An 89221-nucleotide genomic window follows, 5' to 3' on the forward strand; every position below is an offset into this window, starting at 1 on the left:
GCTTCTTTTTGTACTGTCACATTATTAAGTTCAGTCATATTTTCCCTTTTCAAGAACATATATTAAAATTTTACATCAACCAATGGTCTTATTATTAATTATGAGTATCCTAACTAATCCCCTTTTTATAAATTAGCTATATTATATTTTTGTTTATAATATGTAATTATGATTTTTAATAGATCTACTTAATTATATGAACTCAAGTATTGAAGGAATAAAAATAGGTCACTGGACTGATAGTGTAAATAAAACTGGTTGCACAACTCTAATTTCTGAAAAATCTTTGACTGCATCTGTAGATATAAGAGGAGGAGCTCCAGGTACTAAAGAAATAGCTCTTTTGGATCCTATTTCTACAGCTCCTAATATTAATGGAATATTACTGACTGGAGGAAGTGCGTTTGGGCTTAATGCTTCTGCTGGAGTAATGAAATTTCTTGAAGAGCAAGATATAGGAATTAAGTTTGGAGGCAGTACTATACCTTTAGTGCCTTCTGCAGTAATTTTTGATTTAAATGTTGGAAATTCTAAAATAAGACCTGGATTAGAAGAAGGCTATTTGGCAGCAAAAAATTCATCCTATGATTTTGAATTAGGTAACGTAGGGGTAGGTACAGGTTGTTCAGTTGGTAAATTACTTGGTTCAAAATATAGTATGAATGGAGGAATAGGTTTTTCTTCATTCATCTTTCATGACGGAACAGTTGTTGAATCTTTAGTTGCAGTTAATGCTCTAGGTTCCATAGTAAATCCTGAAAATGGAGAAATTATAGCAGGTCCAAAACGTGAAGGTAAAATTTATGATTCAGTTGATTTATACTTGAAAGGTAAACCAGAAAAAAGAGGATTTCAAAATACAACTATAGGAATAATCATTACAAATGCAAAAATAACTAAAGTTGATTGCAAAAGACTTTCTATTGCAGCTCATGATGGCTTAGCTTTATCAGTTAGACCATCACATACCTCAAATGATGGAGATCTTTTTTTTGCAGTTTCAACTAATGATAAACCAACTAAGCTCACTATTGATCAAATTTTTACAGCTTCCATGAAAGTGACTTACCAAGCAATAAATAATGCTGTTATTCAATCTAACTAATCTTAACTAATTTTTGGAGAGACCTGAGCTCTCTTTTAGGATTTAGAAATTGCCCATAATCACTGTAAGAAACTTCAGCAACATAAATATTACCCTTTGAATCTACAGAAATTCCATGAGGAGAATAAAATCTTCCCACACTTGGACCATAGCTATTTACACCAAGTCTTGATAAAAGATCGCCTTTTTTATTAAAAATTGAAATTCTTGGCCCTAAGTTAGTACCTGTGTCATTAGATGCTATTCCAGAAAAATATTCACCTACATAGAAGATATCTTCTGAACCTCTTTTATCTATGTAAATACAAGCTGCTCTAGATAAATTTATCCATTGATCAATATATTTCCCATTACTATCAAAAATCTGCACTCTGTGGTTCTCTCTATCGGCCACATAAACAAGGCCATCTCTATCAGTCGATATATTGTGAACTATATTAAACTGTCCTTCTCCAGTTCCTGACTCTCCCCAAGAAAAAAGATATTTTCCATCTTGATTGTATTTGTGAACCTTTGCATTTGAATAACCATCAGCAACATATAGTTCATTATTATTTTCATCTATTGCTACTTGTGTTGGAACTGCGAAAGGTAGCCCGCTCATTTTGCCAGCTTTTTCTCCTTCTTTTCCAATCTGAAAAACTAGCTCACCAGAGGAATTAAATTTTCTAACAGTATTATCACCGGAATCAACGCAATAAATATTATCTGAACTATCTACACTAATTCCGTGTGCATTTGAAAAAATATTTTCTCCCCAAGATCTTAGATAATTTCCATCTTGATCAAAAATTATTATAGGCTTTGTTCCTCTATTGAAAACAATTATTTCATCAAGACTATTTACAGCAACAGCAGTAGCTTCACTTAGGGTCCATCCTTTGGGAAGATTACCCCATTCTTTACCATCAATTTGATACTTATAGGGAGAACTTCCATATATAACAGATCCACTTCCTTTTTCCATATCTTCATGGCTAGGAAGACCATACTCTAAATTTTCTTTTTGTTCTTCACTCATTTTATTTCAATTGGTAAATCTGAGTTACCCCATTCGATCCAAGATCCATCATAAACTTTTACATTATCATATCCTAAAAGTTCTTGTAATACAAACCATGTATGAGTAGCTCTAACTGCTGTTTGGCAAAGAGTGTAAACGGCTTTATCAGTCTTGATTCCTTTACTTTCATATATAGTTTGTAGATTTTGAGCACTTAAGAATCTTCCAGATTCATCGACTGCATTTACCCAGTTTACATTTTCTGAACCAGGAATATGGCCACCTCTATCAGCTCTTACATCTTTACCTATATACTCATCTGGACTTCTTGTGTCACAAACGATTTTTGAAGGATCATCAACAGCCTCTAGTATTTCCTCAAAACCAGCTATTAAGCTACTGTTTACATTCCCAGAAAATTTATAGTCAGATTTCTCTACTGATTCAGATTCGCTAGTAGTTGGAAAGCTATTTTCTGACCAATAGTTCCAAGATCCATCTAGTAATCTTGAATCTTCATGTCCATAAACCTCTAAAGCCCATAAACCTCTAGATGCCCAAAGATTGCTGTTTCCATCATAAAATATCACAGTATCATCTTCATTAATTCCAACTGAACTTAAGGCAATTGCAATATGATCAGATGATGGAAGCATTCCTTTAACTCCGTTAGAGTCTTCCCATTGAAAAACTTCATTTGGAGTCAATCTAACAGCGCCTGGAATATGCCCAAGATCATAATCTTCTTTTTTTCTTACATCAATTATTTTTACGTTATTAATGTTTTCTTCCAACCATTCAGCTGACACTAATTTTTCAGTACTTGAATAGCCTCTATCATCAAAAGAAGTTTCAGATGATTCTGAACTGCAAGCTAAAATTATAGCAATTGCTGATGTTATTAAAATTATTTTTTTCATAAATCCCCCTAAATTAATTTATTTATACTTTAACCATCTTTTTTTAATGTAATTTTCCATTCACTATTATCTATTTCATCAATTTCTACTTCATAGCCACGCTTAAGAGCTTGAGGAGGAATAGTTGATAATGCTGGCGAATGATCAGTTAGAACTTCTAATATATTTATTTCTTTATCCGAGTCTAATTCTTCATTTGTTTTCAACATAGGATATGGACAGATTTCTCCTCTAAGATCAAGCTTTCTTATTTCTTTTTCAGACATTCTTACTCCCTTTCTAGCGTTATTCGCCATACATCGTCTTTATACTTAAACTTAATTTTTATTTTCATTTCTATCGCTTTTGGAGGTATATACTTAACTAATAATTCTTCATTGGTAAGTATTTCTACTGAATTTGTTTTAGTAATACTTTTTAAGATTTCTTCTACCGCCAATAATTGATCTTTAACCGATTTCCCTTTTAGATTTAATTCACTCTTTGTACTCATTTTTATCCAATTGCCTTTATTATTTTTGTTCCTATAAATGCTCCTCCAAAAAGGCTTATACCAAATACCCACCCGGAAAGGGAAAGTGAAGAAATAGCAGAAAAAAATGCTCCAATTGTACATCCTATTCCAAGGCTTGCAGAAAAACCCATCATTATTCCTCCACCTAAAGATTGAATATATCTCTTGTAGTTATTAGGAGTTCTTATCTTGAATTCCTTGGCCATTAGAGCTGACACTAATGCACCATAAAAAACTCCAACTGTACTTACAAATGTATGAGATATCAATCCTTGACCTACGCTAGCGCCAAGACACCCACTTAATGATGAAATACCTTTAAGAGCTCCCTCTGATAAGTTTACAGATTCACTAAAGCTCATTGATTGTTTCATTATTTCTCCAGTAACCCCTGGAGGTGAGTGAAATAAAAAATAAATTATTCCAATGAATCCAATTGCAACTCCTCCTGTTTTTGCCGACCAACTGTTGGAGAATATATTTACAAGATTTTCATTGATTTTTTCTAGAAATGTTTTTGGTATTAGTTTCTCTTTTTTATTTATCTTAAATTCAGTAATTCCTGATCTAGATTCAATGTAAATAACAAGCACATAAAGACCTAAAAGCAGAATTAGGGTAATAACTAAGCTAAAACCGTAACCCAAAGAAAATGTTGAAGGTAAAAATATTTTACTTTCTTTACTAATTAAAGAATCCCACCAAAAATCCCAGCTTATTATCAATAATATTGATCCTATAAAAATACCAATCATAGTAACAACCGAAGCAACATATCCTTCTGCAATTCTATATATTGTTCCTGATACACAACCTCCGGCAGTAACCATTCCAATTCCAAATAAAGTCCCAGCAATTATTGTAGATAAACCTACGGGTAAAATATGAGCAGAAGAAGGATATTCGCCAGGAAGGGGACTAGGCAAAATCCAGCTTAATATACCTACAAAACCAATTGATGCTATTATGATTGCTATTATTACTCCTTTCATATTCTGTCCAGATCCAAATAAAAATAGGTCTCTAAATGAAGAAGCAAAACAGAATCGAGATTTTTGGAGAGCAAAGCCTAAACCTGATGCAGCTAACCAAATTGCTGCATCTGAAAAGTTATTATTTGATATTAAATAACTAATCAAAAAAATTGATAATAGCAAAATAAAACCAATATAAAATTGGCTCGTATAGTAGGTTTTATATGCTTTTGTGGTCATAAAATATTCCAAAAAAAAAACCCCTCTCGGGGTTTCTTATAAATCTATTTATTGAAAAAATTAGCAAATCAAAGAAACCCGTAGAGGTTATTACTACAGCAACAAATACAGTTTTCTTTTACTAAGATTTCGTTTCTCATAATTGCCATACTATCATAAAATCAATAATAATAATGTAAAATATAAATAAGTACTAAATTATTATTATGAAAACAAAATTAGATCCAAATAAAATACGAAAAGATTTTCCAGTTTTAGAAAGAATTGTTAATGATAAAAAACTAGTATATTTGGATAATGCTGCTACGTCTCAAAAACCAAAATCAGTGATTGATAGTCTTACGGATTATTATTCAAACTATAACTCTAATGTTCATAGAGGGGTGCATACACTTTCTGTTGAGGCGACAGATTCATACGAAAATGCAAGAGTAAAGGTTGCTGAATTTATTGGAGCTATTCCTGAAGAAACAATTTGGACCAGAAATACTAGTGAGTCTATCAATATAGTTGCATATGGGCTTAAGAGTAAACTTTCGGCAGAAGATAATATAGTTGTTTCAAGAATGGAGCACCATTCAAATTTAGTACCATGGCAGCAATTATGTACTCAAACAGGTGCATCATTAAGGTATTTAGAGCATAATATTGAAGGAAGAATTGACTTAAAAGATGCGAAGTCAAAAATTGATGAGAATACAAAAATAATTGCTGTAACTCATATGTCCAATGTTCTTGGAGTTATAAATCCAATAAGTGAGATCAGAGAGATGTCTAAAAAATTTGGTTCTTATTTAGTGCTAGATGGTGCTCAAAGTGTTCCACACTTTAAGGTTAATGTAAAAGAAATAGATTGTGATTTTTTATCATTTTCAGCTCATAAAATGTTAGGACCCACTGGGATAGGTATACTTTATGGTAAAGAAGAGCTGCTCAATGAAATGCCACCATTTTACTTTGGAGGTGATATGATTTCAGAAGTTTCATATGAATCTGCAAAATGGAATGATTTACCTTATAAGTTTGAAGCAGGAACTCCTAATATAGCAGATGCTATAGCTACAGGGGTCGGTGTAGATTATCTTAATAGCCTAGGTATGGATAATGTATTTCAGCATGAAGAGGAAATAACACACTATGCAATAGAAAAGATTATGGAATTAGGAGATTACAATATCATTGGTCCTGTAGACGATCATTCTAGAGGAGGAGTAATTTCCTTTACTCATAATCAAATACATCCTCACGATATAGGAGAAATATTAGATAAATTTGGTATTGCAATTAGAACAGGTCATCATTGTGCGATGCCTCTAGTAAGATCGTATGAAATAGTTGCAGCAGCTAGGGCAAGTTTTTATTTCTACAATACTAAAGAGGAAATAGATATATTTATAGAAGCATTGAAAGAAACAGTGAACTATTTTAGCAAGTTCTAATTTATTTTTGGATTGAATGATTCAAATGATTTTCTACAAAGATCTGATGAATTATACTCTGTTCCAATAGTATTTTTTACAGATACAAATTTTGAATTTTTCCAAACACATTTAAGTTTCCACATATAATCCTTACCTTCTACCCAATAGTCATAGCTTGAGATATTATCTTTTATACAATTATAAATCTTAGAAGATTTACTATCTAAACTTGAATTTTTATCTAATGAACAGTTTCCATATCTAGACCTAGAAGCAAAATTTATATCAGGATCGTTATAAAATACTGATAATGTTTCATTAAAATCATTCATATTATCTACAGGATATATTGCAACCGCCAGATAAAGCTCTTCTTCTTTGAGTTCATTTAGAAGACTATATGAAAATCTTGGAATAAATATTCCTTTAGAGTAAGTATGAAATATACTGATTTCATTTTGATTAATTAAATCAGCAGAAAGCTGTCTGTATGTAACTAGATCTTCCTCACCCAATTCAGCTACATCCTCACCTAAAATAGAGTCTTCAGGGTAATAAATTTCAAAATATTTACATAAAGGATTATCGGATCTGCAGATATTTTCTGAATTTCCACATCCTAATATAAATAAAAAAAGTAAAATGTAAAAAATTTTCTTCATTTTAAAATTTCGAATCCTAGATATAATTCACTTATAATGTCTGATTGACCAGAATAAATTGATGCTGAAGGCATTGATTCGGTGCTCATTCTCATCAATGGTATATTTTTATTTTGACTCAATGAAGAATCAGATAATTCTTCAAAGTAAATTATATTACCTAAGTTTATACCTAATCTTTTTTCATAGAACGAAGCTTTATATTGAGCATCTTCAATTGCTCTTTCTCTTGCTTCAATTTTATTTTCTTCCTTATCCTTTGGTAAAAAATTAATATCACTAATTCTTAGTGTATTTCCTGTTTGGATTGTCGATTGATTGATCAATTCTGTAATAATGGTAATTTCGTTTGAGGTCAAAGAAATTGAGTTACTAACCTCATAAGCAATAATTTCACTCTCGCTCCACTCTCCATACTCATCTTTCTTCTTAATCCATCTTTCTACAGGAGATACATTAAATTTCTTTGTAAATATATCTTTTTCACCTATGCCTAAAGATTTAGCAATATCTACAACTTTATTTATATTTTCATTAACTATTTTTGACGCATTAATAATATCTTTATCTCTATGTTCGATAGATATATTTATTTCAATAATTTCCTGATCTTGCTTAACAGTACCTTTTCCTGAAATCCAAAAAATATTTGATTCAATATTTGTATTTTCGTTTAGTAAATTTGATTTAGACAATAAATTTATGTCTTCATTATTTACGCTGGTCTTAGTTTCTTCGTTGTTATTAGATTCACATGAAAAAATAATTAGCAAACATACAATATATAGAATTATTTTTTTGTCATTAAAAATTTTCATTATTCCATAGTATTTTTTAAGTCTTTATATATGATAAATGTAATTATTAGACATAAAATCCCTAATATAGACATAATTCTCATACTTTGTGAAACTCCAAGGCTATCGCCAATAAAACCTGTAATTAAGCTACCTATAGGAAATAAGCTAATTCCTAACTGTTGTAATCCATTAACTCTACCCCTTAGTGGATTTGGTGTTTGAGTAATAAGGATTCTTGAATGCATATTCATAAAAAATGTTGTACCTGTTCCTAATGCAATTAGTATTATACAAGCAAATATGAATGAAGGAATATAAGTAAAAACTATTGATCCTAAGCATAGAAATATAGTTGAAATTAAAAAAACTAAAGCAGGTCTACTTATTCTAACAATCATAGGTAGTAAAAATATAGAACCAATTAAAGCTCCTAGTCCTTGGCATGAAACCATGAATGAAAATTCAAGTGGGCTAGCATCATAAATAAATTTTGCAAAATAAGGACTCATAGATTCAAAAGTAAAAGCAAAGAAATTGCCTAAACTAATAATTATGAGTGTGACTAAAATTATGGGTTTAGTTTTTGCAAAGCTAAATCCAGCCTTAAAACCAGAGTATGTTTTTATTTTATTACTCATTATCTTCAGCTTAGGAATCTTTATAAGAATAATCAAACCAAAAATATTAATTATTGAAAGAGAGATATATAGTAATGTAAATCCACTAATTTCTAAAATAAACATTCCGATATTTGGGCCTATAAACCATGCTAAGTTTATATAAATTACATTTGCAGCTATTCCAGATTTTATTATCCTTCTCTTGACTAGTGAGGATAAATAAGAAATTCTTGAAGAAATATCTACTGACATAAGTATTCCAGAAAAAAAAGTAAAAATAAAAATAAGCTCAATATTAGGTGAGTAAAAAGAAATATAAATAGCCCAAAGAAGTAAATAGATACTGTATGTCAAGATGACAAGTTTTATAACTATCAGTCTAGAAAATTTATCAACTAGCCAGCCTGATAATACACCTGAGAATATCATGGGTATAAATTTAATAAAAACCAAGGCTCCAATGCTAGCAGCATTATTCGTGACATTAGTTAGAATGTAGGCAATGACTGTAAAGTCTAAAAACCTTATAGAGTATATTAAGATGCAAGATACTGCAAACTGACTATAAAATTTTTCTTTGAAGATTAAAGATAAATGATAATAGAAATACATAATTTCATTATATATTTCGTGTTCAAATAATTATATTTCAGATTATGTTTGTTAAAGAGAAATTCTAGGAACTTGCTAGACTTTCTAATAATTTATTAAACTCAGAATTCTCATCATTAATGGAATTAATTTCTAAGTTTTGAGTTAAATAATCTAGATTCGGAATTTCAAAAATCTTTTTTTTCATTGTACTATCCTTGAATTAATATTATTCAAGCCTCCTCCTATATTTATTGTTTGACCTGTTACAAATTTGGAATCTTCTGAAAGTAACCATAATATACACTCAGTTAAATCTTCAGGAGAACCAATTTTTTTTAATGGGTTCATATTTATGGCAACTTTTCTACCAGAATCAGAACCAACTATTCTACTGGTTAATTTACTTTCGATTAGGCTTGGTGCAATACAATTAAACCGATAAGATTTATGCCCATAGCTTGATGCACAAGATCTAATTAGTCCTTCATTAGCAGATTTTGCAGCAGATATCGCTTCATGATTTGCAAGACCGTAATTAGCAGCAACTGAAGAAAAGGCAACATAGCTGAAATTTGTCATATTCTTCTTGAGAAGTCGATTAAGTATCCTGTAATTTGTCATAAAATTTACATCTATAACATCTTCCATTTCTTCCTCTTTGAGGAGGTGTAACGGCTTTAAGATCATAGATCCAATAAAATTTATTGCACTAACTTGTGCATTGTCTAAATCCATATCATCTATCAGTGAAAATAGTTCACCTTTGTAGTCTGATAATAGAATTGTTTCAGCTTTATTTTGAATATTAATGGAATTTCTACTAACTAAAGTCAGATCAAAATTATTATCAATGAAATAGTTTATCACTGGAAACGCTATATCACTACTTGCACCAAAAATTATAATTTTTTTATTACTTATATCCATACAAATTTTTTTAATTTTTTTGAAATATAAGAAAAGAGTTTGTTTGAACTCAAGTCACAACCTGGATATACTCCAAATACACTTATTTTTGACAAGTGATCATTTGGTTCTAAATCACATAATTTACATTTCTTATCATCAGGCCGCATGTGACATGTCTCTTATACTAGTCTTAAAGCTATCTTTATTGAATTCTCTAGAGCATTGCATACATTTTAGGCTCTTGAAATTATCAATGTCAGTGTGAACATATAAATCACCTGAACATATAGGGCAAGATTTCAACACTATAGTCATGGTTATACTCCTTTTTTCTAATATATTTAACATAATATTCTCTAATGACATATATAATGTTCCATTAATACAATATGTCTGTTATAGTAAACACTATAAATAGTTTAAAAGTGAGAATGACATGAATTCAAGTTGGTATGTGCCGTCAAAGAAAGAAATTCAATCAGTAGCTGGTCAGCTTCAGTATGCATTGGTTCATGGTCATTATAAGCAAGCAAATATCATTTCTAGAACTATAATAAATCAACAGTGGTCTCCAGCTGTTATATATTTAGATCTTATTCGAACTACTCTAAATCACATTGGTAATCTGTGGCATGAAGGAAAAATACTTATATCTGAAGAACACCGAGCAACTCAATTCTGTCTATTATTAATGGATAGGGTTAGAAATAATTTTAGAATACCTCAGCCAAATGGTTTGAAAATATCTATTACAGCGATAGAAGATGACAAGCATGTAATGGGAACATATATGGCCGCAGATTTCTTTAGATGGGACGGATGGAATGTAGAGTTATTGGGCAGCTCCATTCCTAACAATGATCTTATAATGTATATTAAATCTTCTAAGCCTGACTTTGTTCTTTTATCTTCTACTTATCCTAAAAGTACTGAAAAGCTCATTGATGCTGTTAATAGCTTAAGAACTCTCGATAAATCTATAAAGATTTTAGTAGGGGGCCCAGGAGCACATAAGCTAAAAGGAAATAATGATCTTATTGACGGCTTTGCAGAAGACCCCTTGCAAGCAACTTATCTAGCCAACTCTTTGGTTGAAAGCAACCCATCGATGGTTCCTCTTGAATCTGTTCTCATATCACTTGGCAACAAAATACAAACTGTTAGAAAAAATAGGAATATCAGCCAGCACGTGCTGTCAGAAAAAGCAGGGCTTGCAAGAACCTTTATAAGTGCTGTCGAGCAGGGCAAGCAAAATGTATCTCTTGGGTCACTAAAGTCTATTGCAGACTCCTTGGATGTATCACTTAGTAGCATGCTAGAAGATTAGTACGTTTTTCGTAATAGAAGTGTTTTTTAAATTTATAGTATTTTGAATATTAACAAAAACGTAACAAGTTATAGTTGGATGAATTAGAGTTTTGTATGTTATAATTTAAAATTATAAGTATTTTTACTTAATTCGTAATTATTTTTGGAAATTAGTGTTTCGAGTAAAAAGTAAATAAGAAAGGTTAGTATCAAGTGTTTTTAGTTAGTAAGAAAATAAACAAAAGTTTTTTTGATTCATTCAGTTATAAAGAGGATTTTCAGCATTCAATCTTATCTGAAAAAAATTATTCAAGACTGAATACACCTAAAGAATTTCCTTACATAGAATCCTTATAATTTAACTTCTAATTAATAGAAATACTTTAGTAAACTCTTATCATATAAAAATAAGTAAATTATATGATCATTGGGAATTTTTGAAAAATATTTATCAATATGGGTTGCTCTAGCTATTATAATAGGTACTTTTTTAGGTTATATATTTCCTAATATTTTTAATTCTATTGCACATTTTGAGTTTGAAAATGTAAATTTGCTTGTAGCTCTACTTATTTGGCTCATGATTTTTCCTATGATGATAAATATTGATTTTCTCAAAATCAAAGAATTTAATTCTGCGCCAAAAGGATTAGTTATTACACTAATAATCAATTGGATTGTTAAGCCATTTACAATGGCTATGCTTGGGATTTTATTTTTTGAGTTTTTTTTTAAAAATTTAGTCTCACCTGAAGATGCAAAACAATATATTGCAGGAATGATACTTTTGGGAGTTGCTCCCTGTACGGCCATGGTTTTTGTATGGAGCACTCTAACTAAAGGAGATCCAAATTATACATTGCTTCAAGTATCTATTAATGACCTGATTATGATTTTTGCTTTTGCTCCATTAGTAGCCATTTACTTAGGAGTAACAGAAATTAATGTTCCTTGGAATACATTAATTATTTCAGTTGTTTTATATGTTGTAGTACCCTTAATATTTGGATATTTTATAAGGCAATTTATCTTATCTAATGATGATGTAAGAATAATTAGTTTTAATCAAAATTTTAAACCTATTATTATATTAGCTTTACTACTAACGGTAGTTTTACTTTTTGGTTTTCAAGGTGAAAAGATAGTAGAGTCTCCTTTCATTATTATCCTCATTGCAATTCCACTTCTTATACAAACTTATGGTATCTTTTTCATAGGTTATTTTATTTCTTACATTTGGAAACTACCTCATCAAATCGCTGGGCCTGCTTGTTTGATAGGAACTTCAAACTTTTTTGAACTTGCAGTTGCTGTAGCAATAGGTTTGTTTGGAATTGAATCTGGAGCAGCTTTAGCTACAGTAGTTGGAGTTCTTGTTGAAGTTCCTGTGATGCTTTCTCTTGTATATTTTGTAAATAAAACTAGAAATAATTTTCCTCATTCATAATTTATTTTAATATAATCTAAATATGGAAATAGAAAAAAAAATTCAAGAACTCGATGAAAGAATTAAGAATTTAGAAGAAATCCAAACTGATGTATTAGATATGTTAGAATTTCTTGCTAAAAGAAATAATATCATTACTGATTAAATCCATCTTCTGGTTTTTTTCTTATATTCTTTGTAACCTGCAATTTTCGATAGTTTGTTTTCTTCGTAACTAACTATTCTTAAATTAATTAGATATATTCCAATTAATGAACCTAGAATTATTCCGAAAGAATTAAGTGAAATGGATATTCCTGAGGTAAATATAAAGAATGAGAGATACATTGGATTTCTTGAATATCTAAATATGCCTTTTGATAATATTTTATTAGTTTTTTTAAAAGGAGAGGGTGATTCTGAGTTTTTATAAAATTCTATTAGAGCTAAGGTCATAATTGATATTGATATAACTATTATTGTTATTCCAAAATTTAGAAATACTCCAGAGCTTATGTTTATATTCCTTATAAAAAACAATTCAAGTATCCCCCCAATTATTACAGGGGAAAAAAATAAAAATGGAGGAACCCTTAATATTTTGTGAATTTTATTCATTTGAGTTATACAATTTTATAAAAAATAAAAATAACAATCCAGAAATTAGTAAAATTATTCCTGTAAAAAAGATTGTTATTTCTAGTCCATAATTATCTGACATATACCCTAACAATATGTGTCCTGACCATCCAAAGCCTATAGTAATAAACCAAGCTGAAACAGCTGTACTTCTTAATTCATTAGGAATATTTTTTTGTAAAAATATCCATTGAATAGCATCAAAACAAGCAGAACATCCTCCAATTATAAATAATAAAATTACTATAAAAAAAAGATTAGAGAAAATAGGAATAAATAAAATACTAGCTCCAAAAAATATGCTTATAGAAGTTGCTAATAAATAAGCTTTATTAATATCTTTCCATCTAAATAATAAGATTATTCCAACAAAGGATCCAATAGACATTGTGGTTTGAAGTACACTTAATGTTCCAATCTCTGATTTTAATATAAATTTACTAATTGAAGAAAGAAGACTGAAAAATGAGAATCCAAAAATTTCAACTATTCCAGCAAAAAGAAGTAGATTTCTTGAATAAAAATTACCAAACACTAGATTGAGTCCTTCCTTTATAGAGCTAAAGTAATTTTTTTTATTTTTTATTTCAATTAAGTTATCTGACCTTAGTAATATACTTAATGAACCTAAAATTCCAAATATAGCCGATAGTATTATTGCTTCTTCAACTCCAAATAAGACTGAAAAAAAACCTCCTAATAATGATCCAATAACTCCAGTCATTCTCATAATTAAGGAATAAATCAACATAGCTAAAATTTTTTGATTATCCTCTACAGAATTGACAACACTGCCTTGAAAAGCTGGAACTATAAATGATCTATTTATGCCTGTCATTGCTGATGCTAAATAAGCAATAATAATAAAATTTTTATTCTGAATAACAAGAAGAGCAAATATAAATAGAATAATAAATCTCAATATTCCGACTATTATAATAGTTTTATTTCTTCCAAATTTATCTGCAGCGGCAGCAGTAAATGGTGAAAAAAAAGTTTGAATTATTGAACCAATTGCAAAAGATATAGTTGTAGCTAGAATTGAATCTGTTGATTCTAATATCAACCAACTTATACATAATCTTTCTATCCACTCCGAACAATTATAGAAAAATAATCCAATCATCAAGCTGCGAAATATTGAATTCTTAATAATTAGATTTTTTCTAAAGTTAATTACTGGGTTTAGCATAAAAAAAAATGTTAATTACACTAGAAGTAACAAATATGATAATTTAAGTATATAAATCTAAGTCTTAATTTATAGGAATATTGTGAATCAAATACAAATAAACGAATCATTAATTGTTGTAGATATAGGTACTTCATCTATTAAGACTTCTATTTTTGATTTAAATGGAAAGATATTACCACAATTTTCTGTAGAAATCCCTCACAGTATTACAAGTAAAAATGATGGAACTTCAGAGCAAGATCCAGAACTCTTAAGATCTATAGTTGAAGATTCTATAGATCTTGTCTTAGAAAAATCGCAAGGATTTATTAAGAATATAATAGGAGTAGGTTTTGATTCCATGGCTAGCACTTTAGTTGGAATAGATAAAGATGGAAATGCTATCACTCCGATCTATACTTATGCAGATACTAGGTCAAATAGCCAAGTTGATAAAATCAAAAAAGAATTTAATGAAAAAAGACTTCATCAAGAAACTGGAGCTGCTCAACATACATCATATATTCCATCAAAAATAATATGGATTAAAGAAAATCTTAGTAATTATAAAGATATTGATAAATTTATTGATTTTTCAACATACATATATTCCAAATGGTTTGAAAATAAAAGCTTCAAAGCAAGTTATAGTATCTCTTCTTGGAGCGGATTGTTGGATAGGAATAAATTAGAATGGCACTCAGATCTAATTAAATATTTAGATCTTACAAAAGATAGATTACCTGTTCTAAGTAGATATGACAATTATGAAAAAGGATTAAATAAAATTTACTCAAAAAGATGGAAGAAGTTATCAGAAACTCCATTTTTTTTATCTGTTGGGGATGGCATGGCTGCAACTTTAGGAAGTGGATGTAATAATAGAAAAAAAGTTGCTATAACTATAGGTAGTACTGCGGCAATAAGAATATTGACAAATTCAAAAGTAGAAGAAGTTCCAAAAGGGCTTTGGTGCTATAGGTTACTTGATAATTTTACATTACTAGGTGGATCTTTTTCTGAAGGCGGAAATCTTATCAATTGGGCTAATAAGAATTTAAGGCTTCCTAAATCAGAAAACTTAAATAATCAGCTATTAAGATTAGAGCCAGGTGCACATGGAATTTCAGTATTACCTTTTTTATTAGGTGAAAGAGCATTAGGATGGTCAAATAACTCTAAATCTATAATTTCTGGACTGAAATACTCTAATACATCTACAGAAATACTACAGTCTTTTTTAGAATCCATAAGCTATAGATTATTTTTGGTTTATCAATTGTTAGAAAAATTTATTGATAATGAATCAGAAGTAATAGCAAGTGGGGGTGCAATAAAAAATTTACCTTGGTGGATTCAAACTACATCTGATGTTTTAGGTAAAGAAATAAATATTTCGAAAGATAATCAAGATACTGGAAAAGGTGTTGCAATACTTATACTAAAAGCTTTGGGTCTAATAAATAATTTTGAAGATATTAATACTGAAATAGAAGCAAAATATTATCCAAATCAAAAAAATCACAAAATTCATCAGAAATTCATAGCTTATCATTTAGATCTTTATAATAATTATCAATCCTTTAGTTAGATATATGAATAATTAAGTATAATTTAATTATGGAAGAAAAATTTGATTTAGCCATTATAGGAGGAGGTATAGTAGGCTCAGCTGCAGCTTATTATTCGTCCTTAAAGGGTCTAAAGGTTGTTCTAATTGAAAGAGACTCAGTAGCTAGTCATGCCTCTGGTTTCGCCTATGGAGGCATAACTCCAATGGTGGGTTTGGATGAAAATTCTCCGTACGATAAAATTAGCAAATATTCTTACGAGTTGCATAAAAATCTATCTCAGGAATTACCCGACTTTTCTGGGATTGATTATGGTTATAAAATTTACCCAAATATAGAATTAGCATTAGATGAGGAAGAAGAATCTACTCTAAGGGATATATATAAGGAAAACTCAAATAATTATTCTTGGTGTGATAAGAATGATCTAGAAAAAATTGATAAAAGACTAGGTCCTAAAGTTTTATCTGGTCTTGTATCTAATTATTCATCAGGTGTAGAACCTTACAAAATAACCTTGGCATTAGCGACTGCTGCTGAAAAATTAGGAGCAAAAATAATCAATTCCGAAGTTTTAAAATTTATTCCCTCAGGTTCAAAAATCTATGAATTGAAGTTATCTAATGGTAATAAAATAATTTCTGAGAATACAATTATTGCAGCTGGTCCTTGGAGTATGGATTTTTCTGAATGGTTTGGTATACAGATCCCAATTAAACCATTAAAAGGTCAAATTCTAAGATTGAGAAGTAACGAAGTAATTGACAAGGGATTTCATTGGGGTCCAAATTATGTCACTACAAAGCAGGATGGGTTAATTTGGGCAGGAACAACTGAAGAAGATGAAGGATTTGACGAGAATCCTTCAAATTATGGCCTTAATAATATACTTGAATCTGTTGTTGAGATATTTCCGTTTTTAGAAGAGTCTGAACTTGTACTACAGACAGCCTGTCTAAGACCACTTTCAGTAGATAAATCGCCTATTATTTCTAAATCTGATGTTTATGAAAATTTATTCTTGGCTTCAGGTACTGGAAGACAAGGAATACTTCTAGCTCCAGCAATGGGTAAATTGATCTCAGATATGACATCTAATGAAAAAACAGAAATAGATGTTTCTGCTTTTTCTCATGAAAGGTTCAAAAATTAAGCCATTGATGCGCTGGCCCTATACGCTGTCCTAAGATCCTGCTGTTCAAATTCTAATGGTTTTTCTCCCATTGCAAATTCATAAAGCGCAGCTTTATATATTCCTTCCAATGTATAAATAATTGAAACTGAAATACTAGCACATAAAACTCCAACTATCATACCGAGGGTAGGGCTTACTAATCCAAAAAACCATCCTAAAGCACCACTAGCAAGCAAGGCTAGTATTTGGAAAATACCAAATCCAAAGTTTGCAGCAACTTGGTTACCCCATGTTTGTCTAAACAAACCCGAAGATCTTTTTATTGCAGAAATAGGACCCAGATTTTCTGAAACAACAATTGGGACTACAAAAAATGTCATCATAGCCCAACCAGCTTGTAGAAAACTTGCAAAAATTTCAGTCATGATTTGTCCCATCATTCCTCTGTTTCTACCACTTGATCTTATAGCTGCAAAAATTAATGCCATTATAGTTACTATTATTGACCAAAGGAATATATGGTGAATATGTTTGAATGCGTGACTTAGACCAGAAGATATATTTGGATCACCACCCCTAAGTCTTTCTAGTGCTGCAGAAATTAAAGCTGAGTTAAAAAATACAACAATAAAATTAGCTCCAAAAATTAATATTGCTAAAGGAATTATAGAACCTTGTTCATCTTGATTTTCAGATAAACTGATTCCACCCATAGAAAATATAACTCCTAAAAGTATAATTACAAATAATGCGGCTAGAATCGGAAATAAAACAAGCTCCTTATCTTTTTTTAAGACTTTTACGCATGATTTCATAAGGTGAATAGTGTTTGATATATTACCAAAGAATCCTTGATTTACCAAAATATGCTCCTGATCATAACTAAATTAAACTTAATTATATTATTTTTTTTATGAATTACTCAAGAGTTGCTGTCTGAGCTTTCTTAAGTAAATCCCAATTAATTTCATATCCAAGCCCTGGTTTAGTTGGAGCAGTTACATATCCGTTATCAAAATTAATGTCCTCAATCAAACCAAACATGTTAGCTCCTGTACATGGGAAAAACTCGAAGAATTCACAGTTAGGGACTGCCATTGTTAGGTGAAGATTTGCAACATTATTTAAAGAATTACCTCCATGATGAATCTCGCATTTCATATTAAAACCTTCAGCAAGATGACAGAGTTTTATCATTGGAGTAATACCTCCAGTTACAGGGACATCTCCTCTTAGAAAGTCTGTGGCATATTCTGTGATCCATTCTGCCATGCCATAAAATCTTCCTGGAGCATATTCTGTAGACATTATAGGAATATCTAACTTTTGATGAAGCTTTTTGTAGCTATAAATATCTTCTTCTACTAGTGGGTCTTCATACCAATAAAAATTAAGATCTTCTATCGCTCTTCCTACTCTTACTGAATCTTCATATTGATATGACCACATGGAATCTAACATTAACTTCATATCATCTCCTACTGCTTCTCTTACTGCTTTGCAAATTTCAATATCATACTTGGGTTCACCATGTGGATGAATTTTATGAGCAGTCCAACCCATCTCTTTGAATTTAATGGCTTCTTCTGCATATTCTTCTTTTGTAGCATGATAAGCGGTTGAAGAATAGACAGGTGCAGTTTCCTTATATGTGCCTATAAGCCTATGAATAGGTTGATTAGCTATTTTTCCATTAATATCCCATAAGCAAACATCAATTGCAGCAATTACATAAGTAGAAACAGATCTATTCATTTTCCACATATCTTGCCAAATTGCCCCTATATCCAGCGGATTTCTTCCAACAATTATTGGTTTTATAAATTCAATTAATCCAGGAGCATGGTGATTTGCTCCAACTCTAGAACTTCCTAAAAAGGAATTACCGCTAACACCTTGATCAGTTTCTACTGTAACCACCCCTAGTTGAACAGTACCTCCAAATTGTGTGTGATCATTGGTTTTCCAAGGCTCTGTCGGCCAGTCAAATAATTCTACTTTCACATTAGTAATTTTCATCTCTTCTCCAGTTTAGAAATCTAATTTGAATGTTATGTTATCATACCTGTTGTATGAAAAATTATAAATGGATTGCATTCTTAGCAGTTACTCTATCTTTATTTGTAAGTGTAATGAGTATGGGTGCTATATTAATATCATTAAAAGATATTTCTGAATCATTCAATACTCCTATTCATCAAGTATCTTGGCTTGTAATAGTTCATTTGTTAACTGTTACAGCAATTCTTCTTCCAGCAGGAAATATAGCAGATAGATTTGGTCGAAAAAATATTCATATTTTTGGAATCTTAATTTTTATATTAGGAACAATAATTGGTGTTTTTGCTAATAGCTTTGAAGTATTAATTTTTTCAAGAATAATAATGGCAATTGGATCTGGAATGGGACAATCCGTAGGTGGCGCAATAGTAAGTAGTTTATTTCCTGAATCTGAACGTGGTAAATCCCTAGGAATGATGAGTACTAGTGTTGGTTTAGGTCAAATGTTTGGGCCAGTTTTAGGAGGAGTTTTAGTCTATAATTTTGGATGGGTATACGTATACTTATTTTTATTAATACCTATGATTTTAGCTTTAATATTAGGTTACTTTTTGTTAAGACCGGATAATTTAAGTTCAAATAGAAAAGATGATTATTTTGATTATAAAGGAACTTTATTTGGTGTAAGCTTTATTGTTACTTTGATTGTTGGATTAAAGAATTTATCAATTGAAAATATTTTTTCAAATTATGCTTTTATATTTCTAATTTTATCTATTCCATTTTGCATAGCTTTTATCATTACGGAATTAAGAATCTCAAATCCTATTCTAAATTTCGGATTATTCAAAAAGAAAAATTTTAGTTTAGCAATTAACACCAGACTTTTTGCGTTTATGTCTATGAGTGCGGATATGATTATGATGCCTATATTTTTAACAGGCTTATTAAGTATCAATGAATCAGAGGTAGGATTTATGTTGATTTTTGGAGCTTTAGCTTTTGCAATTTCTGCGCCAATTGGAGGGAGACTTTCTGATCAATTTGGGAGAAAAAAATTTATAATATTAGGCCTTTTAATGCTAATTTTTTCATATGCAATGATTTCTCAATTTAACATAAATTCATCTAAGAAATTTATAACAATATTTCTTGTAATAGGGGGAGTTGGTAAAGGACTTTGGGGATCTCCCAATATGGCTTTGACGTATAGCTCTTTGAGCAAAAATCAATATAGTTTTGTTTCTTCAATAATCAGTTTTATTAGAAATATGGGAAATACTTTGGGTCAAACCTATGCAACAGTAATTCTTTCAGTATTTTTACTCATAGGTGCTAATTATAATGGAGATATTAGTGGCTTAGGCTCTCTTGAGGAAAATTCAATTAATATTTTTCTAAATGCTTGGAAATTTATATATATTTCTTCTATAGTTTTTTTATTGATTTCATTAATTCCTAATATTTTTGTAATGAAGCAAAAACAAATATAATAATATTATGAAATTTTTTTTTATTTCTAGCTTTATATTTCTTATTTTTTTTTCTTGCAATAGTCAGGATACTTTAACCGTTAGTTCATCTGAAATAAAAGGCGAAATATTTACAAAGAATAATGCAGAATTGATTAGAACTTTTGAAAATGATTATTCTTTCTGGAAATCTAAAAATAATAAAGAAATATATGAAGATTTATCATCTAATTTAGGTTTCTTCAATTCATTCCAAGAACTTAGAAAAGCTCAATATAGATCTATGGGTATTGTAACTGATTTATCAGAAATACAATCTCTTATAGATTCAGGAAGCCCTACTTTTCTTGAGGGATGGAGTGAAACTTGTGTTTATTGTAAGCTAAGTGAAGTAGTACTAAATAGCCTAAAAGATGAATATAAAAATGATATAAACTTTGTTGTTGTGGATGTTGCTAATAGATACCTAGAAGATGTAACTCCAACTCTTAAGAAATATGAAATCTTTAGTACACCAACTTATATAATTTTTGATAGATATGGAGATGAAATTTATAGATCTGTAGGTTATTCTGCGCAAAAAGAAAAACTATCAGAGATACTAAGTCAATCTTTACAAAATTAATTATGAAACTCAATTCTCTATTAGAAAAAAATATTACTAGATTGGCTCCTATGGCTGGTGTTTCAAATGAACCATTTAGAATGATATGTTTAGAAAATGGATCAGGATTTGTTACTAGTGAAGAAATTGATTCAGTTTCATTACTTTATAATAAATCAGAAAGAACTAATCTTATTACACAATTTTCCAAATTTGAAAAACCTATTGCAATGCAACTTTTAGGTTGTGATCCTCTATCATTATCAGAATCGTCTAAGATCCTACAAGATTTAGGAGCTAGCATAATTGATATTAATATGGGTTGCCCAGTTCCAAAAATTACTAAAAAAGGTAAAGGTGCTGCTTTAATGAAAGATATAAAGAAAACAGCCATTCTTATAAGAAGTATCAGAAAAGTTACAATAGTCCCTTTGACTGTAAAAATTAGAAGTGGCTGGGATGATAAAAATATTAATGCAGTTGAATTTGCTGAAATGCTTCAATCAGAAGGAGTAGATGGAATTACTGTTCATCCAAGAACCAAATCACAAAGATATGAAGGTAAATCAAAATGGTCAATTATCAAAGATGTTGTTGATAAGGTAAGCATACCAGTAACTGGAAATGGAGATGTAGAGTCTTATGAAACTGCAAAAAAAATGATGAATTTCACTAATTGTAAATCTGTAATGGTTGGTCGTGGAGCAATAGGCAATCCATGGATATTTAATAAAGAATTTAATAACTATGCAACTGAACAAAAAGAATTGTACAAGAAAAAAACAATTATGAAGCATATTGAATTAATGAAGGAGTATTTTCCAAAAAAAAATCTTGATTTAGAAATAAAGAAAAATTTGGCCTACTATACAAAAGGTTTTTATAACTCTAGGGAACTAAGACAAAAAATATTTCAGAATTCTAATGACATTCAAAAAATAATAAGTTTATTTTTTGATTTTTTTGATAAAAATATTGAGGCTAAAACTTTTGAAAAGATTTCAATTTAAGAAAAAAAAATTAAGACCAACTTCTTCAAAGGTTCTTGGAGCTATATTCTCTATCCTAGGTCATAAAAATCTAGAAGGAAAAAAATTTTTAGATTTATATGCTGGAACAGGTGCTGTGGGAATAAAATCTCTTGAACTGGGTGCCTCGCAATGCTCATTTGTTGATATAAATAATAAATTTCTACTAAATATAAAAAAGAAATTAGAAAAATATGGATTTATAGGCAAAGGAAAATTTATAAGGGCAAACTGTGAGAATCAACTCTCTAAGGTGAATGGAAGTTTTGATTTTATTTTTGTTGACCCACCATATAAAGAAGATCCTTTTGAAAACATCATCACTCAAATAGTAAATGTAGGCCTTTCAAATGAAAAAACTGTACTCATTTTAGAGCACTCTTCTAGACAGAATATAGATAAATCAATTAAAATTTTTAATATGCAAGGACAAAAAGAATATGGAGATAGTTGTATTTCAATATTTTCTAGAGAATAAGAGAGAAATAAATGGTAAAAAGTATATATCCTGGAACATTTGATCCAGTAACAAACGGTCATCTAGATATTGTCAGAAGAGCCTCATTGCTTTTTGAAAAAGTTATAGTTTGTGTTTATTCTGGATCATTAAAAAATGTAATTTTTGATATTGATGAAAGAGTGAGTATGTTTAAGGAAACTGTTTCAGAAATAAAAAATGTAGATGTTATTCCATTCAATTCGCTAACTGTTGACTTAGCTAAACAATTAAGAGCTTCAGTTATAATTAGAGGCTTAAGAATCGGAGCAGACTTTGAATATGAACGAGAAATGGCTCTAACTAATCGTGAAATGAATTCTGATATAGATACTGTTTGCTTGATTTCTTCATTGAAATATCAATATGTTAGTTCAAGTAGGGTGAAAGAGATAGCTTCTTTGCAAGGTGATATAAAATCTTTAGTCCCTGAGCACGTGTTTGAACCATTAATGAAAAGAATCAGTAAATCTGCTTAAAATAATACAGAATTTTGCTGTAGGAATGACATAGAATTTACATATTGGGAGGATTTATGAATATTATTGAAGAAATTAAAAATTTAGAAACTATTGTGAATGAATCAAAATCTTTACCTGGAACTTCAAAGGTAATGATAGATAAGTCACGTTCACTAGATATCCTTAGACAAGTTATATCAAATTTGCCTAGTGAACTTGATGAAGCTGGAATGGTTACAAGGCAAAAAGAAGCTATAATTGATCAAGCTAACAAAGAAGCCGAAAGAATAAGAAATTATGCTGACGAAGAAGCTTCTACAATGAGAGAAATAGCAAAGAGAGATGCCTCTAAGATTCTTTCAGATGCTGAGGCAAAAGCTGAGGAAATGATTCAAGAAACCTCTATTGTTGATGGAGCTAATAAAAGATCTGAAGAGATCATAACTGATGCTCAAAAACAATCAGAAAGCATATTAATGAGTGCCCAGCAAGACTCTAGTAAACTACTCGATGAGTCTGAAAAGATAGCAAGAGATAGAAGAGATGGTGCTGATAATTATGCTAAAGAAGTTCTTTATGCATTAGAGGAAAGAATTTCTACAATATTAAGTCAGGTAAGAAGTGGGTTAGATCTATTAGATGATCCTGCTGAAAATATAAGTGTTGAAGAAAATCAATAGTTTAACGACCGTAGTCGTCAGATAATCTTTCTATATCTTCTTCATCTATGTAATCACCAATTTGAACTTCTATTATTTCAAGAGGATCTATTTCTGAAATATTCTCGATACGATGCTTTATTGTTCTTGGCACACTAGCAGATTCCCCTCTGCCAATTTCAAAAATTTGATCTCCAACCGTAACTCTAGCGGTTCCTCTAGCAACAACCCATTCTTCATCTCTATGTTTATGTGTTTGAAGAGAGAGTCTACTACTTGGGTTAATAATAAGTCTTTTAGTTTGATAACCTGGACCTTTACATAAGATTTCATAGCTACCCCAAGGCCTAGTAGATTTTTGCTCTTTTTTATCAAACGAAATATTTACAGGTTTGTTTTCTTGCATTTTCAAATTATATTTTTAAAGAATCATATATCAAAAATCAATAACATCATATATTAATGAAATATCACAAGAGAAAATTACTGCGATTGATATTGAAATAGTTATAAAATTATAAATTATAAATATTTAGAAAAGATTTACATGGAAAATTTATCTGAAGATAGGATTATAAAAGACAGGCTTGAAAAACTTGAAAAATTAAGAATGTTGAAAGTCGACCCTTACCCTAATATATGGGGTAAAGATAGACTCATAATTTCTGATGTGATTTCTTCATATAAGGATGATCATAATACGGCCACTAAAAAATTATATCTTTCAGGAAGAATTACTGCGAAAAGAGCAATGGGTAAGATAATATTCTTTGATATAAAAGATCAATCAGGAAAAATACAACTTCATTATAAAGAAGAAGAATCAGATATTTCAAAAGATTTTTTGGATCTTATAGATATTGGAGATATTGTTGGAGTAGAGGGCAATTTATTTAAGACTAGACGGGGAGAATTGACTCTAAATCTATCTGATCTTACTCTTTTATCAAAATCAATCAGACCTCTACCAGATAAATGGTCAGGATTAAAAGATAATGAAATTAGATATAGGCAAAGGTATCTAGACTTAATTTCTAATGATTCATCATTAGAAATTGCTGTAAAAAGATCCAAGGCAATCTCCTCAGTGCGTAATTTTATGAATGAAAGAGGATTCTTAGAAGTAGAAACTCCTATATTAGTTGATATTCCTGCAGGTGGTAGAGCAATTCCATTTTCAACTTACCATGAGTCTTTAGAAAAAGATTTATTTCTTAGAATTGCTACTGAGCTACACCTAAAAAAATTAATTGTTGGTGGAATTGAAAAAGTATATGAGATAGGAAGATTATTTAGAAATGAAGGTATTGACCATGATCATAATCCAGAATTTACAACAATGGAATCATATGAAGCTTATGAGGATTATAATACAGTCATGAAAATGGTTGAAGATTTAGTTTCTTATGTATCAATCCAAGTAAACGGAACAACGAAAATAAAGGTTTCTGATGATTTAGTTGTAGATTTAGAACCACCTTGGCAAAGATTAGACTTAAGAAAAGCTATCATTGAAAATACTGGTATAGACTTCTTGAAATATAAGGATAACAAGGACTTAGCTGATGAAATGAATAAAAAAGGATATGTTGCTGATGAGAAAGAAGCTTGGGGAATATTGTTGGATAGACTTATCTCTCAAGGGGTTGAGCCAAAATTAATTCACCCAACTTTTCTTGTTGATTATCCTATAGAGATGTCTCCTTTGGCTAAACTTAAACCTGATTCTAAAGACGTAGTAGAAAGATTTGAAGCTTTTGTATTAGGTCATGAATTAGCAAATGCTTTTACAGAATTAAATGACCCCATAGATCAAAGAAATAGATTTATGGAACAAGAAAAACAAAGACAAAATCTTGGAGATGAAGAGGCTGATAGGCTTGATGAAGATTTTTTAGTATCTATAGAGCATGGGATGCCTCCAACAGGTGGATTAGGAATTGGTATTGATAGATTGATTATGCTAATAACAGCTCAAGATCAAATAAGAGAAGTATTATTATTTCCACAATTAAAAACTAAAAAATAATGTTAGATATAAAGAAAATTATAGAAAATAAAGAGCTCTTTTCTAATGGCTTAGCAAATAGAGGATATGATGTTTCTAACTTAGATATATTATTAAAACTTGATATACAAAGAAGAAATTTTATAACAGAGGGAGATGAAAAAAGATCAAAGAAAAATGAAATTTCAAAAAAAATTGGCCTTGAAAAAAGAAAGCCATTAAAAGAAGAAAGCCAAATCATAAAAGATCTTTCTGGAGAATTGAAAAAAATAGAGCAAGAACTCTCAGTTATAAATAAAAAAATAAAAGACATAATGTTAAATATTCCTAATTTACCTAATGCTTATGTACCTATTGGTAAGGATGAAAAATCTAACGTAGAAAAAGATATTATTGGAATTCAAAGAAATGAAAATTATATAAAACCTCATTGGGATATTGGCCCTGAAAAAAATATTTTAGACCTAGAAGCAGGAGCAAATATCTCTGGTGCTAGATTTTTTGTATTTAGAGGAAAAGGAGCAAGACTGCACAGAGCTCTTATGAACTGGATGATGGATGTTCATACAGATGAATTTGGTTATGAAGAAATTGACCCTCCTTACTTAGTAAAACAGGAGACTATGATAGGCTCGGGTAATCTTCCTAAATTTAAGGATAATTTATATAGGGATGATGAAACTGATCTATGGTTAATTCCTACTGCAGAAGTTTCTTTGAACGGCTTACATCAAGGTAAAATCATACCTCCAGATAGTTTGCCTAGAAATTATGTAGCGAGAACTCCAAGTTTTAGAAAAGAGCATACATCTGCAGGAAGAGATATAAGAGGAATTAAGAGAGTTCATCAATTTTATAAAGTTGAGATGTTTAAGTATGTTCACCCAGATGATTCTGAAGAACAATTAGAATCTATGATATCTAATGCAAGAACTTTATGTGATAGATTAGAACTCAGCTCAAAGCTTGTTCAATTATCTACTGGAGATATTGGATTTCAATCTGCTATAACTTATGACATTGAAGTTTGGGCATCCGGATCAAAGGAATGGCTAGAGGTATCATCTATCTCTAATTGTTATGATTTTCAGTCTAGAAGGAATAATACAAGATATAAAGAAACTCAATCATCATCAACAATTTTTCCTCATACATTGAATGGATCAGGTCTAGCTCTGCCTAGGATATGGGTAGCTATTATAGAAAATGGCCAGCAAGAAGATGGAACAATTAAAATTCCTGAAGTTCTGGTCCCATATACAGGATTTAGTTCGATTTAGTCATTTTTTCTGACATATTTAATATTTCCTATACTTTCAAAAGATCTTTGATATTGTAGGGGCCAAGCCTTAATATCTTCTTGAGAATATAAACTCCAATATGGATTCCTTAATAGTTCTCTTCCTAAAAATATTGCGTCAGCTTCATTATTATTTAATATTTCTTCAGCATGATCATTTTCAGTAATTAATCCTACGGTTCCTGTAAGAATTTCAGCTTGAGATTTAATAGATTTCGAAAGTGGTACTTGGTAGCCCTTTTTTAATTCAATTTCTTGATCAAAGTAATTACCTCCTGAAGAGCAATCAATTAGATCAACTCCTGCTTGCTTTAATTTTTTTGATAAAATAACTGAAGATTCTATATCCCAACCATCAGGATGATATTCAGTTACTGATATTCGGGCAAATATTGGAATATTTTTTCCTATTTTTTGCCTTATTTTTTTAGCTATTTCAACACCAAAAGAAGTTCTGTTATCTAAAGAACCTCCATGATTATCTTCTCTAATATTTGAAATCGGAGAAAAAAATTCATGAACCAGATATCCATGAGCAAGATGTAATTCAATACACTTAAATCCAGCTTCAACAGATCTTTCAGCTGCTTTTACAAAGTTTGTTGTAATCTCATTTATTTCTTCACTGGATAATTCACTGGGTATTTGAGATTCTTCATCAAAGGGTATAGAACTAGGTCCTTTCGGAATCCAGCCACCATCTTTAGTTTCAATTCTTCCTCTACCTTGCCAAGGTCTTTTGGTAGAAGCTTTTCTACCTGCATGGGCTAACTGTATTGCTGGGATAGAGTCTTGATCAGAGATAAACTTTGTTATATCTTTTAGCGGTTTTATATGCTCATCTTTCCAAATACCCAAATCCCATGGACTAATTCTTCCTTCAGGTTCAACTGCGGCTGCTTCTGACATAACTAAACCTGCTCCACCTACAGCTCTTGAACCTAGATGTACTAGATGCCAATTATTAGCAAATCCATCATCGCATGAATATTGGCACATAGGGGATACCCAAGACCTATTTTTTATTTCAATCCCTCTTATTTCAATAGGTTCAAAAAGTTTAGACATCAATTTCTCCATTATATTTTTCCATAGCTTTAGTTATACCATTTTCGATTATACTTATGCATGCTTCAGCTGCATTTTCACATGATTTATTGACCAAAGTTATATTTTTTACTTTAGATAATACGTATTTAATTTGATCTTCATTCTCATGCATTTTTCCAATTCCTATTTTTAATCTAAGGAAATTTTCAGTGCCTAAATGATTAATTATTGATTTTAATCCATTATGTCCACCACTACTACCTTTTCTCCTTATTCTTAGCTTTCCTTCTTCTAGATGAATATCATCAGATATGATTATTGTTTTATCCAAGGTAAATTTTTCTTTATTCAAAAGTTCAACTAATGCTAAACCAGAATTATTTACAAATGTAGTTGGATAAATTAAATAAATGCTATAGCCTTTTAGATCTAATCTTATTTCAGTATAATTTTTTTCATTCTTTTGATATTTCTTATAAACTGAAAATTCCTTATGTAAAATATCTAGCATCCACCATGGAACATTATGTCTAGTATCAGAATATTTTTCTCCTGGATTACCAAGCCCCAATATTATCCAGTTATTAATCATTTAATTCCCTTCCTTTAGGAAAGATTTTAGCTGAGATAAATTAATTATTGGTATGTCTTTTTCTTGAGCATCTAATAATTTTGAACCAGGATTTTCTCCTAAAAGAAGGTAATCAGTTTTATTAGAAACTTTGTTCGTAACTTTACCAGAATTTGTCTTTATTATTGTTTCTAAATTGTCTCTTGTTATATCACCAAAACTTCCAGTTATAACAAAAGCTTTATTTAGAAAAATTTCGGTAGATAGCTCATTTTTCTTATTTCCTTTTCCTAAACCAATATTCTTAAACTTCAACACAAGTGAAACATTATTCTCATCACTCACCCATCTAATAAAATTTTCTGCAACAACGGGGCCTATCCCATCAATTTCTAATAAAATTTCTCTTAGGTCTTCTAAATTATTTATTTTTTCACTTAGTTCATTTATGTTATTTATTTTTTTTGAAATCATTTCTGATATCTCAGAACCAACTCCTTCTATACCAAATGATGCTAACAATTTACTGAAACTTTTTTCCTTAGATTTTTCAATACTTAACAAAAGTTTACTTATACTTTTATCTCCAAATCCTTCTAATTCCTTTAGTCTATCTTTATGATTTTTTAATTCATAAATTTCATCTAATGAATTTATGATATTTGCTTTGAATAACAATGAACAAATTTTATTTCCTAAACCCTCTATATCCATACAATTTTTTGAAGCAAAATATTGTAATAATCTTTCAAATTTTTGTTCACATGATGAATTATTACATACTATTGAGGCCTCATCTGGGTCTATAAAAAGGATATTTTCACATGGCGCAGGACAATTTTTAGGGAAAGTAAATTTTTTTGAATATTTATCTCTAACATTATTTTTAGAAACCCCTAGTATTTGAGGTATTACTTCACCTGCTCTTTGTATTTCTATAAGGTCATTTTCTCTAAGATCTTTTCGTTTGATTTCATCTTTGTTATGTAATGTTGCTCTAGATATTTTAACTCCATCAATAATTACAGGATCTAACTCTGCCCATGGGGTTAAGACTCCTGTTCTTCCAACATTAAAATTTATCTTTCTTAATTTAGTTTCTACTACTTCAGGAGGAAATTTAAAAGCTGTAGCCCACCTAGGAATTCTACCTGTACTCCCTAATCTTTTTTGATAATCTACATTATCAATCTTGATAACTATTCCATCTGTACCATAATCTAAACTAGATTTATTTATATTCCAAAAATCTATAAATTTTTTCAATTCGTCAAATGAGTTGATTTTTTTATAATTTTGTTCAGTCCTCATGCCTAATTTCTTTATATGTATTAAAGATTCTAGTTGAGAATGATAAATCTCTTCTCCTATTCCGTTTAGAAGACTATAGAAAAAAACATTTATTGGTCTTTTTGCACTTTCTGAAGGGTCCAATTGTCTTACTGAACCAGATGAAGCATTTCGTGGATTTGAATAAAGACTTAATCCTGCTTTTTCTCTAAGATTATTGAATTCATTGAACTTAGAAATTGGAAAGTATATTTCACCTCTAAGTTCTAATTGATCAATACTGCTTATTCTTAAGGGAATTGATCTAATAGTTTTTACATTATTAGTTATATCTTCTCCTGTTACACCATTACCACGGGTTGAAGCTTGATTCAGCATTCCATTCTCATATTTAACTGAAACTGCTAAACCATCTATCTTAAGTTCACATATTAATGGATATATTTCCTGACCTATTATTTTTTTATTTCTTTCTATCCACTCTCCTAATTCTTCAAAATTAAATACATTTGAAAGACTTAGCATAGGAACAGTATGATCAATTTGAGAAAAACTTTCTGAAGGCAGCCCTCCAACTCTTTGAGTTGGAGATTCTAAGGATACAAATTCTGGATATTTTTTTTCTAATTCAACTAATTCTCGAAATTTTTTATCATAATCAAAATCAGACATTGAAGAATTTTCTTCAACATAGTATTCTACGTTTGCATTCTCTATTTCTTTTCTTAACTCTTCTATTTGTCTTTTTATTTGATTTGAATCCATAAAAAAAAATTATAAATTATTACTAAATTATAGATACTAAGCATGATTTTGGAAGTGTTATAAATGAATAGATTAGAGGTCATTCAAGCTTCTACAAAAAAACTTATTTCTGAATGCTTAGAAATAAGAAGAAAAGTTTTTATTGAGGAGCAAGGAGTTCCTGAGGAAGAAGAACTTGATGACTTAGACTCATCTTTTTTCAATGTTATAGGATTTTTAGACTTAAAACCTGTTGCTACAGGAAGGCTAATGTACATAACAGAAAAAAAAATGAAAATAGGTAGGATGGCAGTCTTGAGAAATTATAGAAAATTAGGATATGGAACAATTATTTTAAGATTTTTAGAAACTGCTGCTTTGAATTTAGGAGCAGAAATAGTTTCTCTAAATTCTCAAGAATATATTAAGAACTTTTATATAAATTCAGGCTATCAAACGAAAGGAGAGATTTTTATTGAAGCTAAAATTCCCCATATAGAAATGTTTAAGAAAATCAAGAATTAGATATTATTCTTTTTCCCATCCAGACTTACTTCCGCATCTGAGGCATCTTCTAGTATTGAAAATATTTTCCCAATCTCCATCAGAAGCTACATAGTCTAAAATACATCTCATAGCCTTATTTATATCAGGTAAATCATATTTTTCTACTGCATCATTCAACATCTCAACTAAATCAGATTGTATTTCAAAAGAAATAGATTTTTTACTTCCTGCCATATTTCCTCCATCATTTTTCTATAATGATAAATAAAATTTATAAGCTTACAATGTTTTCTTCAAATTTTCTATAAAATAACTAAATAAGAAAAAAATATAATCTAATTTTATGGCAGAACTGTTTCCATTTAAAGGCATAAGATATAATCAAAAGATTTCAGGAGATTTATCCTTAAACGTTTGTCCTCCTTTTGATAGTATTTCTTCTACTCTTCAAAGAAAACTTTATGATGTAAGTAATTACAACACAGTTAGGTTAGAACTAGGCTTGAGAGGATTAGATGAAGATCCTTATTTTTCTGCTGCAGAAACTCAGAAAAAATGGATTCAAGATGGTGTATTAATTCAAGATGATTCACCTTCAATATATGTCACAGAAGAAGAATTCTTATATGAAGACAAAATCATAACTAGAAAAGGTTTTATCTGTGCAATTAAAGTTGAAGACTATTCTAAAAGAATAGTTATGCCTCATGAAAAAACTAGAGATAAATGGGTTGAAGATAGATTTAAATTAATGGATGTAGCAAAATCAAATTATAGTCCCTTGCTATGTCTTTATAAGGATGACTCTAGAGAAACCGTAGCAAATTTGGTGAAATCTATTTCAGGTAAAAAGCCTTATATTGATATTGCTCCTGATGGTCTCCAAAAAATAAAAGTTTGGAGAGTAACAGATCGAGGTACAATTTCATTAATTTGTAAAAAATTTATTGATTCAAAAATTTATATTGCTGATGGTCATCATAGATATGAAGCAGGTCTTAGATATTTGTCAAATATTCGATCTAAAAGAGAAATCAATTCAGATGAATCAATTAACTATAGAATGATTCAGCTAATATCCATGAATGAGCCAGGATTGATTACAAGATCTTATCATAGGTACTTGAGAATGAATTCTGATGATCTTACGGATCTAGAAAAAAAAATTACTCTTAACAAAAATATTCAATCTATTAGTAAATCAAATATTAAAATTCATGAAAATTTTGTTAATGAATTTTATGAAAATGTTTGCGAGGAAAAGAATTTTAATTATATTCATTTTGGAATAATAATAAAGAATGCTAATGAGATTCGAACTTATAAATATACAGAAAATAATCTTTCACAAATAAATGATTATACATTTATCCATGAAAATTTTATGCCCCAAAATTTTAAGTCCAATTATGAAGAAAATATAATGTTTGAGACAGATCTCAAAGAGATAAACAATTTACTTCGATCTGATGGTAATTATGCAATACTAATGATGAGACCAATCCCAATGAATAGTTTTTTATCTGCTGTAAATTCTGGTGAAAGACTGCCTCCAAAAGTTACTAATTTTTTACCCAAGCCACCTGCTGGTCTAGTATTTCAAAGTCTAGAAGGTAAAATTTAATTTTGTATTATTTGATACTATCCAATCGTTTCATACATACATTTACTAATGTAATCGATGTTTTTACTTGTAATCCCGGCAACATTAATTCTTCCAGACTCGACAATGTAAATTGAGTAATCACTCTTAAGCTTTTTTACTTGTTCACTATTTATTCCACTAAAACTAAACATTCCTTTTTGATCTACAATAAAAGAAAAGTCTTTCTTACATCCAAGGTTTTTAAGATTAGAATCTAGAGATGATCTCATCTTCTTTATTCTTTCTCTCAATATTGTTAAGTCTTTGATCCATAATTTTCTTAATTCATTATCCTTGAGTATAATCTTTACAATTTCTGAACCGTGTGCTGGTGGATTTGAATATATTGTTCTAGCTGTTTTCTTTAGTTGACTAAGGATATTTAAAGACTTATTTTTATCTCTACTTTTGTAGATTAAACATCCTACTCTTTCACTGTATAAACCAAAATTTTTTGAGTAGCTAGAGCAAATAAATACATCATCTAACTCTTCAGATAATATCCTTACTCCCATAGCATCCTCTTCTATTCCATCACCCAGACCTTGGTAAGCAAAATCACAAATCGTTATAATTTTCTTTTTTTTCAGCAACAAAGATAACTCTTTCCATTGATCGAGACTTAAGTCACAACCAGTAGGATTATGACAACATCCATGAAGAACAATAATATCTCCTTCAGGAATTTTATTTATATTGGTAATCATAAGTTGAAAGTCAATTTTATTAGTACTTTTATCAAAGTAATCATAAGTATTTGAGTTAAAACCTGAAGACTCAAAAATAGGCTTATGATTAGCCCAAGTAGGATTACTAAACCAAATTGTTGAATCTTTAGAAAAAAGATGTAAAAATTCAGAAACTAGCTTGAGTGCCCCTGTTCCTCCAGGAGTATTTAATGCAATGGGAAAAATATCATTTTCTTCTAAAATTTCTTTCCCTACTATCATTTCAATAGATTTATCAAGAAACTCTTTATCTCCATCAATAGGTTTATAAGTTTTTGATAAATCCATATCAAGAATAATCTTTTCTGCTTCTAGTACTGATTCAAATGTACTAGTTCTACCATTATCATCTTGATACACGCCAACGGCCAAGTTAACCTTATTAGGATTTGAATCATTAGTATATTCTTCAGACAACCCTAGAATTGGATCTTTTGGTGCTTCATTTACATCATTAAAAAACATTTTATCTAAGTAATAGTGTTTATCTAATAAATTTTACTGGTCATCGTTGGATTGCTCTTGAGAAGATTCATCTGGTACTCCTTCGGAAGATTCATCTCCTGTTCCTTCTTCACCATCTTCTGAGTCTCCGGATAATGCTGCCATTTCCTCCTCAGTAACCTGAACTCTAGGTGGTTGAATCCATGCAATTTGAGATTCTGGATCTGAAGTTAGTTCAGCTCCTTTAGGAATATTTAGGTCTTTTGCATAAACATAGGTTTCTAAGTCTACTAATATTGAACAATCAGCTTCCAAAATTGATGGAATTTCAAGAGGTTTAGCTAAAATCGTCACTTCATAAGTACCTTGAGTTACAACCCCTGCGCCACCCCTGGTACCAGGAGCATCTTCTTGATTTACAAGAGAAACCGGCACTTGAACTTCTATTGCTTTTTCCATGTCAACTCTCAAGAAATCAACATGAATTAATTTATCAGTTACAGGATGTGTAGATATATTTCTAACCAATGTATATGTTTCATCTTTACCTTCTACAGATATTTTTAGTGGAGTTGTAAAACCAACTTCCTTGAGAGTCTTATACAGAATATCCTCTTCAACTTGTAGGCTAATTGATTCGCCAAGTCCATACATATTTATTGGAATAATTCCAGATTTTCTTAGGGAATTATTTTTCTTTCCAAATATATTTCTATTTTGAGTTTCTAATTTTACTTCTGCCATTTTTATTCCAATATCTTTTTAATTGATCTAGCTTTAAGTATAAGACATCTTATCTATTTTAGATGTTTTTATGGTGCAATTTAAATCAAAAACGATGTATTAATAGTCATTTATGCTAGTATTAAGAGTATGTTAATACCAATGAAGATAGATTATGCACTTAGGTTGTTAGTATATTTATCCATTAATAAAGATAAAGGCCTAATTAAAACAGAGGAAGTATCTAAAGATCAGGGAATTCCAATAAAGTTTTTGCAAAGAATAGCTAACGATCTTCAAAAATCTGGAGTAATTTCCTCTACTAGAGGTCCTCATGGTGGTCATGAAATTATAGTTGATCCAAAAAACCTATATGTATCTGAGATAATTAAAATTTTAGACTACACACTTTCCCCAGTTGATTGCCTTGATGATTTAGATATTTGTATTCATACCAGTTCTTGCAGTCAAAGAGAGCTATGGAAAGATGTTGAAAATGTTCTAATTGATCATCTTAGTAAAATATCTATTTTTGAATTATCTAACAGACAAAGCATTCTTAACCAAGAAGTAAAATTCAACTAGTACATATTACTCTTTGGTTCATCTGATCCCATGATATCGCCTAACATTGATAGAGGAGACGCTGCTTGTACCCCAGCATCTACAGGTAATACAACTCCAGTTACCCACTTAGCTTCATCACTAGCTAGATAAACAACTGCCCAACCTACATCCCACGCCGTACCCTCAGTCCCCAGGGGGCCAGCCTTTTTTCTTAATTCTCTCCAATTTTCTTCCATTTTCTTAAATCTATTTGGAAAGGCTCCATAAACATGACCAGGAGCAACGCAATTTACTCTAATATTTTGCCTACCGTGGTGAACTGCCATTATTCGAGATAAATGAGAAATAGCTGCTTTAGAAATAGAATAAGGAACATTTCTAGTTGACCCAGCCTGAGTACCGTCAATGGATGAAACATTAATAATAGAACCACCCCCAGATTTTTCCATTGCCGGAATAGCATATTTTGATCCCATCACAGCACTTTTCATGTTTAGATCAATTGATCTGTGCCAATCCTCTTCTTCAATTTCAGTAACCATACCACCACCGGGTCCACCAACATTATTAAATAAAATATCTAATTTTCCAAATTGTTTTACGGACTCTTTTATCATCGCTTCACAATCTTTTTCAGAAGTGACATCTCCTATAAATATTTTTCCTATTCCGCCCTCTTTTTCAATAGAATTAAGAGTTTCTTCTGCTCTATCAATATCAATGTCACTTAGTAATACTTTTGCACCTTCTTTAGCCATTAATATAGCTGCTGCTTGTCCAGTTCCAGCTATTTCTCCTCTAGTTCCAGCACCCGTAACTATAGCTACTTTATTTTCTAGCCTTTGTCCTGACGGCATCTCAGTCTCCTATATATCAATTTTCTTATATTATTCATTTATACATATATATGATTTTTTTTGCATGAAAAATCAATATAAATCTTTTCTTTTTATATATATAATGTAAATATGAATATACTAAGTATAAATTTAAATCTTTGTTGTTGGAGAGCTATCGAACTCTAATTAAAATTATTTTAATATTGTTCGAAACCCCAAATTTTAGGGGTTTTTTTGTTTAAACGAAATTTTGGAGTAAATTATGGCCATCACTCAATTAAATCCTTCTCAAGTTGAAAGATACAGTAGGCATCTTATAATGCCTAATGTAGGTAGTAAGGGGCAAAGAGCACTAATTGATTCAAAGGTATTGATTATTGGTGCAGGAGGTTTAGGATCACCTGTTGCACTTTATCTTGCTCTGGCAGGTGTTGGTAATATTGGAATTGTTGATTTTGATGTTGTAGATACATCTAATCTACAAAGACAAATCTTGCATACTGATGCAGATGTAGGTAAGAGAAAAGTAGAGTCTGCTAAAGAAACCTTAATTGCTCATAATCCTGATGTTAATGTCACTATACATGAAGAACCTATAAATTCTTATAATGCATTCGAAATAATGGAAAACTACGACATAATCATAAATGGGGCAGATAATTTTGCTACTAGATATTTAGCAAATGATGCAGCATTCCTACTAAATAAACCTTTAGTTGATGGAGCTATTTTAATATTCGATGGACAAGCTACAACTTATATACCTGGCAATGGATGTTACAGATGTATATTTCCTGATCCCCCACCTCCAGGCGAAGTACCGAGCTGCGCAGAAGCTGGGGTCATTGGAGCACTTCCGGGATTAGTTGGCTCTATCCAAGCCTTGGAAACAATAAAAATTATTCTAGGAGTAGGTGAATCTCTTTCAGGAAGAATGTTATTAATAGAAGCATTGAGTATGGAATTTAGAGAGATTAAAGTTAGGAAAAATCCAAATTGTAAACTATGTGGTGAAAATCCAGAAGTTAAAGAATTAATTGATTATGAAATTTTCTGTGGAGTTCCAGTAAGTTAATTTGAATGAGTACAAAATTAAGTATTGAAAAATTTAATACAGGTACATTAAGTAATATAGGTAAAACTAGCTTGATAGATCTTTCTTCACTAAGTGAAAATATTTCTGTGAAAATTTATGCTAAATTAGAAGGAGAAAATCCGACAGGGTCTATTAAAGATAGGGTAGCTAGATGTCTAATTTTTGATGCTGAAAAAAATAATAAATTAAGTCCTGGGCAGACTATAATTGAACCAACATCAGGAAATACAGGCATTGCTCTTGCTATGATATCCAAAATTAGAGGCTATAAAATGATAGCTGTAATGCCAGATTCAGTAAGTACAGAAAGAGTAGCTTTACTAAAATCTTTTGGGGCAAAAATTATTTTTTCTGAGGGAAAAGATGGTACAAATGGTTCTATAAAATTAGCTCAAAAAATTGCATCTGAAAATCCTGATTTCTTTATGCCATTTCAATATGGTAATCAAGCGAGTATAAAAGCACATTATTACACAACGGGTCCAGAGATACTTGATCAAATGCCAAATATTACTCATTTTGTAGCAGGCCTTGGGACTGGAGGTACGTTAATGGGAGTCGGTAAAAGGGCCAAGGAATTTAATGAATCTATAAAAATCATAGCAACTGCTCCTCATCCAGATGATGTTGTTCAAGGACTACGTTCAATTGAACACGGCTATATACCTCCAATACTTGATCTTGATAAAATTGATGGCAGAATTATGGTAGAAGCTGAAGAATCTTTTTATTGGACAAAAAAAGTTATGGAAACTCATGGTTTATTTGTCGGAGTTTCGTCTGGAGCAACCTTAGCTACATGTATAAAAATGTCTAGAAGATTAAAAAATTCAGTAATAGTAACTATTTTTGCTGATGGAGGATGGAAATATCTTTCTAGTGGGATTTATGAGAAGGAATTTTCAGAAATATCAAAAGATATTGACGGAAAAGTTTGGTGGTAGTTTGAATAATTTTTCAAAATCTGAAAAGCAAAATATTTTAGAGATGAAAATTTCTGAAATAAAAAAATTATTAAAAACAAAAAATATAACATCTGAAGAATTAGTAAATTTGCATATTCAACAGATTGAAACTTATAATCCCTTGATAAATGCAGTTTGTACATTTACACCTGAAATGGCTATTGAACATGCAAAAAAAATAGATCAAAATTTTGATTTTTCATCACCTTTGTCGGGTATTCCAACATTCATAAAAGATCTGAATTTAACTAAAGGAATTAGGACAACTAAAGGATCTCCAATTTATTCAAACTACATACCTGATGAAGATGATTTAGTTGTAAAAAAAATTAAATCTTCAGGTGCGATCATTTTAGGTAAAACTAATACGCCTGAGTTTGGAGCAGGCTCCCATACATTTAATGAAGTTTTTGATACAACTGTTAATCCATATAATTTAGATAAAACAGCAGGAGGATCTAGCGGTGGAGCAGGAGCCGCTCTTGCAGCCAGATTGATTACGATAGCTCAAGGATCTGACATGGGAGGTTCATTAAGAAATCCTGCTGCATGGAATAATGTAGTTGGATTCAGAACCACTATAGGTAGAGTTCCTAATCTTCCAAACTCTAAACCATATAACACTTTGAGTGTTAACGGACCAATGGCAAGAAATATAGATGATCTATCTATATTTTTGTCAATAATGGCAGGTTATGACAATAGAATCGGAAATAGTATAAATGAAGATCCCAAAATTTTTTCAGAGATAAAAAATATTAAAAACTTAAATCAAAAAATAGCTTTTACTCCTGATTTAGGTCAATATCCTGTATCAAAAGAAATCAGAGAATCTTTTAATAATTCTGTAAAAACCTTTGCGAATCTCGGTTTCGAATTAGAAGAAGCAGCACCTTCTCTTCCAAATGTAGATAATGTATTTCAAGTTCTAAGAGCTTATATTTTTGCTGATGAACATAAAGATCACATAAAAAATAATAAACATCTGATGAAAGATACAATAATTTGGAACGTTGAGAAAGGTATGAGTCTTTCTTCCTTAGAAATATCTGAAGCAGAATCACAAAGATCTATTATTGATCAAAAAATTTCAGAATTTTTTAATCAATATGACTTTCTAATTTTACCAACTACTAGCGTTCTTCCTTTTGATATAGATCAAGAATATATAAAAAATATAGACGGAACAGAATTAAATACATATATAGATTGGATGGCTCTTTGTTATGCAATAACTGCCACAGGCTGTCCAAGTGTAAGTATTCCATCAGGATTTAGTAAAGATGGATTACCTATAGGAATACAAATAGTTAGTAAAAAACTTAACGAATTGAAAATTCTAGAATTAGCAAAAGTTTTTGAATCAGAAACAAATTATTATAAAACGAAACCCAAATTAATATCTTAAGGAGTATTTTATGAATAAATATGCAGCAAACCTATCTATGTTATTTAATGAAGTTGAATTTTTAGAAAAGTTTACACTTGCCAAAGAAAATGGCTTTGAAGGAGTGGAATATCTTTTCCCTTATGATTTTGATAAACACGATATAAAAGCAGAGTTAGAAAAAAATAATCTAAAACAAATTTTGTTTGATTTTCCAGCTGGTGATTTTGCAGCTGGAGATCGAGGAATTGCAATTTTTCCTGATAGAAAATCAGAGTTTCAAGAAGGTGTACACAAAGCTTTAGAATATGCCAATCATTTGAGCTGTGAAAGGCTTACAGTTTTAGTTGGGATAGATAATGGTAAATTTACCAAATCTCAGTTACACGATACTTTGATTGAAAATCTTAATTATGCATCTGATGTATTAAAAAATACAAATATCATGATCTTAGTAGAGGCTCTAAATACTATCGATGCCCCTAATTATTTTATTTCTAATACTAAACATTGCAGAAAAATTATTGATGAGATTAATTTAGATTCAGTAAAAATTCAATATGATATTTATCATATGCAAATTATGGAAGGAGATATTATTAGAACCTTTGATAATAATAAGGATAAAATTGGACATATTCAAATTGCAGATAACCCAGGTAGAAATGAACCAGGTTCAGGAGAGATAAATTATGAAAATGTTTTTAAACATTTGTCTGAAAATTATCTAGGATGGATTGGATGTGAGTATTCACCTCTAGGAGATACAATTAAGGGTTTATCTTGGATAGATAATATCGGAGGGAAAAGTGCCTAAATTTGAAGCAAATTTACAGTTCATGTATAACGAATATGATCTTATAGATAGATATGAACAAGCTTCAAAATCTGGGTTTGAAGGAGTCGAATTACAGGCCCCTTATTCTTTGGAAGTTGACCAAATTAGAGAAAAATTAGATTTATATAAATTAAAACATGTAATAATAAATTTACCAGTGCAAGATCCAGATACCAACTTAGCAAATATAGCACTTAGGCCTGATAGAAAAGATCTATTTTTGGAAAGACTAGAATTAGGAATTAATTATGCTTCAAACCTCGGTTGCATTGGGATAAATACAGGGATAGGAACAAAGCCAGAAAATTTTGATGATGATGAAATTTATAATGTTTTAGTTGAAAATCAAAGAATAGCATCTGAAAAGTTATCAGAAAAAAATATAAAAACCTTAATTGAACCAATAAATACAGTAGATCAACCAGGATTTTTTATTAATACATCAAAACAGGGAATAGATCTGATTGAAGAAATTAACCATGAAAATGCATATCTTCTTTATGATGTTTATCACATGCAAATTATGGAAGGTGATTTATCTAGAAAAATTATTGCATTACAGGATAAGATCGGTCATATTCAAATTGCAGATAATCCAGGAAGAAATGAACCTGGAACAGGAGAAATAAACTATAAGCATATTTTTAATTTATTAGATGAAATAAATTATGAAGGATGGGTTGGTTGTGAATATTCACCTTTAGTTAATACTAATGATTCATTATCATGGCTAAAAAATAATTTATAATACAGCCATGAATTCTAAAAAAATTACTACTTTCTCTAAATTAGTATCATCTGTATTTTATATTGGATATTTCCCCTTAAGAGGAGGAGGAAGCTGGGCTGCTTTATTTTGCCTAATCTATTTTATTTTATTAAGATATTTGCTAGTTGATTTTTTTGATTTTTCTGAAAATTTATTCTTAATAATAAATCTAATAATATTAATTTTATATTTACCACTAGGTATAATTACTATAAATAGATCTATTTCTAAAGATGATCCAGATCCTCATCATGTTGTTTTTGATGAATGGGTTGGAATGTATATTCCTATCGTAATATTAGAATATAATTTATTTGCCTTTATACTTGCTTTTTTTATATTTAGATTCTTTGATATTTTTAAGCCTTATCCAATTAATAAATTTGAAGACCTTCCTAAAGCATATGGAGTATTGGGTGATGATATAGTTGCAGGAGTTTTTACTCTTATTTTTGTTGTAATAATAGAATCTTTTATTGAATTACCCGTTATCTAGGAAATTGAAAACTATATTTTCAAATTCTTCAGGGATTTCATCATGAATATTGTGACCTATTTCTTTAAGATGAATAACTTCTAGATTATTCATAATGCTTTTAATTTTTTTTATCTCTGTACTTGTTATTACTCCACCAGTTTTTATTTCGTCTCCAGCTAATAATAATGTTCTGATTCCTGAAATTTCTAGAAGAATTTCTTCAGGATGAAAAGATTTCAATGCTTCTCCATTGATAGTTGCTTCTAAAACTTTGTAATCAAGATTAGCTAGGTTTTCAGAAATTAATTCTAAGTTCTTAACGTTAGATAATTTAGAATTATTTTTTAATTTTTCTAAAATTTTATTTTTAGAATTAAAATTCTTTGATAAATGTAAATTATGCTGAAATCTTTGACTTATTCCTTTTTCTCCCTGTCTTTTGTGAGTAAAGAATGGAGGGTCTTCAAGTATTAATGCTTTAATATTGGTTTTGAGTATTTGGCTGACTTTTGTTGCAACACATGCCCCTAATGAATGTCCAATTATTTCTACTTTAGAATCTATATTTTTTTCTATAAAAGCTACTATATCATTACTAAAATTTATCCATTCGTAATTATCGAAATGATCAGAATTTCCATGACCTCTAAAATCTATAAGATAAACTGTGCGAATTTTTGATAATTTTTTTGATATGTTATTCCATGTTTTAGATGAATTGGAAATTCCATGAAGTAAAATTATTGGAGGACCATCTCCAAACTTTTGGAAGAATATCTTTTTATTTTCAACTAGGAAATAATTTTTCATTTAGTTTTCTATGAATTCAAGTATGGATTTAGAAAATTCTGCAGGGAAGTCTCTATGTATATTATGACCTGATTTTTCCCATTTATTTATCTTAATAGATGAATTTAAATTTTTAAGATAATTTATATTTTCTTCAGAATTTATTCCTCCAAAATCTGGATTTGAGTGATTCAAAATTGTGTCATTTTTTACATTTTTATATATTTCTTCAATTGAAAAATCATCTTTGAATTTTCTTGGTACTTCTAATAAAAAATTGTCAGTAAACATTCTGGCAGTTGCTATCTCTACGGGTATATCATCTCTCCAGTCGGGTCTTAATTTTTTCAATTTAATGATTGCTTCATTTAAACTTTTAGAATTATCTATTGTTTCTGCAACTATTTTCCCTCTACTTGCTCTTCCTGTTTTATCTACAGGTTGAGTTCCTAAAAATGGATCCTCTAAAATAACTCCTTTAATTTGATTATAATTTTTTGATGAAACTGAAGCTACAATTGGGCCTCCTAATGAGTGTCCTACTAAATAGATATTTTTTAAATTGAGTTTAGAAATTATGTTTGAAATATCATCTGCCCAAGTAGATCTTTTATGAGATATTAGTGTTTTACCAGATCTACCAAATCCTCTAAGGTCTACTGAAAAAACGTTATAATTTTTTGGCATATTATCCATTATTTTTTTCCAAGATTGCCATCTTTCTAAAAAACCGTGGACAAAAAATATATTTATATAGTTCTCTCTTTTCTCTCTTGATGCAATATTGATTGCTACATCATTAGTATGACAAAAAAATTCTTTATACATTAATCTATTTATTACTTAGCTTGCCGGTAACTTCAAAGTTTTTCCATTTATCAGATTTATTTTTATTTATTTTCTTGTATAGATTTTCTTTATTAACTTTTTTTATTTTTTCATAATATTCTTTATCATCCATAAATTATCCCTTTCATCTATATTCTATTAAGATGTACATACTAAATTATAGTTTTGAGAGTTTCACCTATTCTTGAAGGATCACTAGCATGATGAGCTCCAGCATCTTTAAGTGCTTTTATTTTTTCCGCTGCTAGTCCCATTTTCCCACTAATTACCGCTCCAGCATGCCCCATTCTTTTGCCTTTAGGTGCTGTAGTCCCTGCTATTGAAAATACTACAGGTTTTGAGATTTTATTCTTAATATATTCTGCTGCTTCCTGTTCTTTTGTTCCACCAATTTCTCCAATTAAGACTATAGAATCAGTATTGCTATCTCTTTCAAAAAATTCTAGAACATCTACAAAACTTGTTCCATGTATTGGGTCACCACCTATTCCTATACAAATTGATTGCCCAAGACCGACTTCTCCAATTTGAGAAATTGCTTCATAGGTTAGAGTTCCTGATCTAGACACAACACCTACCTTACCCTCCTTACAAATATTACTAGGAATAATACCAATTTTTATTTTTAATTTTGGAAAAATCAAACCAGGACAATTTGGTCCTATCAAAGTTGTATTTTTATCTTTAATGTAATTTTTTACCTTAATCATGTCGTGAATTGGTATGCCTTCAGTGATACAAACAACTATTTCTAATTTTGCATCTATTTGTTCAATTATTGCATCCATAGCAAAAGCAGCAGGAACATAGATGACTCCGACATTTGCGTTTGTTTTACTTACTGCATCCTTAACTGTTTCAAAATAAGGAATATTTTCATCAAACAAGGTTCCCTCTCTTTTGGGATGCACACAAGCAACAACATTAGTTCCATACTCAATCGATCTTCGAGCTTGAAAGGTACCATCCTTTCCTAGACCTTGAATTAGAACCTTTGTATTTTTATCTAATTTCATTTGTTAATACTATCCTTGCTTAAATTAGTAAGAAGTTCGGCAGCATTACCTAAATTTTTTGCAATATGTATATCTAAATTAGAATTCTTAAGAATAGAAAAACCTTTTTCAGAATTAGTACCTCTCATTGATACAATTATAGGGAGATTAAACGAAGCTTCTTTAGCTGCTTCAACGATTCCTTCTGCTATTAGGTCAGCTCTGGCAATTCCTGCAAATAAATTTACCAGTAAAAACTTAACATTTTTGTCTGAAACCAGGATTCTAAAAGCTTCTTTGATTTTTTCCTTATCTGTAGATCCACCAACATCAAGAAAATTTGCAGGGAAGCATCCAGACTTAGTAGTTACATCCATAGTCGCCATTGCTAACCCAGCTCCATTCACCAAGCATCCTACATTTCCTTGATCTAATTTGACATATGCTAGATCAAAATCCTTTGCTCTAGTTTCAATTGGATTTTCTTGGTTCTTATCTCGTAGCTTAAAAATTTCTTTTTGTCTAAAAAAGCTATCATCATCAATATTTATCTTACAATCTAATGGGATAAGTTTATTTTTATTGTCTAAAACAAGAGGATTGATTTCTATGAGTGTACTATCTGTTTCTAGGAATGCTTTATATAAATTTAAAATTAAGTTTATGAAGTCACTCTGTGACTCTTTAGGAAGATTTAGTGATCTTATAGTTTTTCTTAATTCGTATGGTTTAGTTCCCAATATTGGGTCAAACTGTAACTTTATTATTTTTTCTGGGGTCTCTTCAGCTACAGTTTCTATATCCATTCCACCTTCTGATGAGAGTATAAGAACTGGACTTTCAAAATCAGGATCAATTATTATCGATAAATAAAATTCTTTTTGAATATCTGTTATTTCAGTAACTAGTAATTTTTCTACAATGACTCCATCTGAATCAGTTTGATTCGTTACAATCTTTCTACCTAAAATTTGCTTAGCAAAAACTTTTGCTTCCTCACTTGTATTACATAACTTTACGCCACCGGCTTTACCTCTTCCACCAGAATGGATTTGTGCCTTTACAACCACTTTTCCAAAGAATTCCTCAGAAATATCATATATTTCTTCTGGAGATGATCCAACTTTTCCTAAGGGGAATAAAACATTATAGTGATTTAACAAGTTTCTAGATTGATATTCGTGTAAATTCATTAATGAAATTCTTACAATTTTAATTACTGACAAAGTAATTAAATCCTATTATGATGTATTTCATAATAGTTTTTTGGGTTAGTTTCTAATTTTTTTTTAATCTTTGTCATATAATTAGTATATTAGTTCAAGAATAATGAGGAGATTAAAATGGAAGCATTGTGGGCTTTGATAATTGTTTTTGGGTCAACAGCAGCTTGGCTTGTAGTCTTGCAATTAATAAATAATTACTTAGCAAAAAGAGAAAAATAATTTTTTATTTTTTAAATCTTTTTTATGCTTGAATTCAAAAATATTTCATACTCTATCTCCAAGAGAAAATTATTTGAAAACACCTCGTTACAAATTCCTGAGAATTATCATATAGGACTAGTTGGATCAAATGGTATCGGTAAATCTACTTTATTTAACTTAATAACTAAAAATTTATCCTTAGAGGAAGGAAAAATAAACTTAAAGTCTAACAGGACAATTGGTATATTAGAGCAAGAAATACAAAAAGTTGAATTGAGTTTATTAGATTTTGTCCTATCAAGTAGAATTACTGAACAAAATTTACTCAAAGAATTAGAGACTTCTGTAAATCCTAATAGAATATCTTTTATTCTTAATAAGTTGGATGAAATTAATGCATACGACTCTGATTGGAGAGCTTCAGCTATACTTTCTGGTCTTGGTTTTAATAAAACAGATCAATCAAAGCCTCTAAGTGACTTTTCAGGTGGATGGAGAATGAGAGTAGGGCTTGCCGCAGCTTTGTTCAATGAACCTGATCTATTATTACTTGACGAACCTACAAATCACTTAGATTTTGAATCTAACTCTTGGTTGGAGAATTTTTTAGTAAATTATAAAAATTCCTTTATATTAATTAGTCATGATAGAGAAACCTTAAATAAAACAGTGTCTCATATTATTCATATTGACCAGTTAAAACTAAACTTATATACAGGTAATTATGATCAGTTTGAAAAACAATATGCTCAAAAAAAAATAAGTCAACAATTATTATTTGAAAAACAGGAAGCATATAAGAAAAATGTTCTAAAATTTGTAAATCGATTTGGTTCTAAAGCTAGTAAAGCAAAGCAGGCACAAAGTAGATTGAAATCATTAGAAAAAATGGATTTTGTTGATGCAGTTATTACTGATAGATCTATTAAGTTTTCTTTTCCTAAACCAAAAAATCTTGGTACCTCAATGATTGTTTTGAACGAGGTTGATGTTGGATATGAAACAAAAACCCCTGTACTTCAAGGAATAAACCTTAGCATATCAAATGATAGCAGAATAGCTTTATTAGGTGCTAATGGGAATGGGAAGTCTACTTTAATTAAATTGATTTCAGGAATAATTAAGCCAATGAAAGGAACTATCTCAAAGAACAGAAATATAAAGATTGGATATTTTGCTCAGCATTTGTCTGAAGAGCTAGAATTAGAATTAACTCCATTTGAAGTATTATCTGAAAAATTAAAAAATGAAGATGACTTGAAAATAAGAGGTGTGTTAGGTAAATTTGGATTTGATAAAACAAAATCTGAAACTAAAATACATAAATTATCTGGAGGAGAAAAAACAAGACTCATTCTTTGTTTGATTAGTTATGATTGTCCGAATATTTTATTACTTGATGAACCCACAAATCATCTTGACATTGACTCCAGAACTTCTCTTATTAATGCACTAAATGACTTTGAAGGATGCGTTATTCTTGTAAGCCATGATTCTAAACTTGTAGAGAATGTAGCTGACCAATTAGTAATGGTCAAAAATGGCAAAGTAAGCAATTTTTTAGGAGATCTTGATGAGTATAGATCTTCACTAAGTAATGATAAAAAAAATAAAGAAAATTCCAAAAATAAAAATAATAACGATAGAAAAAAAATCAGAAATTTGGAAAATAAAATAAAAAGACTTACTGAAGAAAAAAAAGATTTAGAAAAAAAATTGTCTGCAAATGAAAATATTTCAGATTATGAAAAACTTAATTTTCTCTCTGAAGAATATGAAAATATAAACAATCAAATTGAGTCGCTTGAAGATTCATGGCTTTTAGAGACAGAATAAATTAGATTTTTAATTCTTAAATTAATGGCGGAGGGGACAGGATTCGAACCTGCGGTACCCTTACGGATACTCCTGTTTTCAAGACAGACGCTTTCAACCACTCAGCCACCCCTCCAAAAAACGAAAACAGACAACTTTTATTATATAAGAAAATTATTCTAATTTGCCCCAACTGTCACCAGTTTTTATATCTACAAGTACAGGTACATCTAATTTAATTGCATTTGGCATTATTTCATTAATCATCATACTTAGCTCCATCAGCTCTCCTGGACCTACCTCGAATATAAGTTCATCATGCACCTGAATTAGCATTTTAGATTTCATAAGATTATTTCTTATTTCATTTCCTAAATTTATCATTGCAATTTTTATTATTTCAGCTGCAGTCCCTTGAATAGGCATATTTATTGCAATTCTTTCGGCAAATCCTCTAGTTCTGGCATTTGGAGAATTAATATCATCTAAGTATCTTCTCCTGCCAAGCAAAGTTTCAGAGTATCCACTTGATTTTGATGAGTTAATTTGTTGTTTTTGAAAATCCTTAATTCCTGGATATTTACCAAAGTATAAATCAATAAACTCTTTTCCCTGTTGTCTTGTTAGGTCAGTTTGTTGAGAAACTCCGTGAGGCCCTAAACCGTATAATACTCCAAAATTTAGAATTTTTGCTATTCTTCTTTGTTCTGAAGAAACTTCTTCAGTAGAATACATAAGTTTAGCAGTTGAATTATGTATATCTTCACCGTTAACAAAAGCCTTTATTAAGTTCTCTTCTTTTGAAAGATGTGCCAAAACTCTTAATTCTATCTGAGAGTAATCTACTGATAACATTTGAAAATTCTTTTTTGTATCTGCTATGAATGCAGATCTTACTTCCCTTCCAATGTCTGACCTTACAGGAATATTTTGAACATTTGGGTTTTGGCTTGATAATCTCCCAGTTGAAGTCCCCAGTTGATTGAAGGTTGTATGAATACGTTTTGTTTTTTTATTTACTAAATTAGGCAGAGAGTCTACGTAAGTAGATTTGATTTTAGATAATTCCCTATATCTTAGGATACCAGAAGATATTTGCGTTACCCTTTCGTCTAATTCTTTATTTTTAGAATATGTTTCAAGTACATCTGCATCCACTGATATTCCTGTTTTCGTTTTTTTGATTGTTGGAGCACCTAATTCATTTATTAGTATGTCTGCGACTTGTTTCCCTGAATTTAGATTAAAGTCTTTCTCTGGATAAATATTATGAATGCCTTGATCTAGCTCACTTAGTTCAATTTCTAGCTTATCAGACATACTTATTAATTTTTCAGAATCAATTAAGAATCCATTAAATTGCATATTTATAATTTCTTTAATCAAAGGAATTTCTACATTGTAAAATAAATTTTCTTGATCAAATTTTTTTAACTCTTCCATAAAAAAATTTCTAAGCTTGTAAGTAATTAATGAATCTGCAGCAGCATACTTGTAAACATTGGATATATCTGCTTGATTAAGAGTTTTTTGGTTCTTTCCTGTGCCAATTAACTCTTCTATCCTAGTCATATTTATCTGTAAGATCTCTGATGATAAGTTTTTTAATCCTAATCTTTTTCTTCCACATAATGATGCTGCAATAACAGTATCAAAATTTAGATTTTCTACTTCTATTCCAAAATTTTTTAGGACCATAATATCAAAATTAGCATTGTGAGCAGATTTTGATATTTTTGGATTTTCAAACAACGATTTAATTATTTCAAAATTATTGTCGTTAAAACTTATATCAATATTATCGTGTTTAATAACTAGATAGTATGATTTATTTTCTGAACTACAAAACGAAATACCTATAATTTCATCTTCAAGAGTTCTTAATCCAGTAGTTTCTGTATCAAAAGAAAAATGATCAGAACTATTCAAATCATTAATCATTAAATTAAATGAGTTTTGGTCATTTATTAGCACTAGTTGGTCACTTGGTATGTCCTTGTTGTCAGAATCAACTTTAATTTGAAGTTGTACTTCTTCTGGGAATTCAATCAATCGTTTAAGGTTATTAAAACTATTTCTTAATTCATAATGCTCAAAAGCTTTCCTTATCTTTTCAGTATTATGATTTGTAAATTCACAATTAATAATTGAGAAATCAATTTCAACGTCTCGAATTATTTGAGTAAGACTTAAGCCTTTTTTGGCTATTTCAATATTTTCAGATAATATATTTTGTATTCTTTTGGAACCTCTTATGCTGAGATTAGATATTTTTTCTATATTTTGAAACAAAGAATCAAAATGTCCAAATTCAGAGAGTAAAGCTCTTGCGGCCTTTTTACCAATACCTGGTACACCAGGTATATTATCTGATGGGTCTCCTTCAAGTGCTTTTATTTCAGCAATATATTCAGGCCCAAGTCCATCATATCTATCTTGAACTTTTTTTTCATCATATATTCTTATATCTCCAAATCCTGAATACATTAATACATTAGTTTTTTTGTTAACTAATTGTAGTTGATCAGCATCTCCTGTAAGTATCAAACAATTTATATTTTTTGAATTTGCGATATTACTTATGGTACCCACCAAATCATCTGCTTCAAATCCATCCTTTTCAAAAACTGGAATATCTAAAGATTCCAGTAATTCTTTTGCGATGGGTATTTGTTTATGAAGATCTGGATCTACTGGAGGCCTTTGGGCTTTATATTCTGGGAATATTTCGTCTCTAAAAGTCGCTGCCTTAGTATCAAAGCATACAGCTACATGAGTAATATTATTTTCTCTTATTGATTTAATTAGGGTATTAATAAAACCAAATGCACCTCTAGTATCTATTTTTTTGCTATTTAGTCTTTCAGGTATAGAGAACCATGCTCTAAAAACCATCGCATGGCCGTCTACAATTAACAGCTTTTCTTTTTTTGTTACCATTTATTAGATACTAATGGTAATTTATAAATTAGTCTCAATCAACCTTAATTATTTTATGATTTTTCTTACCTTTTGAAATTATTATAACCTTATTGGCTTTAAGGTCATTTTCTAATACTTTCATTTCAGGATCATTTATTTTTTTCCCATTTAAAGAAATACCACCTTGATTAATTAACCTTTTTGTTTCTCCTAAGGAACTACAAAGTTCATAATCTACAGCTAAATCTTGAATATTTACTCCCTTTGATAATTTTTTTCTGGAAAGTTGGGGTACTCCTTCTGATCCGGAGTACAAATCTAAATAATCATCTTCATTTAGTAGTTCCCATTTACCTTGATTTAAGCCTTCAGTTTGCCTAATAGCACTGTTCATACCGATTTCACCATGTACGATTCTTGTTATTTCTTTTGAAAGAAATTTTTGTGCTTCTCTTTTATAAGGAGTTTCTGATGTGACATTTTCTAGTTCCTTAAATTCCTCTGGTTTTATATCTGTAAATAGTTTTATGTAAGCTAGAACTTCTTCATCTGAAGAATTAAAAAAATATTGAAATAGCTTATATGGAATTGTTACTTTTGGATCTAACGTGATTGCTCCTTCTATACTTTTTCCAAATTTCTCACCCGATGCTGTAGTTAATAGAGGGTAGGTTATACCATGGGCCTTATTTTTATTTAGAGGATTCTTTTTTCTTATCAGATCAACACCTGCTACAATATTTCCCCATTGGTCTGAGCCTCCCATTTGAAAACTACAGTTATAATTTTCAAATAAGTATAAGAAATCATATGCTTGTAATAGTTGATAACTAAATTCTGTGAATGAAATACCTTCATCTCTAGACAATCTGTTTTTTACTGAATCTTTATTAAGCATGTTGTTAATGTTAAAAAATTTACCTGTATCTCTCAAGAAATCAATTAGGTTAATTTGATTTAACCATTCTGCATTGTTAATTATTTGAGCTGGATTTTTTTTATTTTCAAAATCTAAAAATTTTTCTAATTGAGTTTTTATTCCAAATAGATTTTCTTCTATTAAGGCTTCACTCATTAGTTTTCTTTCATCAGTCCTTCCTGATGGATCTCCTATCATTCCTGTTCCTCCACCAACTATAACTATTGGTGTGTGACCATATTTTTGTAATCTTTGTAAGCCTAATATTGGTATTAGATTACCTATATGTAGACTTTTTGCAGTAGGATCAAAACCGTTATAACAAGTTATTTTTTCCTTTATTAAGATTGAGTCTGCGCTCGTTGTCCAATCTTTTAGGGTACCTCTCCAATTAAATTCTTCAATTATATTACTAAATTGATTTTTCATACTATCTTTCTAAAACTTCATTAATATTTATAATATCTTTTTTTATTTGTGTCTTCATAATATCTACTGAATCATAAAATTCCTGATTCCTTATTTTTTTTATTACTGAAATTTCTATCTGCATATCATATATATTTTTATCAAAATCAAATATAAAAACTTCTATTTTTCTTGAATTATCATCTTTTATTACAGGTCTATTACCAACTGAAAGAGCTCCTCTATATTTTTCTCCCTTGATATATACAAAGCATGCATAAATACCATCACCAGGAATTTGAATTTTCTTATTTACTTCAATATTTGCAGTTGGGAAGCCTATAGTTCTTCCAATCTGATCTCCTTTTATCACAATACCTTCAAATGAATAGTTGTAACCCAAAAACTTATTTGTATTTATAAAATCTCCTTCCTCTATAAATTTTGAAATCATTGATGAAGAAACCACTTTTTCAAAATTATTAGTCATTTCTATGTTTGAAATTTCTATTCCTAAATTGGTACATAAATCTTCTAATTTTTCCCCAAATAATTGATCGTTTCCAATTCTAGTATTTTCGCTAAAAACAATATTTTTTATGTTTGCATGACTAATAAGTTTCTTCAAGAAAACTTCTGCATTTAGAAATCTTAATTCATTATTAAACTCCATTGGGAATAAAAAATTTATTCCATTTTCTCGGATTTTATTCTTTCTTTTAGAAAAATCGGATAAATATGGTCTTGAATAACCTTTATTTACAATTTCTCTGGGTCGTTTTTCAAAAACTATAACTAGGGAACATAACTTTTTATTCCTGCAATTATTAACTAGTTTTTGGAATAGCATTTTATGGCCTAAATGAACTCCATCAAATGTGCCTATACAAAAAGCTGTTTTATTTTTTCCAATTAATTTTGATAATTCAATTAATTGCTGATCAAAACTTTTCATTATTTTTGTTTTATTTTAATTCTTCACTAGCTTCTAAAATAATTTCTTCTGTTTTTTCCCAACCTACACATTTATCAGTTATTGATACTCCATACTCCAGATCATCTAAACTTTCTCCTAGAGTTTGGTTCCCTGGATTTATATTACTTTCGATCATTAGACCAACTATATTTTTATTTCCTTGTATTCTTTGGGATATAACATCCTTAAAGACAATAGGCTGCCTATTATGATCTTTATTTGAATTTCCATGAGCACAGTCTATAACTACAACAGGATCTAGATTATTTTTTTCTAGTAGTTCTTGTGCATTTCTTACAGACTCTTTATCGTAATTTGGCCCAGATGCACCACCTCTTAGGATTACATGATTAGCAGGATTACCTTTTGTTATCACAACAGAACTATTTCCATTATTATCAATACCTAAAAAAGCATGTTCACCTAAGCATGCAACCATACCATCTATCGCTAATTGAACTGATCCACCAGTCCCGTTCTTGAAACCAATTGGCATTGATAGTCCGCTGGCCATTTGTCTGTGAGTTTGGCTTTCTGCAGTTCGAGCTCCAATTGCACCCCAAGACACTAGGTCTCCAATATATTGAGGAGTAAATGGATCCAGAAATTCTGTAGCAGTAGGCATACCTAATTCTGTTACGTCTGATAAGATATTTCTTGCCAGTTCAATTCCTTTCGGAATATTAAAACTTCCATTAAGATCAGGATCATTTATTAAGCCTTTCCATCCTATAGTTGTTCTAGGTTTTTCAAAATAGACTCTCATAACAACATATATAGTTTCTTTGACCTTTTCTGCTAAATCTCTCATTTTTTTTGCATACTCTATACCTAGGTTTCTATCATGAATAGAACAAGGTCCAACTAATAGCAATATTCTATCGTCTTCGCCTTTTAATATTTTTTCAATAATATTTCTAGAATCTTCAATTAAGCTAGACTGAGAATTTGATAGAGGTATATTTTTTATAAATTCATCAGGAGATGGAAGCTTAGCTATTTCTTTAATATTTAAGTTTTGTATATTCTTCATCATATTACCTTTTTATATACTTTTTTTCTTTAATAAAAAAAAGGCTCCTTATTAGAGCCTTTAGGGAAGATTATAAAAATACACACACTAAAAAGACTCTGCTAGCCTAAAATAATAATATGTGTAGTAATTTTTATTCATTTTAATTTTTCCTAATTTCAGTTTATCTTAAAAAAAGGCTTTTTGCCTAATAAGTAATTATTTTTTAGGAAATTAAGTAAAATAAAGTGAATGCTGTTATAAATATTGTTCCAGACATAACAGTTGAAAAAATAAAATATCTAAGACCTTTGTTATCTTCAAACTTTGATTTGGTTAATCTATCTAGAATAAAACTAATACCTGCAATAATTAGTATGAATAAAATTATTTTAATTCTGAGCATTTAAGGTTTATAGATCTGTTCTCAAGTTGGTTGCATTATTTAGATATACATGCTTTATATCAGTTTGACTTTTATCAGTATTCCAATGAATTAATACTCTTATACACATCTTTAATCCATCTGGATTATTTATTTCGTGCATATTCAGTAATGGAACTGTATTTAGAGATAAAATCTCTCTTGCCGCTACAGCAGGAAATTCTAAAGTTACATCAAAAGTTGTAGTGAAAATTATTGAGGCTATATCTTTAGAGTCGACATCATTTGCTATCAACATTTCATTTAGTAGAGTTGAAGTTTCTTTTACAATATCTTCTTTAGTATTTTGTCTAACCGTTGTAGCTCCTCTTATACCCCTAACCAACATTTTTTGCCTCTTTTTAATTATTGAACTAAACTTTTTATAAAGCTTTCTGCTGTTTTTATAATATCATCTTTCTTGCAATTTCTTAGTCTATTAATTAATGCTGAACCTACGACTACTGCATCAGCAAACTCACCTATATTTTGAACATCAGATTTATCAGAAACCCCAAATCCAACTGCTACAGGAATATTAGAATTAGAATAGTTTTTAACTGAAGCTACTAAATTCTTAACTCTATCAAATGTCATCTTTCTTTCACCAGTTATCCCTAATACTGAAATACAATAAATAAACCCTGTAGCAATATTTGTCGCTTTTTTTATTATTTCATCAGAAGAATTTATCGATAATAGAGGAATATAGGAAATATTATTTTTTTCTGTTTCTTCAATAATTGGAGATGCTTCAAAGATAGGCAAATCTGCGACAATTAATCCATCAATCCCAGAATTTTTTGCATCTTTGCAAAAACTCTTAATATCATAAGCTAAGATATTATTGTAATACCCCATTAATACTACTGGTATTTTAAGACCTCGGTTTCTTGCTTCAGATACTATTTCTAAACATTTGAGCGTATTTATACCATTATCTATTGCAAGATTACTTGAATATTGAATAGTTAGTCCTTCAGCTAACGGATCACTATTAGGAATTCCTATTTCTATAACACTTGCACCTGAATTTTCGATTGATAATAAAAGATCAATATAATTAGATACTTCTGGATACCCACATGTAATGAAGGGTATTATAGATGTTTTCTTATTTGAATTTATAGTTTGTGATATTGATCTCAAGGTAACTCCTTATCTAATATTATAATGTTAGATAAGTAACTATGAATGCTAAAAGATTATGTAAAGCATGTATTATTATTGCAAGTAATAAGCTTTCGGATTTATATCTTATGAGTGTTAATGAAACCCCTAATATGCTAGCTGGAATAATTGTAGATGGTTCAAAATGTATTAATCCAAAAAAAATTGAATTAATAATAATTGCATAAAATAAGTTTATTTTTTCTAAAATAACTTTGAAAATAAAACCTCTAAATATTATTTCTTCACAAATCGGTGCAACAATACAGGCCATTATAAATATAATAAGGTAATTATTATCAAGGGATATAAATATTTCTTCTGAATAGTTTGAATTTTGAAAAAAATCTAAATTAAGATATTCAATAATTTGTGACCAAAGAATTATTGCTGGCCATGCAAAGAAATAAAACCCTATATACTTAAACTTAGATAATTTGAATTTTATCAAGCCCAAAAATTCAAGAGAACCAATTTCGTATCTCTTTACAATTTCACTTATTATATAGATTGCCCCAAAATCTAATATGATCACATCAATCAATATTTCTAAAGATTTTGAATCACTAGTTAGCTTAATAATTGTCAATAAAAATATAAAAACTAATAAATATCTTAATATTTTTTTTGAAATTTTAATTTTTATTGCGAATATATCGAGAAGCTTATAAAGAATTACTGTAAAGACTGAAAGAAATAATAGATTAAAACTTCTAATATTTTCGCCATAAAAAATAGGCTTAAGTAAACTTAGAAGCAACTGGCTGCATAGAACAATGAAAATAATACATATAATAAAAAAAAATAGATCTGTAGTTTTTTTTATAGATAATTTATTTATATTTTCCAAGTTATATCACCGTAAATATGTCCACTTAATTTAAAGTGATTAAATTCACCTATTGATTCTGCAATAGATATTTCTGAACCATGACCAGGTAGAATTATTGTTTCTTTGGGTAACTTATAAATTTTATTTGATATGGATTCATAAATTTTTTTAAAATTTAGAAAATTAGTAGTTTTACCCGGCCCTCCTTGATACAAAGTATCACCACTGAAAAGAAATTTTTTTTCTTCTAGATCAAAATATAAACAAATAGATCCTTGGGTGTGTCCTGGAGTATATAAAACCTCAAGCTTTATGTCTCCATGAGTAATTTCTTTTTGTGATCTTAATTTAGTAATTTTTCCAGAATAATTTAGATATTTAGAATCTTCAAAACCAATTTGTATTTCGATTTCTCCTAGTCTATCTTTTATAAAATCTATTCCCTCTATTTGATCAAAATGACCATGTGTTATAACTCCGATTGATTTCTTAATATTATTAAGTTTATTAATACGATCTCTTGGGATTTTAGAGAATAAATCTCTAGGATTATCTAGTATATCTATGATTATGCTTTTATTTGTTTTAGCAGAAGATATTAGATATGAATTATTATCAAGCATGCCTGAAACAAAACGTTGAATTTTGTAAGTAGCATTTTCGTAAATTATCATGAAGACTGAGGTTCAGGGAATCCTTTTTTTGCCTTATCTTTTTTTGCCTTATCTTCTATTCGATCTTTTTCAGTTTTTGCTTCTCTAACAATTGTTGTAGCAGAAAAATCAACCTCTTTGCCCTCCATGAGATCTTTGAATTGATCAGCATCCAAAGTTTCATGCTTTAGTAAGGCATTAGCTAATATATCTAGTTCTTTTTTCTGCTTCTTGAGAATTTTATTCGCATTATTTTTTCCTGAAGTTAGGAGTTTATCAATTTCTTTATCAATTTTTACAGCAGTTTCATTAGAATAATCTTGCTCTTCATTTTGTTCTCTTCCTAGAAAAACTGCTTGTTGTTTTTTACCATACGTTCTTTGAGCAAGATCTGGTATCATTCCATATCTCATTACTGCTTCTCTAGCTATTCTTGTAGCTTGCTCAAAGTCATTGGAAGCGCCAGTAGTTAGTACTCCTTCAGTCAAAAATTCAGCCTCTCTTCCACCCATTAGAGAAGCAATCATAGCTTCGAGCTCAATTTTGGTCATGAGAGATTGATCTTCTTGTTCATATCTGGTGAATCCTCCAGCATGACCTCTTGAAACAATTGTTATTTTTCCAACTGTTTTCCCCTCAGGCATATAGTAAGAAACAATAGCATGACCAGCTTCGTGGTACGCAACAAGTTTCCTTTCTTTTTCACTAATAACTTTAGACTTTCTAGCAGGGCCAATAGAGACTCTGTCAATAGCTTCTGTTAAATCAGCTAAGTGAATCTTCTTAGCATTATTTCTTGCAGCAAGCAACGCAGACTCATTAATTAGATTAGCTAGATCAGCTCCTGAAAAACCAGGAGTTTGTTTAGCAACTGTAGCTAGATCCACTTTGGAATCAATAGGTTTACCTTTAGCATGAACACCTAAAATTTCAGTTCTACCGTTTACATCTGGATTGTCAATTGTTACTCTTCTGTCGAATCTACCTGGTCTTAGAAGAGCAGGATCTAATATATCTGGTCTATTTGTTGCAGCTATGACTATAACATTATTGTTTGTATCAAAACCATCCATCTCAACAAGAATTTGATTTAAAGTTTGTTCTCTTTCATCATGACCGCCACCAAGTCCTGCACCTCTATGCCTTCCAACTGCATCAATTTCATCGACGAAAATTATACAAGGGGAATGCCTTTTAGCTTGAGAAAATAAGTCCCTTACCCTGGAAGCTCCAACTCCTACGAACATCTCTACAAATTCAGATCCTGATATTGAAAAGAAAGGGACACCGGCTTCACCAGCTACAGCTCTTGCAAGAAGAGTTTTTCCTGTTCCAGGAGGTCCCACTAACAAAACACCGGATGGTATTTTTGCTCCTATTGATGTAAATCTGTCTGGGAATTTCAAGAACTCAACTACTTCTTCAAGCTCTTCTTTGGCTTCAGGAAGACCTGCTACGTCAAAAAAAGTTACATTTGCTTTAGTTCCTACAAACATTTTTGCTCTACTTTTTCCAAAATTCATTGCATTACTTCCGCCGCCTTGAGCTTGACGCATTATAAAAAACAGAAATCCAAACATTAATATAAAAGGCAATAAACCAATTAGTATAGAGAATATTGTACCTATGCCGCCTCCATTTTTTACTTGAACAGAATAAGATGATGGATCTACTCCTGATGCAGACATGATCTCGTATACACTTGTTCCTGGCTCTTTACTTGCTTTAAAAACCTCACCATTTCTACTGTAAGTTAGTTTATCCCCACTGACTTCTATATTTACTGGATATGCCGTCCCTTCAGCACTTTTTGAAATCCTAACTAAATGTCCAAGATCTTTTTCTTCTGAAGAATCAAATGAGTTACCCAAGAAGAAATAGAATGCTCCAACAAGTAAAAGACCGGCGATAATGTAAGTTAGACTATTATTTAATAATTTTTTATTCATTTTGTTTGTATTAGATTTATGCTAATTTATATAACAAGTACTATATAGGATTAAGCCATATAATAAAATGCTATCACAAGAAATAAAAAAAAAAATTTTTATAAGTAAATAATTATTTTTTTTCTTATAAACTGAACAAATATTGTGTTACCATAGTCTAGTAAATTTTTGAAAATCGCTTAGATTAGGAGAATAAAATAGTTAAAGAATATAGAGTTAATCAAAGAATTAGGTCTTCTTCAGTTAGACTTATTTCAGGAGATGATCAGTCAAACTCTAAAATTTTGAAAACTAGTGAGGCTTTACAAATGGCCATGGATAATGGATTAGATCTTGTTGAAGTTTCACCTAATCAGGAACCTCCTGTTTGTAGATTATTGGATTATGGTAAATTTAAATATAATTTATCTAAGAGAGATAAAAAAAATCGAAGTAAAACAACTCAGACTCAAAGAGAAGTTAGGTTGAGACCTGGTACATCAAAACATGATGTAGAACTTAAAATAAAAAAAGTTAGGTCCTTATTAGATGATGGTTCAAAAGTAAGAGTAGCTGTTATGCTAAGAGGAAGAGAAGCTGCTCACCCAGATTTTGCAATGAAAGTACTAAGGTCAGTTGCAGAAGGTGTAAAAGATATGGCGAAATTAGACAAGAGGCCCTCAAATGAAGGTAGAACACTAAGTTTGGTTGTTTCTCCTGCATTACCCCAAGGAACCATGAAAAATAAAGACAAACAAAAAGAATAGGTTGATCATAGTTATGCCTAAAATGAAAACCAACAAAGCTGCAAAAAAAAGATTTCATATTACTGGAAGCGGAAAATTAGTCAGAACAAAGGGACCTAAAAGTCACTTGAGAAGAAAAAAAGCTAAGAGAGTCAAAAGATTATTTGGTGGTAAAGTAGAACTAGATTCTATGAAATTATCAGATAAAATTAAAAATCTTATATAACAAATAAAGAAGGAAATAAATGTCTAGAGTTAAAGGTGGAGTTACCACTCGTAGAAAACATAAGTCTATTCTTAGTCAAGTCAAAGGACATAGAGGTGCAAGTAGAACTAGAATTAGAGCTGCTAAAGAATCACTGACTCACGCTCTAAATTATTCAACTAAGCACAGACATCTTAAAAAAAGAGATATGAGAAGTCTATCAATAACTAGAATTAATGCTGCAACTAGATTACATGGCATTTCTTATTCAAAATTTATAAGTCTAATGAGTGAAAAAAATATACTTATTGATAGGAAATCTTTAGCTGAATTAGCTGTGAGAGAACCTGAAGATTTTAAAAATCTTGTTGAGCATGTTAAAAAATAATTTTTTTTCTAAAATTCTAAGAAATTTATAGAGCTGTCGACCATTACGGCAGTCATAAGTAAAAAAAGATATAGTAAAGAGAAAGTATAAGTACTCACTGCATCTTTCCTTTCCAGGGTTTTATAAAGTTTATAGGATTTATAAATTAATATTACTCCTAGTAAAATTGAAGATAATAAGTATATTGAACTAAGAATTGAAGAAACTAAAACAGTTAAAGTTGTAATTATTATAAGTAGTATGCTGTAAAGCAAAATTTGTAAAGAAGCATTTTCTATACCCTTAACAACTGGTAGCATTGGAATTTCGGCTTTTGCATAATCATCCTTAATCATTATTGCTAATGCCCAAAAATGTGGAGGAGTCCAGAAAAAAATAATAACAAATAAATATATAGCTTCTAGAGTTAGTGAGTTACTTATGGACGCATACCCCACTAATGGAGGAAAGGCTCCTGCTGCACCTCCAATTACGATATTTTGAACCGTTCTTTTCTTTAGGTATAAAGTATAAATTCCTACATAAAAAAAACCTCCTAGAAAGGCTAATATTGCTGCTAAAAGATTATTTAGTAGATAGAGACTTAAGAATGACAAAAATGCTAAAAAGATTGCAAATATTAGAGCTTTATTTGGAGAAATACTTCCATCTGCAATTGGTCTATTCTTTGTTCTTCCCATATTTTGATCTACATCTGTTTCAAAATACATATTTAGTGTCGCTGCTGAGCCTGATGCGCAGTAACCACCAATAAGTAATCCAGTAAGTTCAAATAAGTTAGGAATACCTTGTTTCGCTAGAAAAGCTCCGCTCACACTTGTAAAAATTAGAAGTGTCAAAACTTTAGGCTTTGTTAAAAGAAAATAATTTTTAAGGGACTTAAAAAATAGTTTATTAGATTGTCTTATGAGTTTTTGATTTTCCATTTCTAATGATGATTATAATAGAAAAAGAAATCATCCAAACTATTGTAGCTAGAGTCAAATGTAAAGTTCTTGACCAAATGCTAAATTCTGATATCGGAATTGAGGCCCCGATTAACATCTGAAGTATTCCGCTAGCTAATAATAATACGCCTAGCTTGCCAATAGATGTATTGTAATAATCCTTAATCAAGTAATAAGTTAGTCTAAGAATGTATAGGACTGAAGCCAAAGAGATAATTCTATGTGTCATATGAATCCATTGATTTGTATACTTAGGGATAATGTATTCGCTACATAATGGCCATTTATAGCATACAGTACCTGCTCCTTGCCAGACTGCATAAGCTCCTGAAAGCAAGGAAGCAATAGCCAACAATGCAGTTATTGCAGCCATTGTTTTTATCTTGTTATCGATATTAATACTAGATCTAATATTTTCTATCACAAAAGCTGCCACCATCAATGCTGCTACTGTTTGAGCTCCTGCAAGATGAACAGTTCTTATAGCTGGGTCTAATTCTGACAACACCACAACTCCACCTATTCCACCTACTATGATTATCAATATTAATGATGAGATATAAATTTTTACCGTTAGGTTATATTTCCTATATACATAATAAGATAAAAATACCAGTGCAATTGAAACTAATCCAAAAAGCGTGCCCGATGTTCTGTGGCTCCATTCTATTACGGCATGAATATCATTGAATGGAGGGACCCAGGATCCAAAACAAGTAGGCCAGTCAGGGCATCCATCACCTGATCCACTTACCCGAGTATAAGCACCACATGTTGGTTGGAAAAATGAAAAAAATATTCCAAGTGCTGAAAACAGTAATAAAAACTTTTTTTTAGTAATATTTTTTTGTGTCATACTTTAATTAGACTAAATTAAATAAAATTAATATATATTTAAACTCCTAAATCAAAGTTAATTAGGAAAAAATTATGCCAATTTTGGGAATAGAAACATCTTGTGATGAAACTGCCTGCGGGATAGTTGACTCAGACGGTCACATATTAGCTAACGTTGTTGCATCACAAATAGAAACACACGCTCCTTATGGAGGAATAATACCTGAACTAGCTTCAAGGGCACACATAGTCAATATTCATAAAGTTGTTGATCAAGCAATTAGTGAATCTAATGTAAAATTAAGTGATTTAGAAGCAATTGCAGTAACAAATGGTCCTGGATTAGCTGGGTCATTATTAGTGGGTTTAAATTTTGCTAAAGGTTTATCAGCTTCACTTGGGATTCCACTTTTAGGAGTTAATCATCTTGAAGGGCATGTAAGTGCTTGCTTTATTGAGGACGAAAAATTTAATTTCTCAAAAAATGATATTTTCCCTTCAATATCTCTCATTATATCTGGAGGTCATACTGAACTTGTCCTGATGAAAGAATATGATTCTTTTGCTATGTTAGGTCAAACCAGAGATGATGCAGTTGGAGAAGCTTTTGATAAAGTTTCAAGAATTTTGGGATTAGGATATCCTGGAGGCCCTATAATAGAAAATTGGGCAAAGAGATCTATGAAAAAAAATTATAAATTACCTAGATCTTGGCTTAAAGATGATAGCGAATTTAGTTTTAGTGGATTAAAAACAGCAACAAAAAATCTTGCATATGAAAAAATTTATAGGAATAATTTATCTCAGGATCAAATTGCTTTGGAAATTTCAGAGATATCAAATGCATTTCAGGAATCCGTTCTTGATGTACTTCTAAATAAATCTATATCAATTGCAAAAAAATATGATTGTAAAAATATTTTAGTATCAGGTGGAGTTGCCGCTAATGGATACTTGAGATCTAATTTTGAAAAAAATAATGACATAAATGCAATTTTTCCTGAAAGAAAATATTGCACTGATAATGGAATAATGATTGCATGTAGAGGTCTTATAGATTTTATGAATAAATCTTTTAGTAATCCTGAGTCAATAAAAATAAATCCCCAGCTAAATATTAAATAGTAACTAAGTTCTATGTAATTTTTCCAGTAGTAAATTCTTAAACTTATTTACTGAATATTTTTTTTGAGAGGGAAATTCCAAATATAAATCTAACCTAGAAGTTTTGATTATTAGTTTTAAGTAATTACTGAAAATAAAATAGCTCAGCAAATAAACTGTACCTCCTAACAGAGATAGGACACATAAAATATTACTCAATAATGTGTTTTCTAAAAAATACCACGAAATCACAAACAAAATGAAACCCAACATAGCCCAAATTAAGTTTTTATATTGACCTTCCAATTTTTCTATTGAGATACTTACAATTTTTGTAATAAGTATTTCAATATTTTCTGAATCATCATTTTTGTATCTGAGGAAGTCTCCATGAATGTAGAGGTTTTTATTACCCAGTCTCAAAAAATTTTGATTCTTATTCTCCTTCATCTATGAATGCTCTTCCATTTACTAACATAAGATCTCTTATTGAAAGGACTCTTTGTATGTCATCTGCAACAAGCTTATTTCTTCCTCTTGCTGTGTCATTAATATCAGATGTTATCTTAACTCTTTTTGGATTATCGGGATCTCCTGGAATTCCCATTGAAGCTGCAAGATCATTTGGTCCTCCTGTTATTCCAGATAATCCTTCAACGCTCAATATTTCATTTATGTTTTCCCAAGCAGGCACAGATTCCATCTGAGCAATAACAAGCATATTTTCATTAGACCATTTTGCAAAATCTAATTTACTTCCGTATTCTGATAATTTTCCATCATCATTAAATTCAGTACCCCTTCCACCGCCCCAGGACCTTTTACCATGAGGAGGGAAAAGACAAGCATCTGCAAAATCTTGAGCTTCTTTTTTAGTTTCAACATGAGGACCTACTATACCTTGAATTCCTCTATCTAAGAAAAGGTTGATCCAATATGAACTTTTATCGGGGACTCTAGCTGTTACACTCATTCCAAATCCATTTGCTACTCTACAAATATCATCAACTGCTTCAGGTGAAAAGCTTCCATGTTCAGCATCACAATGTATGGCATCAAATCCAACATGATAAGCAAATTCTACAAGAGGTAGCGATGGAAACTGTAATTCAAAAACATTAGCCTTTTTACCTTTTTTAATCTTCTTAATTATTGTATTTTCAATCATAATTTCCCCCTAAATTGTCTTAATTGCTCCACCTTTTGCATCTGTTGATTTGAAAGGTGGGTGTTTTTTTATTTCTTTTTCATTCAATTCTAATCCAAGACCAGGCTTATCTGAAAGTCTTATAAATCCATTTTTTTGTCTTGGAAAGCCTTTAAAGACCTTAAAGTAATGAGGAGAATAAAATTCAGCATGATATTCCATTATTTCAAAATTTGGTATTGATTTACTTAAATGCATTTCTGCCACTGCACCAACAGGCGAACATGTATTATGTGGAGCAATGGTTATATGTTTTGCCTCAGCTATTATAGAAATTTTTTTTAGTTCTGTTATACCACCAGCATTTGCTATATCGGGTTGAAGAACATCAGCAGCATTCATTTCTACTATTGATGCAAAAGGAAATTTTGTGTAAAGCCTTTCTCCTGTAGCAATTGAAATATTAGTATGTTTTCTTAATTCCACCAGCTCATCTATTCTTTCTTCAGATACAGGTTCTTCAAAAAAAAGAGGATTATATTTTTGGATCATATTTGAAATTTTAACTGCATTCATTATATTAAATTTTGCATGTCCTTCAATTAATATTTCCACAAACTCACCTACAGCATCTCTAACTTTAGAAATTCTTTTCTCAGAAAGATCAAATTCTTCTTTTGATAGTCTATAAAAATTTTTTTGACCAAAGGGATCAAACTTTAATGCTTTATATCCCATTGAAACTACTTTTTTTGCCTCTTTATAATTTTGATCAGGAGTACCTGGATTTGTGTACCATCCATTTGCATAGACCATTATTTTTTCTCTTAATGATCCTCCTAATAAAGTATAAATTGGCTTTTGTAGAAATTTTCCCTTTATATCCCATAGTGCTATATCAATCCCAGATATAGCAGTAGACGAGATCCTTCCTCCTCTTTGCATAGAATTGTTATACATAGATAACCATAATTTTTCAGATTCTAAGGCATCATTATCAATCAAATACTTATCGAATAGATATTTGATTTCATCAATAATTCTTTCATCATCACCTAGTGAACTAGCATCACCTATTCCAAAAATATTAGGATCATCAGTCTTGATTATTGGTATAAGCCAGTTCCGAGAAGCATTATGATGCTTTGCAGAAAATCTTCTAAATTCCAAACTTGTAATTTTTATCATTTTAAGGGGCTACTAATGCTATAAATTAAAGTCAATATTTGCTTGACAATAATTGTTATTATATATACTCTACGATGAACCTGCAGATTTATCTGTTGTGGTTTGAAATTTTAATTTTTTTGGAAATATGAATTTTGAAAAAAATTATATACAAATCATACTATTAATTCTGTAAAGTAAAATAAACAAATCCACTGGCAATCTGGTGGATAAGTGTTCGGAGGAAATTTTATGAGTATTAATATACTACGTAAATCCAGTATGCTTGCAAGTTTGCTTGTTGTGTCAATGCTTATGGTATTTGTTGTAGCCTGTGGAAGTGATGATTCATCTTCTTCTGCTGCTCCAGCTGCACCTGCCGCACCTGCCGCACCTGCTGCTGCTGCAAAAGCTGCTGCCCCTGAAGCACCTAAGGCTGCTGCACCTGCTAAAAAAGCGGATGTTGCTACTAAAGCTGCAAGTGCTTCTTCATCTTCGACTTCAGCTCCAAGCGGTCCTAGTGGGAAATTAGTAAGAGCTCACCACGAGGTAGAACCAGTTTTTGGTACACCTTGGTCAGGTCCTTACAGATGGTCTGCTGCTGATTTGGTTGGAATCGGAGAACACCTTTTCTATTTTGATAAAGGTAACGCAATGACTCCTCAAATGGCAAAGTCATGGTCAATTGATCCTGCAGGAACTAAAGTCACTATTGAACTTAACGAGGGAATGAAGTGGCAATCTCCAAAAGGATATGAAGATGTTGACTTCGGATTTGTTACAGCAGAGGATAGAGTAAGATGGTTTAATACAGTTAACGGTACTGTAAACCCTGATAGCTCATACCCAGATTCTGGTGATATTGGAGCTATTTTTACAAAAGCCGAAGTTGTTGATGACTTAACTTTTGAAGTTGGATTGGTAAGTCCAGTATTTTTCTGTTTACCTTTATCTGAATTCGGTTGTTTAGGTGCAGCTCCTGTACAAGGTGCTGTTCATCACGTAGACATGATGGGAGCTGATTGGGCTTCTAAGCATGCTGTAATGACTGGACCATATAAACATGGTGAATGTACTGCAGGAGACAGATGTTCTGTTTTTGCTGTAGAAGATCACTGGAGAGCTTCTCCAAATGTAGCTGAAATTGAGGTAATACAGGTTCCTGAATCTCAAACTCAAGTAGCTATGTTAAATAGTGGTGAAGTTGATATGGCTGTAGTAGATTATAAACTACTTGCCGATGTTGTTTCTGGATCTTCTGATCTAAGATTCCTAGAGACTATGCCAGGTGGATATGTTGGACAATCTATCATATTCCCAGGAAACCTTTGGGAAGAGACACACGCAAGAACTGGTGAGGCACTAAACCCATGGGATGCTCCACCATATGCTGAAGATTATGCATGGATTGGTGATCCTTGGCAAGATGATTCATACCACGAAGGTGGAACAGATTCTTCTGTCGTGAAGTATACAGATACTAACAACCCTGCTGGTATGACTGACATGGAACAAGCAAGACTAGTTAGACTTGCTCTTTCAACTGCTCTTGATAGAAACGGTATTAATGATTCCTTACTTAATGGAATTGGTACACCTATCTATTCAGAGTATATGGGACCTGAATATCCAGGATGGGATCCAGATAGAGACACTGGTGTTTGGGATGCTACTGGTAATAAAATCAGTGAAACAGGTGGAGTAATATACGAGCTTCCTGATGGAGACATCGAAGCTGCTGGTGCATTACTTGACCAAGCTGGTTACCCTCTAGTAGACGGCAAGAGAGATATTAACGGTCTAGTTCTTCAAGCATATGCAGCTGAAGCAGGTCCTGTAGGACTTGAGGTAGCTGATACAGTTATGAGTGACTGGGCAAGACTAGGAATAGAAATCTCTGGTCTAGTAGAAGACTATGGTGGAGTTATTTCACCTAGAATGAAGAGAAGAGAACAGTACCTTCCTGTATTGAAGAACTGTGATGTTCACTCAAATGTTTGGCCACAAGACTGGCCAATTCCACCAGTTGATTCTTCAAGAACTCGACCTTCATGGGGTTGTGGTTTTGAATCTAAAGCTGGTGCAAAAAACGTAGCTGATGTCCTTATGGAAAAAGATGCTGAAAAGAGAAAAGAAATGCACATAGATATTGTTGACTATAGTATGTACTGGTTGCAATACGCTGGTGTTTACCAAGTACCTAAAGGTATTGTAGTAAATGACAGAATTAAGTCATGGAATGCTCCTCAACAGCACTATGCTAACGTTTCTAATAACCCAGAGTTAATAGTTCTAAACGACTAATAATTCTGCTAAATTGATAAAATTGTCAATTTGTTGAAAAAAGTGGGAAGAATGCTTTATTTCTTCCCACTTTTTTTGTAGCATCAGAACAATAAAGTTAACGAACAAAAAATATATATTTAAGAGAGATTGTAATGCTTCGATTTTTACTTGGTAGATTTTTCTCCTCTATCCTTTCAATTATAGGTGCAACTTTTGCTGTATTTACCTTAACTAATTTTCATAATGATCCAAGATTATTATTTGTACCTGATAGTGGAAATGGAATTACACAAGAACAATGGGACAAACTTGGTGAACGTCTTGGAATGAATAAGCCATTTCATGAAAGATATTTAGATTGGATTGGTAGAACTGCACGAGGAGATCTTGGTATTTCATTAGCTAGGCAAATGGCTGTAACTGATATCGTTCTTGCTAAAATTCCTGCCACTCTAGAACTTGCGTTAGGAGGTTGGATTTTTGCTATTTTCCTGGGTATTCCCACCGGTGTGGTGGCAGCTGTTTTTAGAGGAAGTTTTTGGGACTATGTTGCAAGAGGGGCTGCACTGATAGGTCAAGCGGCGCCTCCATTTGTTACAGGTTTGGTTTTAATTTATATTTTTAATCAATGGCTAACGATTAATGGAGATCCTCTTCTTCCAGCAGGAGGAAGGAAGCCTGAGTTTGATTATAAAGATTATATACTTCCGTGTATTGCATTAGGATGGGGTGCGGCAGCGGCCTTGATGAGGCTTACGCGATCTTCAATGCTTGAAATATTAGATTCTGAATACATTAGACTAGCAAGAGCCAAAGGTGTAAAATTTAGGACTGTGATATTTAAGCATGCTCTAAGAAATGCTTTGATTGCTCCAGTAACAAGTGCACTTCTAATCTTTTCTGGCTGGTTAAATGGGGCCCTAGTAGTAGAAATTGTTTTTTCATGGCCAGGAATAGGTTACGATGCTTTATATAGAGCTGTAAATGATAATGACTTTCCTCTTCTGCTTGGTACGGTATTTGTATTTATACTAATTTATTTGATATTCGCTACGATAGCTGATATTGCTTACACTATTATTGATCCAAGAGTTCGATTAAACTAGAAGGAGTAAACTTAATGACAACTGAGACAAAATCTTCCTCCTTTAATCCTCTAGATATATGGTTTATATTTTGGAGATTCTTGAGAAGGTACCCTGTATTTCCAAGTATAATTCTTATTGTTCTTATAATTGCTGCAATTATAGGTCCAACTGTTGCTCCATATGAAAGAGATATTGGAGATGTTAGAGCAAGGCATAATTCGCCTGGAATTGTTGATATTAAATTTCCTACTAAACCAAAAGGTGGAATAGACTTAACTGATTCAAGTATTGCTGCAGGGTCAACTTTCGTTGTTTCATATGAATTACCGACTGATAACAGAATGTTTGACATAAATGGTAATGGTTATCTCCAAGATGAAATATCTTGGAATGAAGATACTCCAAGTGCTCCCGATATATTATTCAATAATGTTGTTCAAGAAGAAGAATTACTAACATTTGAAGTAACGACTAATGAAGATTTATTTGAAGGTCAAAATGACATTATATTTTTGGATCTTCAAGTAATAAGAGTAGATACAAAAAGATTAAGTAGTTGGCCTGATGGATATCATCTAATGGGAAATGATCATGTTGGACGAGATGTTTTCAGTAGACTGCTTCATGGGGCTCAAATATCTATGATGGTTGTAGGTGTTTCTTTACTAGGAGGAATGACTATAGGTGTTGCTCTGGGTCTTATCTCTGGATATACAGCAACTAGATATGAACCAAATATTGGATTCGATATGACAATTAAAGGAAAGAAAAAAAGAATTGCAATTTTAAGTCCCTGGCTGATTGATGAGGCAATTACTAGATTTGTAGATATTTGGAATGCATTGCCATTTCTAATGGTTGCACTGGTAGTGACTCTAATATTTGGAAGAGGATTAACTGTTTTGATGGCCGTATTAGCTTTAATTGCTTGGGCAGGTTTCGTAAGGGTTATTAGGGCCCAAACCTTAATTATTCGTGAATTAGATTTTGTAGCAAGTGCCAAGATAAATGGTGCTACTACATTTAGAATTCTTTATAGACATATTTTACCAGGTGTGTTAAACACAGCTGTTGTTGTCGCTACATTAAATACAAGTGCTCTTATTTTGGCTGAGTCAGTACTAAGTTTCGTAGGTGCTGGTATACAACCACCTACCCCTGCTTGGGGAGTTATGACAAATGAGGGTAGAGATTATTTAGCTATTGCTCCTCATCAAGTTATGGTTCCGGGAGGAGCTATATTTTTTGTAGTTCTTGCTCTAAACTTTCTTGGAGATTGGCTAAGAGATAGATTGGATCCAAGATTAAGGCAGGTAGACTAAGGGGTTTTTATGTATAAGTTTCTAATAACAGGTTTATTGGCATTTTTTATAGCATGTGGAGGCGAAGAGTATGTTTCATATACAAACATCGTGCAGACGCAAACAGCAGAAAATATGCTTGGTAATGCAACTGCAACTGCTGTTGCCGAAGTAACGGAATGTACAGCTCAACAAGGTATTATATATGACACTCTTTCCGAAGAAGAAAAAATCAAATGGGTTAATGAATGTGAAAATTCATTCACTGCAGCAGCACAATCTGTAGGAAAAGATGCAGCAGCTTCTGCTCAAGCAGTTGCTATGTCATTAACGGCTACAGCTGAAGCTGGTGGAGAAGCGGAGTGTATAGGTTCTACATGTGAGGTTGAGGAAGAAAAAATTGTACTAGAAATGCCTGAAGGTCCTATATTAGATGGTGTGGTTGAAATAAGTATTGGTCAAGGAGGGGTAATGGACCCTCAAACAATAAAAGTTAAGTCTGGAACTACAGTTAATTGGCTAAATCCTAAGGGTGCAGCAAGCTCATCGACCTCTGATGCTGGTCAAGCTGATGACTGGGATTCAGGAGCATTCAATAAGGGGCCATTTGACAAAAATCCTGAACAATGGACTTATGGTAGAGAATTCAATATACCAGGATGTTTCAGCTATAGATCATTATTTAGTGGAGATGCTGATACTGGAAATTTTGGAGTGGTTTGTGTAGTTGAGTAAAGTTATCCGCCTCCAACAGGTCTAACGACTTCAACTTTATCATTTTCTTTAATATATGTGGTCTTATATTCATTTTTGAGAATTATCTTCATATTAACAGCAACTGCTACCATTTTATTTTCTAAATTTTCAGATCTTAAGAATTCAATTATAGAAATCGTGCTTTCTAGTTCAGTTTTTTTCCCATTAAGGATTATATTTATCATTCTTATTTTCTAATTGATCTATAGTTTTATTAATATTCTTAGAATAAGCAATTGCGCTAATAACAGCAATCCCAGAAGCACCTGATTTATGGACTAAGTCTACATTATTTTCATCAATACCACCAATTGCAATTACAGGTTTTGATGATAATTTTATAAGTTTTTTAAAATTATCAATACCTAAATAATTTCCTTCAGGATGACTGTTTGACTTAAATAAGGTTCCAAGAATATATGAATCAATATTTTTATCCATATTTGATTCATATATGTCGTCCTCATTATGAACAGACTTAGAAACCCACTTAACATTTGTTAATTGTTTTATTTCTTTTCCAGAAATATTATTTTGAGAACTTATATGAAATCCAAAAGGTTTAATTTTTTTTGAAATTTCAATATCTTCATTCATGATAATTTTAGTATCTATTCTATCTATTTTTTTTGCAATTATTTTACTTATTTTTTCTTTATCTACACTAGAGGAGTTTTTATATCTTAATTGAATATACTTTACTCCATTTATTGATGCCGAATATATATTTTCAATGAATTCTTTTTCATTATAAAATTTATTTATATCAGTTACATAAATAAGCATTATAACTATTTGCGACTAATATTCTTCGTTGGGCTACTAGGATTGGCCTGTTTAGAAACAGGGATTCTTCCAGATAGAAAAGCTTTTCTTCCAGCCTCTACTCCAAGCTTAAATGCCTCTGCCATTTGTTTAGGGTTTTTAGCTCCAGCAATAGCTGAATTCACAAGAACTGCATCAGCACCATTTTCCATTACCAGAGATGCTTCAGAAGGTACTCCTAAGCCGGCATCTACTATAACTGGAATATTGGATTGTTCAATTATAATATTTATTTCTTCTAAAGCTAAAACTCCATTTCCAGAACCTATAGGAGAACCAAGTGGCATAACTGTTGCGCATCCTATATCTTCTAATCTCTTGGCAAGAACTGGATCTGGAGAAATATAAGGTAAAACTATGAAATTTTGATTAACTAGTTTTTCACAAGCCTCTAAGGTTCCAATTGGATCAGGAAGAAGATATTTTGGATCAGGTATAACTTCAATTTTTATCCAATTTGAACCAGTAACTTCTCTTGCTAAATTCGCAGTATAAATTGCTTCTTCAGCTGTCTTACTACCTGCAGTATTTGGAAGGATATTATACTTATCCCAATCAATAACTTCTAGCAAATTTTTCTCATTTAAATTTTCAAAGTCTATTCTTCTAATTGCAACTGTAATCATTTCTGTTCCTGAAGAAATAATTGAATTCTCTAGATCTTCAGAATTTTTATGTTTTCCTGTGCCTGTTATTAGTCTAGATTTGAATTTTTTTCCTGCAATTTCTAGCTCATCCATATTTTTATACTCTAAATATAGTTTAAAATAATTTTAATCATAAAAGATATCCACTACAATTATAAGGAAAAGTTTTGAATATAAAAATAGATAACGAGACAGACTCTCCAAAGATATCAGCTGCTCTATTTGATTTAGATGGAACAATTCTAAATAGTCAAGAAATAATTCCTGATGACATCAGTCAAAGAATAAAACATATTTCTAATTTTATTCCAACCAGTTTGATTTCGGGAAGAATTTTTTCTTCAGTCTATGATTATTCCAAAGAACTTGAACTTTCTTCCCCTCAGATTTCTGATAATGGTGCATTGATTTTTAACCCTATAAACAAAGAAATAATTTTTAGTAGATCTATTGATTGTGAAGTGGCAAGAGATGTTTTTAACTTATTAGACAATAATGATTTCTATTATTTTGCAAGTTCTCAAGGTGAACAAATTAATAATAATTCAAAAGATAAAAACTTTGAGAATGTTAATATTATTACATGCTTATATGATGATATTTATAAATTTATTTCTTCAAATTCATTAATTAATCTTTCAAAAATTAGCTTGATACCATCATCGGGTAGTAGTAATGAGAAATATCTTAGTTTTATGCCAAAAAATATTAATAAAGGGATAGCTATAGAAGAATATTCTTCCTATTTAGGCATAAATAAATCTAAAATATTTGCAATAGGTGACGGCTTAAATGATATTGAAATGTTGAATAAAGTAGGTATTTCAGTAGCTATGGGAAATTCTGACAAAGAAGTTTATAAAGCTTCTAAATTTTATACTAAAAGTTTTGATGAAAATGGTACTATTCTTGCTTTAGATTGGATTATAGAAGGATTAAATTAATTTCTTAAGGCTTTATAACTTGCCTCAAGTACTTCTTTCCAGATTTTGATTTCATTCGTTACAGTTAGCATTAATTTTTTATCTCCAAAATCTGAACTTAAGAATTTTTTATTTCTTTTGGATAAAGTTTTCTTAATGCTAGTATGATTTAATTCTGATAGAGCATTAATTAGGCTAATTTTAATTAACCTGGCCATATCTTCAGGACCTTTTGCAGCACCAAGTGGTGGCTCAGGAATTATAGAATCAATAATATAATTATTTAAACAATCACTTGAACTTAGAAATTCCATTTTTTGATCCTTATTATTTGGTATAAAAATTGCATTTTGAAGCATATAAACCTTGTCACCTAGAAAAAAAGGAATAGAAGCTTCAGAAGTCGCCTCTCCTGTTATTACACTAATTATTTTTTCCTCATGTGAGGACATCTTGAATATGAATTTTGAAATTGCATTTCCTATTCCTTCCAGTTCATTATCATATGATATGTCTAGTCCGTTATTATCTATAAAAAATACAATAGGAATGTTAAAATCTTTTGATATTTCTATAAACTTTTCCATCCTAATAAAATCATTGATAGTCATCTTTCCATTTTCTTTGGGAGATGATCTATCATAGCTTTGTGCAATGATAACTACTGGTTGAGATGCTATCTTTCCTAAACCTGTTATTACTGAATCTTTTTTGTTTTTATAACCTAATTCAATATAGTCATCGAATACCTTATTAATATAACTTGAAGAGCTAGGAGTCCCTTTGCTCAAGTTTTTAGATTGCTTTTTTACTTTTTTAATCGAGCTTATAGTGGGTACAGATATATCTATTTTTTTAGGGATTTTATAATCAACTAATAAATTTTCTAAAATTGTAGATAATTCTATCTTTAATTTATTTCTTGATACTACTTTATCTATTAATCCTTTTTCATAAAAAGATTCAGCTGATATATCGATATTTTTTGAATCTTCTGATTTATTAATTAATTCATCAAGTTGAAATAGTCCCAAAATTGCTCCTGGTTCTGCAATTTTCACATCTGCCCTTGAAGCAAAAGAACTAAAAACTTGTCCGCCAGATGGATTGGAAAATAAACAAATATGAGGTAAGCTCTTACTCTTAATTTCTTTTGTTGAAATTACTGTTTTTATCATTTGAACTAAAGAATATATTCCTTCTTGTACTCTTTTCCCACCACTAGAAATTATAGATACAACAGGAAGATTCTTTCTGTATGCAAAATTAAATGCTTTAGAAATTTTTTCACCAACAATAAGGCCCATAGATCCTCCAAGGAATCCAAAATCTAGAATTATCACTACAGTCTTAATGCCTCCGATGTTGCAAGTCCCAGATATTGCAGCTTCTTCTAGTCCTGTACGTTCTCTAGATTTACGAACATTATTTTTATAGGATTCGTCAAAACTTAGATTTTCTGGTCTCTTCATAGAAATATTTTTATTAAACTCTCTAAAAGTTCCGAAATCAGATATTATTTCTATTCTTTTACTGGAATCTATAGAATAATGAAAATTACAAAAAGGACACACATCATATTTCAAGTAAAAATCTGTTTTGTTTATAATTTCTGGACAATTCAAGCAATTACTTAAATTTTCTCCTAATTCTATACTTTGATCTGTATTATTCATTACACTAATATTTTTCTAGGCTTACCAGCTTCTCCTGGTCCCACTATACCATTATCTTCAAGTTCATCCATCAATCTAGCTGCTCTTGGATAACCTATTCTTAATCTTCTTTGTAACAGAGATGTTGATAATGTGCTACTCTGAGAGCTTAGTTCTAATGCTTGATCATAAAGAGAATCACCCTTTATTTCTTTATTATTATTTTTACCCTCTAGTTGTAACTTTAACATTTCTAGTTCGTATTTATCATAATAAGAGTTCCACTGGTTAGTAAGGGCTTCTATATCGTCTTCATTTAAGAAAACTCCTTGAATCCTACTCATTTGTGCATTATCTATAGGGCTAAAAAGCATATCTCCTTTGCCTATTAATTTTTCTGCTCCTATACTATCAAGAACAGTTCTAGAGTCTATTTGAGACATCACTGCAAATGATACTCTACTTGGAAAATTAGCCTTAATTAAACCTGTAACTACGTCAACCGATGGCCTTTGGGTTGCAACAACTAAGTGTATGCCTGTAGCTCTTCCTAATTGTGCAAGCCTTACTATTAATCTCTCTATTTCACTACCTGCTTGTAGCATTAAATCGGCCAGCTCATCAATAACTATTAACAAGTTCCACATTTTGTGTGATTTACCCATTTTCTTATTAAAATCTGATATATTTTTCACGCCTACTTTTTCAAGTATTTTGAATCGATTCATCATTTCTGTAACAGTACTACTCAATACTTCAACTGCTTTATCTGTATCAACTATTACTTCCTCTGTATATAAATGGGGTATTTTCCCATAGGGTGTTAATTCTACTCTTTTTGGATCAATCAGTATCATTCTTACTTCTTCAGGGGTCTTTGTAGTAATCATGCCTGCAATAATTGAGTTTATAAAAACTGACTTCCCAGATCCAGTTGAACCTGCAACCAGTAAGTGTGGCATTTTAGCTATATCAATCATTATTGGTTTACCATCCATCCCTTGTCCCAAAGGTGCAGGAAGAGAAAAGCTTTGAGAAATATTCTTTATTCTTTCATCTTCAATAACTTCTTTGAAATCAACAGTATTAGGTGAAATATTTGGGATTTCAATACCCATAATATTCTGAACTCCATCTAAAACAGCCTCAAATCGAATATTTGGTGAGCCAAGTGCCAAGGCTAGATCCTTTTCTCTTCTTAGGACTTGTTCTACTTTGACTCTCTTATTTTCTTTATCATCCATCCATCCAGGTTTCAATTGATACATTGTTACTGATGGACCTGAAGTAAAATTTTCAATAGAAGTGTTTACTCCATGAGCAGATAGAGTACTTTTGATAATCTCAATTGTGTCATTAATTTCATTCTTATCTAACTCTTTTTTTGGGGTAAGCTTTAGAAAATTAGTCTTAATCTTAGGCCAATTAAATTCTCTTATTGAAAATCTATCTAATTCCTTGTCAATATTTGGCCTATCATCGTAAATAATTTCTTTTTTAATTTCAGTAGAAATATCTCGACTAAATAATTTATCCTCTTCTATTTTTGTATCTTCTATCTTAGGGTCATCAATATTTATTTCTCTTATTTTTGTATTTTCTATCTTAGGGTCATCAATATTTACTTCTCTTATTTTTGTATCTTTTATCCTAGATCCGATAATTTTTTTTTTAAAAAAAGTTAGGAGATTTTTTCTTAATAAATAAGTAAAAGAAATAATAAAACTTACCAAAATTGAATACAAATTACTTAAAATTCTCAAGTAAAAGTGAGGATAATAAATAATACTGATTATTATTAATGGAGTTGAAAGTCTGAAAATAAAATCAATATAATTTGTAATACTTGCGTTGTATTGATTCCAATAATATGGTTCTTTTGCCAAAAATTCACCATATTTCCCTGACAATGAATAGTCAAAAGAAAAAAATGAACTTGAATCATAATTTATACCACCAAGTGTCACAAAAAATGAAACGTTAATTAGAATAACTGAAGATAATAATTTAATAGAAAATAATTTTTTTGAATTCTTAAATAGAATAAACGACAAAAGAACACTCATTGACACAAGAACTGGTAATAAACCTACCAAATCTCTTACTGAATAAAACAAATTTAAAGAAGCAATTAATAGCGCAGTCAAAAAAATAAAAAAAATAAAATTTTTTTGACTAATTATTTTTATTAATCTTTCTTTAATAATATTGTTTTGATTAACTTCCATATCAAATTACTTCTAGCTAGAATTAATTTTATAAAATTATAGTTTTTATTTGGTATTTTTTATTAAATTTACTTAATACTAATTTATATATTTCTAGATTAAATTGCTCAGTTATTTGAGTCCAGTCTTGGTGAATATTGAAAGAGTTAAAAGTTTTATTTTCTAAAATATAACTTTTTAGATGGCTTGTAATCTTACCCTTATTCGATATATCAAACATATTTATGAACGGTTTATGGGCTAGAGTTTTATTTTTTTTGTTAATGACAAGAATAATTGAAATAATATTTTCTTTGTAGATATTATTTTTTGTTTTACCTATTTCAAAATACTTATCTCTTAAGACTATCTCATCAATAACTTTTGATTTTTTTAGTAATTTAGCTTCATTTTCAGTAACCTCTAAATTATCTCCATTAGATAAGACAAAAATATTATTAGGGTTAACATTTTTATTAATAGCTAATTTTTTATGTGCTTCTAACATATCATTATCCCCATGAACCGGAACAAAAAATTTCGGAGATAATGTTTCAATGACTTTTTCTAAATCATTTTGAGGAGAGTGTCCTGATACATGTAATTTATTATCACTACTATGGAAAATTACATCAGCACCAAGACCTTGTAAATTATGAACAACTTTAAAAACCTTATTTTCATTTCCAGGAATTACTGAAGAGGACATTAGAACAATGTCATTATTATCAATTTGTAGATCATTATATTTCTTTTTTGACATTCTAGATAAGACAGAGAATTCTTCTCCTTGAGAACCTGTAACAAAATATACTAGCTCTCTTTTATCTAATTTTTTCGCTTGATTTTGGTTGATAATGATATTTTCATATTCACTAATTATCTCAAGTTTTTTACTTATACTTAAGTTCTTTTTTAGTGTACTTCCCATGAGTACAACTTTTCTATTATTTTTTTTTGCAGAATTTATTGCAAGTTGTAACCTTGAGATTTGTGAAGCAAAACTACAAATAATAATTTTTTTATTCTTCTTAAATTGAATATCAAAAGTTTTTTCAATTTCTCTTTCTCCAATTTGATCTTCTAAAACCATAGCATTTGTCGAATCAGATAATAGAAGATCACATTTATAGTCAATAAATTCTTTTACCTTTGAAAAATTACTATTTATACCAAATACTGGATCTTCATCAAATCTAAAATCTCCAGTATGAACAAAATTTATATTTTTTGATTGAATAATCAACCCACATGAATCTGGAATAGAGTGAACAACAGGAAACCAAGTTATCTTGAAATTGTCAAATACATATTTTTTATAGAGAGATATGTTTACTAGCTTGTCGTGTTCATTTACTGGTAATTTCTTCTTTATTATTTCACTAGCCATTGGTGGGCAGTATATAGGCACATTTAGGAATCCTAATTTAGACAATGCACCTACATGATCTTCGTGCCCATGAGTTATAAAAATTGCTTGAATTTTCTCTTTAAGATTACTTAAGTATTCGGTATCAGGAAGAATGTAATTAATTTCCTCATCCAGAGAAAACTTAATTCCAGCATCGATTATGAAATTTTTTTTGTCTATTTCGAAAATAAGTAAATTTTTACCAATTTCTCCAAATCCACCTAAGGGTGTTAATTTAATTTTATCCATTATTTGTTATCAAAAATAATTCTAGAAAAACTGTTATTAATAATTCTTATGTTCCAAATAAATACTATTATTTATATAAGTTGATTAATTAGTTAATTTAATTGGCACCTTTTGAGGTTATATAATCAACTGCATCTTGTACAGTTTTTATATTTTCTGCATCTTCATCAGAAATTTCTATAGCGTTATCATCTGTACTAAATTCTTCTTCTAATGCCATAATTAGTTCTACAACATCCAAAGAATCCGCTTCTAAATCCTCTGTGAATGATGAATCAGGATTTACATCCTCTATATCAACACTTAATTTTTCTGCTGTAATTTCTTGAATTTTTTCTAAAATTGAAGCCATTATATCCTCCAAATTGTTAACTGCACATTTATGTTATTGAATAATGATACAAAAGTCTATCTTACCATAGAATTTAATACACCATTTATAAAGCTTTTTGACGAATCTGAGCCAAAAACATTTCCTAGCTTTACTGCCTCATTTACTACAACTCCGACCGGTGTATAAATGTTAGAACTCAATTCTGATATTGCCATTCTTAGTATAGAAAGGTCTGTTTTTGGAATCCTCTCTAAATTACTATCATCTATATGACTTAATATCTTTTGATCTATAGCAGACTTATTATTCATTGAGTATTCCAATAATGATAATGCCATCTTTTTTTTAGATGAATTTAATTTTTTATAGAATCCTAAGTTCTTAATTCTTTCTAGAGGATTTGAATTTGTTATTTCATTCTCGAATAATGATTGAACCACAGCGGCTCTTGCAAGAGTTGTTCCAAATATAGAATCAGTTTTTTCTTCAGCAATAAATTCAGCATCTACACTTAAATTTAGATTATCTTGAATTTTTTCCATTAATTCCTTGATTCTACATAATCAAGTACTTGGCTGTAGTTACTAATATTTTTTACAGTAAGGTCTGAATTGATTCTTTTTACCATTCCTGCGAGCACGTTACCAGGACCAATTTCATAAAAAGTATCTACATTGTTATCTGTCATAAACCCTATTGAGTCATTCCAAAGAACACAGTTTTGTAATTGGTTTTTTAATTCTTCTTTTACTAATTCTTTGCTAGTAATGGGCCTAGCATCAGTGTTAGCAACGATAGGTACAACAGCATCTTGGAAGTTTGTATTATCAATTACATCATTGAGTTCGTTTTGAGCAGACGACATCAATGCAGAATGAAATGCTCCACCTACTGGCAAAGGTATTGCTCTCTTAGCTCCCAATCTTGAAGCTAAATCCATAGCATTTGTTAAGTTTTCTTTCTTTCCAGAAATTATAATTTGATTTGAAGTATTAATATTTGAAAGATAGGTTCCGGTCTGAGAGCAAACTTCTCTAACTGAATTTTCATCAATTCCTATAATAGCTGACATTCCACCAGGTGAATCAGTGCAAGCTTTTTCCATAAGTTCACCTCTAATGGAGACTAGTTTAATGGTATCTTTAATACTGAGTGAGCCTGCGGTTGCTAGAGAGCTATATTCACCTAAACTATGACCTGCAGTATAATTTGGAATTTGTATTGTGCCCATTTCTGATTCGATAGCTCTCCATGCAGCTATTGAAACAGTTGCAATTGATGGTTGAGCGTTTTCTGTTTTGGTAAGTTCTTCTTTAGAACCCTCAAAAATTACATTTGAAAGTTTTCTACCTAATATTTCATCGGCTTCATCAAAAACTTCTCTTGCAGCTTTACTGTTTTTATACAAATCAAGACCCATTCCAGGAGTTTGAGATGCTTGTCCAGGAAAAATGAATGCGACTTTTTCTTTATTCATAAAATTGCTCACTATAAAAATCTATATTAATCTATTGTTTCTATTTTTTTTTATTTTTTCAATAAATTTCACCACAGAATACGATAATTATAAGAATAAATGAATATTGACAGCCAACTTGAAATAAACTTATATAAAAATATAATCTTTATAAATCAAAGATTATATTATGAATATTTTAGGTGTAGACCCAAGTCTTTCAAACACAGGGTATGGGATGCTTAAGTTTAAAAAAAATCAATACTTTCCTATAGAGGGAGGCGTGATAAAAACTAAAAGCACCGATTCTCTTGAAAAAAGACTTTCAATAATATTTGATGAGTTTTCTTTAATTGTTAAGAAATATATACCTGATGCCATAGCAGTTGAAGATTTACATTCAAGACCAAAATTTGCTAAAACTTCCATATTAATGGGTCATGCTAGGGGAGTAATTTTATCTACAGCAGGATTGCACAATATAAAGGTATTTAATTATCAACCTACACAAGCAAAAAATTTAGTTACTGGATCTGGTAGAGCGGATAAAAAACAAATTATGATTTCTGTTTCAAAAATTCTGAATAATGAAAATTTACTTAAGAATGAGCATGTAGCTGATGCATTTTCAATTGCTATCTGTCATTCTATAGTTAGTAAAGCAAAAATAAATTAAATGATAAATTATTTAGAAGGAAATATAATAAAATTTTTATCTGAACCTAAAAGGATAGTGGTTTTAGTAAATGCTATTGGATATGAAATTCACACTCCTGAGTTTCTTACAAATTACTTTATTGAAAACGATATTTCAATAAACTCATCCATAAATCTAGAAATATATTATCACGTTACTGAAAGACAACCTAAACCTCTTCTTGTTGGATTTATTAGTGAAGGGGATAAGGAATTTTTTGAACAATTGATTCAAGTAGAAGGTATAGGTCCAGTGAAAGCTGCTAATTCATTGATATTTCCAATAAACATAATAGCAAAAGCAATAGAATCTGAAGATTATTCTCTTTTAGAACAAATGCCGGGAATTGGTAAAAGAGCAGCTCAAAAAATTGTAGCAACCCTCAAAGGAAAAGTTATAGATAAAGCATCAGATATTTCTTTAACTCCAAATTTGATGCCAGAAAATTCAGTTATCAATGATGCCCTAGAAGTTTTAGTAGATTTGGGTTACAAAGTTTCAGATGCTAGGAATCAAATTAATGAAGTAATAAACGGATTAGAAAATAAAGATGAAGTAAAAGCAGAAAATTTACTCAAAGAAGTTTTTAAGAGGTCTAGATAAGGAATTTTATGAATGACAATTCTAATAATTCTAATAAAGAAATAATTTTTTCTGAGGATATAAATGATAAAAAAGTTGATTCTGCAGAAAAGTTAGAATTTAATTTCTTAAGACCTAAATCCTTTACTGAATATATTGGACAAAATAAAATTATTGAGTCTCTATCTATTGCTGTTGAAGCTTCAAAGAAAAGAGACGAATCATTAGATCATGTATTATTTTATGGTCCTCCAGGATTAGGTAAAACTACTCTTTCATACATTATTTCTAATCAAATTGAATCTAATTTTATTCACACTAGTGGTCCAGCTTTGGAAAAACCAGCTGATGCTGTAGGGTTACTTTCAAATTTGAACTCTAAGGATGTATTATTTATTGATGAAATTCATAGAATCCCTAAAACCGTAGAAGAATATTTATATTCAGCGATGGAGGACTTCAGAGTAGATTTTATTACAGGTTCCGGAGCTTTTGCAAAAACTATAAATTTAAGGCTAGAGAGTTTTACTTTAGTTGGTTCTACAACTAGGCCAGGATTACTAAGCTCTCCTCTTAGAGATAGATTTGGTCTCAGTTATCACTTGGATTATTATAATGAAATTGACTTAAGAAATATTATTCTAAGATCTTCAAATTTATTAGGCTTAGAAATAGATGAAAAATCTTCTATTGAAATTGCAAAAAGATCAAGAGGTACACCAAGAATAGCTAATCGACTTTTGAGAAGAGTTAGGGATTTTGTAGAAGTTAAGAACATTAAAAAAATAAAAACTGATGTAATAAACGACTCTTTAGAAATTGAAGGAGTAGATAACCTAGGTCTAGATAGACTTGATAGAGAATATTTGAAAATTATAGCTAATAACTATGAAGGTGGACCAGTAGGTATTGATGCGATTAGTGCTTCACTGAACGAAGATCAGGCAACATTATCTGATGTTGTTGAGCCCTTCCTCTTAAAGATAGGTTTTATAATCCGTACATCCCAAGGAAGAAAAACAACTAAATTAGCTTATAAACATCTAGGACTTAAGCCTTCAAAACTTCAAGATAAATTTATTTAGTATCTAAGTATTTATTATAATAATCTCTTGAAGAAATATCTGTACTTTCAAAACAAACAGCATCCTCTCTTTTGTTTTCCATCGGATAGTAATTTTTTCTGATTGAGACCACAGTAAATAAGTATTTTTTATACAAATTTATTGCACTTGTATTTGATTTTCTACACTCTAAAAGCATTTTTTTTATACCATTTTCAGAACAATGCCTTAATGATAATAATAGTAATTTCTCTCCAATTCCTTGTCCTCTGAATTTTTCTATAACTCCAATTTGTTCAATATGGGATTCTTGTAAAACTTTCCATATTTTCACATATCCAATTATTATTTCTTGAGAAATAAATTGTTCTTTATCTTTTTTTTCAACTTTACTAAAAATAGAAAATATATTTTTTTTCCTGCGAATCAAATTTTCATATGTGCAAATAAAAATTTTTTTATTTTCTTTACGTATTTCACTGTAAAAATTAGTATTAACTTTATCTATTGGAAATATATTAGACTCTAATTTTGATAATTCTTTAGAATCATTGAGAACTGCGTTTCTAAATTTTATTTTTTCATTAATCATTGAATTAAATCTGATTAAAAATGGTTATGTTTTTATTATTTAATAAGAGTATAATAATCTTTAGTATTTATAAATGCTTGAAGAATGAACCTATTAGTTATACTAAAATAATGTTTTTGAGTCCTAACCTAATTCGTATAATAAAAATACCCTTAAAAAATAATAAATTTGATTTAGTAATTTCTTTCATTTCTATTCTTTTTGCGGCAGCTCTTCAAATGTCCATTCCGTATTATCTGGGATCTTCAATTGATAAATCTTTGGACGCTTCGAGTTCTTCAGAATTGTCTTTGGCCCCTTTTATTGAAATTGGTTTATTAGTATTTTTACTCTCGTTAGCTAGAGGGATTTTTAGTTATTTTCATGTATATCTAGGAGAAAAAATTGGCCAATATTTAGCATTTGACTTAAGAAATTCATATTTCACTAAGCTTCAAAAACTTTCATTCAAATACCATGATACTCAACACACCGGAGACCTAATCACCAAAGGAATCATAGATATTGAAGGAAGTCGAATGTTTGTAAATACTGGCGTTTTAAGGTTGGTTTTTCTTACTGTTTTTATTTTAACTGGTGCATATTTAGTGATTTCAGTTGATTTTGCATTGGGATTACTTTCTTTATCTTTCGTACCTTTTGTAGCATTTTTTTCATCTTATTCAAGAATTGTACTTAGAAAAAATTGGTATCGTTTGCAAGAGCAGTTAGGTGTACTAACAAGAGTTATGGATGAAAATTTATCAGGTGTAAGATTAGTAAGATCATTTATGAAGCAGAAATATGAATTAGAAAAATTTAATCTTGCTTCAGATATAGTCAAAAAAACAACTTTTAAGCAGATAATAATAAGAAGCTTTTCAATATCTTTGAATACTTTTTCTTTCCTAGTATCTATGAGTCTTTTGGTTTATTTTGGATCGGTTGCTGTAATTGAATCAAGAATAACTTTAGGAGAATTGACTTCTTTGATTGCATTTATGAGTATTTTACAAGGTCCTGTCAGGCAAATAGGAATGACTGTAAATTCATTCTCTAGAGCTTCAGCTACCTCCACTAGATTATTTGAAACTTTAGACCAAAATGAAGATATATCTAATCAAGAAGATATTAGCTTTAAGGAACCTGTAAAGCAAATTGAAATAAAAAACCTTTCATTTTCATACGGATCTAAAGAAGTACTAAGTGATATAAATTTTTTCTCAAATCCTAATCATTCGATTGGTATTGTTGGCCCCCCTGGTTCAGGTAAGACAACTCTTTCTAGGCTTTTACCTAGATTTTATCATCCAAATCAAGGTAAGATTTTATTAAATGGTAAAAATATTTCCACACTAAATCTTAATGATCTAAGAAAAGCAGTTAATTTAGTAGATCAAGATAATTTTTTATTTTCTGATACTTTTACTGAAAATATTCGATATGGAGACCCTAATGCAAAGAAAGAAAAAGTTGATTTATCAACAAATAAAGCGCAAATTTCAAGTCATATAGAAACCCTCCCAGAAAAATTTGATACTTTGATTGGCGAAAGAGGTGTTCAACTTTCTGGTGGACAAAGACAAAGGCTTTCTGTGTCACGAACTTTACTTTTTGATTCCAAAGTTGTTATATTTGATGATTCTACTTCTGCAATTGATAGTCAAACAGAAAAAAAAATCAGAGATGAGATGCAATCATTAGGCTCTGGAATTTCTTTGATAGTTGTTGCTCATCGAATTTCCTCAGTTATGAACTTAGATGAAATACTTTATCTTAACAACGGCAGGATAATTGAGAGAGGTACTCACTCTGAATTAATAAAACTCAAGGGTAGATACTGCGAATTATATAATATGCAAATTAATCCAGAAAAGGTTATTAACTAATGGTTTCATTATCTGATGATGACGTAAAATCAAGAGCGTTTGATTACAACATAATCAAACGCTTTTTACCATATGTGCTCATATATAAAAAAGATGTTTTTTTAGGATTTATGTTTATTATTTTACTAACTATATCTTCTTTACTTCTTCCTTTAGTAATTAAGAATATTATCGATCAATCAGGTTGCTTAATAGGCTCTAATTGTGATTCTATTGAAGATGCTAAATCATCTATATTAGTTGGTTTATTTCAGTACTTAGGTTTGTCTATTTTAGTTGTAATTTCAATATTTATGTCAGATTCTATAATTGAGAAAGTTGGAGAAAATATACTTCTTGATCTAAGAAGAAAAATGTTTATGCATCTTCAAGATGTTTCTATTTCTTTTATGGACAAAACTGATGTAGGGCGACTTATGTCTCGATTACAAGGAGATGTCGCAGCAATGCAAGAAGCTTTACAAATGTCAGTATTTGCAATTGGCGATATTGTTTTGATATTAGGAATAATTACAGTTCTTCTTTCTATGAATATTCAGTTGGGACTTTTGACAATTATTGTTATGCCAATTTTGGTGCTAATTAGATTGATATGGTTACCTCATGCAAAAAAAGCTTTTTTAGATGCAAGGATAAAAAGTTCTATTACAACATCTTATTTAGCAGAAAATATAAATGGAGTTAGAACTGTACAGTCATTTAATCGTCAAGATTTCAATGCTAAAATCTTTGAATCTAAAGCAGATGATTTACTAAAATCACAACTTAAAGCAGCTAAATTATCTAGCATTATGTTACCTACTGTAGAGGGTCTAACTGGAATTGCTTTTGCAATAATTATTATTGTTGGAGCAAGTCTACTCATAAATGATCATATAACTACAGGAGTGATGGTTGCTTACATGCTTCTTGTCCAAAGATTCTTTGAACCAATTAGAACTATATCAATGCAGTATAATGTGATGCAAAGAGCCATGGCTTCAGGATATAGAATTTTTGAAATACTGGATATTCCCGTTACAATTAAGGATCCTTCGAAACCTCTTGATTGTCCTTTAGATGGAACTATCAAGTTTGATAAAGTATCTTTTGCTTATGTTGATAATAATTTTATTCTTACTGATTTTGATCTTGAAATAAAAAATGGAGAAAGAATTGGAATAGTTGGACCAACAGGAGCAGGTAAATCAACTATCTCAAATCTTATTCATAGATTTTATGATGCAAATAAAGGTAAAGTTATACTTGGAGGAGTTGAGATAAGAAAATTAACTCAAGAATATATTGGCAAAAAAGTTGGAATGGTTTTACAAGATCCATTTCTTTTTTCAGGCTCTATTCTAGATAATGTGAAATATGGAAATCCCAATATAACTATTTATGAAATAGAAGAAGCTATTAAGCTTCTCGGAATAGAAGAATTTGTTGAAACATTACCAAAAGGATTAGATACTGTGATAGGTCAAAGAGGAGCAGATTTATCAATGGGTCAAAGACAACTTCTAAGTATCCTCAGAGCGTTGCTAGCAGATACTCAATACCTAATTCTTGATGAAGCTACTTCATCAATTGATTCATATACTGAAAAGAAGATTCAGTCAGCATTAGATGTTTTATTAAGAAATAGAACATCCATCACAATTGCTCATAGACTGGCAACTGTAAGGAAATGTGACAGAATCATAGTCCTAAATTCAGGGAAAATAGAAGAGATTGGTAGTCACGAAAAACTTCTTAATAATAAGGGTTTATACAGTAAACTATATGGCTTAAATTATTCTTCTTTTGATGATTAATTACTAGACATTATGACCTGGTTCAGAATTATCATAGTCATATTCATAATTTAACTTAATAAATTCTTTTTGATCATCTGGTACATCTTCTTCGGCAAAAATAGCACTTTCAGGGCAGACTGGTTCACAAGCTGCACAATCTATACATTCTTCTGGATTTATAAATAATTGTGAATCTCCAGGGTTAGAATAAATACAATCTACTGGACAAACATCCACACATGCTCCATCCATGATGTCTACACAAGCTTTACCAATAATATATGTCATATTTCAAATCTTTCTTATTTACGTAGATAACCGTTTTTTAAAATAATATAAAAATTAATTATGAAGTTTTAGCGATTCCTGATACCAAATTTTGAAATTATTAACCTTGACAGCCGCAAGATCCGCCGCCACCGCCACATCCACCTGCCGCAGCTTCTGCTGGTTCTCTTTGGGCTTCAGCTTGACTTCCACATCCGCCGGAATTTTCTGCGCCGCCGCCGCCGCAACATCCACCACCAGCTGCTCCTCCACAACCTCCTCCGGATTGGAAGTTAGGATTAGATATGACGAATCCTGACCTTTGGAATCCTTCAACATAATCAATATTAGATCCTTCAACAAATTTTACACTTTCGGGATCAACTACAGTCTTGATGGTAGAACCTCCAACGATATCTGTTGCTTCAGGTTGGTCGACTAAACCAAAAACGTATTCAAATCCACCATTTGGTGTTTCATTGATAGACACTCTTAGGTAACTATTTTCACTACCTTGTTCTTTCATTACTTCTAGAAGCTTTTTACTTGCAGCTTCGGTAAATGTCACAAGTTGATCTTTTTTTGAATCTAACAAAATTCTCTCCAATATTAAATTATTTACAATAATCCTATTTATTATCTTACTAGATAATTTCTTACAAAATCAATGATTACATAGTAAAAAAACCAATTTTTTATCAACCTTTCATATATTTTTTGCAGTTATAATAAAATAAAAATGTTGCTCAAACAGGCTCTCTAATGGATTTAATTGATAAAAAAATAGTTTCTATGCTTGGTCAAGATGGAAGACTCTCAAATGCCCAAATGGCAAGAGAGTTAGACGTTAGCGAAGGAACTATCAGAAGAAGAGTAAAAAATTTACTAGAATCAAAAACAATTTCAATTGTTGCTGCCTCTGATCCAAAAAAGTTGGGATTTCTATCTGAAGCCTTAATCGGAGTTCAGTGTGAACCCGACAAAACTGGTGATATTTCATCTGAGCTAGCTGCTCTACCACATACTAGATGGGTAATAACAACTACTGGAAGCTATGATATATTTTGCTTAGTTGCTTTAGAAAGTGCTGAAGAATTAGGTAAGTTTATCAGAGTTGATATTGGATCTATAGAAGGGATCATAAGAACTGAAACATTCGTTAATTTATCTGTTGCGAAAAGAGAGTATGGCCATATATAAATATATATTTTTAATTTGAGGAATTATGTATAGAGATTTAATGTGCGGAGAAGTTTCTTCTTCTGTATTAGAAAAAAAAATTAAGCTTGCTGGATGGGTTTCTAAAAGAAGAGATCATGGTCAATTGATATTTATTGATCTTAGGGATAAGTCTGGAATAATGCAAATAGTGTTTAATCCTGAGATATCAGCCGAATCTCATTCATATGCTAAAAATCTAAGATCAGAATGGGTAATTGCCGTAGAAGGAACTATTGTTAGGAGATTAGATGGGTCAGAAAATAAAGAAATACCAACAGGAGATCTTGAATTAGTAGTTGATAAAATAGAAATCTTATCAACGTCCAAGACACCCCCCTTTGAAATAGATGATGACTCTGTTGTGTCGGAAGAGATCAGACTAAAATATCGATACTTAGACCTTAGAAGAAATTCTATGCAAAGAAAAATAAAATTGCGACACAAAGTAACCCATCTTATATGGAATTATTTAACAGAGGAAAATTTTACTCATATTGAAACTCCAATCCTAATAAAGAGTACGCCTGAAGGTGCCAGAGATTATGTTGTACCTTCTAGAATTAAGCATGGAGGATTTTATGCATTACCTCAATCTCCTCAACAAATGAAACAAATTTTGATGGTTTCAGGTTTTGATAGATATTTTCAAATAGCACGATGCTTCAGAGA

94 protein-coding genes, 1 tRNA gene and 1 pseudogene (1 of these 96 running past the window's edge) are annotated in these 89221 nt (G+C 30.5%); 40 read left to right on the forward strand and 56 right to left on the reverse strand.

Annotated features, from left to right (window positions below):
• A protein-coding gene (locus MK083_04200; protein MCH2673654.1) for a pyrimidine/purine nucleoside phosphorylase crosses the window boundary here: on the reverse strand, window positions 1-38 show its start. 280 nt of this gene lie to the left of the window's left edge; the window shows 38 of its 318 coding nt (coding positions 1-38); it begins with the start codon at window positions 36-38; its stop codon lies off the left edge, out of view.
• 158 nt (window positions 39-196) lie between these two features.
• Here MK083_04200 and MK083_04205 point away from each other — a divergent pair, with 158 nt between their 5' ends.
• A complete protein-coding gene (locus MK083_04205; protein MCH2673655.1) occupies window positions 197-1105 on the forward strand; it encodes a P1 family peptidase in 909 nt (302 codons plus the stop codon).
• Here MK083_04205 and MK083_04210 read toward each other — a convergent pair.
• The 5 genes from MK083_04210 to MK083_04230 are packed head-to-tail and all read right to left on the reverse strand — an operon-like array spanning window position 1098 to window position 4756.
• Window positions 1098-2126: a peptidyl-alpha-hydroxyglycine alpha-amidating lyase family protein gene (locus MK083_04210; GenBank protein MCH2673656.1), complete on the reverse strand. Its 1029-nt coding sequence runs from the start codon at window positions 2124-2126 to the stop codon at window positions 1098-1100. The genes MK083_04205 and MK083_04210 overlap by 8 nt on opposite strands.
• Window positions 2123-3028, reverse strand: coding sequence for a sulfurtransferase (locus MK083_04215; GenBank protein ID MCH2673657.1), 906 nt, complete (start codon window positions 3026-3028; stop codon window positions 2123-2125). Before MK083_04215 ends, MK083_04210 begins: the two co-directional genes overlap by 4 nt.
• A gap of 29 nt (window positions 3029-3057) precedes the next feature.
• Window positions 3058-3294 (reverse strand): sulfurtransferase TusA family protein, encoded by a 237-nt coding sequence (locus tag MK083_04220; protein MCH2673658.1) that lies wholly within the window; start codon window positions 3292-3294, stop codon window positions 3058-3060.
• A 2-nt stretch (window positions 3295-3296) separates the two neighbouring features.
• Window positions 3297-3521, reverse strand: coding sequence for a hypothetical protein (locus tag MK083_04225; GenBank protein ID MCH2673659.1), 225 nt, complete (start codon window positions 3519-3521; stop codon window positions 3297-3299).
• A gap of 2 nt (window positions 3522-3523) precedes the next feature.
• Window positions 3524-4756, reverse strand: a complete 1233-nt coding sequence (locus tag MK083_04230; GenBank protein ID MCH2673660.1) for a YeeE/YedE family protein — start codon at window positions 4754-4756, stop codon at window positions 3524-3526.
• Window positions 4757-4962: 206 nt separating this feature from the next.
• Here MK083_04230 and MK083_04235 point away from each other — a divergent pair, with 206 nt between their 5' ends.
• Window positions 4963-6195 (forward strand): cysteine desulfurase, encoded by a 1233-nt coding sequence (locus tag MK083_04235; GenBank protein ID MCH2673661.1) that lies wholly within the window; start codon window positions 4963-4965, stop codon window positions 6193-6195.
• Here MK083_04235 and MK083_04240 read toward each other — a convergent pair.
• From MK083_04240 to MK083_04265, 6 genes are all read right to left on the reverse strand, one after another.
• Window positions 6192-6839, reverse strand: a complete 648-nt coding sequence (locus tag MK083_04240; protein ID MCH2673662.1) for a hypothetical protein — start codon at window positions 6837-6839, stop codon at window positions 6192-6194. The two genes, MK083_04235 and MK083_04240, sit on opposite strands and share 4 nt — an antisense overlap.
• A complete protein-coding gene (locus MK083_04245) occupies window positions 6836-7657 on the reverse strand; it encodes an SIMPL domain-containing protein (protein ID MCH2673663.1) in 822 nt (273 codons plus the stop codon). Before MK083_04245 ends, MK083_04240 begins: the two co-directional genes overlap by 4 nt.
• Window positions 7657-8871, reverse strand: coding sequence for an MFS transporter (locus MK083_04250; protein ID MCH2673664.1), 1215 nt, complete (start codon window positions 8869-8871; stop codon window positions 7657-7659). Before MK083_04250 ends, MK083_04245 begins: the two co-directional genes overlap by 1 nt.
• A gap of 183 nt (window positions 8872-9054) precedes the next feature.
• Window positions 9055-9780 carry an SDR family oxidoreductase gene (locus tag MK083_04255; protein MCH2673665.1) on the reverse strand — a complete coding sequence of 242 codons (726 nt, stop codon included), beginning with the start codon at window positions 9778-9780 and terminating at the stop codon, window positions 9055-9057.
• Window positions 9771-9929: a hypothetical protein gene (locus MK083_04260; GenBank protein ID MCH2673666.1), complete on the reverse strand. Its 159-nt coding sequence runs from the start codon at window positions 9927-9929 to the stop codon at window positions 9771-9773. The genes MK083_04255 and MK083_04260 overlap by 10 nt, the downstream gene beginning before the upstream one ends.
• Window positions 9919-10077 (reverse strand): hypothetical protein, encoded by a 159-nt coding sequence (locus MK083_04265; GenBank protein ID MCH2673667.1) that lies wholly within the window; start codon window positions 10075-10077, stop codon window positions 9919-9921. The genes MK083_04260 and MK083_04265 overlap by 11 nt, the downstream gene beginning before the upstream one ends.
• Window positions 10078-10198: 121 nt before the next feature.
• Between MK083_04265 and MK083_04270 the strand changes: the two genes are divergently transcribed.
• Window positions 10199-11089 carry a cobalamin-dependent protein gene (locus MK083_04270; protein MCH2673668.1) on the forward strand — a complete coding sequence of 297 codons (891 nt, stop codon included), beginning with the start codon at window positions 10199-10201 and terminating at the stop codon, window positions 11087-11089.
• Between the two features lie 408 nt (window positions 11090-11497).
• Window positions 11498-12517 carry an ACR3 family arsenite efflux transporter gene (gene arsB, locus MK083_04275; protein MCH2673669.1) on the forward strand — a complete coding sequence of 340 codons (1020 nt, stop codon included), beginning with the start codon at window positions 11498-11500 and terminating at the stop codon, window positions 12515-12517.
• A 141-nt stretch (window positions 12518-12658) separates the two neighbouring features.
• On the opposite strand, the gene MK083_04280 is transcribed toward arsB, so the two are convergent.
• Window positions 12659-13114, reverse strand: a complete 456-nt coding sequence (locus MK083_04280) for a DUF1295 domain-containing protein (protein ID MCH2673670.1) — start codon at window positions 13112-13114, stop codon at window positions 12659-12661.
• Entirely contained in the window at window positions 13107-14327 is a 1221-nt protein-coding gene (locus MK083_04285) for an MFS transporter (protein MCH2673671.1), read from the reverse strand. Before MK083_04285 ends, MK083_04280 begins: the two co-directional genes overlap by 8 nt.
• A gap of 82 nt (window positions 14328-14409) precedes the next feature.
• Between MK083_04285 and MK083_04290 the strand changes: the two genes are divergently transcribed.
• Entirely contained in the window at window positions 14410-15900 is a 1491-nt protein-coding gene (locus tag MK083_04290) for a gluconokinase (GenBank protein MCH2673672.1), read from the forward strand.
• Between the two features lie 29 nt (window positions 15901-15929).
• Window positions 15930-17033, forward strand: a complete 1104-nt coding sequence (locus tag MK083_04295) for an FAD-binding oxidoreductase (protein MCH2673673.1) — start codon at window positions 15930-15932, stop codon at window positions 17031-17033.
• Here the strand turns inward: MK083_04295 and MK083_04300 are convergent.
• Together MK083_04300 and MK083_04305 are read right to left on the reverse strand one after the other, a co-directional pair.
• The gene (locus tag MK083_04300) at window positions 17030-17878 is read right to left on the reverse strand and encodes a DUF6159 family protein (protein ID MCH2673674.1); all 849 of its coding nucleotides are present in this window, start codon (window positions 17876-17878) and stop codon (window positions 17030-17032) included. The two genes, MK083_04295 and MK083_04300, sit on opposite strands and share 4 nt — an antisense overlap.
• 55 nt (window positions 17879-17933) lie before the next feature.
• Complete coding sequence (locus MK083_04305; GenBank protein ID MCH2673675.1) at window positions 17934-19034, reverse strand: mandelate racemase; 1101 nt, start codon at window positions 19032-19034, stop codon at window positions 17934-17936.
• Between the two features lie 53 nt (window positions 19035-19087).
• Between MK083_04305 and MK083_04310 the strand changes: the two genes are divergently transcribed.
• Genes MK083_04310 through MK083_04335 form a run of 6 tightly spaced genes read left to right on the forward strand, consistent with a single transcriptional unit; the run spans window position 19088 to window position 23757 of the window.
• A complete protein-coding gene (locus MK083_04310) occupies window positions 19088-20509 on the forward strand; it encodes an MFS transporter (GenBank protein MCH2673676.1) in 1422 nt (473 codons plus the stop codon).
• A gap of 7 nt (window positions 20510-20516) precedes the next feature.
• Window positions 20517-21113 (forward strand): thioredoxin family protein, encoded by a 597-nt coding sequence (locus tag MK083_04315; GenBank protein ID MCH2673677.1) that lies wholly within the window; start codon window positions 20517-20519, stop codon window positions 21111-21113.
• A gap of 2 nt (window positions 21114-21115) precedes the next feature.
• Window positions 21116-22102, forward strand: coding sequence for a tRNA dihydrouridine synthase DusB (gene dusB / locus MK083_04320; GenBank protein MCH2673678.1), 987 nt, complete (start codon window positions 21116-21118; stop codon window positions 22100-22102).
• Window positions 22083-22598, forward strand: coding sequence for an RsmD family RNA methyltransferase (locus MK083_04325; protein MCH2673679.1), 516 nt, complete (start codon window positions 22083-22085; stop codon window positions 22596-22598). The genes dusB and MK083_04325 overlap by 20 nt, the downstream gene beginning before the upstream one ends.
• Before the next feature lie 11 nt (window positions 22599-22609).
• Window positions 22610-23095, forward strand: coding sequence for a pantetheine-phosphate adenylyltransferase (coaD, locus tag MK083_04330; protein MCH2673680.1), 486 nt, complete (start codon window positions 22610-22612; stop codon window positions 23093-23095).
• A gap of 56 nt (window positions 23096-23151) precedes the next feature.
• The gene (locus MK083_04335; GenBank protein ID MCH2673681.1) at window positions 23152-23757 is read left to right on the forward strand and encodes a hypothetical protein; all 606 of its coding nucleotides are present in this window, start codon (window positions 23152-23154) and stop codon (window positions 23755-23757) included.
• 1 nt (window position 23758) lies between these two features.
• On the opposite strand, the gene MK083_04340 is transcribed toward MK083_04335, so the two are convergent.
• Window positions 23759-24142: a phosphomannose isomerase type II C-terminal cupin domain gene (locus MK083_04340; protein ID MCH2673682.1), complete on the reverse strand. Its 384-nt coding sequence runs from the start codon at window positions 24140-24142 to the stop codon at window positions 23759-23761.
• Between the two features lie 141 nt (window positions 24143-24283).
• Here MK083_04340 and lysS point away from each other — a divergent pair, with 141 nt between their 5' ends.
• The gene (gene lysS, locus MK083_04345) at window positions 24284-25765 is read left to right on the forward strand and encodes a lysine--tRNA ligase (GenBank protein ID MCH2673683.1); all 1482 of its coding nucleotides are present in this window, start codon (window positions 24284-24286) and stop codon (window positions 25763-25765) included.
• On the forward strand, window positions 25765-27024 hold the full coding sequence (gene serS / locus MK083_04350) for a serine--tRNA ligase (GenBank protein MCH2673684.1): 1260 nt from the start codon (window positions 25765-25767) through the stop codon (window positions 27022-27024). Before lysS ends, serS begins: the two co-directional genes overlap by 1 nt.
• Here serS and MK083_04355 read toward each other — a convergent pair.
• From MK083_04355 to ligA, 3 genes are read right to left on the reverse strand one after another with little or no spacing between them, the layout of a single operon-like run.
• Complete coding sequence (locus MK083_04355) at window positions 27021-28112, reverse strand: NADH:flavin oxidoreductase/NADH oxidase (protein ID MCH2673685.1); 1092 nt, start codon at window positions 28110-28112, stop codon at window positions 27021-27023. The two genes, serS and MK083_04355, sit on opposite strands and share 4 nt — an antisense overlap.
• A complete protein-coding gene (pth, locus tag MK083_04360) occupies window positions 28105-28686 on the reverse strand; it encodes an aminoacyl-tRNA hydrolase (protein MCH2673686.1) in 582 nt (193 codons plus the stop codon). Before pth ends, MK083_04355 begins: the two co-directional genes overlap by 8 nt.
• Window positions 28687-30720 carry an NAD-dependent DNA ligase LigA gene (ligA, locus tag MK083_04365; protein ID MCH2673687.1) on the reverse strand — a complete coding sequence of 678 codons (2034 nt, stop codon included), beginning with the start codon at window positions 30718-30720 and terminating at the stop codon, window positions 28687-28689.
• A 63-nt stretch (window positions 30721-30783) separates the two neighbouring features.
• Between ligA and MK083_04370 the strand changes: the two genes are divergently transcribed.
• The gene (locus MK083_04370) at window positions 30784-31224 is read left to right on the forward strand and encodes a GNAT family N-acetyltransferase (protein ID MCH2673688.1); all 441 of its coding nucleotides are present in this window, start codon (window positions 30784-30786) and stop codon (window positions 31222-31224) included.
• 3 nt (window positions 31225-31227) lie between these two features.
• Here the strand turns inward: MK083_04370 and MK083_04375 are convergent, their stop codons facing one another.
• Complete coding sequence (locus MK083_04375) at window positions 31228-31440, reverse strand: hypothetical protein (protein MCH2673689.1); 213 nt, start codon at window positions 31438-31440, stop codon at window positions 31228-31230.
• Window positions 31441-31549: 109 nt separating this feature from the next.
• Between MK083_04375 and MK083_04380 the strand changes: the two genes are divergently transcribed.
• Window positions 31550-32830 (forward strand): DUF1015 domain-containing protein, encoded by a 1281-nt coding sequence (locus MK083_04380; GenBank protein MCH2673690.1) that lies wholly within the window; start codon window positions 31550-31552, stop codon window positions 32828-32830.
• A gap of 17 nt (window positions 32831-32847) precedes the next feature.
• Here the strand turns inward: MK083_04380 and MK083_04385 are convergent, their stop codons facing one another.
• Window positions 32848-34044: an aspartate/tyrosine/aromatic aminotransferase gene (locus MK083_04385; protein MCH2673691.1), complete on the reverse strand. Its 1197-nt coding sequence runs from the start codon at window positions 34042-34044 to the stop codon at window positions 32848-32850.
• 33 nt (window positions 34045-34077) lie between these two features.
• Window positions 34078-34767, reverse strand: coding sequence for a 50S ribosomal protein L25 (locus tag MK083_04390; protein MCH2673692.1), 690 nt, complete (start codon window positions 34765-34767; stop codon window positions 34078-34080).
• Window positions 34768-34908: 141 nt separating this feature from the next.
• Between MK083_04390 and MK083_04395 the strand changes: the two genes are divergently transcribed.
• On the forward strand, window positions 34909-35331 hold the full coding sequence (locus MK083_04395) for an Rrf2 family transcriptional regulator (protein ID MCH2673693.1): 423 nt from the start codon (window positions 34909-34911) through the stop codon (window positions 35329-35331).
• Here MK083_04395 and MK083_04400 read toward each other — a convergent pair.
• Window positions 35328-36170 (reverse strand): SDR family oxidoreductase, encoded by an 843-nt coding sequence (locus MK083_04400; protein MCH2673694.1) that lies wholly within the window; start codon window positions 36168-36170, stop codon window positions 35328-35330. The genes MK083_04395 and MK083_04400 overlap by 4 nt on opposite strands.
• A gap of 244 nt (window positions 36171-36414) precedes the next feature.
• On the opposite strand from MK083_04400, the gene moeB reads away from it, so the two are divergent.
• The 6 genes from moeB to MK083_04430 are packed head-to-tail and all read left to right on the forward strand — an operon-like array spanning window position 36415 to window position 41703.
• Window positions 36415-37227 (forward strand): molybdopterin-synthase adenylyltransferase MoeB, encoded by an 813-nt coding sequence (moeB, locus tag MK083_04405; GenBank protein ID MCH2673695.1) that lies wholly within the window; start codon window positions 36415-36417, stop codon window positions 37225-37227.
• Window positions 37228-37232: 5 nt separating this feature from the next.
• Window positions 37233-38192, forward strand: coding sequence for a pyridoxal-phosphate dependent enzyme (locus MK083_04410; GenBank protein ID MCH2673696.1), 960 nt, complete (start codon window positions 37233-37235; stop codon window positions 38190-38192).
• A 1-nt stretch (window position 38193) separates the two neighbouring features.
• A complete protein-coding gene (locus MK083_04415) occupies window positions 38194-39621 on the forward strand; it encodes an amidase family protein (GenBank protein MCH2673697.1) in 1428 nt (475 codons plus the stop codon).
• Between the two features lie 10 nt (window positions 39622-39631).
• Entirely contained in the window at window positions 39632-40417 is a 786-nt protein-coding gene (locus MK083_04420) for a TIM barrel protein (GenBank protein ID MCH2673698.1), read from the forward strand.
• On the forward strand, window positions 40410-41186 hold the full coding sequence (locus tag MK083_04425; GenBank protein MCH2673699.1) for a TIM barrel protein: 777 nt from the start codon (window positions 40410-40412) through the stop codon (window positions 41184-41186). The genes MK083_04420 and MK083_04425 overlap by 8 nt, the downstream gene beginning before the upstream one ends.
• A 7-nt stretch (window positions 41187-41193) precedes the next feature.
• Window positions 41194-41703, forward strand: a complete 510-nt coding sequence (locus tag MK083_04430; protein MCH2673700.1) for a phosphatidylglycerophosphatase A — start codon at window positions 41194-41196, stop codon at window positions 41701-41703.
• On the opposite strand, the gene MK083_04435 is transcribed toward MK083_04430, so the two are convergent.
• From MK083_04435 to sucC, 4 genes are all read right to left on the reverse strand, one after another.
• Window positions 41689-42495, reverse strand: coding sequence for an alpha/beta hydrolase (locus MK083_04435; protein MCH2673701.1), 807 nt, complete (start codon window positions 42493-42495; stop codon window positions 41689-41691). The two genes, MK083_04430 and MK083_04435, sit on opposite strands and share 15 nt — an antisense overlap.
• A complete protein-coding gene (locus tag MK083_04440) occupies window positions 42496-43302 on the reverse strand; it encodes an alpha/beta hydrolase (GenBank protein MCH2673702.1) in 807 nt (268 codons plus the stop codon).
• Window positions 43303-43475: 173 nt separating this feature from the next.
• Window positions 43476-44339: a succinate--CoA ligase subunit alpha gene (gene sucD, locus MK083_04445; protein MCH2673703.1), complete on the reverse strand. Its 864-nt coding sequence runs from the start codon at window positions 44337-44339 to the stop codon at window positions 43476-43478.
• A complete protein-coding gene (gene sucC, locus MK083_04450; protein MCH2673704.1) occupies window positions 44336-45544 on the reverse strand; it encodes an ADP-forming succinate--CoA ligase subunit beta in 1209 nt (402 codons plus the stop codon). Before sucC ends, sucD begins: the two co-directional genes overlap by 4 nt.
• A gap of 243 nt (window positions 45545-45787) precedes the next feature.
• On the opposite strand from sucC, the gene MK083_04455 reads away from it, so the two are divergent.
• The gene (locus MK083_04455) at window positions 45788-47581 is read left to right on the forward strand and encodes an ATP-binding cassette domain-containing protein (protein ID MCH2673705.1); all 1794 of its coding nucleotides are present in this window, start codon (window positions 45788-45790) and stop codon (window positions 47579-47581) included.
• A gap of 25 nt (window positions 47582-47606) precedes the next feature.
• Here the strand turns inward: MK083_04455 and MK083_04460 are convergent.
• The 11 genes from MK083_04460 to ftsH form a co-directional block, all read right to left on the reverse strand.
• Window positions 47607-47696 (reverse strand) — tRNA-Ser (locus MK083_04460).
• 38 nt (window positions 47697-47734) lie between these two features.
• On the reverse strand, window positions 47735-50500 hold the full coding sequence (gene polA / locus MK083_04465) for a DNA polymerase I (GenBank protein MCH2673706.1): 2766 nt from the start codon (window positions 50498-50500) through the stop codon (window positions 47735-47737).
• Window positions 50501-50534: 34 nt separating this feature from the next.
• Window positions 50535-51830, reverse strand: a complete 1296-nt coding sequence (gene tyrS / locus MK083_04470; protein MCH2673707.1) for a tyrosine--tRNA ligase — start codon at window positions 51828-51830, stop codon at window positions 50535-50537.
• 1 nt (window position 51831) lies between these two features.
• The gene (gene ribF, locus MK083_04475; GenBank protein ID MCH2673708.1) at window positions 51832-52764 is read right to left on the reverse strand and encodes a riboflavin biosynthesis protein RibF; all 933 of its coding nucleotides are present in this window, start codon (window positions 52762-52764) and stop codon (window positions 51832-51834) included.
• Between the two features lie 10 nt (window positions 52765-52774).
• Window positions 52775-53821 (reverse strand): 3-deoxy-7-phosphoheptulonate synthase, encoded by a 1047-nt coding sequence (locus tag MK083_04480; GenBank protein ID MCH2673709.1) that lies wholly within the window; start codon window positions 53819-53821, stop codon window positions 52775-52777.
• Window positions 53822-54023: 202 nt separating this feature from the next.
• A complete protein-coding gene (locus tag MK083_04485) occupies window positions 54024-54203 on the reverse strand; it encodes a hypothetical protein (GenBank protein MCH2673710.1) in 180 nt (59 codons plus the stop codon).
• A gap of 7 nt (window positions 54204-54210) precedes the next feature.
• A complete protein-coding gene (aroH, locus tag MK083_04490) occupies window positions 54211-54570 on the reverse strand; it encodes a chorismate mutase (GenBank protein MCH2673711.1) in 360 nt (119 codons plus the stop codon).
• Window positions 54571-54587: 17 nt separating this feature from the next.
• Entirely contained in the window at window positions 54588-55370 is a 783-nt protein-coding gene (trpA, locus tag MK083_04495; protein ID MCH2673712.1) for a tryptophan synthase subunit alpha, read from the reverse strand.
• A gap of 19 nt (window positions 55371-55389) precedes the next feature.
• Window positions 55390-55980, reverse strand: a complete 591-nt coding sequence (locus MK083_04500; GenBank protein ID MCH2673713.1) for a CPBP family intramembrane metalloprotease — start codon at window positions 55978-55980, stop codon at window positions 55390-55392.
• A 248-nt stretch (window positions 55981-56228) separates the two neighbouring features.
• On the reverse strand, window positions 56229-56897 hold the full coding sequence (locus tag MK083_04505; protein ID MCH2673714.1) for an MBL fold metallo-hydrolase: 669 nt from the start codon (window positions 56895-56897) through the stop codon (window positions 56229-56231).
• Window positions 56894-58825, reverse strand: a complete 1932-nt coding sequence (ftsH, locus tag MK083_04510) for an ATP-dependent zinc metalloprotease FtsH (protein ID MCH2673715.1) — start codon at window positions 58823-58825, stop codon at window positions 56894-56896. The genes MK083_04505 and ftsH overlap by 4 nt, the downstream gene beginning before the upstream one ends.
• Window positions 58826-59076: 251 nt before the next feature.
• Here ftsH and infC point away from each other — a divergent pair, with 251 nt between their 5' ends.
• From infC to rplT, 3 genes and pseudogenes are all read left to right on the forward strand, one after another.
• Entirely contained in the window at window positions 59077-59571 is a 495-nt protein-coding gene (gene infC, locus MK083_04515; GenBank protein MCH2673716.1) for a translation initiation factor IF-3, read from the forward strand.
• Between the two features lie 13 nt (window positions 59572-59584).
• Window positions 59585-59716 (forward strand): annotated as a pseudogene (locus tag MK083_04520) (50S ribosomal protein L35).
• Between the two features lie 79 nt (window positions 59717-59795).
• The gene (gene rplT / locus MK083_04525) at window positions 59796-60143 is read left to right on the forward strand and encodes a 50S ribosomal protein L20 (GenBank protein ID MCH2673717.1); all 348 of its coding nucleotides are present in this window, start codon (window positions 59796-59798) and stop codon (window positions 60141-60143) included.
• A gap of 8 nt (window positions 60144-60151) precedes the next feature.
• Here the strand turns inward: rplT and MK083_04530 are convergent, their stop codons facing one another.
• Entirely contained in the window at window positions 60152-61069 is a 918-nt protein-coding gene (locus tag MK083_04530; protein MCH2673718.1) for a heme o synthase, read from the reverse strand.
• On the reverse strand, window positions 61038-61946 hold the full coding sequence (locus MK083_04535; GenBank protein ID MCH2673719.1) for a COX15/CtaA family protein: 909 nt from the start codon (window positions 61944-61946) through the stop codon (window positions 61038-61040). The genes MK083_04530 and MK083_04535 overlap by 32 nt, the downstream gene beginning before the upstream one ends.
• A 74-nt stretch (window positions 61947-62020) precedes the next feature.
• Here MK083_04535 and tsaD point away from each other — a divergent pair, with 74 nt between their 5' ends.
• Window positions 62021-63052 carry a tRNA (adenosine(37)-N6)-threonylcarbamoyltransferase complex transferase subunit TsaD gene (gene tsaD / locus MK083_04540; GenBank protein MCH2673720.1) on the forward strand — a complete coding sequence of 344 codons (1032 nt, stop codon included), beginning with the start codon at window positions 62021-62023 and terminating at the stop codon, window positions 63050-63052.
• Between the two features lie 3 nt (window positions 63053-63055).
• Here tsaD and MK083_04545 read toward each other — a convergent pair whose 3' ends face one another.
• Genes MK083_04545 through MK083_04555 form a run of 3 tightly spaced genes read right to left on the reverse strand, consistent with a single transcriptional unit; the run spans window position 63056 to window position 65366 of the window.
• Window positions 63056-63481: a hypothetical protein gene (locus MK083_04545; protein MCH2673721.1), complete on the reverse strand. Its 426-nt coding sequence runs from the start codon at window positions 63479-63481 to the stop codon at window positions 63056-63058.
• Window positions 63468-64199, reverse strand: coding sequence for an aldolase/citrate lyase family protein (locus MK083_04550; protein MCH2673722.1), 732 nt, complete (start codon window positions 64197-64199; stop codon window positions 63468-63470). The genes MK083_04545 and MK083_04550 overlap by 14 nt, the downstream gene beginning before the upstream one ends.
• A 9-nt stretch (window positions 64200-64208) precedes the next feature.
• Window positions 64209-65366: a mandelate racemase/muconate lactonizing enzyme family protein gene (locus MK083_04555; GenBank protein MCH2673723.1), complete on the reverse strand. Its 1158-nt coding sequence runs from the start codon at window positions 65364-65366 to the stop codon at window positions 64209-64211.
• Between the two features lie 231 nt (window positions 65367-65597).
• On the opposite strand from MK083_04555, the gene MK083_04560 reads away from it, so the two are divergent.
• The 4 genes from MK083_04560 (at window position 65598) to MK083_04575 (ending at window position 70755) form a co-directional block, all read left to right on the forward strand.
• Window positions 65598-67649, forward strand: a complete 2052-nt coding sequence (locus MK083_04560) for an ABC transporter substrate-binding protein (GenBank protein ID MCH2673724.1) — start codon at window positions 65598-65600, stop codon at window positions 67647-67649.
• 134 nt (window positions 67650-67783) lie between these two features.
• Window positions 67784-68737, forward strand: a complete 954-nt coding sequence (locus MK083_04565; protein MCH2673725.1) for an ABC transporter permease — start codon at window positions 67784-67786, stop codon at window positions 68735-68737.
• A gap of 14 nt (window positions 68738-68751) precedes the next feature.
• Complete coding sequence (locus tag MK083_04570; GenBank protein ID MCH2673726.1) at window positions 68752-70041, forward strand: ABC transporter permease; 1290 nt, start codon at window positions 68752-68754, stop codon at window positions 70039-70041.
• A 9-nt stretch (window positions 70042-70050) separates the two neighbouring features.
• Window positions 70051-70755 carry a hypothetical protein gene (locus MK083_04575; protein ID MCH2673727.1) on the forward strand — a complete coding sequence of 235 codons (705 nt, stop codon included), beginning with the start codon at window positions 70051-70053 and terminating at the stop codon, window positions 70753-70755.
• Window positions 70756-70757: 2 nt separating this feature from the next.
• Here the strand turns inward: MK083_04575 and thiS are convergent, their stop codons facing one another.
• The 3 genes from thiS to MK083_04590 are packed head-to-tail and all read right to left on the reverse strand — an operon-like array spanning window position 70758 to window position 72341.
• The gene (gene thiS, locus MK083_04580) at window positions 70758-70961 is read right to left on the reverse strand and encodes a sulfur carrier protein ThiS (protein MCH2673728.1); all 204 of its coding nucleotides are present in this window, start codon (window positions 70959-70961) and stop codon (window positions 70758-70760) included.
• Window positions 70942-71562, reverse strand: coding sequence for a thiamine phosphate synthase (locus tag MK083_04585; protein MCH2673729.1), 621 nt, complete (start codon window positions 71560-71562; stop codon window positions 70942-70944). The genes thiS and MK083_04585 overlap by 20 nt, the downstream gene beginning before the upstream one ends.
• A 5-nt stretch (window positions 71563-71567) precedes the next feature.
• Window positions 71568-72341, reverse strand: a complete 774-nt coding sequence (locus MK083_04590; protein MCH2673730.1) for a thiazole synthase — start codon at window positions 72339-72341, stop codon at window positions 71568-71570.
• A 74-nt stretch (window positions 72342-72415) separates the two neighbouring features.
• On the opposite strand from MK083_04590, the gene MK083_04595 reads away from it, so the two are divergent.
• Complete coding sequence (locus MK083_04595) at window positions 72416-73192, forward strand: Cof-type HAD-IIB family hydrolase (protein MCH2673731.1); 777 nt, start codon at window positions 72416-72418, stop codon at window positions 73190-73192.
• On the opposite strand, the gene MK083_04600 is transcribed toward MK083_04595, so the two are convergent.
• From MK083_04600 to fabD, 6 genes are all read right to left on the reverse strand, one after another.
• Window positions 73189-74847, reverse strand: coding sequence for a hypothetical protein (locus MK083_04600; GenBank protein MCH2673732.1), 1659 nt, complete (start codon window positions 74845-74847; stop codon window positions 73189-73191). The two genes, MK083_04595 and MK083_04600, sit on opposite strands and share 4 nt — an antisense overlap.
• The gene (locus MK083_04605; protein MCH2673733.1) at window positions 74847-77054 is read right to left on the reverse strand and encodes a DNA translocase FtsK; all 2208 of its coding nucleotides are present in this window, start codon (window positions 77052-77054) and stop codon (window positions 74847-74849) included. The genes MK083_04600 and MK083_04605 overlap by 1 nt, the downstream gene beginning before the upstream one ends.
• A gap of 28 nt (window positions 77055-77082) precedes the next feature.
• Entirely contained in the window at window positions 77083-78693 is a 1611-nt protein-coding gene (locus MK083_04610) for a ribonuclease J (GenBank protein MCH2673734.1), read from the reverse strand.
• Between the two features lie 97 nt (window positions 78694-78790).
• Window positions 78791-79045, reverse strand: a complete 255-nt coding sequence (gene acpP / locus MK083_04615) for an acyl carrier protein (GenBank protein ID MCH2673735.1) — start codon at window positions 79043-79045, stop codon at window positions 78791-78793.
• Between the two features lie 56 nt (window positions 79046-79101).
• Window positions 79102-79569, reverse strand: coding sequence for a transcription antitermination factor NusB (gene nusB, locus MK083_04620; GenBank protein MCH2673736.1), 468 nt, complete (start codon window positions 79567-79569; stop codon window positions 79102-79104).
• Window positions 79569-80504: an ACP S-malonyltransferase gene (gene fabD / locus MK083_04625; GenBank protein ID MCH2673737.1), complete on the reverse strand. Its 936-nt coding sequence runs from the start codon at window positions 80502-80504 to the stop codon at window positions 79569-79571. The genes nusB and fabD overlap by 1 nt, the downstream gene beginning before the upstream one ends.
• Window positions 80505-80673: 169 nt before the next feature.
• Here fabD and ruvC point away from each other — a divergent pair, with 169 nt between their 5' ends.
• The 3 genes from ruvC to ruvB are packed head-to-tail and all read left to right on the forward strand — an operon-like array spanning window position 80674 to window position 82847.
• Window positions 80674-81159 carry a crossover junction endodeoxyribonuclease RuvC gene (gene ruvC, locus MK083_04630; GenBank protein ID MCH2673738.1) on the forward strand — a complete coding sequence of 162 codons (486 nt, stop codon included), beginning with the start codon at window positions 80674-80676 and terminating at the stop codon, window positions 81157-81159.
• Window positions 81160-81783: a helix-hairpin-helix domain-containing protein gene (locus MK083_04635; GenBank protein MCH2673739.1), complete on the forward strand. Its 624-nt coding sequence runs from the start codon at window positions 81160-81162 to the stop codon at window positions 81781-81783.
• An 8-nt stretch (window positions 81784-81791) separates the two neighbouring features.
• Window positions 81792-82847 (forward strand): Holliday junction branch migration DNA helicase RuvB, encoded by a 1056-nt coding sequence (ruvB, locus tag MK083_04640; protein ID MCH2673740.1) that lies wholly within the window; start codon window positions 81792-81794, stop codon window positions 82845-82847.
• On the opposite strand, the gene MK083_04645 is transcribed toward ruvB, so the two are convergent.
• Complete coding sequence (locus MK083_04645; GenBank protein MCH2673741.1) at window positions 82840-83418, reverse strand: GNAT family N-acetyltransferase; 579 nt, start codon at window positions 83416-83418, stop codon at window positions 82840-82842. The two genes, ruvB and MK083_04645, sit on opposite strands and share 8 nt — an antisense overlap.
• Before the next feature lie 77 nt (window positions 83419-83495).
• Between MK083_04645 and MK083_04650 the strand changes: the two genes are divergently transcribed.
• Together MK083_04650 and MK083_04655 are read left to right on the forward strand one after the other, a co-directional pair.
• Window positions 83496-85286, forward strand: a complete 1791-nt coding sequence (locus MK083_04650) for an ABC transporter ATP-binding protein/permease (GenBank protein ID MCH2673742.1) — start codon at window positions 83496-83498, stop codon at window positions 85284-85286.
• The gene (locus MK083_04655) at window positions 85286-87082 is read left to right on the forward strand and encodes an ABC transporter ATP-binding protein/permease (GenBank protein MCH2673743.1); all 1797 of its coding nucleotides are present in this window, start codon (window positions 85286-85288) and stop codon (window positions 87080-87082) included. The genes MK083_04650 and MK083_04655 overlap by 1 nt, the downstream gene beginning before the upstream one ends.
• Before the next feature lie 3 nt (window positions 87083-87085).
• Here MK083_04655 and MK083_04660 read toward each other — a convergent pair whose 3' ends face one another.
• Window positions 87086-87352: a ferredoxin family protein gene (locus MK083_04660; protein MCH2673744.1), complete on the reverse strand. Its 267-nt coding sequence runs from the start codon at window positions 87350-87352 to the stop codon at window positions 87086-87088.
• A 100-nt stretch (window positions 87353-87452) separates the two neighbouring features.
• A complete protein-coding gene (locus tag MK083_04665; GenBank protein ID MCH2673745.1) occupies window positions 87453-87926 on the reverse strand; it encodes an iron-sulfur cluster assembly accessory protein in 474 nt (157 codons plus the stop codon).
• 167 nt (window positions 87927-88093) lie between these two features.
• On the opposite strand from MK083_04665, the gene MK083_04670 reads away from it, so the two are divergent.
• Both MK083_04670 and MK083_04675 read left to right on the forward strand, forming a co-directional pair.
• Entirely contained in the window at window positions 88094-88531 is a 438-nt protein-coding gene (locus tag MK083_04670; protein ID MCH2673746.1) for an Lrp/AsnC family transcriptional regulator, read from the forward strand.
• Window positions 88532-88556: 25 nt separating this feature from the next.
• A partial coding sequence (locus MK083_04675) for an OB-fold nucleic acid binding domain-containing protein (protein ID MCH2673747.1) occupies window positions 88557-89221 on the forward strand: 665 nt, incomplete at its 3' end.

Source organism: Dehalococcoidia bacterium (genome assembly GCA_022451965.1).
Taxonomy (GTDB): Bacteria; Chloroflexota; Dehalococcoidia; order Lucifugimonadales; family Lucifugimonadaceae; genus TMED-70.

Bases quoted from the DNA above. Each gene is read 5' to 3' on its own strand.
- lysS (MCH2673683.1), top strand. From the start codon at position 24,284: ATGGAAAATTTATCTGAAGATAGGATTATAAAAGACAGGCTTGAAAAA.
- MK083_04660 (MCH2673744.1), bottom strand. From the start codon at position 87,352: ATGACATATATTATTGGTAAAGCTTGTGTAGACATCATGGATGGAGCA.
- ligA (MCH2673687.1), bottom strand. From the start codon at position 30,720: ATGGATTCAAATCAAATAAAAAGACAAATAGAAGAGTTAAGAAAAGAA.
- MK083_04535 (MCH2673719.1), bottom strand. From the start codon at position 61,946: ATGACACAAAAAAATATTACTAAAAAAAAGTTTTTATTACTGTTTTCA.
- MK083_04555 (MCH2673723.1), bottom strand. From the start codon at position 65,366: ATGATAAAAATTACAAGTTTGGAATTTAGAAGATTTTCTGCAAAGCAT.
- MK083_04635 (MCH2673739.1), top strand. From the start codon at position 81,160: ATGATAAATTATTTAGAAGGAAATATAATAAAATTTTTATCTGAACCT.
- MK083_04430 (MCH2673700.1), top strand. From the start codon at position 41,194: ATGAATTCTAAAAAAATTACTACTTTCTCTAAATTAGTATCATCTGTA.
- MK083_04310 (MCH2673676.1), top strand. From the start codon at position 19,088: ATGAAAAATTATAAATGGATTGCATTCTTAGCAGTTACTCTATCTTTA.
- MK083_04205 (MCH2673655.1), top strand. From the start codon at position 197: ATGAACTCAAGTATTGAAGGAATAAAAATAGGTCACTGGACTGATAGT.
- tyrS (MCH2673707.1), bottom strand. From the start codon at position 51,830: ATGAAAAATCAATTTAGTAATATAATTGAAGAATTTAATTGGAGAGGT.
- MK083_04245 (MCH2673663.1), bottom strand. From the start codon at position 7,657: ATGAAAATTTTTAATGACAAAAAAATAATTCTATATATTGTATGTTTG.
- MK083_04505 (MCH2673714.1), bottom strand. From the start codon at position 56,897: ATGATAATTTACGAAAATGCTACTTACAAAATTCAACGTTTTGTTTCA.
- ribF (MCH2673708.1), bottom strand. From the start codon at position 52,764: ATGAAAAGTTTTGATCAGCAATTAATTGAATTATCAAAATTAATTGGA.
- fabD (MCH2673737.1), bottom strand. From the start codon at position 80,504: ATGAATAAAGAAAAAGTCGCATTCATTTTTCCTGGACAAGCATCTCAA.
- MK083_04285 (MCH2673671.1), bottom strand. From the start codon at position 14,327: ATGCTAAACCCAGTAATTAACTTTAGAAAAAATCTAATTATTAAGAAT.
- MK083_04400 (MCH2673694.1), bottom strand. From the start codon at position 36,170: ATGCCGTCAGGACAAAGGCTAGAAAATAAAGTAGCTATAGTTACGGGT.
- MK083_04560 (MCH2673724.1), top strand. From the start codon at position 65,598: ATGAGTATTAATATACTACGTAAATCCAGTATGCTTGCAAGTTTGCTT.
- rplT (MCH2673717.1), top strand. From the start codon at position 59,796: ATGTCTAGAGTTAAAGGTGGAGTTACCACTCGTAGAAAACATAAGTCT.
- MK083_04295 (MCH2673673.1), top strand. From the start codon at position 15,930: ATGGAAGAAAAATTTGATTTAGCCATTATAGGAGGAGGTATAGTAGGC.
- MK083_04585 (MCH2673729.1), bottom strand. From the start codon at position 71,562: ATGCTTATTTATGTAACTGATATAAATAAATTTTATAATGAAAAAGAA.
- MK083_04380 (MCH2673690.1), top strand. From the start codon at position 31,550: ATGGCAGAACTGTTTCCATTTAAAGGCATAAGATATAATCAAAAGATT.
- MK083_04420 (MCH2673698.1), top strand. From the start codon at position 39,632: ATGAATAAATATGCAGCAAACCTATCTATGTTATTTAATGAAGTTGAA.
- MK083_04410 (MCH2673696.1), top strand. From the start codon at position 37,233: ATGAGTACAAAATTAAGTATTGAAAAATTTAATACAGGTACATTAAGT.
- MK083_04485 (MCH2673710.1), bottom strand. From the start codon at position 54,203: ATGCTCAGAATTAAAATAATTTTATTCATACTAATTATTGCAGGTATT.
- MK083_04385 (MCH2673691.1), bottom strand. From the start codon at position 34,044: ATGTTTTTTAATGATGTAAATGAAGCACCAAAAGATCCAATTCTAGGG.
- aroH (MCH2673711.1), bottom strand. From the start codon at position 54,570: ATGTTGGTTAGGGGTATAAGAGGAGCTACAACGGTTAGACAAAATACT.
- ruvC (MCH2673738.1), top strand. From the start codon at position 80,674: ATGAATATTTTAGGTGTAGACCCAAGTCTTTCAAACACAGGGTATGGG.
- MK083_04355 (MCH2673685.1), bottom strand. From the start codon at position 28,112: ATGTCTAAACTTTTTGAACCTATTGAAATAAGAGGGATTGAAATAAAA.
- thiS (MCH2673728.1), bottom strand. From the start codon at position 70,961: ATGATAAATATAATCCTTAATGGGAAAAAAACTGAACTAGAAAGCACG.
- MK083_04670 (MCH2673746.1), top strand. From the start codon at position 88,094: ATGGATTTAATTGATAAAAAAATAGTTTCTATGCTTGGTCAAGATGGA.
- MK083_04480 (MCH2673709.1), bottom strand. From the start codon at position 53,821: ATGATGAAGAATATACAAAACTTAAATATTAAAGAAATAGCTAAGCTT.
- MK083_04265 (MCH2673667.1), bottom strand. From the start codon at position 10,077: ATGACTATAGTGTTGAAATCTTGCCCTATATGTTCAGGTGATTTATAT.
- MK083_04240 (MCH2673662.1), bottom strand. From the start codon at position 6,839: ATGAAGAAAATTTTTTACATTTTACTTTTTTTATTTATATTAGGATGT.
- MK083_04545 (MCH2673721.1), bottom strand. From the start codon at position 63,481: ATGAAGGAGAATAAGAATCAAAATTTTTTGAGACTGGGTAATAAAAAC.
- MK083_04590 (MCH2673730.1), bottom strand. From the start codon at position 72,341: ATGGATGAGCTAGAAATTGCAGGAAAAAAATTCAAATCTAGACTAATA.
- tsaD (MCH2673720.1), top strand. From the start codon at position 62,021: ATGCCAATTTTGGGAATAGAAACATCTTGTGATGAAACTGCCTGCGGG.
- MK083_04440 (MCH2673702.1), bottom strand. From the start codon at position 43,302: ATGTATAAAGAATTTTTTTGTCATACTAATGATGTAGCAATCAATATT.
- MK083_04335 (MCH2673681.1), top strand. From the start codon at position 23,152: ATGAATATTATTGAAGAAATTAAAAATTTAGAAACTATTGTGAATGAA.
- pth (MCH2673686.1), bottom strand. From the start codon at position 28,686: ATGATTAATAACTGGATAATATTGGGGCTTGGTAATCCAGGAGAAAAA.
- MK083_04645 (MCH2673741.1), bottom strand. From the start codon at position 83,418: ATGATTAATGAAAAAATAAAATTTAGAAACGCAGTTCTCAATGATTCT.
- MK083_04235 (MCH2673661.1), top strand. From the start codon at position 4,963: ATGAAAACAAAATTAGATCCAAATAAAATACGAAAAGATTTTCCAGTT.
- acpP (MCH2673735.1), bottom strand. From the start codon at position 79,045: ATGGCTTCAATTTTAGAAAAAATTCAAGAAATTACAGCAGAAAAATTA.
- MK083_04280 (MCH2673670.1), bottom strand. From the start codon at position 13,114: ATGAATAAAATTCACAAAATATTAAGGGTTCCTCCATTTTTATTTTTT.
- MK083_04315 (MCH2673677.1), top strand. From the start codon at position 20,517: ATGAAATTTTTTTTTATTTCTAGCTTTATATTTCTTATTTTTTTTTCT.
- MK083_04340 (MCH2673682.1), bottom strand. From the start codon at position 24,142: ATGCAAGAAAACAAACCTGTAAATATTTCGTTTGATAAAAAAGAGCAA.
- MK083_04570 (MCH2673726.1), top strand. From the start codon at position 68,752: ATGACAACTGAGACAAAATCTTCCTCCTTTAATCCTCTAGATATATGG.
- ruvB (MCH2673740.1), top strand. From the start codon at position 81,792: ATGAATGACAATTCTAATAATTCTAATAAAGAAATAATTTTTTCTGAG.
- MK083_04220 (MCH2673658.1), bottom strand. From the start codon at position 3,294: ATGTCTGAAAAAGAAATAAGAAAGCTTGATCTTAGAGGAGAAATCTGT.
- MK083_04255 (MCH2673665.1), bottom strand. From the start codon at position 9,780: ATGGATATAAGTAATAAAAAAATTATAATTTTTGGTGCAAGTAGTGAT.
- MK083_04610 (MCH2673734.1), bottom strand. From the start codon at position 78,693: ATGGATAAAATTAAATTAACACCCTTAGGTGGATTTGGAGAAATTGGT.
- MK083_04605 (MCH2673733.1), bottom strand. From the start codon at position 77,054: ATGGAAGTTAATCAAAACAATATTATTAAAGAAAGATTAATAAAAATA.
- MK083_04655 (MCH2673743.1), top strand. From the start codon at position 85,286: ATGGTTTCATTATCTGATGATGACGTAAAATCAAGAGCGTTTGATTAC.
- MK083_04565 (MCH2673725.1), top strand. From the start codon at position 67,784: ATGCTTCGATTTTTACTTGGTAGATTTTTCTCCTCTATCCTTTCAATT.
- coaD (MCH2673680.1), top strand. From the start codon at position 22,610: ATGGTAAAAAGTATATATCCTGGAACATTTGATCCAGTAACAAACGGT.
- MK083_04260 (MCH2673666.1), bottom strand. From the start codon at position 9,929: ATGCGGCCTGATGATAAGAAATGTAAATTATGTGATTTAGAACCAAAT.
- moeB (MCH2673695.1), top strand. From the start codon at position 36,415: ATGGCCATCACTCAATTAAATCCTTCTCAAGTTGAAAGATACAGTAGG.
- MK083_04375 (MCH2673689.1), bottom strand. From the start codon at position 31,440: ATGGCAGGAAGTAAAAAATCTATTTCTTTTGAAATACAATCTGATTTA.
- MK083_04455 (MCH2673705.1), top strand. From the start codon at position 45,788: ATGCTTGAATTCAAAAATATTTCATACTCTATCTCCAAGAGAAAATTA.
- MK083_04390 (MCH2673692.1), bottom strand. From the start codon at position 34,767: ATGGCAGAAGTAAAATTAGAAACTCAAAATAGAAATATATTTGGAAAG.
- polA (MCH2673706.1), bottom strand. From the start codon at position 50,500: ATGGTAACAAAAAAAGAAAAGCTGTTAATTGTAGACGGCCATGCGATG.
- MK083_04530 (MCH2673718.1), bottom strand. From the start codon at position 61,069: ATGGAAAATCAAAAACTCATAAGACAATCTAATAAACTATTTTTTAAG.
- ftsH (MCH2673715.1), bottom strand. From the start codon at position 58,825: ATGAATAAAAAATTATTAAATAATAGTCTAACTTACATTATCGCCGGT.
- MK083_04575 (MCH2673727.1), top strand. From the start codon at position 70,051: ATGTATAAGTTTCTAATAACAGGTTTATTGGCATTTTTTATAGCATGT.
- MK083_04215 (MCH2673657.1), bottom strand. From the start codon at position 3,028: ATGAAAAAAATAATTTTAATAACATCAGCAATTGCTATAATTTTAGCT.
- dusB (MCH2673678.1), top strand. From the start codon at position 21,116: ATGAAACTCAATTCTCTATTAGAAAAAAATATTACTAGATTGGCTCCT.
- MK083_04270 (MCH2673668.1), top strand. From the start codon at position 10,199: ATGAATTCAAGTTGGTATGTGCCGTCAAAGAAAGAAATTCAATCAGTA.
- MK083_04230 (MCH2673660.1), bottom strand. From the start codon at position 4,756: ATGACCACAAAAGCATATAAAACCTACTATACGAGCCAATTTTATATT.
- MK083_04370 (MCH2673688.1), top strand. From the start codon at position 30,784: ATGAATAGATTAGAGGTCATTCAAGCTTCTACAAAAAAACTTATTTCT.
- MK083_04600 (MCH2673732.1), bottom strand. From the start codon at position 74,847: ATGAATAATACAGATCAAAGTATAGAATTAGGAGAAAATTTAAGTAAT.
- MK083_04435 (MCH2673701.1), bottom strand. From the start codon at position 42,495: ATGAAAAATTATTTCCTAGTTGAAAATAAAAAGATATTCTTCCAAAAG.
- MK083_04550 (MCH2673722.1), bottom strand. From the start codon at position 64,199: ATGATTGAAAATACAATAATTAAGAAGATTAAAAAAGGTAAAAAGGCT.
- MK083_04225 (MCH2673659.1), bottom strand. From the start codon at position 3,521: ATGAGTACAAAGAGTGAATTAAATCTAAAAGGGAAATCGGTTAAAGAT.
- serS (MCH2673684.1), top strand. From the start codon at position 25,765: ATGTTAGATATAAAGAAAATTATAGAAAATAAAGAGCTCTTTTCTAAT.
- MK083_04305 (MCH2673675.1), bottom strand. From the start codon at position 19,034: ATGAAAATTACTAATGTGAAAGTAGAATTATTTGACTGGCCGACAGAG.
- MK083_04250 (MCH2673664.1), bottom strand. From the start codon at position 8,871: ATGTATTTCTATTATCATTTATCTTTAATCTTCAAAGAAAAATTTTAT.
- MK083_04210 (MCH2673656.1), bottom strand. From the start codon at position 2,126: ATGAGTGAAGAACAAAAAGAAAATTTAGAGTATGGTCTTCCTAGCCAT.
- MK083_04395 (MCH2673693.1), top strand. From the start codon at position 34,909: ATGAAGATAGATTATGCACTTAGGTTGTTAGTATATTTATCCATTAAT.
- sucD (MCH2673703.1), bottom strand. From the start codon at position 44,339: ATGAAATTAGATAAAAATACAAAGGTTCTAATTCAAGGTCTAGGAAAG.
- nusB (MCH2673736.1), bottom strand. From the start codon at position 79,569: ATGGAAAAAATTCAAGATAATCTAAATTTAAGTGTAGATGCTGAATTT.